Source organism: Rhodohalobacter sp. (assembly GCF_034521535.1).
Lineage (GTDB): Bacteria > Bacteroidota > Rhodothermia > Balneolales > Balneolaceae > Rhodohalobacter.
Genome location: NZ_JAXHMF010000004.1, coordinates 1 through 115,343 on the forward strand (window position 1 = coordinate 1; position 115,343 = coordinate 115,343).

Consider the following 115,343-nt stretch of genomic DNA (forward strand, 5'->3'; position numbering starts at 1 on the left):
GTTGTATTGCATAACACATTTACCGTGGACGCAGAAGGAGCTTCGTTTTCATTGTTGCTTATTATAATTGTTTAGCCGTTTTGGAAACCGGTAGTAGATTAAATAAAGTATCTTAGTTTCATAAAATAGATATCCGACTCAAAATTTAGTTCAACCTTTACGTTATGTCACGATTTGATGAAGAGGCCAAAGATTGGGATACTCCTGAAAGTCAAGAACGCGCAAGAAGTATTGCGGAGGCCATTAGTTTACAGGTCCCACTTTCTAACACCATGTCTGCTTTCGAGTATGGCTGTGGAACGGGACAACTTAGTTTCGAACTCCGTGAAAAAATAGGTCACATCACTTTAGCTGATAGTTCGACAGGAATGCTAGAAGTATTGCGGAACAAAATAAAAACGAGGTCAGCTGATGATATGGAATCGGTCAACCTTGATCTAACCAGCGATCCACTACCCGACAAGCACTTTGATTTAGTGTATACTATGATGACTCTTCACCACATTCCGGATACGCGGTTAATTCTCAATCAATTTTATAAGTTGCTTAATCCCGGCGGATACCTTTGCGTAGCTGATCTTGATAAAGAAGACGGCTCCTTTCATGGTCATGACGTTGATGATGTCCATAAAGGATTTGATCGCGAACAATTAGCAAATTTGGCGGAGGAACTTGGCTTTACAAAAATAAATTTTTCCACAGCCTATAAAATGGAAAAAGAGGTAAATGAAAACGGTGAAACTAAGCTTTTTCCTATTTTCCTGATGATCGGTCAAAAAGCTTTAATATAACTTTCGTTCTCTACAGTATTAAAGCAAATGATATTTAGTATGTTTAAACGGGTCCCACGCGCCCGTTATGCACCGAACCGTTAACCAACCTTCCTCACCATTGTAATGTAAGGTAAAGTCGAATTGAGCATTGCTGTGGATATTTTAGTTTCAGAAAAGATTAAACCGCTTTCCGAGTTTTGATAAAAAATTAGCTGATTTTATAAAGCTTCTCAATAACTGTCTAGCTGTCTGTCACGTGGGTACTCTACACGATAGGAAAATGGGATGGTTTGGGTCTGACCTGGACTGAGATTAACGTCCCATTCTAAAATCCCTGTACTTTCATTGAATGCCGCGCCACTTCGTTCTGTGAGTTCTACATTAATCTCCGATTGTCGGGAAACAGGTATCTGGTCTTTAACCGTTACAGATAAGGGTTCATTGCCGGTATTTCTCAGAACGATTTCCCAACCGTGATTTTCGCGGGTTCGGCTCCCGAAGAAATTCTTGGACGTTACATCCCGGACTCGGTTTCGTTCAGTAAGTATGAAGTCATTCTGGCCCAGGGATAACCGGAGCGACTCTTCAAACACTTCAGTTGTAATCCGGCTTTTACCTGTAAAGGAACCATTCATAAAGAGATTGGCTTCGCCGTCAATCAGATGCAATGACTCCCAATCTTCAATTTCTGCGACCAGAAAGACACCGGAATTCAGTTTGGGAACGGTTATATGATGAATATCAACAGCCGTCTCTTCTCGATGAAACGGTAGTATCGCACGATCACCCGATGCAATCGAATGGGGCTCCTGAATCTCATAACTGAAGCGAATCTGTTCGTCCGTACGAATAGAAACACCCGGTGCAGCTTCAGTCTGTGCTGCAGTAACAATTACTTCGTTCAAACTTCGCTGGGCATCCATTTGCATGGCTGATTCATCCGGTTGAAAATCGACGTATTCGGTTGATATGTCCGGCACTGTATTGCCTCTCTGATGTCGTCCTGACGATATGGCCAGACTTACCCGGTTCCAATCCTCTCCGGTATCCTGATAAATCTCGGCCTTATAATCGAGAGAGAGTGGAGAGTTTGGACCGGAATAGCGGACATCGTAAGAAGGTGTCCACCCGGCACGATAAGCGACGTATGAAAGATTCAGAGAGGTGGCTTGATCTCTTGGAGAATCGATTACTGCCACTACTTCATTGCTTTGCCGACGTATTTCATTTTCCAGCTCATTAATCTTCCGGTTTATCTCATTCAGATTTTCACTGACCCTAGCTAACTCTTTGTCCGTTTCAATTTTTTGTGACTCGATCGTGCGATAGCGTTCACGATAATATTCCATGGCTTCCTTCAGCCCGGAGAGCTCCACTCCCTGGCCATCGGTAAGGTTTTGATTGGCCGCAAGCAGATTGAGTTCCCGGGTAAGATTGGTTTGATCGGCATTGAGAAGTGTGATCTCATCCTCCAAATTCTGTTTTATGACAGAGAGGGAATCCAGTTCTTCGCGTTTATTAGCAGATCCATTCTGATTAAGTTGTGTATTGAGGCTTAAAAGTGTTAAAGATCCCTGTTCTGTACGTAAAGTGATGGTCTCTTCGTAAATTTGACGGGTAAGACCGGTAAACACTACTTGACTGATTCCGGCCGGCAGCTGTACTTCGAGATGATCTTTGGACAAGTGCTCCGTCACGATAAACCGTAACCTGATCGATAGTGCTTTCTATTTGTAGTGAATCTCTTGAGGCGTCACCGGTTTCAGCCTGAAATGTAAGCAGAAGTAGAAAAGCAATGAATAGATTCATAAGAAGATGATTTGTTTGGCTTGAGTCTGTATGAGAAAGTAAGAAAAATTATTTACCTCCATACGTGTAAAATGGTCAACCGATTGAGGTATATACACGGTCGAAAGGTATTGGATTATTAAACTCAGGCGAGCCATTAATTTTGAGGCGTTTCAATGCCTGTTCAAAAGATGAGGATGCAGATCGTCCCGGATTTTTTTACGGCAAAGTTGAGTTTACGGCGTATAGATCTTGTGTTACCGGTTTTAGATTTTTAATTACTTTATTTAGTAGTACATTTGTATCAAATTATACGTGGTCGCTTCGCTGCCAAGTTGTTTAATCTATAAAACATACACAGTTGAGTAAAAATATTTTGATCGGGACTATATTGGGGATCGTTATTTTAACTGCCGGAATTTTAACTTTTATTCATTTCAGCAATGATCATGTGGAGTGCGAAACGATTGTTGAAAATTCTGTGGGCATTAATGGCGAAATTATTACGACTGAAAGACACATCTGTAATGAGAGGTTTAATTTTTAACCTTTTCTTTCATCTCAACTGCTAAGACCAAATAATCAAAATGAAAATATTCATTAACTATTTTGTTTGGATGTTTGGCGGGCTCTGCTTGATCACACTTTTCATTGAATTCCCATACACTGTTTATCAGGGAACAGAATTTGGTCTTACTGCCCAAAAGGAATACCAAATCGGGCTAATCTGACCTCATATTTCATTGGCTCTATAGTTAAGAACTAAATATTTGGTCAAACTAATTATTCGACAGCCTTCTTTTCAAACGTCTCAGCAAAGAACGAGTGTTTAAGCTCGGAAAAAGTTTCAAGCTCAAGCTTTAATGACTGGTTCACTGCCAACGTACTTAATCTCTGGATAACGCGCCTACTCCCAAAGAAGTTTACGGAAATATAAGATAATTAACGTCAGTAATGAAAATGTCAATCCGTCACATTGAGCGCAATTTCGAGGGTGCTTTTTCCTCGAAATGTAGTCGAAATGTGTTTTCAACTCCGTTCCGACCAAAAAAAGGTCGAAACTGCGCTCAAACTGACGATTATCGATAAAATTATATCGAACTCAGGTTAATTAACCAGCCTGGAAAGCAAAACGGTACAATCTTTTAAATCTTTAATTGAAGCGTCAGGTAAAACGTACGAGGTGGGGAAGGGATGATACCCGGTCCGGGATATCCGGTGGCTCGTCGTGTAAAATACCAGTTGTTCAGCACGTTGTTAATACCCGATTCCAGTTTGAAATTTCTCCATGAATAGGAAGCGGAGATATCCATAACATCATAAGCCGGAATTTCACCGCGGATGCCGCTCTGGTTATCAAATGGATTCTGTTCGGCATTGGACGCATCGGTATACTGACCGGAAACGTAGGTGTACTGAAGGCTTGTCTGCAGATTCTTGTATCCGGCTCTAAATCCGGTCTTGAGATTCAAAAAAGGCACAAATTCAACCTGATTACCTTCCACTCCGGCAATATCGGAATCAAGATATTCAGACTTTGTAACCGCTGTATTGGCAAAGACGCTGAACTTCAGATCACGGTTCTCTTTGATAATAAACGGCAGCAGGTTTACCTCCACAAGACTTTCGATACCGTACATAAATGCCTGCCCGATATTCCCGCGAAAACGAACAACCCGCCCGGTCTCTTCCGGCTCACCCTCTGCATTGATCCGGGTTTCTGCCCGTAAAACCTCACCGATGCGATTGTCGTACATCAAGCCGAATCCGCCAACGTCGTAGGAGATATTCTCTCCAAACCGCCCGCGAATACCAAAATCTGCCGTAAAACCGCTCTCGTCGGTAATCTCCGGATCCACCTGAAATGTTGGATTGACAATGCGAATATCGTTGAACGTTACAGAGCGATAATTCTGGGAGAAATTACCGTAGAATTCGGTTTTGGGAACAGGCAGATAGCTGAGTCCGACACCCAGCAGAACAAAGCTGCGTTCAAAATCCCGGTTGTCCTCGAAAGTTTCATTCTGAATGGGATTTCCGGCCAGATCAAAATTTACGCGTTTAAATGACCCGCGGCTCCGGGTGTTGATATATTCAAAACGAAAACCGGGGGTGATGGATAAATTATCTTTCAGGTAAAAGATGTTCTCTCCGAAAATGGCCACGTTTTTGTTTGGGAAGGTAAAATCCGATTGATTGGGAAAGTTGGGAAATTGATCATCAGCCAGAGTGAAGTCAGCCTCAGCGCTGGCTGATCCGGGTCCCTGAATGGACGTGTTTTTGGAGTTGTAATATTTTGAGCCGATTAGAAACACGGAGTTTTTAACTCCAATTTTGTAGCGATGCAGAAACCGGGCTTCGGCTCCCCAGTTGTTGAAATCCCCCAGAATGAGATCACGCGGGGCGTCAAGATCATCCTCTTGCGAAACACGGTTGGTTCGGAAACCGAGGGATTTACGGGAGGCGTCTAACCCGAAAGCCATCAGACTTAATTTGGTACGTGATGAAAAGGTATGCTCCAGCGCTGCTGAGGCTAATTTCCAGTCTACCTCAAACCAGTTCCGGGTTCGATTGCTGACTTCCGGGTTGCGATAAAACTGAGCGTCGGTCAGTCCACCGGGCTGTTGGGCGAGATAGTACAGATATGTAAAATCGGCGCTTAGTTTTGTGTTTTTTCCTAATTGATAATCGGTGTAGATGTACGCATTCTGTGACTCAAAACCGGAATTTGGCCGAAAGCCGTCTCCATTCTTATAGTTGAAAAATCCGTAGTAGCCCAGCTTTCCGGTTGTTCCGCTCAGACTGTTGAAGGAGGTAAAGAGCGCGTTTGAACCCACAGATTGTCGGGTAGTAAATTCGAGATTTTTAGTCCGGATCGGTTTCTTCAGTTTGAAATTGACCAAGCCACCAAACTGAGTTCCATATTGCAGGGAAGCCGCTCCGCGTATGACCTGAATTTCATCCAGCGCTTCGGCGGTAGGGGTGTAGTAGCTTTCGGGATAGCCGAGAACATCCGCGCTGATGTCGTACCCGTTTTGTCGGACATTAAAGTTGGATGAACGGCTGGGGTCGAGCCCGCGGCCGCCGATATTGAGCTGAAGTCCGGCGTCGTTCGATTCAAAAATGTTCAGTCCGGATATCTGACTGTAAATCTGCCGTGCATTGTTACCCGAGGTGTTGACAACCATTTGCTCGAGGTTGATGACTTCTGTTTTCTTGCCGGCAAAAATCGAGGTTCCCTCAACTTCCCGCAACCGTCGCATAGTGAATACCTGATCTTGCCGGTCTGTGACCGACAGCTCGGTCAGCTCCCTGGAAAGTTTTTCCATCTGTATTGAGGTGTCCAGGTTTTCTGAATCCAGGGTGACGGATTTTTGCACCACTTCATATCCCAGCTTGTAGAAAAAGAGGACATACGTGCCGTCGGACAGATCATTGATTTCAAAGTAACCATCCTTGTCGGTGCTGAAAGATTTTCCGGCATCGTTATCGTAGATATCTACATTCTCGATGGGTTCCTTGGTCTCTTTGTCTACAACATAGCCATAGATCTGATGCTGAGCCTGGGCAGACAACCCAAAACATCCAAAAAGAAGAAATAAACTAAAGGCCTTTAATTTCATCATTAAAAGAGAGTAACCAGGTTCGGTGTTTAAATGAGGGTTCAATTTCGGTTAAATCCACATCGGGATTTACATAAGGCTGACTTCGACGCCCGTTTAGCGCTACATAACTTTCCACGTAAATTTCGGGATCATCAATGCCCTGTTGTTGATAATGATTTTCCAGAAAGTGAGCGTACTCCAGAATAAAATCGGGCTGTGAGGACATCTGTTTTTCCTGAAAACGGGTCAAAAATTGTGTGTTATCCACGTAAAATCGCTGGCCGTTTTCCGGATTAACCACTTTGAAATTGGCGTATCCGGCTTTTTCCATCAGCATCACCCGCCATGAAAAACGATAGCCCTCTTCGGTCCAGAACAGTTCACCGGGATATAGCATATACCGGAAGGGTATCAGCAGCTGAAGGATGAAAAATAGTGTCAGAATTCCAATGGAGGTTTTCCGGATCCATACCCTGGGAAATTGATAGTTTTTTCCGTTATCGAATAGAGATTTGGAGATCCTGAGCCATTCAGAAACTTTTGCCAGGATCTTATTGTGTAATCCCGCATCAAAAAAGATGAGGGCACTCGCAATCATGATGTATGGAAACATCCCGATAGGGAAGAGTACCCGTGTGAGTACATGGAAGATCACAACCAGGGCGAAAGCAAAAACCCGAGTTCTCCGGTAAAGGAGCAGAAACGGGATTGTGAGATCATATATGGCACCGCTCCACGCAAAAGCGTAGTGAACCCAGGTTTGCTGCAGCAGATCCCCGAGCAGCGGAATGGAGTATTTGGCCGGAAGCCAGATCTGCAGCGGCATGGCTTCAAACAGCCAGTCGGAGTTAAGCTTGGCAAGCCCGGCGTAAAAATAGACGATCCCCAGCAGCAGCTTGATGGAATCGACAGACCATCGGGGTACTTGTTGAGATCTGAGGTTTTTATCACGAAAAGCATCGACTGAATAGTAAGCGTGAGCCGGCAGAAAAATCATCAGAAAACTGAGGATGCTGATGAAATAGTAATGGTTTAGATAGGTAGTTTTGTCCATCAGCTCGATGTAGGTGAAGCTGAGGAAAAAGACGATGATGGCAATGCGGTATTTGAATCCGATTGCCACGAAGAGGGCCGACAAACCGCAAATCGTAAAAATAAGATAGGTCCATTCGCCAAGCGGCTGCACCCATTCGAAGCCGTAATATGAGAAGAAGAATTGCGGCTCAATGTAGAGCTTGTAAATCCAGCCGTTGGCCGCAAAACGAACGATGCTCCACAGCATCAGAATTCCAAACAGGATTCGGAAAACGGCTAATGGAGCAGCATTCTGAGTATCGGTAAAATAGGAGCGAATGGTTGATGAATTCACTGATTAGTCGCCGTCTGCGTCCACATAATCCACGTTAATGTTGAGTGCCTGAAGCATATCCACTTTCATGTATACGACGTTTTGCTGCAGTTCATCATAGGTAGAAAGCATCAGGGAGTTATCAGATTCTACCTGCGCGGCAAAATCGGGATTCAGTGCGTCAGCTTCCTGACCGGCCAGTTGAAACTGACTGTTAATCAAACCGGTTAAATCCGCTCCGTCTTTCATGGTGTTCAGGTAGTCCAGATAATCATCCAGGCTTTGGCCATCGATTTCACTATCGAAATGAACGCCATTGAAAAAGTTGACACTGGCCGTCAGAGCTTCATTAAACAACGCCTTGGAAAATCCATTACTATAGTATGCTTCAACATGACTGCTCAGGGGAGTTCCTGAAAATACTCCGGCGGGAATACCAATTTTTCCGGCTCTGAGGTGTTTCTCGTAGTAGAAGATATAGTCGTTCACCATCATGTCCAGGGACGAATTAGCGCCGTTACCTGAGTTGCTCACAAATTCGTCGCGGTAACCGGAGGTCCAGTTGCCCAGCACCTGATTGGTTAAATCGTCAATTCGTTGTGTTAGATCTGTAAGGTAAGTACGGTAGTTTCCGGCATTTTCATCGGTGGTATAGAATGAGAGAATTTCATCGTCGTTTTCACCGAGGCCATGCAGTAAATAATCAAGAGCCGGAAAACCCTGGCTGTCGGTCAGTGACGGCAGTTCCAGGTTATAATTACCGGATTGAATACTGCTTTCGATCTCTTCAGCATCGGTGGGGTAGATGTTTAGGTAGTCCCGGAAGCGGATCTCCATGGCCAGGCCCATTTCAAACATGGACACGTGCTGGAATGCAAGATAGGCTGATTCCCAGCTGTTTCGGAGCGATTCAAGATTTTGTTGTGTAGGATCGGCAGCAAAGGTTTCCGCGGAAGCGTGAAGCTGATCGGTGGTTTCAGAAAAATTGGTAAATGCCGGGATGATGATATTATCGGCCCAGTTTTCTAAAATCGCCTCACGGTCAAAATCATCCGCACTTGGTCCTGACGGGCCTTCATCAGTACAGCCCCAAATCAGTAGAATGGTAAAAATAAATAAAGCAAATTTCTTCATAGTCACAGTTTTTTAAGAGCAGAAAGCCGGCAGCCATTTAAAGCTGCCAGCTTTTGTGTAAGGAATTTGAATTAGTTAGAAGCAGCTTCTTCTAATGTAAAATCAAATTTGTCGGCAATTTGTTCAGATAAATCATCAAGGGTTGATGTTTCAACATCCCAAAGACCATTTTGGCCATCATCAAGCAGATCGGTGAGCATAGCTTCTACTTCGCTGCTGCTCAGGTAAGGCTGCTCGGTGCCCGGTATTCGGGTGAACTGAAGGCTGTAGATAAATCCATATCCTTCGGAAAGGGAATGGAAAGCTGAGCCCAGTTGCTCATCTTCAATTTGACGCTTACCGGCCTGCAGATAGTAAACTGCACGCACGCCGATTACTTTTGAAATAGATTCCTGAATAATAGCGGCTTGCTCGTCGCGAACTTCATAATCTCCGGCAACGATAGCAGCACGACCCAGTTTGAAAGCCTCAAACATATCTTCGGCCAAAGATGAGAAGTCATCGTCTTCACTCACCTGACCTGAATATTTGTTCAGGAAGATATCGTCACTGCCGATAGTGGCAATTGGATTCGCGGGATTCGCTGAAGTTCCAAAAATATAGCCGTAAGCTTCGTCCCATTTATGCTCCATGGTTGTATAGTTAGAGCCTTCTTCGGTTTCTCCGTTATCGTTTTCCTCACGGTTTGAAGCTTCATCCAAAACGGCAGGACTCAGGTAGTTATTCAGCATTTGATCGGCCATCAGTGCACCGTTCAGACTTTTGGCTACCATTTGGTTGTACTCCAGACCTTGTCCGTTGATGTAGCGCTCTTTGGAACCGTCAGCAATTTGTCCGGGTACGCCGGGTGTTGCAAGCAGATTTCGGTTTGGAAATACTTCCTCGACCTGAGCGATCAACCATGTTTCAAAATCATTTTTGATTTCTGCACTCAGAGTTGCGTTACCGGTAAAATAATCGCGGGAATCGGCCACTTTACTTTTAATGCTTTTGGTGGATGCGTTGAGTTCTTCCTCAGAGTAGGGATCTACTTCATTGCCGTTTTCGTTCTGATTTCGGTACATTTGAAGCAGAAGTTCTTCTGTGGTATTCTCAAAATCCAGCATAGCTGAGAACAGCTCATCAGCCATTTTGATTCGTGTAGTTTGTCCTGAAAAGGCTACTGTAGATTCACCGTTTCTTTCAAATTCGTATGTGGGAGGGACTTCAATATCAGTGTCGTCGCTGCTATTGATATCGCAAGAAACAAAAAAGCTGAGTGTTAAAAGAGGTAAGAGTAATAATCTTATCGTTTTCATTCTTTGGTAAGACCTTTGCGGTTAATAGTTGTGGTTCTGTTTAGTTATTTAGAATGAGTCTAAGTTAAGAAGATCATTAGCTCTTGCAAAATTTAATTAGATCAAATCTAAATAATATTTCACGTGTCAAACCACGTTGGGGGTAGCGAAGTTTATACGTTTTTAAAATCGAATACCCTTGAGATTCTGAAGATTACTTATTCAGGTTTATGAATTATATGCCTTTCAATGATTTGTAGATGTTCCGTGTATTTACCACTTTATAGACTGTATTAGGCAGATCTGTTTTATTTTCCGGAATTAATTAGAGAGCATCCGGAAGCCTTTCACAATTAACAAATCCGGGGCAATTATGGCAGTTAAGGGGCAGCATATCATAAATGTTTGGTTCAAAAGTGTTTTACTAGTTTGTTTTCTGACCTCTTGTCAGGCTGTCCATGCTATGCCGCAAACAAATCAAAAAACTCAGTCAAAGTCAGCTGAAGAACTGCTTGAACTGGTTGATGAATTTATTTTCAGTGATCCGGATCTTGCCTTGGAATATGCACAGCAAGCTCTTGTAGAAAGCCGGGAATCCGCAAACACCGAAATGGAAATCAAAGCTCTATACGAAATTGGCGAAATCTACATACGCACTGCAAAAAATTCGCAGGAGATACTATCCAATTTTAAGGAGGGAATCGAAAAATCTCGAGAAGGGGAGTTTAAAAAGTTAACGGCTGAAGGGCATTATAACCTAAGCCGATATTATGAATCCACCAGTGAATATTCGGATGCACTGGAACATATTCGTCAGGCGCTTGAACTTTTTAAAGAATTGAATCTTGAATCTAATGTAGCTAACACACAAAATTCATTGGGCAGGATATATCAGGAACTCGGTGATTTTTCAACAGCATTGAACCATCTGTTCGAGGCATTACGCATTAATGAGAAACTTCAGCGTAAAACCAGTATGGCAGTTTCTTATACCATTATTGGTAATACATACATGCGTAGTGGGCGATATGAAGAGTCTATCCGGTATTTCAATGAAGCCCTGGCACTGGACCTTGAGATGGAAGATCCGACCGGCATCATGATAAGTAAACTGAATCTTGGGGCTGCTAACCAGCGTTTTGAAGATTACGAAAGCGCGATGACGTTTCACACAGAAGCTCTTGAGCTTGCCAGGGAACTGGGATACCGCCAAGACGTAGCGATTATTCTGGGTAATATCGGCTCTACGTACAGAAAGATGGGCTATCCTGAAGATGGTTTGTCAAATTTGCTGCAGGCGCTTGAAATTATGCAGGAGACCGGTTACAACACAACTGCTACACTAAACGGAATTGCAGAAGCGTATCTTGATTTAAATGATTTTGAACAGGCGCTCTCATATTCGCTGCAGGCTGAAAAGACCGGAAAAGAACGCAGTGATCTTGACAGGATGCAATATACCTATCGAAATATGGCTGATGCTTATGAAGGATTGGGACAATTTGAAGCAGCAAATCGAGCTCTGAAGCTCTATATCTCTACAATAGACAGCCTTTTTGCTATTGAAAGTGAAAAACAGATTAACCAACTGCAGATTCTTTATGAAACGGAGAAACGGGATCAGACCATTGATCAGCTTACTTTAGAAGCTGAAAATGCCTCATTTCGCCGGAATACCTATCTGGCCTCCGGTATCCTTGTTTCCCTGTTTCTGTTACTGCTCTATTCCGGTCAACGATACAAAGCCAGAAAAAACCGCGAGCTTCTTGAAACAAGTGAAGAGGTTGCTCAAATGAAGTCCAATTTTTTTTCCAATATATCACATGAGTTCAGAACACCGCTCACCCTGATATCCGGACCGATTGAACAACTGAAGTCAAAAATAGATGATCCGACCGTTCATAAAGAGCTCAACATCATGCAGAAAAACAGTGACCGCTTGTTATCACTCATCAATCAACTTCTTGATCTGTCACGTCTGGAATCTGGCAACCTGTCGCTCTCCGTAGAAAAAACAAACCTTGAGTCGCTTGTAAAAGGTGTGGCTATGTCGTTTCAATCATTAGCCGACATGAAGCAGATTCAGATTACCGTTGAATGCCAAATAACAGACTTTGAAGCCTGGGTGGATCGAAACAAACTGGAAACGATATTGATCAACCTTATCGGCAATGCACTGAAATTCTCTCCTGAGAATTGTGAATTGAGCGTCAGATTAGTTGAATTTAAAAGCGCAGATGGACTGAATCGATTCAGGTTGGAAGTTGAAGACTGCGGTGCGGGTATTCCTGAAGAAGATTTGAAGCATATTTTTGACCGTTTTTACCGCGGCTCGGAAAAAGAAAATTCGGAAAGTATCGGTTCCGGAATCGGTCTGGCACTTACACGAGAGTTGGTAATTCTCCACAAGGGTGAGATTTTTGTTAGTAGTAAAACCGGTGAAGGAACCAGGTTTACAGTAGAACTTCCGGTTTCTGAAAAACAGTATACTGAGCAGGAACGGGTTGTATCCGCATCCTTTGATCAACCCGCAAAACCTGCAATGACTACAAGAAAAATCACTGCCAATACGGAATTGGATTCATTTACTTCAGCGGATGATTCAACTCCTCTTCTACTAATTATTGAAGATAACGAAGACGTGATCAATTATTTGGTCGGTATTCTGAAAGACTCCTATCGTATTATCACCGCTCCCGATGGTGAGGCCGGTGTTGAAAGTGCACTTAATGTGATTCCGGATCTAATTATCAGTGACGTGATGATGCCAAAGATGACCGGTTACAAGGTGGCAGAAATCCTGAAACAGGATGATAAAACCAGCCACATTCCTCTTATTCTGCTCACAGCAAAGGCTTCTCATGAAGACCGGATTCAGGGTCTTCAGACCCATGCCGACGATTACCTCACGAAACCTTTCCGCCCTGATGAACTTCTGCTTCGCGTTGAAAATCTGATACTCTCCAGGAATAAAATGAGAGAGAAGTATAACCGGAAGATAGAGATCAAACCCGATGAACTCTCCGCACAATCGATGGAAGAGGCATTTCTGCTACGGGTGGTGGAGGCCATTAAAAAACATTTAGTGGATGAAGATTTTTCGGTGGATCAGCTCGCTCGTGAAGTGGGCATGAGCCGTTCTCAACTTCACCGAAAACTGGTTGCACTTACCGACCTCTCCGCAAGTGAATTTATTCGTTCATATCGACTCAACCTGGCTAAAGATAAAATTGAAAACCACACTGGAAGCATTTCCGAAATTGCTTATGAGGTTGGCTTCAATAGTCCATCCTATTTCAGTAAGTCATTCCGGGAGAAGTTTGGAGTAAGTCCGAGCGAATTTGAGGCGGGGAAGGGAAATAGTCCGGGTAGAAGGAATGGAATAGAAAGTCCCCTCTGGAGAGGGGATAGATTTGAGAAAACATGCGCAGCATGATTTTCGATAAGCAGGGGTGTGTTCATGTGGACCGGAAACGCAAAACTATCTCAAAATCCAACCAACGATCAGAACACACCCCTCGGTGTGAAAATCGGTGTTCCACCTTTTTCACATCCTTTTCCCCTCTCGAGAGGGGATTTATCAATCCTCCTTTTCCCCTACAAAACCCAATTCAACAACTGAAAGCCCATTTTTACAACATCTTTACAACACTTTGCAACGACAGTTACAGCAGTTGTAAGCGTCCGGATATAGATTCGAATTGAGGTGCAGTATTCAATCCAACAGTAACTCAATTCGGGTATTATGAAAACATTCAAAAAATCCTATCTATTTTTTCTTGCAGGCTTTTTAGCCGTACTGCTTACAGTAAGCTCTTGTGGCAACAGCTCCACAGGTCCGGACATCGATGATACAACGGAGGTTGAAGATCCAACCGATGATGATAGCCCGGGAGATCCAATTGATCCGCCACCATCCGATAATTTTAAAATCGATTCTGATGATGTAACCGAAACGGAGGATGGGTATCGGTTTAATGGCTCGTTAATTGGTATCAATGGGAATGGTGTTGAATTTTCAATTGGAGAAGGTGAATTCGAAGTGGAACTCGACACCAATGGTGCAATTGTGTCGATTTCAGGTATCGGACTGCCCGAATTTCCGGATATGGGTATCTATAAAGATTTACTGGAAGAGTTTGCCTGGGATAAAATTGAGTCACACATTGAATATAAAATAGGCAGCGAATATATCGCAGATACCGAAACAGATATTCCTCTTAATCCGGATCGGTATTACGTACATTTCCGGGTTTTTGATGAAAACAGAGATGGTAAATTTGAATTACGCCGCCGTGCCAATGATTTCATTTACGATTTCTATGATATGTACATTGATATTGATGACCCAGCCGTGTTCATTAAAGTTCAGGTACCCATTCCGGATGGCGACGGTGGAAATGCAGATGATGCAGTTAAATCTTTTTGGAAGAAGCTTTCAGAAAAAGCATTGGAAAAAGGAATAGACATTGGCGAGAATATCTTTGAAGTGAGTACGGATACATATATGATTATCGGTCTTTCTAATGAAGGTACATTCACAACTCCCGAGTATAGTCTATCTGAATTCGGTCTGGTTGACACTGAATTATTCAGTGCATTTAACGGATTTGAAAATCTTTCAGGATTACAGTCTCATATCTATCTTAAATTTGCACGTTTTCCGATTCCGGGTACATATCAGCTGCTAAATATCACGGGTGACATGTCGACCTATTCTGAGAATGATAATAAAATTTTTATCGTAGACCTGCTTGTCAACCGAGCCGGTATAGACAGAACTGATTCCTATACAGGAGAAATCTCATTTAGTGCCCCCGGTTTGGGTTTAATTCTTGAAGGTATTTTACCGTCAATTAATGAGTATACCGGCAGAGATATTTTCGGGACAGATATTGATTTAAGTCCGATTGAAGGATTTTATCAATATCGATATACGTTACCGCAAGGAGGAGATAATTTAGCTTTTATGCGTTTCGGAGGATCATTCAATACTCCAGTTCTTGCTGACATATTCGGCGAAAATATAAAGCAATATTTGTTTTCACCACCTACAGAAAAACAGTTTGGTTATTTTAATATTGGACCGGGAATGGATGAAACTTCCTTTTATGTAGAATCAAACATGAATATGATTATTCCAAGTTATGGAGAAGTAGAACTTGGTAAATCAGTATTTAATTTTAACTCCGAAGGAATATACTTTCTAAACAAACAAGGTCTTCCAATCGGGCCATTTACTAACACAACTGAACTGGAAGGATCTATTTATGCCGGAAATTATAATTTCCGAACAGAAGTAATCAACGATATTACCCTGCCAAATAATGTGATTTTAGGAAACAAGGAGTTTGAATTGTCAGTTTCAAGTGATTCCGGGGCTACGTTTCGAGGTCAGGTTATTTTGCCTTTTGATATCGGAGAAGCCTCCACTTCAGGTGAACTTACAGACGTAGGCCTGACGATGAGCGGGATGGTTAGCCAGGGCTCTGAACTTGCGTTGACGACCGGTTTAAACCTGCCCACCAGAGACCTTGAACTTACTGTATCCACAGATCCCGACCGTATTCTGGAACTGCAGGGTGAGACTCAGATTCCATTTGTTGGCTACAACCAGATGACAGGTATTATCAATCAGGATCAATTCCTGTTCGAAGGCGAAGTTGACAGAACGCTTTCATTTGGTTCACTCGAGATTCCGGTTTCGAACGGCAGCTTGCTCATAGACAGTCAATCAGGTGTGTTTATGGATGCCTCCTATGAAATACCATTTCTGGCATCGCGAGCGGTTGAAGGTGAAATCACCAATGAGCATGTCTATCTGGCCAATGCAGTCAATGAGGATCTCACATTTAGCGCTGTGGAGTTGCCGATGTCAAATGGAGATATAACTTTGAATAATGACGGTGTTTTTATTAATGGAACACTCGCATTACCCCATAATCTCAGAACCTCGAATGTGTACGGTTCAATTACTTCGAGCGAAATGAAATTGACCGGCAGCATGGCCAGTGAACTTACTTTTTATGGTGTAAATTTCCCGGTCACAAACTCAACCCTTACTGCAAGTACTAACTCCGGCGTATCTGCAGCATTTAACATAAAACTTAACAACAGTTTGAATGCTCGGGTGACAGGTAATATCAATCAAAACGGTTATGTTTTTACCGGTTCAAATAACTTTTCCAGAGGAACTTCCTATTTGGGAGTCTCAGCAACAGTTAGTGGATCTATTGCGACCAGGCTAACCCAAAACGGAATATCGTTAACAGCAAATGGATCACTCACCTATAAAGGTGCATTGGGTAATACGATTACAGTACACAGCGGAAATCTCACCGTACAAACTGACTGGCAGAACCGATCGATCAGTGTTTGTGTGCCAGGCACCAATGTCTGTGTAGGCATATAAAATCCGGTTAATTATTCGCAAGTCCGAAAGTTACCAATACTTTTAGCTTGCTTAAACACTAATAAGTCTCAAACAATAGTAAGTTATTATCTGATTCTTTTATCCATAGAATGGGTATATAATACTCGAAAGCCGGCCGGTTGAAAACCGCCGGCTTTTTTTGATCCCAAAAATATTCTATACAAAAAGATTCAATTCATTAGCAGACTAGTTTTATCGGGTTGAAACTGTATATTTTATGCCAATATACATTCATCTAATAAATCTATACTTATGAGTATAATTCGATTGATTTTAGCCATACTTTTGCCACCGGTCGGTGTTTTTTTAACGGTAGGCATTGGCGGAGCATTTTGGCTCAACATATTATTGACTATTTTAGGATATGTACCCGGTATTATTCACGCTGTATGGGTTATTGCCAAACATGATCAATAAATAAACACAGGAGCATAGAAGATTTGGGGACATATGATGTCGAAATTCAAATCTATCTTTTCTTACAACTTACATTTCTAAATAGATACCAGAATTATGACAATTAAGGAGATTAAAAAACAGCTCGAGACATCGAAAAAACCGGTAGCCAAGGCGTTTCACATAGGTGAACATTTTAAAGTTTTGCTCTTTGGTTTTCGAAAAGGAATGAAACTGGAAGATCATAAAGCTCATCATCCCACCAAACTATTGGTTTTAGAAGGTGATGTGATTTATCACCAGGGAAAAAAGGACATCCGGCTGAAACAGCATGACGAGGTCGAAATTCCTGCAGAAGCTCCACACTCGGTTGGGGCACTGGAAGATAGTATGATTTTATTGACTCAAGGGTAAACTTGACCTCGGGTTATATCTGTCCAAAATCTTTCCCAGATATCCGGGAGAGCTATTAATTTGAGCAACATCTTTTCAGGTCAATCTGACTTGAATTTTTCACAATATGGAGATGTCTCGACTGCGTACCTACGAAAAGCGTCGGTACTTCGCTCGACATGACAATCGCTCATGCTTCTACAAAAAGTCAGGGGTGTGCAGCCAATAGCTGCACACCCCTGACTTTTATTCTATATACGGTTCTGTCATGTCGAGCGGTATGCAGGTGATCGGAGTGAACCGGAATAGAGTCGAGACATCTCCTAATGACAGGTCGCTAAACATAGATGCCTTTGTTTTACATCAATATCAAATGTATTGAGATTTGTGTTAAATCGGTCTTCGAACTTCTGAAGTCATCTTGATGAATGATTACTAAAATCAAAGAGGTAAAACAAGCTTATTTTAAGACCACGATTTCTGGATCTGTAAAAACTGTCTGTAGAAATTTTACTCAGTCCAAGATTATACCTGATATCAATTCCCAGACCGTTAGACATCAGCGGATAACTTAGACCTGCACTTAAACTTAAATCTACTTTTCTGAACCTGTTTTTTAAATCATACGTTGCCGCATCTTGATCCGCCCAGGCATTCATAAGAAAACCGAGTTGTGGGCCTGCCTGAACTAGAATATCATTGTCAAACTTATACTGAAAAAGGATAGGTACATTGACATGATCCAGCCTAATTAAAGAATTTTCACTTCTCAATTTTACACCTTGTGGTGAGTAGATCAGCTCGGTTTGAAGGGAGAGTGGAGCGATCTTTTCAGGATAAAACCGACCAATAAAACCGTAATGAAGTACGGACCGGTTACCGGTAACGTGATTGTCACTGAAATTGAGCGAGTAGATGTTTAATCCACCATTAAACCCAATTTCAGACTGTTGTGGAAATGCTGTTTCAAATCCTGCTGCCAGGAAAATTGTTACGAGAATGGCTAATCTTAAATCGTTTATCATCTGAGTCATTTACTTTTACTATCTGACTCAGGTTTTTAAGTAAATGTTCCTCAAAAAGCAGTCGGTCACCCGGATATCCTCATTCAGCTTTGAGAGTAGATTCAAGTTCTGTTCCGATCTAAATCTCTGATTCAATTTTATCTGCCGATTAGGCTCAATCCCACAAACTTTATTGAATCGAATGGTAAATTCAGTTAATATGACAATAGAGGGTTAAGCTATAATCCGATTGAATTTAAAATTATTGTTATGTCAAAAATCCAACTTGAAGAAAATTTTTGCTCACTTTCCGACTTCCAAGGAGATGTAGCATCTTACATAAAAAAGTTAAAGGAAGATCGGCGTCCTCTTGTGATTACAAAGCAGGGGCGAAATAGTGCAGTTTTACTAGATTCTGACGAGTATCGGAAGTTAGTAGATAAAGCTCAGTTATTGGAAGAGATTGTCGCTGCCCGGAAAGAGCTGAAGAGCGGTGAGGGTATAGACCATGATGAGTTTATCAGAACATTGAGATCACAATATGCGTCATAAATCATTTTTCAGATTAACGGTTTATTTACTCTTCAACTGACTAAAGAAACAATATGTCTCATCCCGGTTTAGTATTGAATCAAATGAAATCCTAATCTGACACTATACACATGAGACACTTTTTTGCAGTGACATTAACTGTTGCTTTGCTCTTTTCACTGAATCATGAATCCAACGCACAAAGTACCGAATTGGGTGTGATTATCGGTGAACCGACCGGTGTCAGTGCAAAATTCTGGACATCAGATAGATCAGCTGTTGATCTTGGAGTGGCATGGTCTCTCGGTTCGTCGGGGAATATGCATAATCCTTCGGGAAACATGCACCTGCACATCAACTACCTTTGGCACTTTTGGACAAATTCAGGAGTTGCGTTCTATACCGGTTTGGGCGGGCGTTTTCTTTTTGAAGATGAAACCCAATTTGCGGCACGAATCCCAATTGGTTTGCAGTTCAATGTAGCCCGTAGGCTGAGCCTTTTCTTTGAACTGGCACCGACACTGCCCATCATGCCGGAAACTCAATCCAATTTTGATATCAATGGCGGGGCAGGAGTGAGGATCAGGTTTTGAATTTTGTTAGGTAGGGGATAGCCGGGATAAATACCTCGCTCGAGTGTTTAACCCATGAATGGGTTTTTGTTTAAATAAAAATTGAGAGCTATTTCTCGCAGATTTGCAGAATGCTTGCCACGGAAACACGGAATGGATTGAAATTTCCGTGCAATTCCGTGTTTCGCTTCGCGTCAAAAGATGAGCCGTGGCTATAATGGCGTGAAATGAAACACCTGATTTCACTATAATTACTTTAGCAAACAGATCTATTTTTCCTGGCAAGATTCACAAATATAAATCCTTCTACCCGACATCTTTGTTTTTTGAATGATGTTTCCGCAAATGTGACACGGTTTATTTTCTCTGCCAAACAGAAAGTGCCGGTAGTCGCGACGCTTTTTCCCCTCCGATTTCAGTTTCATGGCCAGATCATCAGGCGTAGTAAGTCCGCCGGTTTCGTAGGAGCGGCCGGTGATGGTTAGTGCGGATTTAGAGAATGTTTCAATAGCCTCGTCCGAAAGATCCATCGGGCGTTTTTTTGGATGAATACGGGCATCGTACAAAATTTCTGTTCGCAGATAGTTTCCCACACCGCTCAGGAATCCCTGATTAAGCAGGAGGGAGGCGAATGACTTTCTTCGGAATTGATCGTCCACAGTTCTTTCTGCAATGGTTTCGGGCTGTACGCCCTTTAGCAGGTCGGGTCCCAGTTTGCTTAGATAAGGATGCTCGTGGAGAGATACTTCATCCATCACGTCAATATCGCTGGCGCTATAGAGCAGTGCCGACTTTCTATCCGTTCGAATTTCAAGGCGCAGCTCACGGTTTGTTTTAGGATAATCTCCTGCCGGCTTGATGTACCATTTTCCGTATAGCTGGTTGTGTGAGTAGATGTGATAATCGTCTTCAAATGAGATAACGAGGCCTTTGCCGTATGCCTCAACGTTTTCAACCTGTTTACCGGCCAGATCGCTTTCGAAGGGTTTGAGGTGATCATGATAAAAATAGAGATAGATGGGCGACTGATCTCCGATTGCGTTTCGGATCTTGTCGGCTTCACGATGAACTTCGGGTCCTTCAGGCATTTCCGGGTTTTTATATTTTTATGTGTTTAGCTGATTTAAACGGTAATTGGGGGAAGATCATTCTCAATAGTGGAAGTGGGGATAAATCCCGCGCTCGTTTGTGTAACCCATAAATGGGTTAAGTGATTAGATTTGGTTTGAGAGGGGTTCTCGCAGATGTTTGCGCAGAGTTTCGCAGATCGAACCCTTCGTGGCAGAATAGCACAAATTGGAACACTAACAATTCATTCTGTTTAATAGTAGATAGTTTACAGGAATGATTGCCACGGAAACACGGAAAAAAGCAGAAGCTTCCGTGCAGTTCCGTGCTTCCGTGGCTACTTTTATTATATCTATCATAAATCAATCAATTAACAGATCAAACAGGAACCTCTGAAGCACTCTTTGTTGTTCTGCGGATATGAAACAAACAGACAAAGTTTACGATTTTATTGTGATCGGCTCAGGGATGGGCGGCTTAACTGCGGCTTCCCTTTTGGCAAAAGATGGGCACTCCGTTTTGGTACTGGAAGCTGCACTTGCCATCGGCGGATGCAGCTCCTCATACTTTCGGAAAGGATACATTTTTGAATCCGGTGCAACCACGCTGATCGGCTTTGACGAGCATCAACCTCTAAAAAAACTGGAAGAGACCCTGGGCATAACCATTCCAAAAGTGAAGCTCAATCCGTCAATGAGAGTGCATCTGAACGGAAAGGAGATCACACGCTACGAAGACCGGGATGAATGGATTAGAGAATCAATCCGTCATTTCGGAGAGGAGAAAGCACAGGAGCTGTTTTGGGAAAAAGCGTTTAAGGTAGCCGATGTGGTCTGGAGAGTATCCGAAAAGAATGCAGCGTTTCCTCCGCAATCAGCCACGGATTGGATGAAACTCCTTAAAAATGATCCGCGTGATGTGTGGGTTCTGCCTTATGCATTCAAATCGGTAAAGGAGTTTGCAAGGGACTGCAGCATCACCAATCCGGAGTTTTTCCGTTTTCTGGATGAGCAGCTGTTGATATCTGCACAGTCTAAATCGAACGATACACCGTTTCTTTTCGGTGCTCCGGCCGTAACCTACACAAACTGCTCAAACTATTCTGTACCCGGCGGACTGAAAAAGATGGCGGAAACTTTAAGTGATTTCATCACAGAGAAAGGCGGTAAGGTTCAAACCAAAGAGAAGGTGTTGTCTCTTGCGAAAGATGCGGGAAATTTTAAAATAACGACTTCTAAAAACCGGACATATCAGGCGAGACAGGTTGTATCGGGCATCCCGGTTTGGAATATGGAGGATATTACCTCCGGTAAAATGGCTGAATACTTCAAGCAGGAATCCGCCAAGTACAGTGAGGCGTGGGGAGCATTTACCATGGGTATTGTCACCGATGATGTCTATCCCGATGATATGCCGCTTCATCATCAGATTCACATCAAAAACCCAATTTCAGGCATTCACTCCGATTCGATATTTGTCTCATTTTCTCATCCGGATGACGAGGAACGATCCAAAGAGGGGACGCGTGTTCTGAATATCTCATCGCATACCGAAACCGACTATTGGTTCTCTTTAAATGGCAGTTATGATGCAGAAAAAGAGCGAGTAGAAGAGCAGGTTATAGCCGTTCTCAAAGAACAGCTTCCGCAATTTGATAATGCAGAAATCAAGCTAGCATTTTCGGCAACCCCGGTCAGCTGGGAGAACTGGGTAAATCGCAAAAAAGGACGCGTAGGGGGCATTCCGCAGAGTATGGAGCGTTCACTGCTCGATTGGACGCCAAATCAAACCCCGTTTAAAGGTCTCTATCTTTGCGGAGATACGGTATTTCCGGGTCAGGGAATTCCGGGCGTAACTTTAAGCGGATTTCACGTATATTATAGAGCTCAGAATAATTTTTAAAAAACAACAGTTTCATTGAATTACGACAACAATAACTATTCGCCCACAACGCAATTTTCTATTTTTCCTCCTGCCGTAAAACACCTGATTATTGTCAATCTGTTGGTTTTTGTGGCGTTGATGAATCCGATGCTTCAGCAGTATCTGATGATGTTTGGGGCTCTCTGGCCTATCGGTTCCGGCAATTTTGCTCCATGGCAGCTTATCACCTATATGTTTATACACGCCGGATTCGGTCACATCATTTTTAACCTGTTTGCCCTATGGATTTTTGGGCAGGGTATTGAAAACTTCTGGGGAACAAAACGCTTTGCGATCTACTACTTTTTAACAGGAGTAGGAGCAGCGCTCATTCACATGTGGATTGGCGGAAGCGGTGCGCCGACAGTAGGAGCATCGGGTGCAGTTTATGGAATCCTTTTGGCTTTCGGAATGATGTTTCCTGATCGTTACATTATGCTTTTAATACCTCCGGTACCGATTAAGGCAAAATACTTTGTTGCTATTTTTGGAGCTATTGAGTTGATGTCCGGCCTGATGCGCCCCGACAGCGGAATTGCTCACTTTGCTCACCTCGGCGGTATGGTTGTAGGCTATATCTTAATCAAATACTGGGGCTTGAAAGGCGAACGACGCGCATAATCAGATTGAATAATGAATATGTATCAGCAAGACTCATTTTGGAACTCTTTTAAACGCGGCTTCATGCAAATGCCGACGGTGATTCGTACGCTAATCGCCATCAATGTGATCGTGTTCATTTTTCAGGCATTTTTTGGCGGTATTCAGATCGGTGGTCAAACTCTGAACCGATATATCGTCGAATGGCTTGGGTTTAATCCAGACCTGGTAACGGCTGTAACTCAACCGTGGCGATTTGTAACCTATATGTTTTTGCACGGCGGTGGATTTCACCTACTCTTTAACATGCTCTGGCTTTGGTGGATGGGTCGTGCAGTAGAGGAGGGATTGGGACCCCGAACGTTTGCAGTGATCTTTTTCGGTGCAGGTATCGGCGGTGCATTTTTTCATGTGGCCCTCTCGTTTCTTTACGGGTCAAGTATGGTGATCGGAGCATCAGGTGCTGTTTTTGGTGTGATGGTCGCCTTTGCCTACATGTACCCAACCATGCCGATCATGCTTTTTCTGCTACCGCCCATTCAGGCGCGCTATGTGGTTGCAGGCCTTATTCTGTTTGATGTGCTCTTTATTGGTGCCGGAGATAATGTGGCCCGGCTGGTTCACCTTGGCGGTGCCGGTATCGGATACCTTTTGGTTAAAGCCCACTATAACGGGGTAGACTTGTCTAAATTTGTTCGGCCGATCGAAAAAATATGGAATCCTGAACTTTCCGGGTTCAGCAAAAAGAATAAAGAGAAGAAGCGAAAAAAGAACAGGGATATGTACTCTGTAAGTGACGTGGAAATTCTTGACGAAGAGGAGGTCTCCGATCTTGACGATATCCTGGAAAAAATCTCCAAAAAAGGCTACGATGGCCTCACCAAAGAGGAGAAGAAAAAACTGTTTGATTTGAGCAAGAGAAACTGATTTTTAAGGCAAAAGGCAAAAGGCAAAAGGCAAAAGGCAAAAGGCAAAAGTGAAACGTGAAACATGGTATTTTTGTCTTGATTTACCTCAGATTAATCTTGGTAACAATAGATCAGTATCTTTTTTTACTTTTAAAAATACTTTTTCACTTTTGCCTTTTCACGTTTCACCTTTTTAAATTCATAGTTTTACATAAAAATGAGCAGTCCAATTAAGCGAAGAAAATCAATCACGGTAATGGTAGGTGATGTTCCTGTTGGTGGCGGGCATCCGATTGTGGTGCAGTCGATGACCAATACGGATACGGCGGATATTGATGAGACAGTGGATCAGATTGATCATCTGCATCAGGCCGGTTCGGAGATTGTACGGATTACGGTGAACAACGACGCCTCAGCCAAAGCGGTGCCGTCTATCAAAGAGAAGCTGCTGAATCGCGGTGTCACAGTCCCAATCGTGGGGGATTTTCACTATAACGGACACAAGCTGTTAACGAAATATCCGGATATGGCGAAGGCACTGGCCAAGTTTCGGATTAATCCGGGAAACACCGGCACTAAAACCCGTGATGAGAATTTTTGCACTATTGTAGAGCAGGCGATCAAATATGACAAGCCGGTTCGAATTGGAGTAAACTGGGGATCTTTGGATCAGCAGTTACTGGCTCAGTACATGGACGAAAATAACAACAGAAAAGAACCAAAAACCTCCAAAGAGGTGATGCTGGACACGATGGTGGAAAGTGCCCGGCGATCCACGGCGCTGGCTGAGGATGTTGGACTGGCTTCAGATAAAATTGTCGTTAGCTGTAAAATGAGCGGCGTACAGGATCTGATTAATGTCTACAGAAGAATCGCGAATGACCTGAAAGTATCCGCTACATCTGGGACTCACTGAGGCCGGAATGGGAATGAAAGGTACCGTAGCGAGTTCTGTAGCATTGGGCGTGCTTTTGCAGGAAGGAATTGGAGATACGATAAGAGTATCGCTCACCCCGATGCCGGGAGCTGATCGTGCCGAAGAGGTGAGAATTTGTCAGCAGATACTTCAGTCACTCGGAATCAGAAGTTTTATTCCTCAGGTTACCTCATGTCCCGGTTGCGGCAGAACGAAGAGCACCTATTTCCAGGAGCTGGCTGATGAAATACAAAATTATATTGTTGAGACAATGCCGGTGTGGCGCGAAGTCTATCCCGGAGTGGAGGAGATGGATGTGGCCGTGATGGGCTGTGTGGTAAACGGGCCCGGTGAGTCCAGGCATGCCAATATCGGTATCTCACTTCCCGGAACATTTGAGGAACCCAAAGCACCCGTTTATGTTGATGGAGAGCATTTCACTACGCTTAAAGGAGAGGGAATTGGTGCAGAGTTTAGAAAAATACTGGATGATTATGTGGTAAAGAATTACAGTAAGTAGCCTCTGTGGTTCACATTTAAAATCAGACGGTCATATCTTTGATTCAAGGTGCTCTAAAGCTGATTTAAAACTTCATTTCTGATCGAAATTTGTTGAATTTTACAGGTAAATTGCAGAAATTAATGTAAGCGCTTACACTTTTATCTGTCTGATTTAAGGTATTTTTTTATACCAAGTAAATATTAACTGCTGAGGTACTTTTGGCTAAAACCATATATGATATTGCGAAAGCTGCCGGAGTGAGTATTGCTACGGTCTCGAGGGTGTTCAATCAAGCAGAAAATGTAAAACTGGAAACCCGAAAAAAAGTCTTGAAAGTAGCGGAGGAGATGGGATATCATCCGCATGTCTATGCTCAAGGACTTGCAAGTAAGAAGAAAAACCGGATTTTAATGTTGGCTCCGGTCATGTCGAACTACTTTTTTACGGAGGTTTTACGGGGTATACAGGATAGCCTGGCTGAAGAGAATTTTGAACTCAATATTGTGAATATCGGTCAGAAGAATAATGCCTTTAAGCAGGTCTCCGAAACATTGAAGAAGCATTGGGCTGAAGGGTATTTACTGGTATCGCTTCACTTTTCTGAAAAAGAACTCAAAGCACTAAAGCGATATAATATTCCTCTGTGCCTTGTCGATGATTTCAGCAATCTGTTTGATTCGGTCAGTTTCAACAATGAGGAGGGAGCATACCTTGCAACCAAATACCTCATTTCCAAGGGTTTTGAAAGAATTGCAGTTCTCTCTGCTGACGCATCATCCATTCCAATTCGTGATCGTATAACAGGTTACAAGAGAGCTCTCAATGAGTACGAACTTCCATTTGATGAAGATCTGATTGTAACCGGCGACAATATGGAGAGGGATGGTTTTACCGAGTTGAGCGGCTACCAGGCAATGAATAAAATTTTGAAGCTGAATCCGCTGCCCGACGCTGTTTTTTGCACATCGGATACAAAAGCTGTGGGCGCTAAAAAAGCATTAAAAGAGCACAATATTCATATTCCGATTATCAGTTTTGATAATCTTACAATTGCGGAGTATATCGGCCTTACCACGGTTAATCAGCCGATGTACGATATGGGATTCCGCGCTACCCATAAACTTATACAGAGGCTACACAATCCGGACTTGAGGATCAGCAATGAGGTTCATCATCCGGAGCTTGTGATTCGCTCTTCATCAGAGAATTTAAAAGAAGTAACATCATGACATCACGTTTATTTAAAACAATTTTTCTACTCCTCATACTGGTTCTATCGGCTCAGACGGTTGCGGGTCAGGTAATTACAACGGAGCCCGCATTTCCGACAGAGGACGAGCCACTTACCATTATTTTTGATGCCAAAGAAGATCAAGGAGGTGAACTTGAAGGTTATACAGGCTCACTTTATGCTCATACAGGGTTGATAGTTTCGGAGGCAAATCAAGGTTCTTCAGAATGGGAGTATGTGATTGGAACCTGGGGAAATAACAGTGTACAACCTCAATTGACTAGTCTGGGTAACGATCGCTGGGAGCTGGAGATAAATGACATCAGAGATTTCTATGATGTACCGGAATCAGAGGATAAAATTTATCAAATTGCCATTGTATTTCGCAGCTCAGATGGCAGCAGACAATCCCGTCCGGATCTTTTTATTGATCTGAGTGATGAGGAACTGCAGGTTCGTTTTACCAGTCCGGATGTATCAGCTTTGAATCCTTACTTCACAGAGGTTGGACAGACAGTCAATCTGCAAATTGAAGCCGCTTCGGCCCAGCCAATAGCCTCACTCACTCTGTTTGAAGGAGAGACTGAACTGACCAGTACTACAGAATCATCCCTTCAGTATGACTACACTGTAACCAATACAGGGCGCACGGATTTTTATACGGAGGTTGAGGATGATCAGGGAAATGTTGTCTCAGATTCGCTTTATATCGTGGTAAATCCGCCCGTGAATGTGCAGGCGCGACCAAACGGGATTGAGGACGGCATTCACTACCACGAAGATCCAACAACCGTAACTTTTTCTTTCTACGCCCCTGATAAGGATTTTGCCTACCTGATTGGAGATATGACCGATTGGGAAGTAAGCGAAGAGCATTTTATGAACCTGGACAATACAGACCCAACCGGTAACCGATTCTGGATTACAGTAAATGATTTAACACCGGGCGATCAGTATCGCTTTCAATACTTTATTGATGGAGAGATTCGTGTGGCTGATCTCTATTCGGAATTGATTCTGGATAGTAATAACGACCAATATATTGAGGATTCGATCTATCCCAATATGCCACAGTATCCATATGGGTTTACCGAGCACGCCGTTACGGTAATTGAACCGGGTGCCGAAGAGTATGAGTGGCAAATCCCCGATTTTGAACGGCCTGAGAAGGAAGAACTGGTTGTTTATGAACTTTTGCTTAGGGATTTTCTGGAGGAGAGTTCATACGAAGTTTTAACCGATACGCTTGACTACCTGGATAATCTGGGTGTGAATGCCATTGAACTGATGCCAATACAAGAATTTAGCGGAAACATAAGCTGGGGCTATAACCCTGTTTTTCACGGGGCGTTAGACAAAGCGTATGGTTCAAAAGATTCCTTCAAGCGGTTTGTGGATGAAGCTCACTCCAGGGGGATAGCTGTCCTGCTTGATGTTGTTTACAACCATGCAGAAGGTAACTCTCCATTGATTCGAATCTATGGTTCCGATCGAAATACAAATCCATTGATTGGGCCGGGACACGCTTACAATGTATTTAATCACCTCAATCACGATCATCCCTACATCCAGTACTGGCTTGACCGGATGAATCGATATTGGCTTGAAGAGTACAATATTGACGGTTACCGGTTTGATTTATCTAAAGGCTTTGCTTCGAATGTAGATAACCGAAGTAATCTGGATGGCTATAATTCTGATCGAATAGCGAATCTTAAAAGAATGGCGGATGAGATGTGGAGTGTTGATCCGGATTCGTATGTAATTCTGGAGCATCTCGGTGCAAGTTCAGAGGAGGCCGAACTCTCTGATTATGGAATGATGCTGTGGGGGAAACACAATGGAGAATACAGTGAGGCTTCCATGGGTTATTCTGATAATTCTGATTTTTCAGGAGTTTACTATGGAAACCGCGGATGGAGTAATCCAAATCTGATTGGATACATGGAAAGCCATGATGAGCAGTGGATCATGTTCAGAAATCTGAATTTTGGCAATGATCTGAATGAAAATCACGATATAACGGAGCTCGATGTAGCATTGAATCGTCAGAAACTGACCGGAGCCTTTTTCTTAACGATTCCGGGACCGAAGATGATCTGGCAGTTTGGAGAGCTGGGTTATGGTGGTGGTCCGGGTGAGTGCCTGAAGCCGGGCGACGGTTCAGACGGGTCTTGTTTGTCAGCAGACGTGGGTAGGACGGACCCAAAACCGATACGATGGGACTACTATAGTGAGGAGAACAGACTCCGCCTGTATAAAACCTGGTCGGAACTGCTGAGGCTTCGCCACTCAAGTCCTGTATTCAGTAGTGCAGAAACAGAATTTGAAGCTTCACTCGGCAGCGGCATTAAGTGGATCCGTTTGCAGCATGAGGATATGGATGCTGTGATTGTCGGGAATTTCAGTGTGCTGTTCCGGGATGCAACCGTTGATTTTACACAGCAAGGCGAGTGGAATGAATTTGTAACCGGAAATACGCTGGATGTAGGTAACGTGCGGCAGACCTTTAACCTGGCACCGGGCGAAGTTAGGATCTATACAAGTGAATTTGTAGAGCCTGCAGAGGAGAATGTATTTTTCCAGGTGGGAGAGAGCAATTTTGGCCAGCTCATTCGGGAATTGAGTATTGAATCAAACTATCCGAATCCGTTTAATCCATCCACGCAGATTGAGTATGAGGTACCGGAAGCGGGCGCTGTAGTGCTGGATGTTTACGATGTTTTAGGCAGGAGAGTGGCTACGATTGTAAATAACAGTGAACACCCGAGAGGTTCATTTACCGTCGATTTTGACGCTTCTGAGTTGAGCAGCGGTGTTTATATTGCAAGACTGAAACAGGGTGGACAGGTTGTCACCGAGAAAATGACGCTAATCAAGTAGGAACGCGGATTTAGCGGATTTTTGGATTGAACGGATTTTCGTGGCACGTCTTTGAGGCGTGCCACGAGTGTTTTTGGGAGCACAGTTTTCTTAAATTTTAACCATGAATGTAATGAATGAGTTTGACCCATTTCGTAGGGATATTTTGTCTATAGCAAATGAGTACTTAACTCAAATTCCGCAAAATGGAGGTGCAGTGGCTACAAAATAAGTTTCATTTAAAAGTGATTAAAATAGTTCATCTCATACCTTTTTAGATGCAAACCTTCTTTTTGCCGGTCATTCCTGCTTTAGTACTTTTGAAGCAGTAATTCGTACACAAAATAAATGGCGTTCACCTTTTAAGGGATGAAACCAGCCCCGTTTCGGGGCGGCATATCCGTAGCCCCACAGGTTCACAACGTGAATCTGTGGGGTGCAAGAAGACCGAATATTAAAGAAGCACCATAGGTGCGGCATGTTTCGAATTCTGAATTCAATCTCAATTGTAACATCGACCCATATATTCCGCACCTACGGTGCTCCTATGTTCGGGTTCGCCCTTTGCCCCATGGCCAACGCTTTGCGCTGACCATGGGCTACGGACATGACGCACCTCTGGTGCTTGGTTTTTGTCAGGTGCATATCTCAACTCCTGATGGTGTGATCGTCTTGCAAGGGTACGGATATACCGCACCTGCGGCGCTCCCATAGTTCATGCTCGCTTAACGCTTAACCCAAGGCCACCGCTGCGCAGTGACTTTGGGCTACGGATATGGCGTCCCGTAGCGGGACTTTCATTGCCTGAGTCATTTGGTGTAAAAGCTTTTAAGTATTCATAAGAAACGAAAATTGCCACGGCTCATCTTTTGACGCGAAGCGAAACACTGAAACACGGAAAAATCTTTATTTCGCTTTACGCAAAAGATGTATTTCGTCAATAAAATAATTTGAAATAACCTATAGGATTGATGAATAACTTTTGTCAAAACATTCTCAGCTATTAACAAGGAAGCTCCTAGCGGAGCTTTTGAATTAATGTGGTAGGGTATTCTATAAACAGGTAACTCCTCCGGAGTTCAAGGTGCCATGACCATGGTGAATAGAAAAGGATTATGTAATATTGGTAACATCGTACGCTAAATCATATCCGGGAAACATATGTACCACATTCCATAGATATAGCCGGGAAAAACATATCACATAAAAAAAGCCCCGACAATTTTTTGCCGGGGCTTTCAGGTATGATTCACTTAACGAACTACTCAGTTAAGCTCTAAAGAATATCGGTAGATAGGGCCGCTTAGATCCAATTCTACAGTATAATTTCCTGCTTCTTCAACTGGGATATTATTGGGGGAACCTGGTTGTAGTGTTCCATCTGAGTTGTCAGATCCGTAATTAAGATCCCAGGCATCGTTAGCACGGAACTTAATTTCTCCTACAGTCAGATCAACCGTTAATCTCCAAACTTTATCATTCGGATCGTAGGTCATGTCGGTATCTGCATCCCAGCCTCCGGGTGTAGCATTACCGATCAAGCCCCAATCAGTTGCAAGTAACTGATAAGTCAGGTTAGTGAGGTCTACATTAATTTTGTAGTAACCTGCATTTTCAATCATCAAATTACCGCCGCCGGGTTCCAGAGAGCCTTCTGAGCCGCCCCAGTCACCGTTATCCCAATTTCTTTCTGCAGTGAATTTAAATTCCTGATTATCTGCAGCGAAATAAACGTAGCCCTCATATTTATCATTTGAGTTCACAGATGCAAGTGCTGGTGCATTTTCAGGTGACCAGTCAGCTGTGTACCCGCTGGCTCCCTGATATCCGCCCGGTACATATATTTCCGGAAACTCGATAATGATTTCGTAAGGAGTAAATGCGAAGACAAAGACTTCAGAAATTCGATCTTCTACGTCTTCACTTACGTGTGCACGTATTCGCATCGGCACCTCCGACTCAATTCCGAAGGGCACACCGGCTACGTTGAGTCGGTTGTTAACTTCACCTACCGTCATTGAGATAGAAGTTTTATTTGTTTGTGCAAATGTAACAGGATTTTCAAAGTCTGATCCTTCTACATCCATTTCGATATAATAGGTTACAGCTGCATTAAAGCCGAAATCCGGTGCTTCCCACGAAAGTGTGAAAAGCTCTTCATCGGCATCTTCTTCGTTAAGAACAAAGCTTTCACCGCCTGAGTGTGAAGACAGAGCAGGGGAGCCCGGATCTGAATTCACTTGCGGTCCCGTTGTGTCTTCACACGAGGTGAAGACCAACAGTCCAATAATCGCGATTAACGATATAATTAAGTTTTTCATAGTGTTTATACTTTAAGTTTAAAATCGTTTAGTAACCCGGATTCTGAGTCAGATTCAAGTTTGAGTTGATATCTGATGATGGAATTGGGAAAATCTCGTAGTGGCTGCTTGTTCCTGTGCCTTCCTGAGTTTCTCCTTTCCATGACCATACATAGTTATCGCCTGTATAGCGATCAAATCTACGCAAGTCTGTACGTCTATGACCTTCCCAGTACAACTCTCGGGTTCTGTCCTGGAATACAAGGTCCAGATTCAGGTTGGCCGGAGAAATATTAGCAGCATCACTTCCGTAAGCTCTTTCTCTGAGCTCGTTGATCAGGTCTGTAGCGCGATTTACATCACCGCCCTGACCACCTCTAACGGTTGCTTCGGCATACATCAGATAAACATCTGCAAGCCTGAACATTGGAAAATCTGTATCAGCAAATTCAAGACGTTTTCCGGGCTGACCTGTAGAGGTGATGTTCTTCCACTTGGTTACGGCGTAACCGTTGGTGAATTCACCTAGCTCCTCGATTTCAAGCGATTGACCGTCTGTGTAGAACTTTGAACGTCCTTCGGAGTTTTCGACACTATAAGTCATATTGTTGATATCGACCGTGATCTGGTAAACACCGGCTGCCGGAATTGAGAGGTTAGTTGAAGAACCTGCTTCAAGTTCACCTGCCGAACTTCCAACTCCCCAGTCGCCGTCGTTCCAGTTTCGTTCTGCGGTAAATTTGTACTCAGCTCCCGGAGACGCGAAGTATACTACTCCAGTGTAGACATCATTACTGTTTTCAGAAATCAATGCCGGAGCATCTGCGGGCGACCAGTCGTTCGTATATCCGCTGGCAGCCTGATAACCGCCCGGAACATAAATCTCAGGGTATCCGCCTGTGTTAGCTGTTTGAGCGCCACTAAAGTTGTCATTCACATCGTCAAAAAACGATACGAATTCAGGAGTTACCCTGTGTCCGGCCCATCCGCCATCCATTCCAAAGTCTGCGGCACTCATGTTCCCGCCAATAGCAGCATGGATAATGAAGTTGGTTCCGCCAAACGTTTGAAGGTTCTCACCGTCAAACCGGATAGGGAAGATGATTTCTGATGCAGCCTCATTGGCATCGTTGTCTGCCAGGAAGAGGTTATCGTAATTGTCGGCCAGTTCGTAACCGCCTTCATTGATTACCCGTTCTGCGTAGGTGATTGCATCGCCATACCGGTCTTGCCCGATATAAACTTCAGCATTCAAATAGAGTTTGGACAGAAGGGTCCAGGCAGCACCGCGGTCAGCTCTTCCATATTCATTTGCTCCCGGAGCAGGAAGATCGTCCATAACGTCGAGCAGTTCGCTCTCAATATATGTAAACAGATCCTGTGCATTGGTAGGCTCGGGCATAAATGCACCGACCGGGTCATCTTCTGTTACAAACGGTACATTACCGCCAAACATATCCAGTGCGTGCCAGTAACTGAGGGCGCGCAGGAAGCGTGCCTCTGCTTCCATCTCTTTGATGATACCTTCATCACGCTTTTGGGTTTCACGAATAAACTCGTTTGTAAGAGCTACCTCGTAATAGATACGGCTGTACATACCCATAACAAAGTCATTAGAAGGACCCCAGGAGTGAAAGTTAAATTGTGGAAGACCTTCATCATTCCATCCTACAACAGCTTCATCGGTAGGTATGGTTTGATGTACCCAGAGCTGACGAATGTAGCTTGAGAAGCCTTCGTCAATTCCCTGGATGTCGGCATTACCGGCAGGACCTTGCTGGCCGGTTGCGGCAAAACCCGCATATAATTTCGCTAAAACCTGACGGAAATCATCAGGAGTATCGTACACATTTTCAGATGTGACTACATCATCGTCGATCGGTGAGGTGTTCAGGTCGTCCATACAAGACGTTGTGAACGCAACCGTCAGCGCGATGAGTGCCAGTGCTAATATTTTAAATTTGTTATTCAACATAATCGTCAAGATTAAGGTGTTTCAATTAAAAGTTGAGATTGAGTCCCAACAGAAAGGTGCGCGGCCGTGGATAGAGGTTGAAGTCAACACCTCCAAATACCTCCGGATCCTGCCCGCTGTACTCCGTAATAGTAAATACGTTTTGTACGGTAGCAGATACTCTCGCAGATGATACCAGATCAAACAGTCCGTCGATTGTATAACCAACAGAAACGTTATCCAATCTTACAAAAGATGCATCTTCAACGTAGTGATCAGATCGATATTGAGCGGTTTCAAACCCTGTTTCGTAAATAAATTCTGTAGGATTCATAACAAACCCGGCAGTATTATAAACAGAATTGTAGAACCCTCTGTCTGAAGCAACGTTGTTGTAGACATAATTGCCGAGGCTTGCCCGGGCAGAGAATGCCGCATCCCACTGCTTATATTCGAAACGTGAGGAGAGACCGAATGTATAGTCCGGATTTGGACTTTCAAGTCGATACTTATCTGCCTCATCAACTACACCGTCTTCATTTCTGTCAACGTACAATCCTTCAATCGGAGCACCCAATTCGTTGTAAACCTGCTCATATACAAAGAATGAGTTTCGGGGTGAACCTACACTGTGAACCTGAACAGTGTTACCGGTACCGCCGGCAATTCCGCCAACTTCAACACCTACATAGGTAGGATCATCGGCTGTCGTCAGTTTGGTAATCTCATCAGTTGTGTAGGTGGCGTTAAAAGATACCTGCCAGTATGTATCCTCTGTAGAGAGAATCCTGGAAGTAATATCAAATTCGACACCACGCACTTCAAGAGAACCAACGTTGGAAAGGATTCGGTTTGTAAAGTTGGATCCTGCAGGCACCGGAATCACATTTAAGAGATCGTCGGTTTCACGCAGGAAGTATTCAACAGAACCAAAGAACCGCTCATTTAACAAGCTGTAGTCCACTGCCACATTATACGTGGTTGTTTCTTCCCATTTCAGCTCTGAGTTGTATCCTTCAGGACGAAGGGTAGTGATCCATTCGTTGCCGAACGCATAACGTGCCGAGTTCTGTCCGAAAGTATACTGAGGCAGGTATGGGTAGTTACCCTGTCCAATTCTCTGCTGACCGGTTACACCGTAACCCAGTCTCAACTTCAGTTCATTAACGTTGTCGAACTGCTCCATAAAACCTTCTTCATGCATTTGCCATGCAACCGCAAAAGATGGGAAAAGGCCCCAGCGGTTATCCTCAGAAAACCTGGATGTACCGTCATATCTCAAAGTACTTGTAAGTAAATATTTGTCTTTGAGCGTGTAGTTCGCACGGCCAAAGAAAGAGGTGATGTAGTACTCTGTTGCGTAATCCGTATCGGAATCAACCCGGATTGCCTGAGAACGATCGAAGTTTGTAGAGTAGTTTGAACCCTCTTCGAAGTGATGTTCCCATGAGTAACCGGCCGTAAAATCCAGTTTACTTTCTATTGACTCGATATCCGTGTTATAGTTCAGATAGAAATCAAGCAGTTCATTTTCTTTACTTTGATCGTAGTCTGTCTGATTTCCGGAAAGTCCTTGACCATCAAAAGCGTAAGCAGCTTCGTCACTGACTAGTACTTTACCGTCACCAACGTCGGAATAATCGAGGCCAAGGTTTAAGGTCGCAGTCAGGTCATTAAAAAATGATGGATTATAATCCAGCTTAAAGTTACCGAGTATTCGGTAAACAGTGGACTCATCACGACGCTGTTCAATCAGCGCAACAGGGTTGGCCGGTGCGATTGGAATTGGATTTCCATCACCGTCGAGCCAGGCTGTATACCCGCCAAACTGCTCATTGTCTGACATTACCGGTTGAGTAGGATCAAAATTGATAGCGGTTGCTATGGCTCCCTGATCAGCAAATCTGTTGTCTATCCGGGTACCTCTCGCATTCAATTCAACTTTGAATTGATCTTCCAGAAAGGATGGGTTTAACGCTATAGATCCCGATAACCGTTCATTGTAGGATGTTCTTAATACACCCTCATTTCCTGAAAAACCGAAAGATGCACGATATGGAAGTAATCCGGCAGCACCACTAACACTTAAGTTGTGATCCTGACTGAAAGTATTGCGGAATATTTCATCCTGCCAATCGGTTTGGCTGTTGCCAAGACTATTTAATGCGCCTGATGGCAAATTTCCGTTATCAACACCGATTTGAACAAACTGAGCAAATTGATCCGCTCCAATCACATCAATTCGATCACTGTTGGTCTGGTAAGAGTATCGGCCGGTATAGTTAACTTCAATATCCTGACCCAATTCTCCTCGTTTCGTGGTAATGATAATAACCCCGTTAGAAGCACGAGAACCGTAAATAGCTGTTGCAGATGCGTCTTTCAACACGGTAATCGATTCAATATCGTTTGGATTGATCGAGTTAAGAGGGTTTCTCATACCGGAAATACCGCCCTCTTCCAGAGGAATACCGTCTACTACATATAGAGGGGCATTACTGGCCGAGAGGGAAGAACCTCCACGAATACGGATCGTTGCTCCGGCTCCGGGTGCACCACTGTTGGATGTAACCTGAACACCGGCAGCTCGTCCCTGGAAAAGTTCTTCAGGTGAGGTTATAGCACCTGAGTTAAAGTCTCTTGAACTTACAACGTTAACGGAACCGGTATTATCACCCCGTTCCTGAACACCGTAACCGATTACAACCAGTTCGGAGAGAGCCTGAACATCCGTGCTCATTTGCACATCAATTGTCTCGCGTCCGTCAACCGGAATTTCTCTGGTTACGAATCCGACGTAAGAAAAAACTAAAACATCGTCTTCGTTAACTCTGAGTGAGTATTGTCCTTCGAGGTTAGTTGTTGTACCCCGATCGGTAGTACCTTTCACGGTGATGTTAACACCGGGCAGGGTCTCACCCGTCTCTAGTTCTGTAACCGTACCGTTGACTGTAATTTCAGACTGCGCATGCGCGGGTAACGCATACGAGCAGAAAAACATAATCAACAGCAGGCTGAGTAGCTGTTTTACCTTCATAAAATCTACCTGTTTTTTTGATTAATGGAATTGATTAAAATTGTTATGGTTTGAAAGCGCTTTAATTACTTCACATCACGTCCAGATACCAATAATGTCTCCAATTAGTCACTAAAGCTATCCGATATTTTCAATAAGAGAGACGTTTTTATGAAAACGCTTACATCTTGTTCTTAAATCTAATAATTTTTTGTGAAGATTCCTTAAAGAGAGTTACGAAATCTTCCTAAACATGAGTTAAAAATGAGCATAGTAGATGAATTCGTGAGGTAGAGCTCAAATAGAAGCTAAAATACTCTCTTATCCTGCAATTTAGTTTTGGTAGATTGAGAGCGAAAAGCAAGAAGGTAGTTGTCATCTAAGATATTGACGCTCAAATCTGTACAATTTTATCCTTATTATTGCAGCGTTTTGAGCGGATAAAATGAAAGTCTGAGTGTAGCCAAAACGTCTCTCATTTGATCGAATCATCATTTGGTAAATAAAGTGAGTTCGATATAATTATTATCTATAATCGTCAGTTTGAGCGCAGTTTCGACCGTTTTTTTGGTCGGAACGGAGTCGAAAACACATTTCGACTTCATTTCAAGGAAAAAGCACTCTCGAAATTGCGCTCAATGTGACGTATTGCTTCATTCGAGGTATCTTTATCTCGAACTCACATTTAATAATTAACACTGGTTTATGATTTCATTTCTGAAAAGAAAAGGGGTTGAACTTTCTATAAAGACCTATACAGTTACGGCACTTTCCTACATGGCGCTGGGTCTATTTGCATCACTGATTATTGGTTTGATAATCAGAACAGCAGGTGAACAGCTGGATATAGAGATGTTGATGATAATTGGGCAAACCGCAATGGATTTAATGGGTCCGGCCATTGGTGTGGCAATTGCATACGGACTCAAGGCTCCCTCATTGGTACTGTTTGCCTCAGCCGTTGCGGGTGCCTTTGGTGCAACAGCCGGTGGACCTGCAGGAGCGTACATTGCGGCAGTGTTGGCAACAGAGTTTGGAAAGTTAATATCCGGTTCAACTAAAATAGATATCATAGCAACTCCGCTGGTCACCATTTTTGTTGGATATTTTGCTGCTGAATATATTGGTGTATTTATTAACGACGGGATGCTGGCATTTGGTGAGCTTATCAATTGGTCTGTCAACCAGCATCCCTTAATTATGGGTGTACTTGTTGCATCCTTGATGGGCATGGCGCTTACCGCTCCAATCTCAAGTGCCGCGATAGCGATTATGCTGGGACTGGATGGCCTGGCTGCCGGAGCTGCAACTGTCGGGTGTTCGGCGCAGATGATCGGCTTTGCGGTTAGCAGCTATAGGGAGAACGGTGTGGGTGGACTGATCGCGCAGGGGATAGGGACATCGATGTTGCAAATTGCAAACGTCATCAAAAATCCGTTCATCCTTCTGCCTCCGGTTATTGCCGGAGCACTGCTTGCTCCACTATCTACAATGGTTTTTATGATGGAGAACACACCGGAGGGTGCGGGTATGGGAACGAGCGGTTTTGTTGGGCAGATCTTTACGTTTACGTCGATGGGCTTCAGCTGGGAGGTGATGGCTTACATAATAGTGCTGCATTTTATCGGCCCGGCAATTCTGGCTTATTTTGCTTCGGAATATCTCAGAAGAAAGGGGTTAATCAAGCAGGATGATATGCTTTTGAGAAGTGAATCGAGATAGATTTACATCGGTTTTTTAATTAATTCATGAACATGAGTACGGTTCATATTAGTGAAATCAAAATTCCCTCCCCCTATCAAGGGGCTCCGACCGATAGCGACACGTGAAACGAAATTTAGAGGGGTGTCCATCGTTATTAACCATTTCTGATCATCATTCCCCTCACCCCCCCTGTTTAAGCCTGACATTACCCATATATTTATAGTAATAGTGTAATAAATGCATCGAAGCCAATATATTATAGCGTTTATTTTTGTGATGGAAAAATGATGGTCAACCTATTCACTTATACTTTTTTTTAAAAGAGCGAAAGAACCCTCCGGCCTTGATTGGTGGAGGATTTGCATGGTTTGCACCACAGCGCGGGAGACATCACAATATCGGCTCCCTTTTGGGAGCAATCGATGTTGTGTAACCGCGCGGGCAAACCAGGCCCGGAAGCAATCACCGTCCGGGAGTTTTTGATTCCTTTTGGCGGTCCAAAAGGAATAAGGGAAACAGTTTAACCTGAGGATGTACTTTATATCATTTTTAATGATTCTAAGATTATATGGGTGATGTTAGCCTTTTTAAGCTACCCTGTGTACACATCTTTAATAATGTTGATGAAGGCCTCAATATCTAAATTAAGTATTAAAGTGATTATAGCCTTTTTCAATGAGATCCCTCCATGCGTTCGCTTCGCCTGCCTGTGCTAAAGCTTCGGCAGACAGGCTCTCTTAGTCGGGACGACAAGGCCATTGGGTAAGGCAGCAGCGGGCTTGTCCTCCGTAGCATCAGCGCAGACAGGCATAACTGGCTGTGTTTGAGAATAGGTTGGGAGCCGCCCGCTGCAAATTCCCATGTGGAGCCTGTCATTCCGACCGGAAATCCGTGTTTTTCAGATTGAAGTGGAGGAATCTCCGGAAAACATTTAAGACTTACTTAGGTAATGATCTAAAATATATATTTGTGTACACACGGTAGCTTTTTATGGGGAACTTATTAGAACTTGATTTATGAATTGAACTCAGATTAAGAAAAGCAATATCTATATAAATATTTTATATAGATACATTCTATCTGTTGAAATACAATCAATTACACTTATCTGCCAATAAAAATTATACGCCTAAATAATTTAGGTTTTACTGTTATTTGACCTCATGATGGGATTTTGAGCTGTATATGAAGTGCACATTTACTGCATTAGCCATTTCCGGAGTAGATCAGGAAAAGACATGGTTTTTTCTGCAGGTCAAGTTCTCCGGTTTGCTTCCAGTGATGAACGGTTTTGGTCTGAATAAATTCATCTTTCTGGGTGATGTTGGAAGCAATACAGAGCCGGGTTGAAGGACGCAGTTTATTCAAAAGTAACTCGTAGAGCTGCTCATTTCTATGGGGAGTTTCCATAAAGATCTGGGTCCGGTTTTTCTGTGCCGACTCCTGTTCCAGCTCAGAAATTTCCTGCACGCGCTTATTTTCATTCAGTGAAAGATACCCATGGAACGTGAACGACTGACCGTTCATACCCGACGCCATAAGCGCCATGAGTATGGATGATGGTCCAACCAGCGGGACGACTTCTATGTCATTATCGTGGGCCAACTTTACGAGTTTTGCACCGGGATCAGCAACTCCGGGCGCTCCGGCTTCCGACATCAGTCCCACATCCTGCTCTTTCAAAAATTTAAGGAAACTGTAGACTTCCTGGTCGGGTGTTTTCTTATTCAGAACCCGCATCGTCATTTCGTAGGGAGGTGTGGGGTGTTTAATCCACTGCAGAAAACTCTGTGTTGTCTGAGGCTTTTCAACAATAAAGCAGTTTAGAGATTTCACGATCTCCAGTGTGTGCTCCGGCAGAGCCACATTCTTTTTGCGCTTACTGATGGGAGTTGGTATCAGATAAAGTTTATGCTTTTTCGTACTCATGATCCCCGTCAACTCGTTCGATTTGAAGTTTTTCTTCACCGTATCTAATCTTCCTGTAGGCGTATCTTGAACCGAACAGGGCAATGATTATGGTTGCAATCAACCCAATGGCCGTCACGCCCAGATTTACCTTAATCACACTCTGTTGGAGTTCATATGTAGGCATCAATACAATGGGCTTGAATGAGTTGGTGTTATACCGAATCGGAATCAATTCCGAGTCCATAATTACCTGAGCCATCTGCACCGGCAGGCCCAGCTGCCGCTCAATGACTTCATCTTCAGAGGTTGTGAAACGGATAACGACATAACCATTTGTTTGAGCAGCGATCTGCTTAATATCAAAATCCGTTACGGTTGCAATGTAGCTTTCTCCATTCTCGTATGTATTTTGAATGCCAAAATAGGTCGTAGCCTGATATCCAAATTGATAGATAAAATAGACCGGCAAAAGCCATATGAGGTAAATAAAATAGTATTTCTTCATTTTTTAATCGGGTTGTACATCATTGTTAATATCGTCCCGGGATGCCCGGATTGAAACCTGTTCCATCAAGTCGATCAGAGCCGGATCGTAAATCAACCGCTGCTGAAAATCCTGATGCATATGATTGCCAGACATGTGAAACCAAAATCCAATTGGCAGCCGATCAAAAAAGATGGCCTGAATTTTGGTGTCACCGGTGTAGACCAGCGTTCCAAAGTCAATTCCATTCAAAAGTCCCATCCGGCTATCAAAAAGGGCACCGTAATCGGTAAAGTCACGTGTTATTTCTGACCGGTCCTGATATGGAGCTCTCATCCAGTTTAGAACCATTTCAGCAGAGCCTTCTGAAATCTCGTCGCCGGTGCGGATTTTCCGTAAAAATGAAACGGCCTCTGAAGCTGTGGTTTTCGGAAAAAGATCCAATGCATCACGCTCTTCCATGAATGAACGTCCCAGCCTGTTGTTTTCGAGCTCTTCGCTCCAGGCCGTTCGTGAGCTCTGGTTATTTACAAATTGGTCTGACAGTTCAATCACATGAGACCGATACTCATCACGTCGGTTTTTCCATTGATCGATCAGTGCTTCAATGCTTTCGTCAGTGGCCGCTTCTGATATGGACAGATAGAGACCTGAATATGGAAGCGGCATTTCAGTTACATCAAGGTCAAATTTTTGTTTGAATGATTCCCAATCGTAGGGCTGAATATTCCACCATAAGTAGTCAGAAAGCGCAGGATCATTAAAATAAGAGAGCAGCAAAAGTGCATTATTTATAGTGATTGTGCCATTGTCGATCCATCCTTTTTGATCCGCGAATGTGAAGGCGTCATCGTGAACTGAATTATTTATATCCGGAAGCAGAAACGTATTGATCTCATCAAGAGCAATGGATTGATCGGGGTCAATGGTGCCGCTTTCCATTTCGATAGCATAGGCTGTCATCAGGAATAGGTCAGACAGTGAACCCATTGGCCTGGGTACATCAGCCTGAAAATTGAGGGTAGAGTCGGGGTGCTCCAATACGATACTTGCGATGGAAGCATGTTGTGGGTTCGCTTCAATATATTCCGTTAACCCGCGAAGCGACTGTGTTTTTGGAACCCACTCTGAGCCTTCCATAAATGCCTCTCTGTTATCCAGAAAGGTCTGAAAAGCTCCCCAGTTTAAGCCAATGACAACAACGACCAGCACAAGTGCTGTAGCTAAAAATGCGGATATGAATTTTAAAAGTCTCATGGATGTGAATAAAAGAAAATTTTGTGACTCAAATATGAAGCAGGTTCTATCTGCTCTCTTTATAAAATGTGTTTACCTGAAGCAGCCTGTGATAAAATTGGTTGAAATCGCGAAAATAAACGAATGCATGATATTCTTGCCGTGTATCAGGAAACAGGGTATCGAACGCCAGATCATTGACTCTGTTGTTGTCGACCAACACATATTTATACCGGTACGTGCCCTCTTTCATAGTTACAGACTGAATCCATCGGTCTATTTGTTCATCATAACTCATTCGATACTCCTGACTCAATTTCCATGAGTTGAAATCACCGACCAGGTAAATTTCCGGTCCTGCATTTAAATTGTCCCCGCCGTCAAATCTGAACTCAACGTCTAAATAGTTGCCGTTCATGGATTGATCAGGGCCAAACTGAGGTGGTACTCCGACGGAAACAGGCTGGTTAAACCCTTCAGCATCATCTCTTAGAACAACTTTCCAGGGTTCGCTGCTTTTATCGATATCCAGAACAGTTCGGCTCAACTGATCCACATTATTCAGGTTTAAGACCCGAAATTCATAGTCGCCTACGAAAGGCCGGTTTTGGGAGAGTTCAAACTGTACTTCATCTGGGTCGGAAAAATCAAGCTCTTGCGCTTCTGCTCTCTTTCCCCAGAATTGATTCTGACTGTAGTAGAAGGAGAGGTCAAACTGAGGCTGATTAAGCCAATCGGGCAATAAATACCGACTTACGGGCCTGTGCATGACCCTCAGCGAATATCTTGCCGAGCGTAATGTTTCAACGGATGAAGCAACGGTTCCCTCGTTTTCATAGACGAAAAAGGGAAGAGAGAACTGAAGCTCATCGGTGTCTCTGTTGTGAACGTGCAGCATATAGTTTCCGCTGACTCTGAATCCCACATTCTGATTGGGAAATTGGTAGGGATACGATCGATAGTACGGTTGAGTGGTTCGGCTCAGAATGCCACCCGGAATGTCGTGGCGGCCAAAGCCGGTAAAATATTGGTCGGGAGAGAGGCCGGACTCAGACCAGTCGGGATTGTGATGCGTAAATGAGATTTCGTAAGAGTGAGAATCAAACCCCAGGGATTCAAACCGAAGCGTGAGCTGATCATTGCTCTTTAACTCCAGAAACGGTGCTGAATTGGGTTGATCTGCCGGAAATAGCTCTACAGAATAAATCGGATGTTCCGGGGCAACAGTCTGAGGCAGCGTAAACTCGTGATCGACTGAAGAGGTTTGTCCGGAACTGTTGCCGGTATTGGATTTCGTCCGTTCGGTTCCCATACATCCATTCATTATGAAAAGGATGAATGGCAGGATGAAAATCCACAGAAGCTGTTGCCGGTATGACTGGTTTTTATATATAGTAGTTTCCTTCAAAAACAAATGTTGCCGGTCCTTCAAGTTTGATGTTGTGATAGTTTCCGGATGTTTCGTCAAAATCGAAATGGATGTTTAACGTGCCGCCTCTAACTTTTACGTTGTAACTGAACGTTCCCTCTCCGCTTTGCTGCAGGTAATGCCATGCCAGTGCAGAGGCAATGGCTCCGGTTCCGCAGGCAAGGGTTAGATTCTCCACTCCTCGCTCGTAGGTCTGCAGGCAGAGTTCATCAGAATTTACGCCGGCTATAAAATTCACGTTGGTTCCTACGGGCTGATAGTGATTGTGGTATCTCAAATAGCGGCCGTCAGTGATCAGCTGCTTCTCATCCTCAAGCTGATCCTTCTGAACGGGACAGACAACATGTTCGGTGTTGGTGTAGACGTTTAAAACGGCTTCCGATCCCACTTTTTCCTCTATAACTTCGGTTTGAAGCGGAAAAGAGATGGTTACATTCTGATCATCAACAGCTGCTTTGTAAATCTTGTCGTGAACTCGAAAGCTGAATGCCTTGGGTGAGCCCAGCGTAACGGCATAAGCTGCAAAACAGCGTGCCCCGTTGCCGCACATTCCCGCATCACTGCCGTCGGGATTTTTATAGACCATCACCAGGTCTGCTTTTTTGGACGTATCGTAGCAGAGTGCTATCAATCCGTCACCGCCCACACCAAATTTCCGATCACAAAGTACCGGAGCAATTTCGGAAAGTTCATCATCACCGATTTTAAGCGAGCGATTGTCGAAGAGTACAAAATCGTTGCCTGCTCCCTGCATTTTTATGAACGGTAAAGTAGAGTTATCCATGCGTCATTTACATTTCAGTGAGTGCAGGAAGATGTTTCCATGCGTCTTTTTCATCAATCAGGGGATCAAGACCGCGCATCAGGCTGCTGAAACGCATCGACAGTACAGTAAAAATATATTTAAGCTGGACATTTTGATAGAGCAGCTGTTTCAGATCCTGAAGGTGTTCTATCATCTCAATAATTCGTGCATCATTCATCGAGGCCGTAAACTTTTTGATCACTTCCAGTTGATCGACATTGGTGATCAGCCGGCTGTCGTTCTGTTCACGATAAACTAAAATATCCCGTAGAAATTGCTCGATAGAGTTACAAACGGCAATCTGGTTTTCAGTATTGAGCTTGCTGTTCCAGTCATTGATGATTTGTAACAGGGCCGGGACATCCTGAGTGTAGGAGAACCTTAAAAATTCGATGATTTCAGTGCGGGTCTGTTTCAGGGTATTTACATCGAAATAGCGGGCCAGTGCGTAGTTTCCATCGGCCATTCTCGCCAGAAAGGAGGCGTCCTCCTCCGATTTGTTGTCGTACTGCACCAAACCGTTTCGGATTTCCTCTTCACGCAAAGGATTCAGGCGAATTTGCTGACACCTGGAAATAACTGTTGGAAGCAGCTGGTCTGTATTGGTAGCCGTAAGTATAAAAACCAATCTCGAAGAGGGTTCTTCCAGGAATTTTAAAAATGCGTTAGCCGCCTCTTTCCGCATTGTATCTATCTCCGTAATAACTACAACCGTTCGCCGCCCTTCGTTTGGGTTATACTTCATTAAAGGCTGAATATCAGAGCGATAGTAGTCGATGGGATAGAATGCACGTCGGTTTTTGGAGAGCTTTTCGCTGTTTAGAGCCGGGCGAATGGCAAAGTCTACAATTTCATACGGATCCTGCGCCACCATCTCAATTCTCGGCTGAATCTCATTTTCTCCTTTGGAAGGAAAAGGAATAAAAAGATGAATGTCTGGATGAGCAAACCAGCTCGATTTTTTAGATTCTGCCGTTCCTTTTAAATCGGTAAGGTTATCAATACCGTTGATGGCCTCCGCCATGGTTAACGCAAACGCGGTTTTCCCGACACCCGAGGGTCCTGTAAGCAGATAGGAGTGGCTCAGTCGGTCGCTTTTCAGAATCTTTTCCAGCTTTTCACGGGCATCATACTGGCCCACTAATCTTCGATCTCCAAACGATATGTTATTTTTTAAAAAACTCATCAGGTTTAATTTTTATAAAGTCTATTCATCCCAGATATAATCAAACAGAAGCACTCCGGCTGCAATGGTTGTACCGCAATATCCGATCAGTGCGGCCAAATCATTGAGTTCTGAGCCGTCAGGTCCATTGACCAGCGCCATTGTGGTTGTACGGGTTAAAATAAGCAGCAGCGGTACTAAAAGTGGAATACACAATACAGAAAACACGGCTCCTTTGCGATCCGCTTTTGAGATCATCGCAGAAACCAGTGTGGTTACCGATGATAGCCCCGCGGCACCGAATATGATGGACAGCAGAAAGTATGGAAAATGAACAATGGTCATGTTCATCATCACAATGTAAAAGAAGAATGTAAAAACGTGCAGTATCAGCAGAAACAGAAAATTGTAGATCAGTTTTCCGGTATACACTTCTGTTGCTCCGGAATTGAGCCGCAGCAGTTCCCATGTTTTCTTTTCCGTTTCCTGAACAAATGATCTCATCATCCCGGTCATTGCTGCAAAAAGAATAACGATCCAAACCAGTCCGCTTTTTGGAGTGGGATCAAGCTGCTGGGCACTCAGCGTGAAAAGAATCAGAAGCAGGGCGGCTCCCGTAAATGCAAGGAGAGTATTAATCGCATACTTTGTGCGAAGCTCCTGCGTGATCTCTTTTTTAAGAATTGTTATGGATGATTTAAGCATAAAATACCGGGGACGTTGCGTGCCTTTAAAGGTACAAAAATTTAGCAGAGAGTAGAGAGTAAATTACGGCTATGGCCCGGCAGCAATACTGTAGAAATTGTCATTTAAAATAATCTTGGACACTGCAGGAATAATTTTGAAGAGTATGCGGTATGCTCCCTATATTCAGATGTACAAAAAACCGGATCTTGAATCATTTATATGAACATTCATTCACTACTCGACAAGTCGACAATTCTCGCTAATCTTGACGTGAAATCTAAAAAAGAACTACTCGAAGAGATGATTCAGTCATTATCAGATCAGGTTGAGCCGGAACAGCTTAAGGAGATCCGTGAGTCAGTTTTTGAACGGGAGGAAATTATGTCGACCGGTGTGGGTAAAAGTCTTGCCATTCCGCACGGTAAAGTAAAATCGATTGATGAAAACTACGCCAGCTTTGCGAAGCTCAAGAACCCGATCGATTATGAATCTATTGATGGCGAGCCCGTTCAAATGGTTTTTTTACTCGTAGGGCCCGAATCAAAACACACCATTCATATTAAACTGTTAAGCAGAATATCCAGATTGATGAACAGCGTCTCTTTCCGTGAGCTTTTAAGTGATTGCGATACGCCGGAAGAGATTTATGAAGCTTTTCATCAAGAAGAACAACGCTATTTTGCCACCTGATTCCCACGCCTATGATGAGCGCTCAGCTGTCACACAAATCAAAATTACTGCTACTTTTTCTCTGCTTCTTTTTTATTCAGAATCATGAAACAGTAGTTGCCCAGATCGCCTCTGAAATCGACTTCATGATTGACCGAAGCCGTGCAAATGATGCTTTTTGGGCTATTCAGGTCTCAGACAGTTCCGGAAAAGTACTCGAGGAACTGAATGGAGATAACTTAATAAGGCCTGCATCAAACCTGAAACTGATTACATCGGGTGCTATTCTGGATGAGTTGGGTGAAGACTACCGTTTTACCACAACACTGTACGGTAGGGGAGAAATTGTCGGAAATCGATGGGAGGGTGATCTGATCATCGAAGGTAGCGGAGATCCCTCGATTAACGGTGAATTTTATGAAGATCCGCTTTTTTTGTTTGAAGAGTGGTATCAGGTACTCGACTCGCTAGGAATTGAGCAGATTGACGGCAGCATCATCGCTTACGACGGACTTTTTGATGATGTTCCCTATCCGCGCGGATGGGAGTGGGACGATCTCTCATATTATTACGCTCCGGAAATCAGCGCGCTCTCTTTTAACTTCAACGTAGTGGATCTGGAAGTTGTAGCGGAGGGTTCTGTCGGTTCAAAGCCAACCATTCGCTGGTTTCCATTCAATACCCCATATGTTGAGTTTTTGAATCAGCAGACCATCACACCACCCGGAACAAAGTATAATGAGTCGTACCGCAGAGTGCTGGGTACAAATACAATCATTCTTCGAAGCACTCTGCCTCAGGGATATTATGAAACGGAACCACTATCTGTCCTTTCACCATCAACCTATTTTATTGATACATTTTCCCGTTATCTGGAGGATAGCGGAATTCGGGTACGGGGTCAGCTAATTGTAGAAAGTGACTACTATTCATGGAACACGGCCGGGATGGAAAAACTGGCATCACATACCTCTGAGCCCCTGCACAAGATGATAACCTGGATGAATCGTGAAAGCGATAACTTGTTTGCGGAAATGCTGACCAAAAAAATGGGGAGTCAGGTCTACGATACTCAGGGCAGTACGGAGATTGGTCTTCAGGTGGTGAAAGATTTTATGCACTCCGCCGGAATAGATACGTCTGTGGTAAGATTAAGAGACGCATCGGGCATGGCTCCGGCTAACCTGATTCGGGCTTCCGATTTAAATCTGTATCTTAATTTTATTAAAGATAAACCGTGGTTCGACACAATGTACGAATCACTGTCTGTTGGCGGATTAAACGGCACGCTTGGTCATCGATTTAGGAACAGTGACGTAAGTGAAAAGTTTTACGGAAAATCAGGATTTATGTCGGGTGTTCGTACGCTGAGCGGTTATTTAACAACAAGCTCAAATCAACAGCTTACCGTAACCATAGCAACCAACAACTACACGACATCAACAGCTCATGTTGACTGGGTTCACGAAAGAATTTTAGAATTTCTGCACAACAACTATTAAACGATGACTAAACAGCCGCAAATTTTAATAACAGATGATGAAAAGAGCATCAGAAATATTCTGCGGGATATACTCGAATATGAATCGTATAAAGTTGAAGAGGCTGAAAACGGTGCCGATGCGATAAAAATCATTTCAGACAAAGAGATTGATCTCGTTATCCTGGATATTAAAATGAAGGGGATGGACGGCCTTGAAACCCTCGAAAAAATAAAAGAGGAGAAGCCCGATCTGCCGGTTATCATGATCTCAGGTCATGGAACCATCAAAATTGCTGTAGATGCCACGAAAAAGGGAGCGTTCGATTTTCTGGAAAAACCACCTGACCTGAATCGTCTGCTTGTAACGGTTCGAAACGCTTTGAAGAGCAGCGAGCTGGAACGGGAAAACAAGCAGATCCGATCTGAGCTGTATGGGGCTTCGGATATTATTGGAGAAAGCGCGCCGATTAAGAAAATAAAAGATACCATTACGAAGATTGCTGCAACCAACAGCCGGGTTCTGATTACCGGTGAGAACGGTACCGGAAAGGAGCTGGTGGCCCGGTCGATCCACAGCCAGAGCAGAAGAGCATCAAAACCGTTTGTTGATGTAAACTGCGCAGCCATTCCGGCTGAGCTGTTGGAGAGTGAGCTGTTTGGCCATGAAAAAGGGGCCTTTACGGGAGCTGTAAAACAGAGAATTGGAAAATTTGAGCAGGCGGACGGCGGAACACTATTTTTGGACGAGATAGGCGATATGAGTCCCGATGCACAGGCTAAAGTACTGCGTGCGTTGCAGGAAAATAAAATCACCCGGGTTGGAGGCTCTGAAAATATTGAAGTGGATGTAAGGGTTATGTCAGCTACAAACAAGGATCTTCAAAAGGCGATCAGTGATGGAGAGTTTAGGGAAGATCTCTTTCATCGTTTGAGTGTAATACCTATTCATATTCCGCCACTGCGAGATAGAAAAGAGGACATCCCGCTTCTTGCCAGACAGTTTTTGTCTGAATTGGGAGAAGAGGATATTGTATTTGCCAATAAAACATTTTCTGATGAAGCTATTTCTGCCCTAAAAGAGCATTCGTGGTCCGGAAATATCCGAGAGCTTCAGAATGTGGTGGAGCGCCTTGCCATTCTTTCGGCTGAGGATGAAATTGCTGCAGATGATGTCAGGAGGCTTGTGGTTGGAAATCAGAGCTCAGAAAAAGTGGTTTCAGAACTGATAGATGACCTGGAGAGTTTTCAGGAATTCAAGGAAGAAGCGGAAAAGCTGTTTCTGGTCAAAAAACTTGAAAAGTACAACTGGAATATAACGGCAACGGCAGAAGCTATTGAGATTCGCAGAAGCCACATCTATAACAAACTGAAAAAGTACGACATTGAGCGTTAATTGGTTCATCAACAAAAAAAGAGTTAGCAGATTATGTCAGCAAAATTAATTGACGGGAAAAAGGTAGCATCAGAACTGAAAGAACAGATCAGGGAAGATGTTGATAACTGGGTGAGCGCGGGCAATCGCCGGCCTTTTTTGAAAGTTCTTCAGGTTGGAAATGATCCGGCTTCCTCAACTTATATCCGCGCGAAAACCCGTTCCTGCAAAGAAGTGGGGATTGATACGGATACTACTCACTTACCCGATACGGTTTCCGCAAAAGAGCTGAAGTCTGTGATTCAAGGTTTTAACGATGATGATTCTATTGACGGAATTTTGGTTCAGCTTCCTCTGCCGTCGCACCTTTCATCCCATGCTGTTATTGAAAGTATCGATCACCGGAAGGATGTGGATGGATTTCACCCGATGAACGTTGGACGGTTGACGCTTGATCAACCGACATTCAAGTCCTGTACGCCGGCCGGAATTTTTGAGCTGTTTAAGTACTACAGCATTCCTACAAAAGGAAAACACGCCGTAGTTGTGGGAGCCAGTAATATTGTGGGAACTCCGATGTCTATCATGCTTTCCCGCGAGAATTCAGCCGGTAAAGCAACCACTACTATCTGCCATAAGTTTACCAAAGATATCACTCAGCATACTATTGCGGCTGATATTTTAGTTGTAGCCGCAGGTCAGCCGAATCTGATAAAAGCCGAGATGGTGAAGGAGGGAGCTGTAGTTATCGATGTAGGAATAAATCGAGTGGCCGACGAGACCAACGACAGAGGTTATAAATTAACCGGCGACTGTGATTTTGAAAGTTTGAAAGATAAAGCAAGCTGGATTACACCGGTTCCAGGGGGTGTAGGCCCTATGACCGTTGCCATGCTGATGAAGAATACGCTTCTGGCTGCTAAAAAATCGATCTATCCGGATTGATCACTTAAAGGACTTTATGTTTGATCTGCCTCGTCTGATATCCATTACTCTGATATTCTTACTGTTTTATTCAGTAGCGGGAATGGCTACGGTTTCGGCACAGAGTGCAGGTTCTCAAACCCTGCAAGAAATTTCAACCAATGAGTTTCAAAACAATAGTCAAAAATCACCCTCAGCTGCGTTTGTTCGATCACTGGTTCTTCCCGGGTGGGGACATTTCTATGCGGGGAACCAACACAATACCCGTGGAGCCGTGCATGTGGGAGCAGACGCGGCATTAATTGGATCGATATTTGGATTTAATATCCGTGCGAACCGAATCGAAAATGATTACATAACGTTTGCCAATCTCAATGCCGGAGTTGATCTATCTTCCAGAGATCGCTCTTTTCGACTGGCTGTGGCCGATTTTAACTCGCTTGAAGATTACAATGACTATCAGCTTCGTACGCGTAACTGGAATCGCTTAATAGAAGACACTCCAAACAACAGATGGAACTGGCCGGACTCTGATGCCAGAAACAGATATAGCGAAATGAGGTCTGATTCAGATCGAATCCGGAGTCAAATTCCTGCATTGGCGGGGATTATGGTGGTAAATCGAATCATAAGTGCGATTAGTGCTTATAACCGGGTTCGAAATGAAATTGAATCAACACCTCAAAGCAGAACTGAATTGGCCATTCTCCCTATTATGATAGATAATCGTTATTCAGATATTTCAGGGGCTGCCGCACAAATCACAATACGTTTTTAAAACCCGGCGTCTCAATATGAAGCGATACAAACTCACATTTGAGTTCGAGGGCACAGACTTTAAAGGGTGGCAGAGGCAGCCGGATGTCCGCACGGTGGAAGGTGTAATTGAAGATGCGTTTAGTAAGTTCTATCAAGAAGAGATCAATATCATTGGCCAGGGTCGTACAGATGCAGGTGTTCATGCTTTAGCTCAAACAGCACACGTGGATCTGCCTGATCGCTTCACGATCAAAAAAATCGAACAGGCAATGAAGGGATTGCTGCCTGGGGATGTTGTTTTGAAGGGGATGGAAGAGGTTGACCAGGATTTTCATGCGCGATTTCATGCAGTACAAAGAGCATATCAATATCAGGTTTCTACAAAACCGGTTGCACTTAATCGAAATTTGGTCTGGAGTTATTTCTTTGAACCGAATATCGATTTGTTACATGAGTGTGCGGATAAAATTCAGGGAGAGCATGATTTTATCAATTTTTGTATACCCAATGATGAGGAGTACGGCACAACGATCTGTTCAATTACGGAAAGCAGATGGAGAGAAAAGGACGGGTTATGGTTTTACGAGATTGAAGGCAATCGTTTTTTACGACATATGGTGCGCCGACTGGTTGGTGGTATGATTAAGGTCTCTGCCGGAAAAATCAATATAAACGAGTTCGATCGATTCCTGACCGGTGAGGAAGTACGTCAAAAAGCTTTTTCTGCACCAGCCGCCGGGCTTATCCTTACACGAGTTCACTATACCTGAAATCCTCTTGTTAACAAATTGATAACATTGATTTAACGATTCAATAAGATCAGAAGTCCATTTTAGGTGCGTTACGATTAACCAAAATCAATGTATGTTAATTGGCTCCAGCTTTAATTCTACTTTGGACAGTATTCTGTTAGAGGCATTTCAAATCTCTGAAGAGAAAGAAATAGGTCGGATTGAAGTAGAAGAGCTAAACAAATCACTTCGCCTGGATCGCAGGGAGATAAAGAACTATCTGGAATATCTCAGCGATAAAAATCTCATCATTCTTTCCACAATTGGCGGGCCTTTTTTATACGGTCATGTAGAATTAACATCAGACGGAATAAAAAGGGCTAAACTAATTCAAAAAAAGAGGAATTCAGCAGGGTAAGATACTCAGCTCGATCTGAAGATCTCTATGCCGGACAATATGTTTCGGTTTCCAATCCCAATTGTTTTCTTTTGCTTGCTTTTACACGATTTCCCCTCGTCTTTTGCAGAAAGTTTCCTACCTTTGAAGCGACTGTTTTAAAGACTAAATAGTGTCTCTAAGTAAACGACAATCTCTGCGTATCGCTTCGCGGGAAAAAAGAGGGCGCTTGTTCAAAAAATGCTCATGTACACATAGTACACTCCGCTTTTTTGACCTTCGCGCGCCTTGATCTTGACGTTTTCTTAGGACACTATGAGTTTTCTTACAAACACTAAATAAAAAAAACGATAAAATGATTATTGGAGTACCTAAAGAGATAAAAACTCTCGAAAATCGTGTTTCTCTACAACCTGGCGGAGTTCTTCAATTGAAAAATAAAGGGCACGAAGTCCTTATTGAAAAAGGAGCAGGACTTGGAAGTGGTTTTACCGATGACATGTATGAAAAAAACGGCGCTACCATCGTCGATGATGTTGAAGAGGTTTGGAAACGAGCCGAAATGATTATGAAAGTGAAAGAGCCGATTAAGGAGGAGTATCCCCGCATGCGTGAGGGACAGATCATCTTCACCTATTTTCATTTCGCGGCGAGCCGTGAACTGACCGAGGCGGTTCAAAAATCGAAGTGCATTGCCATTGCCTACGAAACCGTTGAAAAATCTGACGGATCACTTCCACTACTGGTTCCTATGAGTGAGGTTGCCGGACGTATGGCGGCTCAGGAAGGAGCCAAGTACCTGGAAAAAACATTTGGTGGACGCGGTGTACTGATGGGTGGAATTCCCGGTGTGAAGCCTGCCAATGTAATTGTTCTCGGTGGCGGTATTGTTGGTGTAAATGCAGCAAGAATAGCTGCAGGAATGGGAGCCAATACAACCATCCTGGATATCAACATCAACAGATTACGATATCTGGACGAAGTTCTTCCCAAAAATATTGATACTCAGTTCTCCTCAGAGGGGGCTATTCGAAATCTGCTTCCAACAACCGATCTTATTATTGGTGCAGTGCTCATACCCGGTGCAAAAGCTCCTAGCCTGATCAGCAGAGATATGCTCAAGCTTATGCGGCCCGGCACCGTGATGGTAGATGTTGCTATTGACCAGGGCGGATGCTTTGAAACATCGAAGGCAACTACTCATGATGATCCGATCTATGAAGTTGATGATGTGGTACATTACTGTGTAGCCAATATGCCCGGAGCGGTACCGTACACATCCACTATGGGACTGACCAATGTTACGCTTCCGTATGCTGTTCAGATTGCAAATAAGGGGTGGAAAAAAGCCCTGAATGATGATTCCGAACTGAAGATGGGGCTCAATATTGCAGACGGTAAAATTGTCTACGAATATGTTGCAGACGCTTTTGATATGGAATACACTCCAGTTGAAGAAGTGATGTAATAAATCGCACATTCTTAAGCTTTTAATTAAAAACCCGGTTCATATAATTTGACCCGGGTTTTTTTGTTTGCCTAATATAATGTGAGTTCGAGATAAGAATTTGGAAAAAGTGTCTCCCTTCCTTCTTTGTTTTATAGTGTTACCCATGTTCTTGAACAACTGTTACCTATGTATCAAAACAAAACAGGAAAGGAGGGGACTTCTCATATGGACAAATTCAATGACTTTATATCGAATTGACATTAACATAAAAAAGCCCTGTCAGATAATATCCAACAGGGCTTCAATAGATTAGTATATGAACGAAAGCCTATCTTTCTTCAACAGGAGTCCATTCAAGATTCTTTTCACCGATGTAGAGTGCTCTTGGTCGAACCAGTCGGTTATTTTCTGACTGTTCGATATAGTGAGCAGACCAGCCTGAAACACGACTCATAGTGAAAATACATGTAAAAAGATCGGGTTGAATACCGATAGAGTAATAAACCGAAGCTGAGAAGAAATCCACATTTGGATCAATGTTTTTCTCTTCTTTCATGGTTTTCAACATGTCTTCAGACCATTCGTAGAGTTTCTCGTGTCCGGTCTCTTCAGAAAGTTTTTTCGACATTTTTCTGAGGTGAACGGCACGTGGATCAAAGGTCTTGTAAACTCTGTGACCAAAGCCCATCATCTTCTCCTTGTTCGCAAGTTTCTTCTTGGTGAAAGCAACGGCATCCGCTTTTTCGCCATCTTTTTCAAGTTCAAGGAGTGTATTCATCACAGCGGTATTCGCACCACCGTGCAGCGGACCTTTCAGTGCGCCGATCGCACCGGTAACAGCTGAGAACATATCTGATTCGGTAGCACAGATGGTTCTGGCCGTAAACGTTGAGGCGTTCATTCCGTGCTCTGCATGAAGAACAAGACAGAGATCCATAGTCTGTTCAGCTGCCTCGCCCGGCTCTTTACCGTTGAGCATGTATAGAAAGTTGAATGCTGTACTTCCTTCCTTAAGGGGAGAAACAATCTCTTCACCTCTCCGGGCTCTGTCGAAAGCCGCAATGATGGTTGGGATCTGTGCAGTCATGGCGATGGCATGATTCCGATTGTCTTTAGACTTGTCACCTGTTTTTTCGGTTTCGAAATCTGCAAGCATGGAAACAGCTGTTCTTAAAACAGCCATGGGTTCTGCATCCTTATTGGTAGAAGTAATATAGTCGAGAACCGGTTTGGGCAGCTCGCGCTGAGCAATCAGTTTTTTCTTTAGATCTTCCAGTTCAGCTTTATTGGGTAGTCTGTCGTTCCAAAGCAGAAAGCAGACCTCTTCGAAAGTTGCTTTGTCTGCAAGTACATCAATGTTATACCCTGAGTAGATGAGTTCACCCTTTTGCCCGTCAATAGAACTTTTGGTGGTAGAAAAAGCAACAATACCGTCTAAACCCCTGTTGATATGCGGATATTCGCTTGTATCAATATTATCCAAATTATGTTGCGCCATTATATGTAGTCATTTTTAATTAACATTATTATCCCTGCGGTCGTGTTATGTCACATCGTGAAAAGCTGAACGTGTCTCCTAGAATGGATAAACTTAATGAATATAAATCGTTCAGCGAGCGTCATCTTCTTTGGCACGCAGAAATTTTCTTTTTTATGCTAATAAAATACAAAAAAAGAAGCGCTTTTAGAAGAAACTTAAGAGGTAAAAGTCTGTTAAGAGTTGCTCTTATCTCTTGAATTATTCTTTGCTTCATCCCAAAGCTGATCCATCTCTTCCAATGATGCATCAACAATTGAGCGGTTATTCTCTTTCAAGCTTTTTTCGATGTGTTGAAATCTGTGGATAAATTTTCTGTTTGCCCCACGGATGGCATCCTCCGCATTTAACCCTATCAGCCGACCCACATTAACCAGGCTAAAAAGCAAGTCGCCGAACTCTTCCTGTTGCTCTTTCGCCGTTTGATTCTCTACAGCATCACGCCATTCATCAATCTCCTCATTTAGCTTATTCCAGGCGAGCTTCCATTCCGCCCAGTCAAAACCAACGTTCGCCGCTTTTTCCTGCATACGCTGAGCGCGAATCAAACCGGGCAGGTGCTTGGGAACACCGTCCAGGATGGACTCCCTGCCTTCTTTTAGTTTGATGGCTTCCCAGTTTGCCGCAACCTGATTTTCCTCTTCTGCAACAGTGTCTCCGAATACATGGGGATGCCGGCGAATCAGTTTTTCCGATATACTGTAGATAACATCTCCGATCTCAAAATGGTCTGTTTCTGAAGCCATTTTGGTTTGAAAAACGACATGAAGAAGCAGATCTCCCAGCTCTTTTCTGAGCTCTTCCATATCATTGTTGTCGATAGCTTCAACCGCTTCGTAAGCTTCTTCAATCAAATTGTCTTTGATGGAGTGGTGAGTCTGTTTGCGATCCCAGGGACACTCTTTACGTAGTATGGAAATAAGCTCGACAAGATCTTCAAATTTTCGGGAGGGCTTCATGAGTCAGATTACAGTGTGTCAGTTTTCAGTTTTTCAGTGTGATGGAAGATAGAAAGATTGGCTTGATAAATGTAATGCGGTTTGGGTTTTACATGGTATGTGAAAAGGCAAAAGTGAAAGGTGAAACGGCTGATTGTGCCTGAAGCCAGGTATTTCTAACCACTACGAACACGAAGGTTTTCACAATGGGCACTAAGTACTCACTGAGAAAAAAAGTACGTCTTTGTGAGGACTTCAACCATAGTCTCCAGAGTTCCAAAAAGCATATCAATTCATTGCACGAACCTTAGAAAGGCCCCGAGCCCGGTGTTTTCGAAAGGCTACCAGTGACAGAATAGGAAAAGCTTCAAATTGTGCATCAAACACCCCTCCCGGCTAAAGCCGTACTCCCCTCAAGGGGAGATTCATTCTGTTACCTTCGAAATAGTGTTGCACCGGATTTGGCAAAATTAGGTACTCGAATTGACGGTGGGTGATTTTGTGTGAAATAACTCTCCTCGTCCCGGTGCTCCGCTCCGGCGACGACAGCCCTGCAGCTCCGCTGCATTTTACAGACAATAAGATGCAGGTTTCTGGCCACAAGCTTCAGGTTGTAGATGCCTGAAGCCTGTTAACTCGTCAGGACGAACCGTCGAAATGCACGCCGGAATTCGGCAGACGAGGGTTGAATCCTGAGACATGCTGCCTGAGACTTGAACTACGTCTGTTTTTTCTTCTTCTCGGCAGCGGGGAAAAGGATATTGTTCAGAATCAACCGGTAACCGGGGCTGTTGGTGTGCAGGTTTAGGTCTGTCGGAGGATCGCCAACACGGTGTGTGTAGTCTTCCGGGTCGTGTCCGCCATAAAACGTAAAAGTACCGGTACCATAGTTTCCATGTATGTACTTCACCTGATCGCGTCCGGGCGACTCAGCAAGAATGACGGAACTGCTCTTAATTTTATCTTTCTGAAACGCGGTTGCCTGTCCGTAAAAACCGCGAATACTGTTTACGTGATTTTGAGTCAGCATTGTGGGGACAGGATCCCACTTCGCGGAGAAATCAAAGAGCGTAAAATAGTCGAGGCTTTCACTGATTCTGTTCAAATCCACCTCAATATCTATCGAGGAGTGCTCGTATTCGTAAGGATCGGTAATGGCGCTGAAATTCTCGAAAGTGAAGGTTCGATCGAAGTCAAGCCGGTTGTTTACATCCGGTGTGATAGGATCACCGTCTATTTCTGTCGGGATAATGTCCAATCCTTCTGAAGCGAGGGCGATGTCGAAGGTGTCGGTGGCCGAACACATGGCAAACATAAACCCGCCATTGCCTACAAATTCTCGTATGCCGTGAACAATATCGAGTTTGAGATGGCTCACCTTTTCATAGCCTAGCTCTTCGGCTAGAGTCCGCTTCTCCTGAACCTGGTTGATATACCACGGTGCATTTCGATACATGCTCCAGAATTTTCCAAACTGACCTGTGAAATCTTCATGATGCAGGTGCAGCCAGTCGTATTCACTCAGTTCGCCGGAGAGTACTTCTCGGTCATAGACCGTATCATATGGAATTTCAGCATAGTCGAGCACAAGTGTAACAGCATCGTCCCAAGGAAGGGAACCGGGGGGAGTATAAACGGCAATATTCGGAGCAGCTTCAAGATTTACAGCGGCCATATTCACTCCGGGGTTTTCCACCTCGCTGATGATTTGCGATGCCTGAGATTCAGATATAATTTCAATTTTTACATTTCTGATCCGGCTCTTTCTTACAATATCATGACTTTCTGTAGTTAGAAAACTTCCGCCTTTGTAGTTGAGCAGCCATTGACCGGTTTCCCCTTCACCCAAATGATTGAAAATAACTCCATATGCTTTCAGATGGTTTGTTTGTGTTCCATCCATAGGGATAAGAACACGATTTTGTGCGGTGGTTTCCATGAAACTGAAACCAATTAACAGACATGCCAGCAGTGGAATACTTAAATACTTCATTACAAATACTCGGTTTGAAACTGTTGCAATTTTTCGCGTGCGAATGATGCATAAAATCCGTTGGGGAATGATAGAATGATCTCTTCAAAAAACTCTTCGGCATCCGCCCGGGTGAATTCTGTTTTAACATCAGAATCGAAATACGTCTCTTCCGCTGCACGGTCAGCGCCTATAACAATTCTGCCCTGAACAATCTGTTCAACAAGAAGAGCGCGGTCCCACATCAGGCGCTCGAGAAGGGGAGATCCGGAGTTGGAATCGATCTGTTTGTTAATCAGATGAAGCTTAAGTGTACTGTATTCTACAGGCAGAGCAGTGGAAAGTTCTACCGTTAAATCATCAGTAAGAACGGCTCTTGAATTCTGTAAAAGAGGAGAGAGCTGATCCAGAGCCTGTTCATAATTTCCCGTATGCAGAGCGTAAACTCCATCGCCAAGAGTATTTAGAACAGAACCGGTTGAATCGGCCCTCATTCCGTTTTGAATCCACATGCGCAGCTGTACGGCATCATTGGCGTAAAAGGAATCGTTTCGCCTCTCTAAAGATCGAAGCTGTATTTCAGCAAATTCAGAGTCACCGGCAAAAAAATCGGACAGGGCAGAGAAGTAGCGTACTTTCTCGGAAAGATTGGATTCATCGGTTGCACGATCTGCTCTTGCCAGATGTTGCCGCGCTGAACTAAAATTTTCATCAAAAATGGCAATCCGGCCTTCCGTGTAAAGAGCGTATGGATCATCGGAACCGGATATATCCTGCAACGTCTGAAACCACCGGCCTGCATTGTCGCGATTTTTAAAAACATCTAAAGAGAGTTCAACCAGCCTGGAAAGAACCCGGTCGGCCTGCTCATACTCAGCGTTTTGTTCAATCAGTTCTTCAGCGTTACTGTAGGATTTTTGATAAAGCGTTCGGATGGAATCGGGTGGAGCTAAATTGTTCTGTTCTGCATAATTGGCCCACTGCAGGTATGTATTGCTGAGTTCGTCATATGAGCGATAACGGGTGCTTAAATTTGTGCTCTCTTTATAGAATTTATAGGCGTTTTCAGCATACTGAAATTGTTTTGCTGAAAGAAAACGGTTACCCATAGAGAAGAGAGAGTAGACTGTATGCGATGTCTGCTCTTCATAATAGCGCGCAAAATTGTAGGCTCGTTCATACTGTTCGGTTTCCAGCAACAGCCAGGAAAGTAGCTGATAAAGTGAAGAGTACGCCTCATGCGTTGTTGACAGATCAAGCATTAAATCTTCAAGTTCAAAGGAAGCGATATCGTAGAGTTGCTGATCCCTCATCTGAAAAAATCGTTGCTGAACTATGGCCATTTGTCGAGGAGATTCCAGAATTAACTGAAAATACTCATTCACTGATTCATCAAATCGTCCGGCCTGCATGTAGGTATTGGCAAGCTCATTCAGGAAAAGATTCTGATTGTTGAGCAGATCACGCGCTTCCCTGTAAGTACGAATCGCCTCATCGTATTCCCGGCGATTGTTCATAGATGATGCGATGATATAGTGGGCCTGTATATTTCCATTTGAGCTATCAAGTGCATTCTGCCAAACCTCCAGTGCTTCATCCTTTTGACCCTTTAAATGCAATATCTCTCCAAGTATTCCCCTGGCCTGCAGGGTCACGTAACCGCGATCAATTTGTTTTCGGACAATATCCTCGGCCCGATCCAGCTCACTGGTTTGGATCAACGCTTCAACTAACCGGTCAAAAAAGACGAAAGATGATGGATTTTGATCGTGAAGATCACTCAGTATTGGAATGGCCTGTTCATAGTTCTGTTGCTGCATCAACCGGTTTGCAGTTTGAAAATCCCTGCTTTGAGAAAAGGACAGATCAGCCAGTACCAGAAAAATGAACAGTATGAGTGGGATTCCTTTTTTAAACATCAGGAGTGATTAAACAGTTGGCTGAAAATTTTTGGAAAATGGTGTTTCACCTGTTGGTAGAAAGCGTGCAGTGGAAAACCGACAACGTTATTATAGTCACCGTGAATTTGCTTAACAAACACGGCGCCAAAATCATCCTGGATTCCATAGGAGCCGGCTTTATCCATCGGACTCCCCGTTGCTACATATTTCCGTATTTCTGATTCTTCTAACGCTCCGAACGTAACTTTCGTCTCTTCAGAGAATGTACGGCTGTTTAACGTTTTCCCCTTTTCGTTTGTCAATGCAAGATACACACCGCTGTAAACTTCATGGGTTCGTGTGCTGAGATTTTGAAGCATCGCTTCGGCATCATTTTCGTCAGTTGGTTTGCCCAGATACTTGCCGTTTATTGTTACAATAGTGTCTGCCGCTATAATAAAGGAGTCGGGATGATCGGAAAGTACAGACTCACCTTTTTGCTGAGCCAGGGATTCAACCAACCGGACAGGAGAGAGGTTCTCATCCATTATCTCTTCAATGTGGGAAGGAGATACGGTAAATGATAGATTGATCTGTTTAAGTAGCTGAGCGCGTCTGGGACTGGCAGATGCCAATATGATTTTCATTTTTTATAAATCTCTGTGAAAGAACATTTTTCAGGTTTCCGATATTTGAATAACTTAAACATCGATTGAGCTTATTGAAAGTATTCCTTTTTTGATATCCGATATTTTCAAATTCGCATAGAATATAGAAAAAGTGTTTACTTACATTAAGTTCCGGATCATTCGAAAAAACGATCACTAAATAAATTGTCAGTATGTCTGCAAGGCAGCGAAATAAGAAAGATACCAAACCGATGCTATTCACACCCTTAAACTATAAGTTGATCGGGTTGGGAGTACTGCTGATCGTTGTCGGTTTTACAGCAATGAGACTTGAAAACGAGGTGTATGGTATCATTTCTCTTTACTTTTCTCCCGTTGTAATACTGTCCGGTTACATTGTTGTGATTTATGCGATTCTCAAGCGTGACCACAAGCTCGAAGAGTCATCAACTAAATCAACCTCGTAACTGTTTTGGACAGGCTCATAAACTATCTTTTCTGGATCATCGCCATTTTTCTTTTCGTGTTGGAAGGAAAATTGAACGAACATTTGTTGATCCTCATCGGATTGGGCTTGTCGTTAATTATTGCTTACCTGGCTTTTTTCCTGAATTGGATCACACTCGATGCTACAAAGGCAGTCATTATTTTAGGCACCATAACATTCGGTTTTGGCGGGATTTGGCCCGCGCTGGCTTTAATATTCTTTTTTCTAAGCAGCAGCCTGATTACACGGAATAAGCGACTGGATGGAAATGTTAATAGATCCGTTCCTCTCCGATCGGATGACCCGTATCACAATAGCAGGAGGGACGGTTATCAGGTTTGGGGCAATGGATTTTGGGTGGCAGTTTTTTGTCTGGCCTGGTTTCAGTTCGAAATGGATTTTCTCTTGCTTGCCGTGTATGGAACAATAGCGGCCGCTACTGCAGACACCTGGGCAACGGAAATGGGCACCAGAAAAAAAGGGGGAACACGCCTTATAACAACATTCAAAAAAGTTGAGCCGGGAACAGACGGAGGTATCAGCTTTGCAGGAACACTGGCTTCTGCCGTAGGAAGTATGGCGGTTGCATCATTGCTGTTGATCATGCCCGATCCCTACGATCTTAATGTTGCTGTTGTAGTTGCAGTTGCCGGTTTTGTGGGATCTGTCGCCGATTCTTATATGGGCGCAATTTTTCAAACCAAAAATGTTCAACTCTTTAAATCGGAAAGAATCGTTGGGCGGGATGCCATGCTGAAAAACTGTTTGGTAAATTGGCTTGCCACCGGAATTGGTGGTTTAATTACACTAATAACGTTTAAAATAATGACTCTATGAAGTGGTACAAAAAACTGCATTGGCAAATTATCATTGGGATGATTCTGGGACTTATCTGGGGTCTGTTCTCAAGTGTAGTCGGGTTAAACGAGTTTACCAGTAACTACATCCGACCCTTCGGTGATATATTTATCACACTTCTCAAATTGATTGCAGTTCCGCTTGTACTCGCTTCACTTGTGGTGGGTGTTTCCAATCTCAATGACATGTCGCAGCTTTCCAGAATGGGTGGAAAAACAATCGGTATTTATTTGGTGACAACCACGCTTGCCATTACAATCGGCCTTGGTGTTGTAAACATTATGCAGCCGGGAAAAGCGCTCCCCGAAGAAACACGAACAACTTTGATGGAGAGTTATGGGGGATCCGTGGAAGGGCGTGATGAAGCTGCCCGGGAGCTTTTGGATCGTAGCCCTTTGGATTTCTTTGTTGATATTGTTCCGGAAAACTTTTTTGAAGCCGCCTCCGATAACTCAAATATGCTGCAGGTGGTTTTCATTGCCATTTTGATAGGTATCGGTATTGTGAATATTCCAGTTCAAAAAGGGCAGGTGCTTATTAACGTTTTCGAGTCGCTGAATGATGTGATCATCAAGATCGTGGATCTGATAATGAAGACGGCACCTTATGGGGTTTTCGCACTCATGGCCGTTGTGATTGTTGATCTGGCCGGTGACGATTTAAGTCAGGCTCTAACGTTGCTGAGCGCACTTGGATGGTATACACTGGCAGTGGTCATCGGACTGTTTCTGCACGTGATGATTGTTTACTCAAGTCTCTTTAAAATATTCAGTAAAATGAGGCTGAGAGATTTTTTCAAGGCGATACAGCCGGCCGTTCTTCTGGGCTTCAGTACCAGTTCGAGTGCTGCTACGCTTCCGGTTACCATGGAGCGGGTTGAAAAAAATCTCGGTGTTGATGAAGAGGTCTCCAGTTTTGTACTGCCGGTAGGTGCAACAATCAACATGGACGGAACCAGTCTTTACCAGGCAGTGGCAGCCGTATTTATTGCACAGGCTTTAGGTATGGATTTGTCCATAGCACAGCAGCTCACCATTGTACTGACGGCAACACTGGCATCGATCGGTGCAGCGGGAGTTCCCGGAGCCGGAATTATAATGCTGGTCATTGTACTTCAAACCATTCAGGTTCCTATAGAGGGTATTGCTCTTATTCTTGGGGTTGATCGTATTCTGGATATGGTTCGAACGGCTGTTAATGTGACGGGTGATGCGGCGGTCGCGGTTGCCGTAGCACACACAGAGGGGAAATTGGGAGCCCTGCATTTTGATGATGAAGAGATTAACCCCTGATAATTGAAGTGCTCAGACCGATGGAAGTTTTTACAATTGACAGGCAATAATTATTCCTTGGAAAGCATTTTAGGGACTGAATCTTACTTTGATCGGTTTAGTTCTTCAGATAGGAGCCAAAAACAGATGGTTCGCTTTTATCCCGGAACAATATGTTAGGAATTGGAATCAATATATATGGTTATTAACTGAATGATCCCCATGGTATTATTTGTAACGATTTTTGCATCACTTTCTCTGATTACTTCTCAGCCGGACACTTCTGCGTCCTACGATGAGAAGCTTCAGGAGGGTATCGAGGCTTTCTACAATACGGAGTGGGAAAAAGCAGAGAGTCTGTTCCGGGAGCTAATGGAAGAGGATGCGACAGACCCTCAGCCTCATTTCTTCTCGTCCATGATGCCATTTTGGGAGTATTTCTTTATTGAACAGAACGAGGAGCTGGCAGAAGAATTTCTAAGCCGATCGGAAAAGGCTGTAAATCTAAGTGAGCAAAAATTGGACAGCTCGCCAAATGATACAACCATGGTGCTTCTTCTGAGCGGCCTGCACGGCTACAGAAGCCTGGTCGCTGCGGGGGAGAGTAACTACCGGGTTGCAATCAGAAGCGGCATGACCGGATTCAGCTATACCCGCAAACTTCTTTCATTGGATACAGACCGGCCGGACGCAAGAATTGGAAGAGGAATGTTCTACTACATGCTGGGAAGTGTTCCTTCCGAATTGAAATGGGCCACGAACTTGGCCGGACTGAAAGGGGATATGGAGCAGGGATTTGAGGAGCTTAAAAAAGCTGCAGAGAGTGATAGCTATGTGAGCAATGATGCTACTATGCTCCTGATGTACCTGTACAATAAAGAAGAGCGATATGAAGAAGCACTGAGCTATGCAGAAAAGCTGACAGAGCGTTTACCTAAAAATGTGATTTTTAAATTTAAAAAAGCTGAAATTTTAGAGAACTCCGGCAATAAAGATCAAGCGAGAGAGTTATTTGCAGAGATCGCAGAGAGTAATCACCCGCGATTTTCTACTTTAATCGAAAAAAGCAAAGAAAAGGTAGAGCGACTCACAGATTTAACACAAAATTATTAGAATAGGGTGCAATATTTTCTGTTTTAATTCCTATTTTTGTTAAATACTATAGTAGAGAAATCGTTAATCACTAAACAGCCTATGGGGAAACCGCTACAGAAGGGAATTTTTACAGTTCTGTCTTTATTTCTGGTCTTTTCTATACTCTTTGCACCGGCAACTCATGCGCAGGTTGCAATGGAGGATGAAAGAGGGCTTGAAATTGTTTTCAGTGCTTCCGGTTCCCTTACCCAAACCCAACTCATACAGCTTACACCGGAAGATCTCGCCGGCTTTTATAGCAGTGATGATGCAGCTGTATCGATTACCGATTGGGATGATCGTTCTGATCAGTCCGGGCTCTTCTATATTCAAAGGGGAAATGATGGATTTGCAATCGGCGGTTTAAAACCGGAAAATTCATCCATCCAATCGTCTTTTTTATCTAAATCTTCAAAACAGAACTTCTTCTCAGTTTGACGGCCTGCAGATTGCATTTGATTTGTTATACCTGTCATCACCTGAAATTCGGGACTACTCACTGCAGCTTCGGTATAAAATCGAGAACCAATCATGGACGAAAGTTCCCGGGGCTTTGGTAAGCAGTTCAATGTTGCGCGGTGATGAAGATGGAGATGAATGGAGCACTTTTTCAATTCAGACCTCTTTAGACGGAATCTTATTGAATCGGGATGACAGTATTGAGTTTGAATGGGTGGTAACAGCAACCTCTGCTGATGTTGATGCTGAGGACATTCCTGTCGCATTTCAACAGATAGGATTTTTCCCCGATGTCTTTTCACCCGAGTCAATCGACCGTGGAGATTTGATCGTATCTGAAATTCTGCCATCCACAAATGTTCGCGGTGAATCGGTTGAGTTTATCGAAGTATATAACCCAACTGAAAACTTGAAAAATTTGAAAGGTCTGGAGATTCGTACACAGACCGGATCACACACGATTCGCTCAGATTTTCAAATAGGTCCGCACAGTCTAGCCGTTATGATGTCAGGTGATTCACCGCAGGAATTGACTACGGATCAGGTCTATAAATACAGCGGATCAATTTTGTCCGAGAACGCCGGATATATTGAACTGCATCTTGGTGAAAAGGAGCTGGCAAAAGCTACTTTTGAACGCGGGGATGAAGATCGTTCTTTAGAACTGGATCAAATTGCAAATGCCTTTGACGGGTATTCCAGTCTTCAGCATTTTCGGCCTTCCAATACATCATTTGAGGGTTCTGTATCTGCCACACCCGGAAGTGAAGGAAATACCCAGAAACTATATTCCAAAGAAATTGATGTGCCCGGCTGGCATTTCATTGCACCTCCCGGGTTGCTGGATATGCGGATGAGCCGTTTAAATCCTCAGCAGATTCAATCACTCAAAGTAGATCAAAATCTATCAACTGAACTTGAAGTGAATGAGCCTTTTTTCGTCTTTTTTGAAAGTGAGAGAGAGCGGAAAATTTATTCCAATCAGACAGCTCAAACCGGCCTGAAGCAGGGATTTCCTATATCGGGCAGTGCAGCAAAAGTGTTTACAGCCCCGGGAGACCGGCCATTTATCCTGAACAATCTGAAGGATGAACAGGGACGGACAACTTCTCCGGCTTACCTTTATTGGAACAGTTCGAATCAGCGTTTCCAACTGCTGTATAATGATGAAGCTGAGGTTAGCAGATGGACTCCTTTGATTGCCCATGAATCTGCAGAACTTCCATCTGAGAGATCATCAGAAACAGGGGCAGTGCAGCAGGGTGTTCGTTTGGATCGAATGCTCTCATTCAGGCTTTTTGAGATTATACAGGATGGATCAAAACAGGAACTGGATCAAAGTATCGTTGGCTTTTTAAGGGAGGAGAGGGGTCAGACTGACAAGAGCTTTGATCTGCCAAAACTATTACCGGTCTCTGTGGAAAAGCGTGTTCCAGACGATCTGAACATGCTACACATAACATCTGCTGCCGCTGCAAACAGAGCGAACAGCTTTATACATTTTCAGTATGAACTGGATCAGGAATATGAATTTGGTTTAGGAGTTACATCAACAGACCGAACATATCAGGCAGTTTTAGACTGGTCGGAGATGGAAGATATACCTGATGAGTGGATTTTGACTCTGAAAGACAACCTGACCGGCCGTGAAATTGACATGAAGGAGCAATCCGATTATGAGTTCAGGTTAAATGTTGCTGACAACGGCCTCAATGGGAAAGAAGTTGAACCCGGAACCATAGTACCTTTCAATCCGGAAGATGAAGAACGATTTACGGTATCCATGAAGCCTTTTGAATCTGCGATAGGCATGAGTGAGAAAGACGAGAGGCCCGGCAGTATTGAATTGCGTCAGAACTATCCAAATCCGTTCAATCCATCAACCAATATCGAGTTTTATTTGCCTGAACAGCAGCCTGTAAGAATAGGTGTGTATAATATCGTAGGTCAGCAAGTAGCCTTGCTTGCTGATGAGAGCTATGGGGCCGGGGAGCATGTTATCTCGTGGAATGCCTCAGAAATGCCAAGTGGTGTTTATATCGTCCAGCTTGAAGTGGGAAGTCGAATTTTTACAAGAAAAATAACATTGATTAAGTAGAGATCTTGTGAAGACGACCGTTCAAATTTCTTTTTGTTTGCCAATCGTAGCACGTAGCAACTCTTCATTGGCATTTTCGTCCCAACAAGAATATCTTACAAAGACTCAATTGATTAATTACAATAAAATAAATAACAGCAAAACTATTCATGCAGTTTAAATCAGCTCAGGGCGTTGAAGTGCCTGAAATTGGCTTAGGTACCTACAAACTATTTGGTAAAGAGTGTAAAAAAGTCGTCACCGATGCGTTAAGTATTGGATATCGCCACATTGATACCGCTCAGATGTATAAAAACGAGAAAGAGATCGGTGATGCAATTCAATATTCAAATGTCCCGAGAGAAGACATTTTTCTTACGACTAAAATTTGGCACACAAATCTAGCCCATGATGATGTTCTACAGACTGTAGAGGACAGTCTGACGAATTTAGAATCTCACTATGTAGATCTGCTTCTGATTCACTGGCCCAATAATCAGTACTCACTGGAAAAAACTCTGGAAGCGATGCTTGGTTCTTCGCGACCAGGGAAAAGCGATGAATATCGGTGTCTGTAATTTTCCGCTGGGAATGACTAAGGAAATACTTGAAGAACTCAGGGTGCCAATTTTTACGAACCAGGTAGAGTTTCATCCGTTTTTGGAGCAGTTTGATCTGTTGGATTACTCATATGACAACGATTTTCTTATTACGGCCTACAGTCCGCTTGCGCAGGGCAAAGTAATGGAGAACGAAACGCTCCAGGAAATTGGAGAGGCGTATGGTAAAACACCGGCACAAGTAGCCCTTAGATGGCTGATTGAACAGGAGAATGTAATTGCCATTCCAAAAGCATCATCCAGGGAACATCTGGAAAACAATATCGATATCTTCGATTTTGAATTGGAGGATGAGCATTTTCAGGCCATTGATGACCTTGAGAAAAATCACAGGATTGTAAATCCATCATTTGCACCCGATTGGAGCAAGTAGCTTATCAAATGTAAGGAACGATAGCAGAGGTAAATTACTTGTTAATGTTGTAATAAATCAACATAAAATTAAGAGTTTACATGCTAAAACGATCTGACTATTTCATATTGACCGCCGCATTGGTGTCAATGATTTTATCCATATTTTTATGGTTTTGGGGAAATCAGGACGCCGGACTGTTCGTAGGAATATGGGTACCGTCCATTCTTGGTTTTGGAGCTTATTTTAAAATTCTAAAGTACAGAGCCCGACCATGAATATTCCTTTTATATTTTCATCTGGTATCATCGTGGTTATACTTTTTCTAATAGGATTGATCTATACCTTCAAGGAGTTTAAAGAGATGGAAGATCATCCCGATGATTTCAGGAGAGAACGATCTGATGAACCCAGAATAGTTGATAAGAAAAGAAGCTAAGAGCGCTATCTCCTTAATACTCTCCAGATCTTCAAAATAAACTCTTTATTCGACGGTTATTCTACTTTTTGGATAGTTAGTCATAACAATATTTTGTTCCGCAATGTGATCAGACTTAGCACAAAACATGGTGTTTCTGTCTATTTCTATGAACCGAATATTGCTCCTATTCCATTTCGGCCTACCACCTAATTTTGATCTAAAAAGAAATACCATTTTTTTTCGAAATGATACACCTGCTTGTAAATCAACACATTGTACTTGGTGACAAACTGCGAAGATTAATAGTGGAGAAAACAACACTTCAGCAATTCGAGTTTAAGCTCTGAAGGAGCGACAGAACTTAGCCTCGGGTGAAGCAAAGCGAAACCCGGGGAACTAGATAAGCGCAATATAGGAACCGCCGAACAGAGGGACTGGAAGGTAAAGACGCCCAAAATAGAGGCGGTACCTTACCTGAATAGATCTTACTAAAACATGGTATTTCTGTTCATTTACATGATCCAAATATTGCACTTACTCTATTTGTAATTATTTTCGTATTTCTGATCCGAATTAAAAATACCATGTTGTTTGTAATGTTGATTTGTGAACTTCACTCCCAATATGAAACAGACGATGCTATCGGTATTTTCTCATCATTTTTAAACAGCGTTTGAATCAGTCGATCATCTTCCTGACTGGTTTTTAGAAAGATCCGATCTCCCCGAACACTTTCCGACTGGTACTGAATCTCCATTTCCCGGCATAATTTATTCTCTTCACGCTGATAACCCGTCATCCAATCGATATAGCGAACATTGTTGACGTGATAATTCATATCCAGATCGTTCAAGCCCACGATGGTAATAAATTTTGAATCATCAGGTACCAATGGTTTGATCGGATTCTTTTTTGGCTCAACGGTGTGCTCTTTATCCTTAACACCCAATTCAGCGATCTCCGACGGTGTGCGTACCGGGCGCTTCGATTTCATGTCCAGCACCATCCATTGGCTGATTGCGTGGGCTAAAAGATCTCCCGATTCTGATCTCATCTCATAATCACGAAATGCACGGAGACCGTCTCCGGCAGACGGCCATGTGGTTACGTTTACCTCTTCCCATCTTTTTGGAAGATTCAACACCTTCACATGCATTTTGTAGAGCACCCAGGTCAGATCTTTTTCATGAAGCTGCGAGATGTCAAAATTCAGATGGTTGGCATGAATGCCGGCAGCTTCCTGGAAATAGTTGCAGATGGAGGAGAAGGTGGCTTTTTCATTCCGGTCTACTTCGTACGAGCGGACTTTGAAGGGGATGGTGTAGATTTTGTCCATGATGAATGATGTTGTAACAGGTTAGACTGTCAATTATGTAACATAAGAAATTTGTGTACGGATTTGGAACGTAAATGGACTTGTTATCGGAATTATTGAGGGATTAAACCCCGTTCGGGGTTTTGATATTTAATGTAATTCTTAAGAGGCTGTCCAAAAGGTACATTAGTTTAAATAGCGCTTAAATAATTTAGTTTTTCCTTCAGACTCACCCTATATCCCTCTCTAACTAATAGAGAGGGATATAAAGTCTAAATTATTTAAGCTTGGTTTTGTGTTGATTCACTTTTTGGACAACCTCCTATTTACATTCAAACCCTGTTAGGGTTGGGCAATGTTTCATTTTTTAGGAAGAACAGGAGTACGGGTATTTTTAGAGGAAGAGTATAAATAAGGCTCTATGATGATTAGTGTGGATAATTAAAATAGCACATATATTGTTGCATCCTGGTTGATTGTGTTCGCAGTACATGACAATAGGAACGTATTTATTTTTACATCGATGAACTTGCTTGCCCCAAAAGGGGCAAAGTCAATAACATAGTGCAGCGCACTATGCCAGGTGTTACCACTAAATAAATGCCCTGAAAGGGCGCAATCCAGACAAATCTATTCTATGCCACAGTCTCTTTCCAAAGTATACACACATCTGATATTCAGCACAAAACATAGAAAAAACCTAATCGATGATTCGATCGAAAATGATCTTTACAATTATATCGGAGGGATCTGTAAAGATATGGAATGCAATCCTATACAAGTAGGCGGACATAAAAACCATGTTCATATTTTATGCCTCCTGTCAAGAAAAATTACCCAAATGAAACTGCTACAGGAAATTAAACAGGGCTCATCCAAATGGATTAAAACGATGGATGATCGATATACCAATTTTTACTGGTCCCGAAAGCATTCGGGAGATACGGAAGTTTCTCGGTATCTCCGAAAGTAGTAAACTCAGTTATTGAATACATTAAAAATCAGCATGAACATCATCAAATAATGAGCTTTAAAGATGAGTACAGGAAGTTTTTAAAGAATTACGGTGTTGATTTTGATGAACGATATGTATGGGATTAATTGGACAGGCCGCCCCCTGTGAACCCGACCTGATGGGACCGGCGCCCGCGTTGGGGCTGTTGGATGGGTTGATTGGCTTTCATCGCGCGTTGCACGATGTTACTGACCGACGCTCCTTTGGAGCTAAATCATGTTAAAACGTAGAGTAGAATTTGATGGTTCTATGTATTTGGTATAGATCAAAAATCCATGGAAATTGCCCATTTTTATAACTTAAAAACAAGTTGAATTTTTAAAATCCACACCCACACATTTCAACACAGAACCATAATAATTATCTCTTGAACCCTGATTTCTGAACTTATCAACACGTCTGTGGAAAAGAAATTTTTGATTGTTTGCCGGATGACCGTAGCTTTAAAACAGTTCTTTGGAATAGTAAAAGCGTGGTGTCCCGGTTGATGCAATAGCCGCCGGGATGAAAAGGGAATTCCGTTTAAATCGGAAACTGTACCCGCAACTGTGAGTTCAGAGCCAAACTTTTGGTATCTGTTGATCCTCATCTTGCCACTGTCTGTACAGATCAGACGGGAAGGTTGAATCAGCAGCTGAACAAGTCAGGAGACCTGCCACTGTTTCTATTTCCCAGAAAACTTTCGGGAGTTAAAGTTTTCGGAACGATTCACCGTAATCGAATACAAAATCCTATTTCCATGAAAATTCTATCTGTGCAAACACTGTTTGCAACCCTATTCCTATATCTATGTTTAATATTCCCTCAATTTACTCAGGCACAAGCCGTTGCCGATACTCTGACTCTTGAAGAGATCACGGTTCAGTCCACCCGGTTTGATACCGAAAGAAAGAATCAGCCCATTTCCGTTACCCGTTTTTCCGCCGAGGAGCTGGAACTCTACGGCACCGGAAGCATCGCCGAACTGATCGGTAAGAGAAGCTCAGCCATGATTCGTGAATATGGACCCGGCGGACTCTCCACACTGTCGATGAGAGGCTACAGCCCGGGACGCACCCAGGTTGTCTGGAACAATTTTAATTTGAATGATCCGGTCAATGGAGTGTTCGATCTGACTCTGATGCCATCCAACTTTATCCGCTCGATGGAGCTGAGTGCAGGTAACAGCAGCACGGCTTACGGCAGTTCGGCCGCCGGAGGAACTCTCTACCTCGATTCAGGTGTAGCAGCCAGTAACTACTCAGCCTGGCAGACACTTGGCAGCTACGGACAGAATATCCAGGGGGTAAACCTGAACCACAGATCCGGGAGCTGGCATGCCGGACTCTCCCTGCAGCGTGAAGCATCAGACAACGATTTTAAATTTGAAAACAATGGCGAGACTCAGACCCGCGATAACAACAGGGTAGAGGCTTTTAACGGACTTGTGAATGCAGGCTATGAAACCGAGCCACTCTCACTGAAGACAACGCTCTGGTTCTACGATGTGGAGAATCAGTCTCCCGGATCACTGACGTTTCCAAGTGAAACAGCCGTTCAGGATGACCGCGCGCTTCGATCGGCTACAAACATCGAGTACCGCTTTGACAATAGCCGGCTCTACAGCAACATCGTATACAGTGATGCCGATACCGACTATACCGATGAGGCTTTTGCAATTGAAAGTGAAACAAATATTAAATCCTTTTCAAATGAGATCGGGTGGAGTCAGCAGTGGCTGAATAACCTGAAGACAGATCAATCAGCCCGTTTTTTGGTAAACAGAGTGGAGAGCTCAAATTTTGACCAAAACGAATCGCAGTTCAATTTTGCCTATCGACTGAACAGTGAGTGGCAACCGGACGAATCCCTCAGATTGTTTGGAGGAATCCGGTACGACTACTATGAAACAGCAGGTGATGCCGTCAGCGGTTCCCTGGGAGCCAACTACAACCTGCTTGGCGATGCATTGATCCTGAGAGGACAGTGGAGCCGTAATTTTGTTGCGCCGACCCTGAATGATCTCTACTGGCCAAACGCGGGGAATCCCGACCTGGAGCCGGAAACGAATCAGAAGGGTGAGTTGGGAATTTTATCCATCCACGAATATGCCGGCGGACGGTTTGAGGCAGAGGTCAACGGATTTACAGGAACTCAAACAGACGGAATTCTCTGGGTATTTGGGCAGGACGGTCTTTCGGTCCGAAACGTCAACGAAATTGAGACAAATGGATTTGAGCTGAACCTTAAAAATGATTTTCAGTTTACCTCAGATCTGACGCTCACTGTGGAAGGAGGTACCGTTTATACGGACGCTACGATCACAGATGATGAATCCAATCCCGGTGCGGAGGGAGGTCAGCTTGTCTATGTGCCTGAATGGTCACACAGAGCTCACCTGAATTTGAACTGGAAGAACTTCACGGCCGGAACAGATATCCGTTATACCGGGGAGCGCTACACTACGCAGGATAACAGTCAGGCAGAACCGCTGGGTTCATTTACCGAGACCGATCTGTTTGGCCGAATCAATCTTCCGGTTGACAACTACCGGATCAGCGTAACCGCTCGTGTCCGCAATCTCGGAGACAGCCAGAACCAGTTTATCAATGGGTACCCGCTGCCCGGTCGATCCTACCTGGTCACTGCCCGATTTGGCTTCAATCCCTGATCCATTCAGCCCTGCACAGTATAAGTATTAATACCTATAGGAATTGGTCATTATTAAAAGGATCGGCAGAATTCGCACTGATTATAATTACACTTCCTGCCATCGGCGGGAGGTGTAGTGGTGCGAATCCTTTACCACTAATCATGTATTAAAAATTACTATATATCTGTGTATTCAAAAATAGAAATAATAATTGAAAAGAAGCCAAACCTGAAACAGGTTGCTGAATAGAAGATGTTGAAAATAAATATCCTGCGATACGATGAAAGCACAGGATTTGTGGTAATCTAGCTCTAATGTGGATAACTAGGACAAATTGTGGATAACTCACAAATCAAGCTTTAAGGGCTTAAAACCGTGTTAATTATCCACAGGGCGGTGTTGATATCGTGTGAAGGTTGTATAAATCGATCTGAGATGGATTCGATCGGCCTTCATTCGGGTGGATTGGTTGTCAAGTTAAAATTCAATTTATTATCCAACTTTTTCTAATGTGGATAACTCGGTGAATTTGTGGAAAAGTAATTGAATTTTTTCTTGCTGTCATACCTCCGCTCGGATATATTACCAAGCACAATATTTAGCAATACCCGGTTGGTGTGATCAACCAAAATGTCATCTCACGAGAAGCAAGTAATTAGTAATCAGATACGTTAAGAATAAGTTAAGGAGTAATACCTATGCAATTTAGCCGACTATATACGAAAGCAGACTGGAAGACCCCGTTTGATTCCATCAAATTTGAAAAGAGAAAATCAGAGATTAAAAACCCCGACGGGTCTGTCATCTTTAAAATGGAGAATGTTGTTGTACCAAAATCCTGGTCACAGGTAGCAACCGACATTATTGCCCAGAAATATTTTCGTAAGGCCGGTGTTCCTGCTAAGCTGAAAAAAATTGAAGAGAAGGGTGTGCCGGAATGGTTGCAGCGTTCCGAGCCGGATGAGAAAGCCCTCAAAAAGATGGATGAAGAGGAGCGTTACTCCCATGAAATTGACAGCCGGCAGGTATTTCATCGTTTGGCAGGCTGCTGGACCTACTGGGGATGGAAGCACGACTACTTCGATTCTGAAGATCATGCCAAAGTATTTTACGAAGAACTCTGCCACATGCTGGCTAACCAGATGGCGGCTCCCAACAGTCCGCAGTGGTTCAACACCGGACTGCACTGGGCATACGGAATTAACGGACCGGCTCAGGGCCACTACTATGTAGACGGCAAGACCGGCAAACTTACCAAATCAAAAGATGCCTATACGCATCCGCAACCGCACGCATGCTTTATCCAAAGCGTGGATGACGACCTTGTGAATGAAGGCGGAATCATGGACCTGTGGGTTCGTGAGGCGAGACTCTTTAAATATGGCTCCGGAACCGGATCCAACTTTTCAGCACTTCGCGGATCGGGCGAACCGTTGAGCGGCGGCGGAAAATCATCCGGACTGATGAGCTTCCTGAAGATCGGTGACCGCGCTGCCGGTGCGATCAAATCAGGCGGTACAACAAGACGGGCTGCCAAGATGGTAACGCTCGATCTGGATCACCCGGACATCGAAGAGTATATCAACTGGAAGGTGAGAGAGGAGCAGAAAGTGGCTTCTATCGTAGCCGGATCAAAAATTACCGAGAAGTATCTGAAACGAATCATCAACCTGTGCCACGAACCGGTGGAAGTTGACGGACAATCCTATAACGGTGCGATCAGTCGCGATCCGCTGAAAAACAAAGAGCTGGGACGCACAATTCGTGAGGCGAAACAGCATCAGGTGCCGCTCAACTATATCGAGCGCGTGATTCAGCTTGCTGCACAGGGCTTCACCGATATCGAATTTGATACCTACGACACCGACTGGAATTCCGAAGCGTACATGACGGTAAGCGGTCAGAACTCCAACAACTCCGTTCGCATACCGAACAGCTTTATGAAGGCCGTTGTGGACAACGAAGAGTGGAATCTCTACGGACGTGTTGAGATGAAAAACGCCAAGAAAGAGAATCGTGAGCCGGAGCCGATGAAGACGCTTCAGGCGCGTGATCTCTGGGATCAGATCTCCTACGCGGCGTGGTCATGTGCCGATCCGGGAACGCAGTATCACGATACGATCAACGAATGGCACACCTGCCCGGAAGACGGCCCGATCAAGGCGAGTAATCCGTGTTCAGAATATATGTTCCTCGACAACACTGCGTGTAACCTCGCATCGCTCAACCTGATGAAGTTCTTCAAGGATGAGGACTGCAAGCAGTTTGATGTGGAGTCGATTCGTCACGCAACCCGACTCTGGACTACTGTTCTGGAGATCGCGGTTCTGATGGCGCAGTTCCCTTCAAAAGAGATTGCGGATCTTTCCTACAAATTCCGAACACTCGGACTCGGTTATGCCAACCTGGGAGCAGCCCTGATGGTTCAGGGTGCACCGTACGACAGTGAGCGCGGATGTGCTATTGCGGGTTCAATTACGTCGATCATGCATATGAAATCGTACGCAACCAGTGCGGAACTGGCCAAAGAGCTGGGCACGTTTGAAGGATATGAGCGAAACAAAGAGCACATGCAGCGCGTGCTTCGCAACCACCGCCGGGCGGCCTACAACGTGGCTCCCGAAGAGTATGAGGATCTGACCATCAGGCCGAAAGGAATTGATGCGAATCAGTGTCCGGGCTATCTGCTGAAAGCGGCCCGCGAAGATGCCGATCAGGCAGTGAAGCTGGGTGAAGAGAACGGATTCAGAAATGCGCAGGTAACCGTGATTGCACCGACCGGAACCATCGGTCTGGTGATGGACTGCGATACCACAGGAATTGAGCCGGACTTTGCGCTTGTGAAGTTCAAGAAGCTGGCCGGCGGCGGTTACTTCAAGATTATCAACCAGAGTGTGCCGCTTGCGCTGAAGAATCTCGGGTACAAGCCGAAGCAGATTGATGAGATTATCAACTATGCGAAAGGGTACGGTACCCTGGAAGGTTGTCCTCATATCAATCCGGAAACGCTGAAAGAGAAAGGATTTACCGACAAGCAGCTGGATGCCGTAAATGAGGCACTGCCCGGCAGTTTTGATATCAAATTTGCGTTTAACCAGTGGACACTGGGCGAGGATTTCTGCAAGGATGTTCTCGATATCAGCGAAGAGCAGCTTTCCGATTTCAACTTTGATATGCTGCGATACCTCGGATTCAGCAGAGAGCAGATTCAGGAAGCGAACGACTATGTTTGCGGAACCATGACGGTTGAGGGAGCTCCTCACCTGAAGGATGAACACCTGGCGGTTTTTGACTGCGCGAACAAGTGCGGCCGAACCGGTACGCGATACATCTCTGCAAAAGGGCATATCAACATGATGGCGGCGGCACAGCCGTTTATCTCCGGTGCGATCTCCAAGACGATCAACCTGCCGAATGAGGCAACCGTTGAGGATATCAAGGAGGCGTACATGCTCTCATGGCAGCTGATGCTGAAAGCGAACGCGCTCTACAGAGACGGATCGAAACTGAGTCAGCCGCTCAACTCCATGAGTGATGTGCTCGAAGAGCTGGAAGATGAGGATGATCCAGACAGCATGGCGGCACAGGATAACGTGGTGAAAACCGCTGAGAAGATCATTCACAAGTATGTGGCTCGCCGGCAGCGATTGCCGTTCAGACGAAGCGGATATACTCAGAAAGTGAAGATTGGCGGACAGAGCGTCTATGTGAGAACCGGTGAGTATGAAAACGGACAGCTCGGTGAGATCTTCATCGACATGCACCGGGAGGGAGCGGCCTTCAGAAGTCTGATGAACTGCTTTGCGATCTCCATTTCACTCGGCCTGCAGCACGGCGTACCGCTCGAAGAGTTTGTGGATGCGTTTGTATTCACCAAGTTTGAGCCAAGCGGCATGGTAGCCGGAAGCCCTCACGTGAAGATGACCACGTCGGTGATCGACTACATCTTCCGCGAGCTGGCGGTAACCTACCTTGAGCGGGATGATCTGGCTCATGTCTCTCCAGAAGAGATTATGACCCGGAAACTGCGTCCGTCCGAAGAGGATGAGCTCGAAGAGCAGGTAGCGAAGAAAGTGCATCAGAAAAAACATCCGGTTACTGAAACGGAAGGTGCTGCAAAGATAGAACTTGAAGACGAAGCAGAAACAGACTATGACCGGGCGAAGCAGCTCGGTTATACAGGCGACTCGTGCCCCGAGTGCGGGAGCATGACGATGATCCGGAATGGGACATGCCAGAAGTGCATAACGTGCGGATCTACGACAGGGTGCTCCTGATTTAGCAATCGAATAGGCTAGTCTTTTTTCAGCCCGGCGGACGGAAAATCCGTCGGGTTGTTTTTTTATGGGCTGGCGAGACGCGAGAGGCCAGAGGCGAGTTGTTCTGCCGTGCAACGAGTTGACAATTTTATCATTACTACGTCACTTCGAGCCTTTCGGCAAGCTCAAGACAGGCTGCAGTCTAGAAGCCAGATGCGAGTTGCTGTGAAAATTTTATCCTTACGTCACTTCGAGCGCAGTGTTAACGGAGACGAGAAGTAAGTGCCATGAAACAACGAGTTCTCGTCTTCGCTCGAACTGACGATTGGAAAAATATTTACAGAGTACGATCATCCGAGTTCAATAGATTTAGTCACGCAACAGATATTTCGACACCGAGAATGATAACATAGCACACAGCTACTGCCCGTGTAGCGAGAGGGCAGATTTTCTTTCAGATCAGAAGTACGTTGAAATCCGGAAGAAAGAGAGAAACGGAAGATGACCGGAAAAATAACATACGGACATCCGACCGAACCTGAGAATCCTTTTATCCGGCAATGATGATGCTTTATTGAGCGGTTAAGGATGATTCGGAATATGATAAGACATTCAATGAGATAGATGGAGTGTCGGATAATTATATGTTATGCGTACTTAATTAAACATTTACATCATGAGAATACAATGAGAATATTGATATTGTCAATTTGACATTTTAGCAATAAAGGATCTAGCAATCTTAAAATCGAGACTAATTCTTGAGATAGAATGACTCAGGATAATCTATAATATCTAGTAAGCTTTAGACTCTTATTTCAGAAATAGTTGGAACTCAGATAATTGTACATGGAACATAGAATGGATATAACTGAGATTACAATTCGATGTAATTTACCTATTTGATAATAAATGCATTGATAGCAACATCGATGCTGATAGATTAAGTTACTTAAGTATACATTTGAAATTCAAGTATCGGTAGGACTAATCAGAAATCTTTTAAATACGTGTAACAATATTGATGATTCAAGATCAAAATGTTATCTAGTTAAACGAATTAGTATTAATAAGTAGTTATTCTGAAATTGATGAATTATAATCATGCAGTTGAGATTATAAGTTCTGAAAAGTCAGATATGATGAATGACAGATGCAAATTGAAGAATCTATAAAGCATGATGGTATTAATTAATCTATGATTATATGTAAACAATACGACAACCTAGAACATCAGTATTGAATTATTATTTAATGAGCAAGTAATGCAAGATTTACAATGATGAATCTATCAGAAACAGATTCATGTAATTGCTTAGATGAATCATTAGAAAATAATTATGATTAACATCAATATAATTAGAGAAACTATGTACAAGTGACTTGACAAACATTTAGACTATAACCAATGATCTAGAAAAGAATTAAGATTTACAACATTTAATGCTCAGTCAGCAATGGAGACAACTTGATGAAATCATAATAAAGATCTTGAAAATATTAGAATGATATTTTGAATTTGATATCGATTAGGAATCATTCAACATTATGGTACAGATGATTCCAAAACATTATATAGCTGACATCGAAATGGTAGAACTGCCGAAATAGTTATGCGTCAAATCATCAAGATTACTTGGAGATTATATAGATAAATTCACCAATTGTCAGTTATTTAAACCAAGATTGAGACATCATAGTAAGTCGAATGACTTAGAAATTATATACGTCAAAGCTGAATATGTATTTGAAATAGTTATTAACATGGTAAAATTTGCAGATCTTGAGAATGTAATATAGAGACTATTTCTGAATTAGGAGAACTGATGAATCATTTCAGTTCTCTAGATCATGTTAGCTAGTAGCTTCTCAAATATTGATGAAGAAGGCTACATTAGCAGATTCATGAATTGATAAATGTTCGAAAATCAATAGGCAATTCTTAGTAAGCTCAGATAAGGAAGTTGACTTGGTATATCAGCAAATAGAAATTCTAGTAGATCAAGTATGAAAAGATTAGATGAAGCTTAACTTAGAAGACGTTCATTGAAAACAAGTCACCTGAAGATGAGATTTCGGTAAGTACTTCCAGCTCTATTCGATGATAATGCAAATGCAGAATAAGCTCATGATTAAGCAAGAGTCAGATTTTGAGGTGAATTGTCAAACAGAAATGATCAGATGCTAACGGATGATTCTGGATGAATGATACTTGCAGTACATTAGGGTACTATTGATGTAATGAATTTATAGTAAATTACAGTAACTGTACATTAACAAGAGTTATAGCGGACGATTTATCGTTATTTACTCAATTCAAAACTGATTGCCGCGCCGCTTAAACGCTAGAACCGTTATCTCATATCACTACACTCACAACATGCCTCTCAGAACATTCACTCTCGCGAGTATCGGATTCCTGACCCTCACTCTTTCCTGTGCTCAGACAAATCCCCAAACCTTTCAGTGTTCTGAATATGAGTGGCAGTCCGTTCAGGACCTGGTCTTTCCCTACCTGGAGGATGAGATGCAGACCGCTATGGTGATGCAGGCACAGAGTTCAGAGTATCAGCCTGCTGCCGCGGCTGATTTTGCCCTCACGTTTGAGGAGGCCTATCCCGATTCGGTGACGGCGCTGTTGCAGAAAATTGAAAAATGCCAGGGGAGTCCTTCTTGAATATCCGCCAATCAACCCCGAAAGATAACCCTGCCATTCGAAATCTGCATCTGAGTGCGTTTCCAAAAGAGGAGAGAGAGGTGGTGGCAAAACTGGCAGCGGACCTGATTTCTGAACCGACTGAACCTGAAACGCTATCTCTTGTGGCGGAAACGGATGGCGGAGATCTTGCAGGGCACGTGGTTTTTAGTCCGGTCCGGATCAATAATCACGACGAAATAGCAGGCTACATTTTGGCCCCGCTTGGGGTGAGTCCGGAGCATCAGAATCAGGGAGTTGGGTCTGCATTGATCAAGCAAGGGCTGGAATGGCTTGCCAGTAAAGGCGTTCATCTGGTGTTTGTGTATGGCGATCCGGCCTACTATGGCAGATATGGCTTTGATGCCGGGACAGCAGTAAACTATCAACCGAAGTTTGAGATGGAGTTCCCATTTGGGTGGCAGGCGTTGGTTTTAAATCCAAAGGGTGAGGAGGGACCGGATCAACCGGTAACGATTACCTTTGTACCCGCCCTACAGGATCCGGGGCTATGGTGATGGTTTGTTGTTTATTTTAATGTCAGTTCAAGATAAAGAACTCCAAAAAGTCCCCCTTCGACCAGTCTTCCAAAGCTTTAGCGAAGGGAGAAGGGGGCGAGGGGGATGACCTGATGGATAAATATTCACATTGATAATTCATCATTTAGCTTCGAATCTATTACTATTCATCCCCATTGTTCTCCGACAGCAGTCGGATGGACACTTTCTACCAAATTCTTTCACGAACTCATGTTATTTTAAGAATATTGGGCACTTTTAAAAAAAGTCTGAGAGACAATGATGTATTGGTAAGAATTCACTCAGCATCCATCAATGACTGGGATTGGGGGTTGGACAGAGGCAAGCCATTTGTTACTGATTCTATTTTTTAAAACGATAATCAAAATAAAAGCAACACCACAATAAAGTGTATAGTGCATACCTTTCAGGATACTCACCATACACAAAACGTTGTTAGAATTGTCTTCATACCATAGAATCAGTAGATTTATTTTTATGATGATAAAAAAAACCACTTATCAATTGGATAGCGAATTATGGAAGATGAATACGTTATTAACGGAGTAGATAAATTTAGAAGTGCCTCTCTCAGTGAGCTTCCCAAGGAAATTGTTGAACTGCTGCAGATGTCGGATGAAAGTTCAAAAAAAGAGTGTATAGAACACTCAAACTCAAGATCAATTCTTGGTAGAAAATGAAAAATGTTCTTTGGACGCCGGTTGCCAGAGATTCCCAAAGGGGACGGATCTTCGTGAGGTGACCGATCAGCGTATTAAAACCGTTGAGCGTCACCTCAATAATCGACCTATTCGAAAATTTGATTACCTTTCACCCATTCAAAAAACCCTAAAGCACCGCGCTGTTGCACTAATGACTTGAACACGGCATATAAAAACATTAAAAGAGTCAATCTAATAAATCCGTTTTTTGCAAATGGTTGTGAAAGAATATTTAGTCAAATATAACAACCATTTGTTTTTACTACTAAGACACATAGCCAAGGGAGTACGCAAAGTAGAAAAAAAAGAGTACACTATTCTTCCTTAGCAGGCGCGCGGCGGTTGTCATTTGAGATGGTATCAATAAGTTTGTTGTAAGGATCGATACCAACTGAAACCGGTTTTTCATTCACTGTAATACTAAACTCATTCATGATGTCAGTGAATTTACGTTTTTCGAGATAGAGAACGGTTTCATCTCCATCCTCATCCACTCCAAACACACCCACTTCTATCCAGTCGCTGAGCGGCAGTGATTCAATCGGTCTGCGGCGACCTTCCACTTCTACAGAAAGACTGTCTCCGGCAGCATTTTTATAGATTCGCTCTCCCGTTTCACCGGCCCGGTATTTGGCAGTCTGCAGCGTCAAATCAACTTTGTAAGTTGTACTGTCAACTTCGGTATAGGTAGCTTCCTCCACACGGTTATCGTACAGTGTGATGGTTTCAAACATATCCGTAATAAGATACTGCATAGAATCGGGCGTCGCCTCTTTCAGGTACTCCACCAGTTCCAATGAAATGGTGTATGGCGGTTCCTGGAAACCAACGTCATCGATATAATCGCTGAGAGCGGCATTTAACCTGTCTTCGCCGATGTAATCACTGAGTGCATAGAACACAAGTGATCCTTTGTTATAGTGGATGTACTGCTGATTCTCATTGTATATCAGCGGCATCTCTTCTCTTGATTCTGTTGTTCGCCCGAGCAAATATCTGTCGAGAGCTTCCTTCAGGAACCGGCGCATTTGATGGACTCCATACTCTTTTTCCAGCACTTTCAGGGCGCTGTACTCCGAAAGGCTTTCCGATAGCATCGTTGCTCCCTGTACATTGCCTCCTATCACCTGATGGGCCCACCACTGATGCGCCACCTCATGTGCGGTAATGCTGAAAGGATAGTTTACGGCGTCTTTATCCGTAGTATCCACATCCGCAATAAAACCGACGGCTTCAGAATAGGGAACTGTATTGGCAAATGATTGTGCAAAGCTTCCGCCTGTTCTCGGAAACTCAATGATGCGAAGCTGACGAAACTGGTACGGGCTGAAATTTTCCGTGTAATAATCGAGAGATTTCTTAACCCCATCGATCATATAATCCAGATTGTAGGTGTGATCGGGATGATGATAGATCTCGATATTGACATCATTCCAGCTGTCCCGAACAACATCAAACTCCGCGGAAATGAACGAGTAAAAATTCACCATGGTACTGTCCATTTCGTAATGGAAATATCGCCGGCCATTCTCTTCCCACTCATCCTGAAGGTAACCGGGTGCAATTGCAATCTGCTCGGGTGATGTTGAAATCGTGGTTTCAAAGTCGATCCAGTCAGCATCGCTGGAAATGTAATTGTTCATCCGTGCGATGCTATCCGTTGGCGGTGCCATACGATCTTTGGGTGGAAGACTGTAGCGCTCGCGGGCTTCTTCGCCACTCAATTCACCTGATTCCTGGTAACCGATTCTCGGGAAAAGCGAATTATTGATGAACGTGCCGTTATATCGAACCGGCGACTGATTTTCCAGCACCTCATTTGGCTCATTAGCCAGAGTGAAGTTAAAAGAGACCGAATCGCCGGGCATCAGGGATTCGGTGAGCTGAAAGATATCGTAATCCATGGTGTCGTCTTCCAACACCAAATTAAAATCGCGATCAAATTCAAATGTACTGATCAGGTAATTATGATCTATATGAATGGAATCGATTGGTGCATCGGTCTTATTAACCAGTATGTAGTTTCCTCTCACCTCCAGATCCCTGGTTTCAGGATACAAATCAAGATTTATGCTTGTTGAAACGATGCGGGGTTGTGGGGCATTTTGAAATTTACCGTACGTTTTTTCGAACTGAGCCGCTCGCTGCTCCCATTCCTGAGACGAGACATACTCGTATTTGATGTTATTGACGTAATAAATCCACGATCCCATCCCCAAAAAACCAATCAGTGAAAGTGCAAAGATACCTTTAAGCTTTGGCGTAAACGCATCACGCGCATTCTGAAGGCGTTCTTTGAATCCACCCGGCAATCCTCTCCTGAAAAGCGCAATTGCAAGCGTATAGAATGCGATTCCAAGCAGCAACCAGTATCCTTTATAGATAAAGTAGGGTGCCAGTGACCTGCCATATCCATTCATATCCGAATAGGCTGTACCGGGTGCCTGATTAAATTTAAAGACGGTTTGTTCAATCCCAAGCTCACCCAGAAACGTGATGCCAATGGAAATGATAAGCAACAGGATAAACCCTATATAGTAATTCTTAAACAGGCTGTGAACGAAAATGGATAGCAATCCCCAGATCACGACATGTATAAGTGATATTGCATACAAATCGAAAAGATACTGGCCGATCTCAAAATTATAGTAGCCGTTGTAAAGCTGTACAGAAAGTCCAGCAAGCATGATGATGGACAGCAGCACCATTTGCATAAGCACCAGCGCTAAAAACTTAGAAAAGAGAATTGTCCAGTTTGGGGTTGCGGTTACGTGGATAAGCTGATCCATGTTATCACCACGACTTCGATGGATGAGCATTCCCGCGTACAGAAATGTCAAAATATTGATGAACAGACTGAAAAAGGTTCCGGGAAGCTGCAGCATCTGCCAGGTTACGGGAAGCGTATCAGTACCAAAAATTTCGCTACCTAAAAGTATTACGCTTAGCGAGATCAGCAAACCGATCAGACCGATAATGATAAATGCCCACCCGCTTACAATATACCTGAAATCAACTTTTGCAAGCTCCCAGGCAAGTTTCAGATTCTCCTTAAAGGAGAAGTCCATGTTCACCTTTGGCATGCTCACTGTAAGAATACTGCCGAAGTTTTTCTTAGTAACCGCCTCGCCCTGTTTTTTACGGAAGAAGCTAAAGCTAAACGCCTGCTGACTAAAACTAAACATGCGGTAAACCAGGCCAAATATAAGGACTCCAAGTCCGCCCCAGATTAATCTGTTGTATAGAATCACTTCTCCCCATGGAAGCGGGTTCTCATTTTGCTCAAATACGGTCCAGTATTCGGCATAATAAGCATTGGCCTGAGCCCCGTATGGATCGAGCAGTGCAGCCAGCATTTTATTATCGAGGTCAGCCGTGAGATTCTGTGCAAAGATCTGAATCAGGAAAAATCCCAGGATTACAATGAAGGCCACGTTGATATTTCGCGTGAAAGCGACCACCGCAAACACTATCGCTCCAAAAAAGATCATGTTCGGGATAAGATAGTACAGGAACGGCTGAATGTAGCTCATCAAATGGAATGGGCCCAGAATTTCAGGAACCGTTCCGGGTGTGAGTGTTCCAAGAATAACACCTAGCGCGGCGGCCATCATCACAAAAGTGGAAACCGTGAGTCCGGCCAGGAATTTTCCAAACAAATATTCCCATTTTTTGAACGGGTAGGAATAGAGAACCGAATGCATGTTGTGCTCATAATCCCGGTAGATGGTACCGCCGATAAGTGCCGGTAAAAAGAAATAGATAATGAGTGCCATGGAATTCAGAATTCCATTGATGGCTAAAGGCGAATTCACAATTGTGGAGGTATCGATGGATACTGTCAGGCTTTCAAAAACTCCGGCAGCACTGATCATCACAAAGTAAGAGAGGGCAAACATAATAGCGGCATACACATAAAACGAAGGTTTGCGCAGCCAGTACCGAATCTCAAAAGAATAGATGGAATAGAACATGATGAATAATTTTTTGAGTTATGCGGCTACAACTTCTTTCTCTTCACGCAGTGTTACGAAGTAGACATCCGCCAGGTCAGGCTCTTTTGCCTGGAAGGTATCATCAGGTTGCTCCATGCCGTGTACACGGATATTGAGTGTATTGTCCTGGTTGAAGTTCGAAGAGATGATATTGAATTTATCCTGATATGCTTCCAGGTCGTCACGTTCTATAACCTTCGTCCAGATTTGGCCTTTTAAAGCCTGAACAGCTACTTCCGGCGTATGATGACTCAGTATGCGTCCGCCATTCATGATGGCCATATCGGTACATAACTCTTTCACATCATCTACAATGTGGGTTGAAAAGATCACGATGTGATTGGTTCCGATCTCCCGCAGCACGTTCAGAAACCGATGTCGTTCGGAGGGATCCAGTCCGGCAGTGGGCTCATCCACGATGATAAGTTTTGGATCGTTCAGAAGCAGCTGTGCAATTCCAAACCGCTGTTTCATTCCACCGGAGTAACCAGCTACACTTTTGTTTCTCACCTCAAAGAGATTGGTAACTTCCAGTGCCGTATTCACCATTTCGACACGTTCCTGCTTGTCGGTGATTCCCTTTAGCCTGGCAAAATAGTGCAGCAGATCCTCGGCCGACATTTTAGGATACACTCCAAATTCCTGCGGTAAATATCCCAGCACTTTTCGCAGACTTAGCTTGTCTTCCAGAATATTGATGTCATCGAGGTGAGCTGAGCCTGTGTCGGGCGCCTGTAACGTGGCGATCGTACGCATCAGGGTTGATTTACCGGCACCATTTGGACCCAAGAGCCCAAACATGCCCGATTCAATGTCGATGGTGACATCATCAAGAGCTTTCACCCCGTTTTTGTAGGTTTTTGATAGATTGGAAAGTGTAAGTTTCATAGCCCGGTCTCTTAGTTATTTGATTTCAATCAAGATGATACGTAAATCAAACTAAAATAATAAAGAAAGTAGAGATTATTGAACTTAGCAGCAGAACTTTATCCAGATCAATTTTTTTAAATCAACCGGGAAAGATCTTTAACATTCGCAATATTCAGCACGGTACAGACAGAAGAATGGTAATTTCACCTGTTGTTGAGGGCCATTACGGATTTAATAACATCCCTGAGTTGATTCAACATTTCGGTGGAGGCAGGCATTTGGGAAAGATTGTCGTTTAAATTGGAGAATAAAAAAGCACAACAACGGTTAAGGCTCATGCTGCAGGGGTGATTAAACGATTAAAAAACCTGCATTTCAGTTAAAAATTTCGTTAACTGAAAAAACGAGAATAACAAAACCGTGCCATGGGAAGGCGTCATTCGAACCCATTGACTGTTATTTTAATAAAACTGGATGGAAAACCTATCGAAAAACTTATAGAAGAAGTAAGTTAGGGTATTGAAACCCTTTATAAACCTCGTTCTATACGCAAAGAAGCTGAAGAAGAAGCGAAAAAATCAATTATAGAATAGACATGGACATCAAAGAAAAAATTAAGGAACGTGTCGACAACATCAATGATCGACGTCTTTTGGATGAACTCCTCAAGATTGTCGAACTTGAGCATGAAATTGAACATGTGCACGAACTATCTGATCCTGAAAAGAACGCCATTGACGAGGGAATTTTAGATGCTGAAGCTGGGAATCTGCTTTCGAATTCTGAAGCAAGTCAACAGGTCATGGAATGGCTAAAAAAATAAGGTGGACAACCTGCTCTATTACCGACCGAACTTCAATCTACAAGTATTGGCTCGAACGAAACCAATCGGATATCTATCCTGAAAAACTCGAACAACTGTTTGAAAATTCTGCCGAACTCATTTCCAACTTTCTGCAAGAAACATATAGATACCAAGCTTTATTGCTTCTTAACAACAGGGGGGCATACTCATTTTAACTAAACCGTTGCCCGTCATTATATCCGAATAAAAAAATCTAATGAAAGCAATACTATTAAAGGAATACGGATTGCCGAGTGATCTTGAGATTGGGGAAGCTGTAAAGCCGGTTCCGGGTGACAATGAAGTATTGGTGAGAATTCACTCAGCATCCATCAATGATACAGATTGGGGGTTGGTCAGGGGCAAACCATTTGTGATTCGTCTGTTTTTCGGTCTGAAAAAGCCAAAAATAAATATTCCGGGGATAGACGTTTCCGGAAAAATAGAAGCGGTGGGCGATAACGTGAGTTCCTTTAACATCGGTGATGAGGTCTACTGCGATCTCTCAGACTGTGGATGTGGCGGATTTGCAGAATACGTTTGCGTCCCGGAAAATCAATTGTCCAAAAAACCTTCCAATATCAGTTTTAATAACGCCGCAACCCTGCCTCATGCCGGAATACTCGCTCTTCAGGGACTTGTGGATAAGGGGAAGGTAAAATCCGGACAGCATGTCCTGATCAATGGTGCCGGAGGCGGTGTCGGAACCCTGGGCATTCAAATCCTGAAATCGTATGGAGTAACGGTAACCGGCGTTGACAGTGATGAAAAGCTTGATTTGATGAAATCGCTGGGATATGATAGCGTGATGGATTATAAAAAAACGGACTTTACCGATACGGGAGAAAAATATGACCTGATTCTTGATACGAAATCATACAGGTCTGTATTTAAAGTTGCGCGATCCCTCAAGAGAAATGGAACGTATATCACGATGGGTGGATCGATGTATAGATTGCTCGAAATAGCAGCGTTAGGTTGGCTCGTATCTCTTTTTACAGGTAAAAAGCTGAGCGTACTCATTCATGAGCCAAACAGAGGGTTAGACCGGATTTCTGAACTTGTGGAAAAGGGACAAATCAAACCTGTTATTGATGGGCCCTACGGATTTAATAAAATCCCGGAGTTGATTCAATATTTCGGTGAGGGCAAGCATTTGGGAAAGATTGTCGTTGAAATTGAAAAATAACGGCGTATAACAACGGTTAATGCTCAAACTCGGTTTAAACGCTGATTATTACTTAATACCTGAGTTCGATTCTAAAATGCTGATTATTGAGTTCCCCTCCTGTGTAAGGAGGGGTCAGGGGAGGTAGCCTTAGGGTTTTGAGTCTTTAGTGTCCTGAATTCATCAATTAAACCACCCCTAAATCCCCTCCTTGAAAAGGAGGGGAACTTTCAACCATCTAAATCAAGATATTATTAATCGAACTTAGGTTTAATGTGAGTTCAATATGTCTTCTACATGAAAAAGACTTCTATCAGTATTTAAGTATAAGATAGCCACGGAACCACGGAAGGCACTGAATAATCTCTGTTTTTTTGTTTCATTGGCTAATGTATAACCAATTTCTATGAATAAATGATCTTTAAGGACTTTTAGCTCAGATTTTATCTCGAACTCACGATACTTAGAACAACATTTTTGAAATACCGATATAGCCCGCAACTTGAACATCATGAGTAAACTAACCGGTTATAGAATTCTGGCTTTTGGCGTGGATTATTTAATCATCGCGGTCTACGCAGTGGCGTTATTTGGCGCGACAACATTCCTGGACGTTGGAAAACTATCACCGGCAGCCGGGCAACTCGTAGGATTTCTGACTTTGACACTGCCGGTATTTCTATACTTTTATTTGATGGAGAACAGCAGTAGGGCAGCCACAGTAGGGAAGAGGGTCATGAACATTTCAGTTCACACTGATTCTGAAAAAAGTAGTCAGAAAGTTTTCATCAGAAATATTTTGAAATTCCTTCCGTGGGAAGTGGCGCATGTTGGAGTCCACTGGGTTATATACTACTCCGCACTCGATCAATCCCCGCCGGCCTGGGTTTGGATTGCCCTGATCCTGCCACAGGTTATTGTCCTTGGATATTTAGTAAGTATCGTTCTTTCCAAGGGTGAAAGCAGTTTCTACGATAAACTTGCGAGCACCAGAATTGAAAGAAGTCTCTAGGCTTAGGCTCAAAGCCTGCAATATTGAAGAAAGATATTGAAATACCATTTTGATTTATGCTCTGTATTCAATGATATGGGAAATGCGCTAAACTGTACTGTTTTAAAATCCCACTCTCTAATGAACCACCTCAATTCTATTCAAATCTTCAAATAAAACGCTCTGTTCGGCGGGGATTGATCGCTATCAATCTATACCCCTGCACTGCGCTGTCGCTTGTACAGGGCTAATCATATTCTGCCCCGCCAGGGCAGTGGATTGAGTCGGTAATGATCCGAACTGAATTTATGCTAATCATTGTATTTCTATGAGGAGCAAGATCGAAATTTGTATTTGAATTTATGATTCTACCGGAAATTCAGTTTTTGTATGCTCTAGAAATACCATGTTTATTCAGCATACCAAAGCTCTGAAAGAGCGTTAGAACATAGCCCCGGGTGAAGCGCAGTCGTAACCCGGGGAATGGGGATATATAAAAGATCACCGCCGAACAGAGAGATTGGCATGAAACTCTAAAAAGGTTGAGGCGGTAACTCATCTGAATTCATTTAATACAAAAAACAGGGTATTTCTAAGAGGAGCAATAATAAAGCTATTATTCAAATTCCTGATATAACTTCATGGAACGTCTCCGGGCCGGGAACTACAGAAATACCATGTCTAAGCTTGCAATCCAACTCCGATGGGAGTTTCATGTTTATTGCTAATGTGAACAGAAAACAAGTCAGGCTCCGGCGGAGCCTCCTGAAAAGGCAAAATGACTCTCTTTAACCTTTTTTTTGCTCCTCATCTTCTCGTCATTTAATCTATTGCGATACTTTTTCCATCAAATAAATTATTATTCAATAAGGCCTTTATTTTCCTACCTTTAATAAAGAGAAATAAATCCGGCTATATGAGATCGATCCGTCATATCCCGCTACTCATTCTGTTGATCCTCATCACTATTGGCTGCTCAGAACGGGAGCAGGTTCAGGTCAAAAAAATGAATCTGGTTCAAGGGGTTTATGCATCCGGAAATGTTGTTCCGGTCGGTCATTACGAGGTCACAAGTAAAGTGTCCGGAATTGTGGATGAGATTTTGGTTGATGTGGGGCAGGAGGTGACAACCGGTACTGCGCTGGTAAAACTTCAGAATCAGCCGAATGAATCAAACCTCCGGATTGCACGTAACCAGCTGGAGCTGGCGCGTAAAAATGCAGCTTCTGATTCGGATATTCTAAAACAGCTGAGGCAGCAGCTGGAGAATTCAAGGGCTGTTTTTTTGCAGGACTCTATTGAAGTGGAACGTTACCGGCAGCTGCAACAGGATAGTATTGTTACAAGGCAAGACTTTGAACGTACTCAGCTACAGTTTCAAACTTCACTGAACAACTACCGCATTGCGGAGAGTAAGTTGAGGGAAGCGAACGACCGTCTTCAGATTGAACTGGATAATGCTCGCAATAATTACCAAGCTCAGGAGAGCATGACCGGCGACTACACCATTTTATCGGCTATGGACGGCAAGGTGTACGACATCATTCCAAAAGAGGGTGAGCTAATTGCCGGAAATCGCCCGATTATGGCGATCGGTGCTACCGACCGGTTTGAGACCGAGCTTCAGGTGGATGAAACGGATATTGTAATGGTGCAAGAAGGTCAGCAGGTCTATTACGAATTGGATGCTATTGAAGATACCGTACTGAGCGGAGTGGTCACCCTGATCTATCCGAGAATAAATACTATTGAGCGTACAGCTAAAGTGATTGCTTCGATCGAATCCCGTGAATTCCCCTTGTATCCCGGGATGGCGCTGGAAGCTAATATTGTGGTCAACGAAAAAGAGAATGTGCTGGTGATACCGGTCACTTACATCAGCGAAGAAAATGAGGTAATTCTGAAAGATGGTAGCCTGAAGCGTGTTGAAACCGGAATACGGGACCTGAACAATGTAGAAATTGTGTCCGGACTCGAAGAAGGGCAAGTTGTCTTAAAACCTGAGCCATGAACCGTTATCCAATTTTAAAAATCGTTATCACTCATCTGGTCAGCCGAAAACGGCAGACGATCGTTTCGATGCTGGGTGTGACCTTTGGTATAACGGTTTTTATTTTCCAGGCAGGGGTGATCACAGGCCTGCAGGATTTTTTTATTGAGAAGACGATCAACTCCACCGCCCACATACAGATTTATCAAGATAAAAATCAGAAGTCCCCACCTGTTTTATTGAGTGTCTATGATGAGGAGCAGACATGGATATCCGTTCAAAACATCAAGAGCAAAAATGAGCTTCCCAAACTAAAGCGCGGGCTGCAGATCGTGGAGATCCTGGAGTCGTATCCCGAAGTGACCGGAGTGTCACCAAGCCTGAGTACCCAGGCGATTTTTAAGATCGGTGTGGCGGATGTGTCGGGAATCATTAATGGGGTGAACATCCGCAAGGAAAACCGGCTTTTTGACCTGGAGAAGGATATGGTCAGCGGCTCCATCATCCGGCTTGAGACCGTGAACAACGGCATCATTCTGGGTTCCGGCCTGGCAGAGTCGATGGGTGCAATCCTGAATGATAACATTACAGTGGTTTCGCCCGGTGGAGTTGCTCTGCAGATGAAAGTGGTGGGTATCCTTGATACCGGTCTGCGGGAACTTGATAACTCCCGGGCATACAGCAGCATCCGGAATACCCAGAAGCTGATGAATGTGACCGGGAATTATATTACCAACATTAACATCAAGCTGGAAGATGTGGATCAGTCAGGAGTGCTGGCCCGCGAATTTCAGTCCCGATTCGGTTACACTGCCGAGGACTGGAAAGTTGCCAACGAGGGAATTTTCAGCGTATTCAGAATTCAGAACATCGTGACCTACCTGGTAATCATTTCCATACTGCTTGTATCCGGATTCGGAATCTTCAACATCCTGTCGATGATGATCTACGAGAAGATGAACGACATTGCGATTTTGAAATCGATCGGGTATACAGATGTGGATGTGAGAAACGTGTTTCTGCTGGAAGCTCTGATCATCGGTTTTCTGGGCGGATTGCTTGGGTTAGTGATCGGTTTTGTGATCTCCTGGATCACATCCATCATTCCCACAAATATTGAAGGTTTTGTTTCCTCTGAGTATCTGAGCATCAATTTTGATCCTCTGTTTTATCTGCTTGCTTTTCTGTTTGGTCTGATAGCAACCGGAATTGCCGGATATCTGCCGGCTAAAAAAGCTTCCAAGATTGACCCGATTAACATTATCAGATCCCAGTAGACGTGAAGAAAGTTTTAGAAGCAAAAAATCTGAACAAATATTTCCACAAACCTGTGGAATTCCACGTGCTGAAGGAGATCAACCTTTCGGTTCGATCCGGTGAGTTTGCTGCGATTGTAGGGCCGTCGGGCAGTGGGAAGTCCACGCTGCTTTATGTTCTCTCATCCCTGGACCGTGAATATGAGGGGGAGGTTTTTTTTGGTGATGTGGAACTGAAAACATTGAGCAATCGGAAGCTTGCCCGTTTACGAAACAGATCCATCGGCTTCATCTTTCAGTTTCACTATCTGCTTGCTGATTTTACGGCATTGGACAATGTTATGTTGCCGGGTCTCAAGCTTGGCGAGCTCCCACATGAAGAACTTGAGGAGAAAGCGATGCAAAAGCTGGAACTGTTAGGCATTGCTGATCAGGCGACGAAAAGGGTGAACCGGTTGTCGGGCGGACAGCAGCAGCGGGTTTCCATTGCACGGGCGCTTATCAATGAACCACAAATTATTTTTTGTGATGAGCCTACGGGCAATCTCGATTCCAAAAATGCCTTGATTGTATATGATATGCTGAAAGAATCTGACACGTGAGTTTGATCAAACCATATTGATGGTCACTCACGATGATTCCTACTTATCGGAAATTGATAGGCAGATACAGTTGCTGGATGGAAAGATTCTGGATCGATAAAGATTGAAGAGGCGTTGTGGCATGCATTCATGATGTGCCAAGCGTGTTTTTTGTTTCATACCCCAAAAGACATGGTATTTCTATGAAGCGCAGCGTCGTAATTATTAATCAAATTTCTGATTTAACTTCATGAAGCGTTTTTGAGTGTTATAGAAATACCATGACTATTTCTGCTCTTATCTCCGATAGTAGTTCCCTGTTTAGAGCCATTGCAACCCGTAAATGAACATGGCTCCGGCGGAGCCTCCTGCGACAGCTGTTTTATTGAAGGGGTGAGTTATCGATATACTGCCGGGTACTGCACCGTCTGCAGCAGAGTGAATTGAAACAGTTATCTTTTTTTGTAAAGCTGCCTCTCTGAGGCATCCTGAAACCACTCTCTTATCTGCTATGCAACGGATTTGTCTGATCTGTAATTTCAGTTAATTCAATAAGCAAAGTTCGGAACTTCCTTCGTACCTGTCGTGAAGCTCACGAATCATTTCATAGTCATACTCTTCATATGTTTCCGTTGTATGGTTCTGTAGTTTTACTCTGTAACGGATTAATGCCGGGTCAAAGTTTTTCATATCCAATTCCGATTCCGCAATTTGCCAATGCTCATCAGCATCCTCGGTAAGATGTATCAGCAGGCATTTAGGTAGCTTTACATTATTCCGTTTATATCTGGCACTGAGTAAGTCGCCCTGCTGATTATATCGCGCATGGAAATGGACATCCTCGCCTTTCATGGATGCGGTGAATTCTCGGGCAAACGGGGCGACGGGCTCTTCAAAGACAAAGGCCCATCCTTTATTTTTAAGGATTGGGCTATTTTGTGCGCAATCAAGGGATTTCAGACATTCAAAATCCTGAAGGTCCAATGACCGCAATTCACGTACCTCTTGCGTTCTTGCTTCAAAGGTGCTTACGAATAGGATTAATATTGAAATGATTATAATTCGGAGAGTCATTATAGTTTTCATGGTATGTGTGTCATTTTAATTCTTGATTGATTGATTCCGACTACAAAAAGTCTGTCTAACTTGTTTTTTTCGGATAGGTTATTCTGTTTCTCATCAACGGAACGACCGGTTTCCGATGTGATTCCTATTACTATTGCGATGCGATAGGGGAAATACTGACAAATTTTTTATAATATTTTCTCAGCCATGTAATAAATGCACAATTTGAACTGCTTATGAGTGGCCATGATCAAGAAATAACCCGACTTCTTGATGAAGTCGTAAATGGATCGGAAAGAGCTTATTCCAGGCTTTTTTCAATTGTGTACGACAAATTACGCAACCTTGCCCACCGACAAGTCATCTATGAACCAAATTTGAGCCTTACAAAAACTGCACTTGTACATGAGCTGTATCTGAAAATGTTTCAGCAAAAAAGTGTGGAAATTGAAGACAGATATCACTTCTTTGCAATAGCAGCGCGTTGTATGCGGCAAATTTTGATCGATCACGCCAGGAGTAAGAAGAGAGAAAAGAGAGGTGGCAATCAAAACGAAGTCACATACATCGATGAAATGTTCAATGTAAACCAAGAGGCCGAAGAACTTTTAGCAATCGATGAGGCCTTAAAGAAGCTGGCAAAGCTAGATCAGCGTATGGCCGACATCGTTGAGCTTAACTACTTCGGAGAGATGAGCTTTGACGACATTGCCAATTATCTGGAACTCTCCGATCGAACGGTTTATCGCGACTGGGCCAAAGCACGAGCTTGGCTGTACAGAGAGTTAAAGAAAGAATTTTAGCTGATAGCCGATGCAAATTTAGAAGGTTAGTCTAAGCAGACCTATTTAGTTATCAGCCTTCTTTATGGTATTTGGTAAACGTAAATATCAAATCAAGTCATTATGGATCAATCAAGCTGGGAGTTGATCAAATCCGTTGTTGACAAGGCATTGACCCTGAATGCCGGAGAGAGAAAGAAATATATTGATTCGGCTTGTCGTCAGTATCCTTCAATATCTACGGACGTGTGGGAGTTGCTTCAATATGTAGAAGAATCTGATCGGGATCATTTCATGAAGGAGATTTGGAGTGATCAAAAGAATTTATTGCTAGATATTTCGGGTGAAATTAGGGAAATGAATCTGGAAGAGGAATTCATCAATCGGGAGATCGGACCCTATCGAATAACGGATCTCCTTGGGCACGGAGGTATGGGAGCTGTATTCAAGGCAGTACGAACTGACGGGGAGTTTCACCTTGAGGCAGCTATAAAATTGATAAGAAGCGGAAGTGACTCGGCTGATGCTATGCTTCGGTTTGGAATTGAAAAAGAGATACTGGCCGGTCTTAAGCATCCGAATATTGCCCACTTGCTGGATGGAGGTATAACTGACGACGGCATTTCATACCTGATTATGGAGTATGTGGACGGTATGCCTGTTGATCAATATTGTGATGAACACAGGCTTTCGCTTAAGCAGCGGTTACGGCTGTTTAAGGAGATCTGTGCAGCCGTTCAGTACGCACACAACAATCTAATCGTACACAGGGATCTAAAGCCACAAAACATTTATGTGACAGAAGAGGGTACAGTAAAGGTTTTGGATTTTGGTATTGCAAAAATGTTACAAACACATCTTCACCGGCCTTCTAATGTCATGACTCTTACTGGGCATTCTCTCAAAATCCTTGTGTTTCTCTAATTCTATATTTCAAACTGTTTGTTTGTGAACAAGTACGCGTTAGCCGATTGAATCACTTTGTATTCATCAAAAATATTCAAACATTGGGTCATTGATGTTTAACGGCAATTAAAAAATTGAGTAAACCTATGAAAACAGTATGGATGATATTATTTGCACTTCTTTGGGTGGGCTGTAATTCCGGATCAGAACAAACGGAAACCGCGATGGATTCGGAAACAGAATCCTCAACGGAGATGGAGATGTCTGAACAATCAACCCAAACAGAAAGTGAAATGGTTGAGGAGGAAGAAGAAGTATTGAGCCCAAAACGGGAAGCTTCAGGAGAAATTGGCGGTTCACAAATTGTGATCGATTACAGTGCACCATCGGTTCGCGAACGCGTGATCTGGGATGACCTTGTTGCCTATGATGAAATCTGGGTCAGCGGTGCACACATGGCCACATCTGTTGAGTTTGAGGATGATATGCTCGTAAACGGAGAACCGGTGCCGGCCGGTAAGTACGCCTTTTTTACCATTCCGGGTGAAGAGAGCTGGACGGTGATCCTGAATGAACACTGGGATCAGCATCAGGCGGGTGAATATGATACCGAGCTGGATGTGGCCCGTTTTGAAGTTGAGCCGATGTCAAATGATCATACCGAGCAGCTTGTTTACTCCGTGGTTTCAGAAGATGAAGACAGCGGCTTTATTGAACTGGCCTGGGAAGAAATCAGGATCCGCGTGCCGGTCAGTACGGATTAGTAGAAGGATTAAATTCTCGTGGCACGTCTTCAACACGTGCCACGAGTGATTTTTAAAATTGTCGAACGGAAGATAGCTCTACATATCCTCAGGCAGTTCCGCAGTCCACTGACGAACACCTGTGAGTAGACCGTCTTCAAAAGTAAACTCTTCCATCAGCCTTACTCTCATTACCGTGCCGTCTTTATAGTTCATCACTTCACGGGTATCAGCCAAGATTTTTACAATATCTGTTCCGGTAACCTGAACAGGTATGGCGGCATCAATTTCCCAGCTCAAAGAGTCAATAGTGGAAAACATACCTTCAAAATCGGCTTGAGTTACGTAATTTAAATTACCTTCTGCACCGAGTATCGATACTGAATCAGCTGAAAACTCCCAGATTGCTGCTGCATCCATTTGGTTAAAGGCTTCAACCATTTGCATAAAATGATCGAGTTCGTCACCGGTGGCTATTGTAAATTCACTGCCACTCAGCTCTCCAGATAGTATCAATCCGCCGCTTTGTAGTTCCTGTTGGTTTGCCTGTTGTTGTTGACAGCCTAACAGTGTGAACCCAAGTACTAAAATCACTGCAGTTAATTTTGAAATATCCATAATTCCCCTCATTTATTTATTTGATTTGTAAAAATTGAGAATAATTATAAATAATGAATAAACAAATAATTATATCCAGATTCATAAATCTTCTCATGTTGAAATAAGGTGTGAATTATTATCAGAGAGTATAACTTCGGAGAGATGATTGATTAGCAGGATTGGATTTGTGCTAAGTGCTAAGAAGACACGGTATTTCGATGGGGAACAGTATTTGAAACATTATTCAAACTCCTGATATAAATTCATGAATTGTAAATGGGAATTCACAACTGTCCAAAACCTCTTAGAATAAATTAAAAATCTTCGTTTCTGTTCATATCGGATAATTTTTATCACAGATCAAAAAATAAACCCTTTCTATTTTCTCGCAAATTTGCGCAGATTGATTCGCTGAGTTTCGCAGATATTTTGCGTAAATCCGCGCTTAACTCAGTCCCGAGAATTGGGACGAGAAAGAGAACAGATGTCACTCGGGGTTTTAAACTTCTTTTGCTATCGTCAATCGTTTTGAACAGGTATGATGAGAACTATAGAAATACCATGTCTGTGTTGCTCACTCCGATAGGAGTTACCTGTTTATAGCTACTGTGAACAGCAAATAATTCAGGGCCCGGCGGAGCCTCTTGCCTTGGCTTTTATTTATAAAGAGGCAGTCTGAACAAGTTGCACTTTCCGAGCGACGAATGGATGGTATGGTGTCTGTTAATCTTTACGGACGGTGCCACCAATAGCGATAGCCGCAGATATGATGAGCAGGTTTTTGATGATATACTGTCCCTCCATGGTGGGAGCGTAGGGAAAACTCCCGGTTTGCCATGTTACCTCGGTGAGGATAAACAATGGAAGGAGAGTGCCGGCCATCTGCATGGCAAGCAGTCCGATGGCAACTCGGAGTGTGGGTTTGAACAGAAAACAGATTCCAATAATGACTTCCCACCATCCTATGATAACCAGCCAGGTTTCCGCACTGAAGATCGGCATCCAGTTAACGGTAGACAATACAAGACCCTCGGCGGGTGAAAGTCCGATGGTTTTTAGAATCCCAAACCAGAAAAAAATTATTCCCAAAGATAATCTGAGGGCTGGTAGACCAATCTTGTTCATAGATTCGGCAATGCGGCGATCGGTGGCATCAAAGAAGTCTTTCATAGCAGATGATTTTGTTGACAGGTGTTAGGTACATAAAACTTCCTTAGTCTCAAGACCGTTCTTAATTTCGGTTATTTTCTTAATAGATTTGATCATAATTTGTACCGCTCACTCCGGAGTAGGATTTGATGGGGCATATTTGTTTTATAAATGTACTGCCTCTCTAAGGCAGCGAGGATTCTATTATGTGAATTGCCACAGAACGGGTTTCTTGACTTATCGTTTTGAAAATTAGCGAAAGAGATTTTAAAAAAGGATAGGACAAGCAGGCAGCGTTCGGTTTTATAGTTGAAACTAAAAGGGGTGGGTTTAAAACAACTGATCAATAAATATAAATAGAATTAAAGCGTTGATAATTTTTGCGTTAACTACCAAATTGAACTATTATCGAAGAGCGGCAGTAGAAAAAATATCAATGTTAAATAGATTTATTAGGGTATATAAATCTCTTATTCAAACCAGTTCTAATGATCCGACTTTCATTAATTCTTATTGGTCTAAAGTGAGTTCTATCTGTAACAGAAAGAATAATCTGAACAGTGCTGATAATACTTCAGTATTAAAAACAAAATGAAACGAATGTTGAAATTTTTAAAAAATAACGCAATACGAATATTCAAAATCCTGCTTGTGGTGGTTATAGCTGCAAATATATCTGATTGGTTTTTCAATTATAGCAGTGAAATCAACCACATTTTAAATACTGCTATGTTCAGTCTTATCGGGATTGCATATCTAACTTTTTCCTGGGCATTTGACAAAACCGTACTGAAAATAATTTTCGCACTGTGTGGTATCTATTTAATAGCTATGAATTTTTTATCCGACTATGACTGGATTTCAATTGTCGGCATTGTATGCCTTTTGGTCCCAATGATTATCGGTAAATTTTTGCCTGATGATGAAGAAGAAGAAGATTTGAAGGAGGAGGGGGTAGTTTTATGATGGGGGAGGCAATAACCATCTAATACTGCGAAAATCGGATAATTATCTTGATATGGAAAAGAGTTTACTCACAATTTTGTTTTTCTTTTGCTTTTCATCCTTGGCATTGGGTTGCAGCTGTGCCGATATTATTTATACGATAAATGATAAATATATTTTGTCCGATTTTGTTGGAACCATAAAAATTACATCAACTGAGGAAATACCAAATTCCACTGCAGAGAGAGTGTATATCGCCAACATCAAACCGCTGGCTGTATTTAAAGGAGAGGCTCCTTTGAGTCTTAGAGTATCAGGTACTAAAAGTGGCATGAATTGGGGAGCAAGTTGTGAGTTATCTGTAAATGCGGGGGAAGAGTGGCTTGTAGCTATTTCTAAAAATAATCTTAATTATTTTCCACTAAATTATTGCTCATTTGCCGGCAGATTAAAATCATCAGATGGTAAAAATACGAGTCGAGGAGGACATTGGCAGGCTATCAAGCATTTTCAATTTTTAAATCAAAAGGTTCCCAACCTTCATCGGGATTATATGTTGAGGGAAAGTTCAGGGAAAATATCAAAATATCTTGATCAATTTGATGGGCAATCTTTTGATAGAGAATCAGCGCACTATATTATCACATTTGACGAAAATCTGAGTATCAAAACTGTAGAAGTATTGAAGGGCTTTCATTCAGAATTCGATAAAAATTTCATCTCTTTCTTGAAACAGCAAACCAGGTGGGAAAAAGAAAATCCACAATACGAAACTACCCCGGTCACAGATGGGACCAAGCATATAGTTGGAATTTTTTATTACGAAGAGGAGAAAAAATTTCTGAGTAGGTTTTAGCGTGGCTCACACCTACACGACTCTCTTCCGGAAGCAGGATTAGTCCTCGAAATCTAGTTAAACAGGTATATTTTTTTCTAAATTTATTCATGATTGAAATAGGTTGTTGAAGGTTGAATAAATGATTCCTGTCACTATACGCGCAGAAGGGTAGGGTAACCGGCGAAACTTTTTTACCGCAGAGTTTGATGAATTGCCACGGAGGGCACGGAATTTGTTTTACTATTCTATTTATCACCGAGGTATAGACAACAATTCTCCGTGCTTCCGTGGCAAATCTTCTCCGCGGCCTCCGCGCCTCTGCGGTGAAAAAAAAGGTGCTTCCGGTGATGTTTCCATCACCCAAAGCACCTTTCCTGTCTTGACTACTATTCACGCTGGCTCAATCATGTTTATTTACTCGGTGCTTCCGGGCCGCATGTCGGTTAAGACCACCGGCTCTGTTGCCAAAAAGAAAAGACCACGGACGCAGAAGCTCATAGCCTTTTCTGTTGGTTTTCATTAACAGCTGCATGTTCTCTGGCGTGTCGTCACAGTGGATCGATCACTGCAGCGTCACGTCGTAGTAGAGCTTGACCCGGCACGTGTTGCTCTTGTCACCGACGAGTTCGATCTCCAGGTCACTGATGCCATCGGTGTCCCGGTCAACGGGCTGACTGCCCGGATTCAGGTTGCTCCATCCTGTGTTTGCGTTGTACGTGTGCGTGCGCTTCTTCTTGCCGTTCAGGTCGTTGTAATTCGGGGACCCTAAGGGCGGGTTGTCTTGTTCCCGCGCCCAAAAGTCGACGGCAAATGTGTTGCCGTCTTGCCGCTTGGCGTTGAAAACGACTTCTTCGTCGATCGATTTTGTCTCGCCGTCATCCAGCTCGGCAGCAATCCATGGCCCCACACCACCTGTGTTGAACATTTGCTCGCCGTTGTAATAGACCGTAGCATTGAAGTCGAAATCACCGGGGCCCACGTCGCAGTCCTTGACCACCTCGAACTCGATCAGGTCGACGGTGACGACATCGGCCGTTCTGATAGCGGAGCATTCTGTGGCCGTGTACTCGGTTGTGTAACCAAGCTTGGCTACTTGGTCATCCTTCAGGAACTTGACTGCGTAGGCGATGGGCACGCCGGGGTTGTTGCGCGAGTACACCGCGTTATCTCCTGTGATAATGGGCACTAAGTCACCCGCCGAGCGCGCCGTGACGGCCTCTGAGGCCACAGCCGCGTTGCCGCCCAGCGTGATCACCTCCACCGCTGAATTTTGCAATATTTCATCGTAGGTCACTTCTAAATCGCCTTCGACCTGTGCGCCGGTGGCGTACCTAAAGGCGGCCTCAACCTCAGCTGAGGTGTACGACGAGGACGTCTCCATCCGAAACATAATGATCCGTCCGTAGGTGACGGAAGACACGTACGCCGGTGGTGCTGTGCTGCTGAAGGCGGACTGGACCTGTTGCAAAGACACGCTCGGGCCGAACACATCCTCGGGCTGTGCACCATTTTCCTGTACGTATGTCACTGAGTAGAAGGCCTGCTTAAACGTCGCCATAACTACACGATTCTCCTCGGACGTCTCGAAGTTGAACTGCGACTGCACATCGCCCGTAGCCCATTCCACATTTAGCCCGAGATCGAGCGAGGCCTGTGTTGATGAGTACGAAGTGGTTATGCGGTTCGAGGAACTGGCGGCGTTTACGTAGCCTTCTTCGTAGGCGTTGGCGTTCCACCACTCCAGAGCAACAAAAATTGGTACAGATTTTAGGCAGCCCATTTTCTGTTTTGGTTTCTGATTTCGATTTCTGTTTCTAAAGGTGTTTTATAGTCTAAGCTTGAATGAATTCGTTTGGTATTGTACCACTGTATGTACTGTTTAACACAGTCTTGAAGTTGCCCATATGTATTGAAAGTATGATGGTTGAGTTCTTCATATTTGATACTCTTAAAGAAACTTTCAGCTACGGCGTTGTCCCAGCAGTTGCCTTTCCGACTCATAGATTGACTTGCATGCTTATTGTGAAATATAATATCTGCAAATCTGGTGCATGTATATTGAACTCCCCGATCGGAATGCAGTAAAAATCCGGGCCGAATACTTCTATTTCTCCTTGCATCTGCCCAGGCAGCTACTACCGTATGCTCTGCGGTCAGATCAGTGCTTAAACTCCAGCCTACTACCGCCCTGTCGGCCAGATCCAGTATGATCGTTAGGTATGCCCAGTGATCTTTTAGTCTCACATATGTGATGTCAGAGACCCATGCCTTACCCAGTTGAGAAGGGTTAAAATCTCTATCCAGCACGTTATCTGCTATGGGATTCTCATGGCTGGAATCGGTGGTAGCAATGAACTTTTTGCGCGTCCTGCTGCGGATACCCATCTCCTTCATTAGTCTTCCAACGTAGGATCTGGAAATGGGAACCCCCATCTTATGAAGCTCTTTGGTTATCTTATAGCTTCCATAGATTTGTCTGTTTTCGTCAAATACGGTCTTAATCTTCCTTTTGAGGATCTGTTTTCTACTTTCTGGGGTGGTAGCAGAGGACCGTCTGCGCCAGTAATAATAGGCATTCCTACTCACCTTGAGCACCTTACACATCTTCTCGACTGGAAATAGATGCCTGTGACTTTCTATGAAGTCATAGATTTCTAGTCGTTCTTGGAGAAGATGCGAACCGCCTTTTTTAAAATATCACGCTCAAGGGTTGCATCTGCAAGCTTTTTCTCAAGCTCACTTATGCGTTTCTGCTCGGAGGACATCTCTACGGTTACTTTGTTGTTCGGGTTGTTCTTGTAGGCTCTTCGCCAGTTATTGATCGTGCTTTTGCCAACCCCATATTCCTGGGAAAGTTCTATTGTTGGACGACCAGATTCGGCCAGCTTTACAATCGTTAATTTAAATTCTTCTGAATATGTAGTCATAATTGGTAAAGTTAAATATTTTGGGCTTAAATAAGACTGTACCAATTAATGTAGATATGCCTCGTCAATGGCGTTCTGCACATTAGCCTGGTCGGGGCTCTCGATCGTCTTCGTCCCGTTCGCGCCAATGCCGGGTAGGTCGACGCGGATCTTGACGGGCGAGCGTTCGAAGCGGGCCGGCTCGGGTAGGCCGTCAAGCAACGACTGGTTGGCCTCAACGAGTGCGCCGGGCCAGATCACATCTTGCGTTGGGCGAAGGATGGCTACCTCTTCGAAGTTGTTCTGCAGCGTGTATGTGGTGCTGGTGCAGGTGCGCTGGGTGATACCATCTTGTTCGGTGGTGGTCGTCGTGTCGACGGGTTCGCGGGCGGCGTCGTTGGGCTGGACGTTTAGGAGCTCATCAGCGTCGTAGGTCAGGTTGGCGAGAAAGTCACCGACCTCATCTACTTCCCGGGGTTCTTCTACTGATATGCTGTTATCTGAGCAAGAGCTGAGAAGAAACAGCATCATGCCGACCGGCAGCAGTACCACCCATTTTAGTTTGATTGATGCAGTATGTATCTGTTTTGATCGATTCATAATAATTACAGGTTTCTTGACAGGTTAATGAGAGTGAAGTAAATCGTCCCTATCACTGTACGCGCAGTAGGGTAGGCTAACTGGCGAAACTTTTTTACCGCTGAGTTTAATGAATTGCCAAGGAGGGCAAGGAATTTGTTTTAACTCGTCTATTTCTCACCGAGTTACCCATATCAATTTTCACTGCTTCCGTGGCAAATCTTCTCCGCGGCCTTAGCCCCTCTGCGGTAAAAAAAAAGGTGCTTCCGGCGATGTTTCCATCCCCAAAAGCACCTTCCCTGTCTTGACCAAACAAAAATAAAATGCTGATCAGATTCCGGGTTTTGCAGTTTTATTGTGTACTGCTCCTTGCAATACCTACATAGACCGTATTTGTGGCATCGGCATTCACATAAATCACATCCTCACGTGAGTCGCCGTTGATATCACCGGTCAGGATCTCGAATTGAGCCCATTGATCAGTAACCGGGTGGTCTTGAGACACCCGGTTGAAATCAAAATCACCATCGTCTTTTCCAAGACCGATCACCATGTGATTAACGGTTTCCAGGGAATTGGCCAGGAAGTCTTTCCGCCCGTCTCCGTTCACGTCCAGAAGCTTAATCTGCCAGGGGTATGGACCTCCTTCACGAGTTAGCCACTGCAAGGATCCTTCAACAAGGGCGGGAACTTCTCCGGTAGTCAGATCTCTGTGAATTGGACTGCTATCAACTCCAAGTGGATTCAGCCATACAAGATCTACTCCTGCATTCCCATCAATATTCCCAATCACTGTTTCGTAGTTCGTCCAGCCGCCAGACCCACGATCAAAACGATCTCTAAAATTAAATATGGATCCCGGTTCATCACTCATCGATTCAGCAAAATAGACATGATGACTGTTCTCGCCCCGGGTGTACCAGATCAGGTCATCCCGTCCATTTCCGTCAAAATCGGCCACAGCAAAACCTTCATTCCCGGTCCATCCGGCTTCAGGATGATCCTGGAATGTTCCGGTTGTTGGTTCAAAATTCTCTGTTCCAAACGTGCCGTCACCATTTGAAAAAGTAACATAGGTTCTGTTTCTGTTAGACAACTCATTCCAGACCAGGTCATCGCCATCCTTGCCATCAATATTGCCTATATCAAATCTGTAACTTGTACTCCAACCGCCTCCGCCTTTCGTGAACATTGGCATCTCTTCAAAGGTACCATCGCCGTTTGAGAGGCCGATATAGGTGGTATTTGTGCTTTCGACCCTGCCCCAGGCCAGATCATCTGAACCGTCATTATTGAAGTCGCCCACCTTCACCATATACTGGCTCCAGCCGTCGGCCGGTGAAACACTATGCGAAGTTGGCGTGTCCATGGTGAAGGTACCATCGCCGTTGGAGAAGGCAACCACAGTCTGGTTTGAACTGGCGCTCACATGGTTATAGATCAGGTCCTGGTTACCATCGCCATTCACATCACCCGTCATCACCTTGGCAGGGGCTGATATGGGAAGAGACAGGTTTTGGGCATCCAGAAAGTTGAACGTGCCCGGTGTTGACTGTTTGGCCGTACATGTGCGGATGTTGTACTCGGTAGTCTCGGTAACGCTGGCAATACTGCCATCACCTAAATTGCGGAAGGTGTAGCTCATCGGTGAGGCGCTCGAGAGCGGTGCGTTATTGGTGAAGTACTGCGACCAATCGCCAGATTGGATCATGGCCAGGGTGGCCTCGGCATCGCCGCCAATGGAGGTGATCTTGATCTTGGACTCCTGAAGTATCTTTTTCTTCTTGGCATCCAGGTTGGCCTCCACGCTTCCGCCAATGGAATTGTACCCAGCCTGCATCGTCGCACGAATGTCAGATTCACTTGCCGTGGATGTCAAAGAAAACATCATCATGCGCCCGTATACGATGTTAGATACATACACCGGCAGGTTATCCGGGCCAATACGTCCCTGACTGATCTGCTGTTGAAGTCTGGCTTCGGTAAAGTCCTCACTGAAGAAATCACCGGGACTTTGCGGAGCTTCCACTACCACTTCGTACATCTTCTGGTAGAACTGCGCCGTTACCGTGGTTTCTGACCGCTGCTTGTCAATGCTGCCGCTGGCCGATCCCTCAAACCCGAGGTAGTTGCCCGACAAGCCCATCTGAAGCGCCGACTGCTTTTCGCTGTGATAGGTCTCCATTTTAAAGGAGATAGAACTTGGTGTTGAGAGACCAGACGCCGTAGCCCCACCAATCATCGAACCGATAGCCTGGTCTACCGAAGCCTGGTTGGGGCTATTAACGGTACGGAAGTTGTCGTCGTTGGCCAGTCCCGGAATCGATACGTTGATCGGTGCTCGTTCTGCGATAGGAAGTCCCAAAAGGCTGCCGAGTCCGTCACGGTGGCTCTTGCCCTGAATCAGTCCGCCGGCGTAGAGAATCTCGCGGTCGGGGGAATACATGGCGATCTGCTGCGGGTTGTCGGTAAGTGTAAAAGGCTGAGACTGGCAGGAGTAGGTCACGTTCTTAAGCGTACTCGTCGTACCATCTTCGTTGATGACAACTACATCGATCTCCGCGTCTTCCTCAGGCTGAGCTTCACCGACCGCTGTAGGCGGTTGGGTTTGACCCGGTGGCGAAAACTGATTCCATGAGGGAAGCCCCTGCAGGAATTCATCAACGTCTTCGGTATCCGTCGGCTGTTCTATCGATGTGCCGTTCTCTGAGCAGGAGCTTAGAAGAATCAGCATCAGGCAAGCTGGTAGAATAATATATGATTTTATATCTGTTGGTAAGGCAGGTTTGTTTCTTTGATTATTCCATAATTGTGATAGGTTTTTGAAGATTAAACAAAAGATTCCTATCACTGTACGCGCAAAAGAAGTGCAACACTGGCGAAATAAATTATCAGGAGTATCCAGGTTATCAGATCATTAAAAATCAGGTGGTTACTTGGAGAAGAGATCCTCAGAAGTTAGATTCTTAAGTGTTTTATAGAATAATGTATAAAAAAGGAAGGGTACAAGAGTTAACAAATTAATTTAAAATGGAAACTCCTGATCATAGTATAACTGTGCTGCTGAATGGGTTGAATGAAAGCGACGCCAAGGCCATTAATCGAATATATCCATTGATATACGATCACTTGCGGAATGAAGCTCACCTTCAACTTAGACAGGAAAGAGCCGGGCATACCTTACAAACTACGGCACTGGTCAATGAGGCTTACCTAAAATTGGTGAATCAGGATAAGGCCAGCTACAATAACCGTTCTCATTTTTTAGCCGTCGCAGCCCTTACCATGCGCAGAATTCTGATAAGCTACGCCAGAAAAAAGAACGCTGAAAAACGCGGTGGTAAACAGCCCGCTTTAACCTTCATGGATGGAATGGCACCTTACGAGGCAGAACTCCATGAATTTCTGGACCTGGATGATGCCCTCAAAAAATTAGAAGCCTTGGACGAACGTCAGGCTCAGATTGTTCAGTACCGGTTTTTTGGAGGAATGAACTATAAGGAAATTGCTGAAGTAATGGGCGGCACCGAGCACTCGGTACGCTACGACTGGCGAGTAGCCAGAGCCTGGCTGAAATGTGAGTTGGGGTAAAACAGATCGAAAATCATTACATCGATAAATCAGAAATCGTTACATCAATTTCTGTTTACATGAGAAAAATCGGAGGCTTGATTTAGTGATTCATGAGATTTCCGATTTAACGATGTAGAGATTTTTTGAGAAAACTGTAAGCAAACCGGTTTTTTTGGTTCATACTTATATACTCAAAACAAAAGAAGAAAGATTATGAACCGAAAAGAACTTGAAGAAAGGTTAATAGAATTTTCAGTAATAACAGCTGAAATTATTAATAAAATGCCAAATAATAAGTTTGCAAATCATCTTGCTAATCAGTTAGTCAGATCCTGTACTTCACCAGCCTTAAATTATGGAGAAACACAGAGTGCTGAATCAACAAAAGATTTTGTCCATAAGATGAGTATTGTTCTTAAAGAGCTCAGAGAATCTCTTAATTGTTTAAAAATTATCAAACGAACCAATTATTATCATTCTGATTCACCAATAAATAGAGCAATTACAGAATGCAATGAATTGGTGGCAATTTTTCATAAAAGTGTTCAAACTGCAAGTAATCGTGTAACAGATCGAAAATCATTACATCGATAAATCAGAAATCGTTACATCAATTACTGTTTACATGAGAAAAATCGGAGGCTTGATTTAGCGATGTAGCGATATTTTTAAAAATACTTCACCAGTTTATACAAGTTATTGCGCGTACAGATATAAGGATTTACGAAGCAGTGAACGCTTCCTGGTTGAATACAAATGGAACACTTATGAATGCCGAACAGTGGAAGAGAGTACAGACCCTTTTTAAAGAAATTGTTGATCTCGAGCCCGATACACGTCATGAACGCATGGAATCGGTGAAAACCGAAGATCCGATTCTCTATGAAGAACTCCGCTCTCTACTGGCAGCCGATTCACAGGAAACCTCGCTACTCGATGGGTTTGCTATAGATCATGTGGATCTTTCGGACCTGTTTCCGCTTGAAGGCGTTCAGGTTGGCTCTTTTTTAATTGAAAAGAAGATTGGTTCAGGGGGAATGGGGAACGTATATCTTGCCAATCGCACAGAGGGAGGTTTTGAACAGTCCGTAGCATTGAAGCTGATCAAGTATGGAATGGGTTCAGAACAGGCAATCAATCGTTTTTTGGGAGAGCGAAGTATTCTGGCCCGGCTGCAGCATCCAAATATTGCAAGGTTGATAGACGGTGGTATAACCGGCGAGGAACGGCCGTGGTTTGCCATGGAGTATGTAAAAGGAGAGAATATTCTTGATTACTGCAAGAATAGAACTGTCCCTCTAAAAGGGAGATTGAAATTGATTCTTGATGTAATCGATGCCGTTCAGTATGCCCATAAAAACCTGATTGTTCACAGGGATCTGAAACCGGATAACATCATGGTTACAGGAGAAGAAGATTTTCCTATGATCAAGCTCCTGGACTTTGGAATTGCCCAAATTCTTGAGGATTCAGAACCTAAACAGATTGAATTTAAGAGCCATGACCCGGGCCTATGCTTCACCTGAACAGTTGAAAGGAGATTCAACATCAACAGCTTCTGATATTTTTAGTCTTGGTGTCATTTTGGCTGAATTACTTACCGAATGCCATCCGAAGAAAGAGTTCAGAAAAGAGAACTGTAATTCTTTTCCGATTTCTAAAGAGTTGAGTGCCATAATTGAGAAAGCCATGCAGGATGATCCTGCGGAGAGGTATGAAAATGTCTCGGAACTTGGCGAAGAAATCAGAGACTGGATGGCGCAGCGTCCGGTGTATTCATTTTCGAGAAAGCCGCATTATCGTGTGAAAAATGGATGAATCGAAACCGGGTGGCATCTTTTATTGGAATATTTTCAATCGTATCGATAACCATTCTGATCCTGGTGTATACCAATGAATTGAAAAACGAGACAGAGAGGGCACAGAATGAAGCACTCAGGGCTACACGGATTGCTTCAGTGCTGGGAAGTTCGTTGAGATCGATTGACCCGATGCAGAACCGGGGAGAGGAATTGACGGCGCTGGGCATGGTAGATATGAGTACGGCTTACATCAATAATGAGCTAAAAGATGATCCTAGGACTCGCTCTGAACTGCTGATCACGATGGCAAATATCTATGCCAACCTGATCAAACATGATAAAGCCGACTCTATTTCTTCGGTAGCTCTAAAGCTTTATGAGCAGTTAGAGGACACGACAAGTTTTACCTATATCGATATGCTGGCAGATCGCTCCATCATTCTTGACAAAGCCGGAAAGTACGACGAAGGCCTGGCTATGATGCACCGTGCCGTTGATCTTGCCAACCGCTATCTCGAACCCGGTTCCCTTGAGTTTGCCAGCGTACATCTTGACTATACCTACCACCTGGACGTCAATCAGGAGTACGCTCAGGCAGATTCCATACTTAGAATGTTGGAACCGATCTATGAAAACAATCGTGAAGAAGCGGGTGAAACGTATGATGATTTTATTTTCTACATGGGTACCAATTATCAGGCGGACCGGCGATTATGAGCAAGCCAAAGAGTATCTTTATAAATCACTGGAGTTGAGCCGTGCCCGTAATCCCGGTATCTCACGAGAAGGTTGCATCAACTCTGAATCACATCTCCAGTCTGTATCAAAACATGGGAAGGCATGAGGAAGCGATACCTTATGCGATAGAAGCCCACGAAATGCGTCTCGAAATTTTTGGTCCGGGACACCTGAACACCATTGCAGCCCATTCCAATACTGCACGCGCCTACTCCGGGGCAGACAGACTGGAGGAAGCTGCCGAAACTTATCGGGATGTTCTGGCGATCTTCAGGGAAGAGTATGGAAATGAAAACTTCTACATAGCAGGTATTTTGCAGAGCTACGGAAATGTTTTTCTGCGAATGGGAGACTATAGCCGGGCAGAAACAATTATTCGTGAAAGTCTTGAACACAGTGAACGCCTTCTACCGGCCGACCATATCCGCCAGTCGTATCCGCTGAAAGGATTGGCCGATGCGCTCAGAAAGCAGGGGAGGTTTGAAGAGGCATTGTCGTATGCAGAAAGGGCCTACGCGTTGAGAAGTGAGCTTCCGGGTGACAATGTCAGCCTGATCGGAGCTCGGTTCACATTGGGTATATGTCTTTGGAATCTAAACAGACAGGATGAAGCTGAAAGTCACCTGAATGACGCTCTCGCTTTCTTTAAAGCCCGCGCAAGATCAGTATTCGGCTCAGATTGCAGAACTACAGGAGCTGGGAATTCAGTAATAAGTAGTCTACTGATTAATGTTGTTGAGAGAACCGCTCACTTACATTATTTCTATCTGATAAAACTGTCAGAAAAATACGACTAAATTATACTCTGCAAGCTCTGATGTGGATTTTTTTATCCAAAAAAACATCGATTCAAGACCAAAAAGCAGAACCTGTCTTTCCCATTTTTTTTATTTGGTTGATCATCTTTCAATCTAAAAGGATTTCCTCCCATCACAAGACTGTAAACTAAAGTTGCAATTTTTTTGCTGTAAAGGTAAGATGAGTTATCGTTTGTGAGTCTAACCAATGAAAATTTCATCTGCTCTTAGATTATAAAACCGCTCTCGTAATATATTAACCAAGTAAAAAACCGTGTTCTCCAAATCCACTCTTTACATCCTCATACTTTCAGCCGCTGTAGGTATCTCATGTTCTAACGAAAAGAAAGACGTTGTTTTCTCATTGGAAGGGAAGCTGAACAGCAGTAATCCTGATCATGCCCTGTTATATCAGGCTAAAGGACTGAATGCTAATGAATTCGATGTGGTGGATACTCTAACGGTGCAGGCAGACAGTACCTTTTCAGCATCCTACAGTTTGGAGCCACATTTTTATCAACTGAGAATTAGCGACTACCCGAATGTATCTTTTATCGCAGATAGCGGTCAGAATATAGCCATTCAATATGCATCAGATGAAGATTATGATCTATCCGGTTCACCTGACACGAATCTTTTTGAAGAGTATGAAGAGTACCGGATGAATGCTCTAAGAGAACTGGTTTACCCGGTAAGGGATCCGCTTGATTCTTTACTGGCAGAGGATGATCCGGAAAATGCCGAACGAATTGAGCAGCTCGGCAAAGAGGTCCTGAAGGCAGAAGAGAGCTACCGGGATACGCTGCTATATGCAGTGCAGGAGATGGGGACATCGATCGCAATTTATCCGACCATGGTTCGGTGGGACGGTGATAAACACATGGACTACTATGAAGGGCTCGCCGCTGATTTTTCTGAAGAGCATGCGGGGCTTGAGGTGGCGGAACTCGTATCAGAGAAAGTTAGAATACTGGAACAGGTATCCATAGGCGGGAAAGTATCAGAAATTGTTGCTCCGGACACATCCGGTGTGGAGAGGTCGCTTTATAACAATCTTGGCACGTACACCTTGATAGATTTTTTTGGCAGCTGGTGCGGACCGTGCAGATCAGAAAGTGATCATCTGGGACGAATGTACAGTCAGTACAAAGACGCCGGATTTGAGATTTTTGGCTTTGGAGTTGAATTTGAAAAAGAAAGCTGGCTGCGTGCTATAGAGAAGGACAACAGAAGCTGGATCAACGTTTCCACGGTTGATGGTTATACAAATCAGATTGCTGCGGAGTACTCCATTACAGCACTCCCTAAAAATTTCCTGGTGGATGAGGATGGAATCATAATAGCGAAAGATATTCACGGTGAGGAGCTGGAAGAGAAGCTCGACGAATTGTTTCCGGATGAGTAGAATGGTAAACGACTTCTTTGATATAATCTCAATTCTAAGAAGATTATTTATAAAGGGAAGCACCATCTAGGTCATTGGTACTGCTCCATCCGGAGCAGGGTTAGGTTTGAGATCCGGTTTTTTTACAAAAATACTGCCTCTCTGAGGCAGTGGGGTTCCATGCGGTATTCCCTCTTGAAACGTGGCTTCAGGCTCACTGGTTGGTATACTTTGAGCGAAGCCTTGTGCGGAGTACGAGAAGCCTTTCCTTAAGCAACACCAGAGTACTCGACGGGCCTGTCCTCCGAATCCCGAAAGCTTTCGGGAGCAGGCGGGCTCGAACTGACGTTGTCTAGTTTTTATCTATATCTACTGATGAGTTACTAAGTCCCTACGGAATCTGCTTATCGATCTTGTGACGGTATCATTTCTTTATGCCTTAGCTCTGAAGGAGCGACAGAACCTAGCCCCGGGTGAAGCGCAGCGAATCCCGGGGAATTGGAATGTGTCACAAATCAACCGCCGAACAGAGGGATTGATAAGACACGCAAGAAAGGTTTGAGGCGGTCCTGCGCTCCTCAATTAAATGCATCGGGACACTGACGGTTGGTTGTGATTTATTAATTACATGACACTAATAACACGTCACTTCGAGCGAAGCCGAGAAGCCTTTGCGTAACAACACCAAGTTCTCGACGGGCCTGTCCTCCGAATCCCGAAAGCTTTCGGGAGCAGGCGGGCGACTTCCTCAAGAAAGTTTTGTTGGTTTTAAACAATAAAACCTACCAATCCCCGACAGACAGTTTATGATGTGCTCAGGGTAAAACCCAAAGTTCGAATCAAACCTGTCGGGGCAGGTAGACCGGATAACCCAAATAGTATGCAACCTTTACGATTGTAAAAGAGTCGGGATGCGGCCTACCATTGGCAGGTTTCTCATTATAATATTCGAAAAATAAAGGATTCACGATGGAACTTACAATTACATGGCGATTTGTAGTAGGAATTGATATTTCAAAACAATGCCTGGACTGTTATTTATTGGATCGAAAGACTACTCAGGGGTGGGATCTACAGGTAGACAACAACCCCGAAGGATTTGCCCGGCTTGGCCGTTGGCTGGATGACCGGCAGGTGGAATGCTCCCAGACGATTCTGATCAGTGAACACACCGGTCGTTATGGGGAGCATCTGCTTCGATGGACCACGTGCGAAGAATGGGCCCATGCCGTGGTAAAAACTACGGCTTTGAATAAAATCACACCCGAGCATCACCGCAAGGATGATCGCTACGATGCACGAGCATTAGCGGACTACGGAGTTCGCTTCAGTGACCGGTTATCTCTGAGCAAAGCCCCTAGCCCGGCCATAGGACAACTCAAGCGGCTTCAGGGCGAACGGCGAAAGATGGTTGACCGACGAGCGGCCCTGAAAAGTAAACTCACCGAAGCCGATATCCACGATGCAGACATGGACCAATTAACTGGCATGTGGACGCAGCAAATTAACCTGCTCAGCCAACACATTAAACGCCTTGAGGAAACGATGGACGAGTTGATTAGTCAGGATGAAGCTTTAACGGCTCGTCATCAGATCATGAGAACGGCTCCCGGAATCGGTCCGGTAATCGGACGGTTTTGGCTGAGTTTGTTTACCGGAGAAGACCAATTAAATGCCCGGAAAATCTCCTCTCGTTTTGGATTTGCACCTCACGGGCGCAGTTCCGGGAGTTCGGTAAAAAGCCCGGATCGATCCACCGGTTACGGAAATTCAGAAATGCGTAAATTAATGCACCAGGCTGCCCGCAGTGTGGCCAATCACAAGCCTCACTACCGGGAGTATTACGAGCGGAAAATCGAGGAAGGGAAACACGAGCTGCTCGTCATCAATAACATCATTAACAAGCTGATTCGATTGTACTGCGCTATGTGGAATAATCAATCAGAATATGATCCGAACTATATTCAGAACATGAAACAAAAATGGAAAAAATCAGCCTAATTCACTTGATTTAGTCATAGTATTCGAACTGACGTTGTCTAGTTTATTATCTATATCTACTGATGAGTTATGAAGTCCCTACGGAATCTGCTTATCGATCTTGTGATGGTATCATTTCTTTATGCCTTAGCTCTGAAGGAGCGACAGAATCTAGCCCCGGGTGAAGCGTAGCGAAACCCGGGGATTGAAAAGGTGAAAAACCTCAACCGCCGAATAGAGGGATCGACAAGGCACACGAAAAAGGATTGAGGCGGTACCAAATATGAATTTATATAGTACAAAAGACATGGTATTTCTATGAGGAGCAGGTGCGTGGTGAAACTCAAATTTTAGGTAGAGCATTATGAGATTTTTGCGAGAGTAATAGAAATACCATGTCTATGTATTCCCATTAACTCCGTTATGAGTTGCCTGTTTATAGCTATTGCACAAACAAACGAATTAGGACTCCATCGTAGCCTCCCGTGTTTTTATGTAAGGGGAGTTAATTATCCGTTCGATTGGTACTGCTCCATCCGGAGCAGGGTTAGGTTTGAGATCCGGTTTTTTTACAAATATACTGCCTCTCTGAGGCAGTTGATAAAACTGGAATCTGTATATAAATCTTGTGTGTTGATATAATTTCTTTGTGCTACAGCTCTGAAGGAGCGACAGAACCTAGCCCCGGGTGAAGCGCAGCGAATCCCGAGGAATTGGAATGTGTCGCAGATCAACCGCCGAACAGAGGGATTGATAAGACACGCAAGAAAGGTTTGAGGCGGGCCTGCGCTCCCCAATTAAATGCATCGGGACACTGACGGTTAGTTGTGATTTATTAATTATATGACACTAATAACACGTCACTTCGAGCGAAGCCTTAGCGGAGTCGAGATGCCTTGACCTAACAACACCAAGTTCTCGACTTTGCTCCATTTCATTCCGCGTCGCTCGAACTGACGTTGTCTAGTTTATTATCTATATCTACTGAAGAGATCTCCTTCGTTTATCATCAACTGATGGATCTGCCTGCATAAACCGTACATCGTACGCCGTATACCTTATGCCGTCTACCGTAAACCTTCTACTATTTCTCAAAAATTACCTGCTTCACATCGCAGCCAATATCCTCAAAAATTCACATCACGTTCATAAAATTCTCATTCATATTCTGTATCTTTAGAGCTGAAAAAGAGCAGTACGTCTTAAATGGAATGCTGCTCAAAAATCAATAATAAATCATACAGACGCTCTCTTGAAGACCTGGAAGTATATCGTAGCAATTTGGATGACGCTGGTTATTGTTGTAGGGTTTTCGATCAAAATTCCACAG

The 115,343-nt window shown here is 43.7% G+C and carries 91 protein-coding genes, 1 pseudogene and 1 riboswitch (1 of these 93 running past the window's edge); of the genes and pseudogenes, 59 read left to right on the forward strand and 33 right to left on the reverse strand.

Going from position 1 to position 115,343, the window contains the following annotated elements:
* Nucleotides 1-164: 164 nt before the first annotated feature.
* On the forward strand, nt 165-791 hold the full coding sequence (locus U5K35_RS05795) for a class I SAM-dependent methyltransferase (protein WP_322570533.1): 627 nt from the start codon (nt 165-167) through the stop codon (nt 789-791).
* A gap of 212 nt (nt 792-1,003) precedes the next feature.
* On the opposite strand, the gene U5K35_RS05800 is transcribed toward U5K35_RS05795, so the two are convergent.
* Nucleotides 1,004-2,470, reverse strand: a complete 1,467-nt coding sequence (locus U5K35_RS05800) for a mucoidy inhibitor MuiA family protein (protein ID WP_322570534.1) — start codon at nt 2,468-2,470, stop codon at nt 1,004-1,006.
* 678 nt (nt 2,471-3,148) lie between these two features.
* Here U5K35_RS05800 and U5K35_RS05805 point away from each other — a divergent pair.
* Nucleotides 3,149-3,292: a hypothetical protein gene (locus tag U5K35_RS05805; RefSeq protein WP_322570535.1), complete on the forward strand. Its 144-nt coding sequence runs from the start codon at nt 3,149-3,151 to the stop codon at nt 3,290-3,292.
* A 414-nt stretch (nt 3,293-3,706) separates the two neighbouring features.
* Here U5K35_RS05805 and U5K35_RS05810 read toward each other — a convergent pair whose 3' ends face one another.
* The 4 genes from U5K35_RS05810 to U5K35_RS05825 form a co-directional block, all read right to left on the reverse strand.
* On the reverse strand, nt 3,707-6,187 hold the full coding sequence (locus U5K35_RS05810) for a TonB-dependent receptor domain-containing protein (RefSeq protein WP_322570536.1): 2,481 nt from the start codon (nt 6,185-6,187) through the stop codon (nt 3,707-3,709).
* Nucleotides 6,165-7,535: an HTTM domain-containing protein gene (locus U5K35_RS05815; protein WP_322570537.1), complete on the reverse strand. Its 1,371-nt coding sequence runs from the start codon at nt 7,533-7,535 to the stop codon at nt 6,165-6,167. Before U5K35_RS05815 ends, U5K35_RS05810 begins: the two co-directional genes overlap by 23 nt.
* Before the next feature lie 3 nt (nt 7,536-7,538).
* Nucleotides 7,539-8,648: an imelysin family protein gene (locus U5K35_RS05820; RefSeq protein ID WP_322570538.1), complete on the reverse strand. Its 1,110-nt coding sequence runs from the start codon at nt 8,646-8,648 to the stop codon at nt 7,539-7,541.
* A gap of 71 nt (nt 8,649-8,719) precedes the next feature.
* Nucleotides 8,720-9,946, reverse strand: coding sequence for a DUF4856 domain-containing protein (locus tag U5K35_RS05825; RefSeq protein ID WP_322570539.1), 1,227 nt, complete (start codon nt 9,944-9,946; stop codon nt 8,720-8,722).
* Nucleotides 9,947-10,388: 442 nt separating this feature from the next.
* Between U5K35_RS05825 and U5K35_RS05830 the strand changes: the two genes are divergently transcribed.
* From U5K35_RS05830 to U5K35_RS05845, 4 genes are all read left to right on the forward strand, one after another.
* The gene (locus U5K35_RS05830) at nt 10,389-13,361 is read left to right on the forward strand and encodes a tetratricopeptide repeat protein (RefSeq protein ID WP_322570540.1); all 2,973 of its coding nucleotides are present in this window, start codon (nt 10,389-10,391) and stop codon (nt 13,359-13,361) included.
* A gap of 309 nt (nt 13,362-13,670) precedes the next feature.
* Nucleotides 13,671-16,337 carry a hypothetical protein gene (locus U5K35_RS05835; protein WP_322570541.1) on the forward strand — a complete coding sequence of 889 codons (2,667 nt, stop codon included), beginning with the start codon at nt 13,671-13,673 and terminating at the stop codon, nt 16,335-16,337.
* 273 nt (nt 16,338-16,610) lie between these two features.
* Nucleotides 16,611-16,775: a YqaE/Pmp3 family membrane protein gene (locus U5K35_RS05840; RefSeq protein ID WP_322570542.1), complete on the forward strand. Its 165-nt coding sequence runs from the start codon at nt 16,611-16,613 to the stop codon at nt 16,773-16,775.
* A gap of 96 nt (nt 16,776-16,871) precedes the next feature.
* A complete protein-coding gene (locus U5K35_RS05845; protein WP_322570543.1) occupies nt 16,872-17,168 on the forward strand; it encodes a hypothetical protein in 297 nt (98 codons plus the stop codon).
* A gap of 395 nt (nt 17,169-17,563) precedes the next feature.
* Here the strand turns inward: U5K35_RS05845 and U5K35_RS05850 are convergent, their stop codons facing one another.
* On the reverse strand, nt 17,564-18,172 hold the full coding sequence (locus U5K35_RS05850) for a porin family protein (RefSeq protein WP_322570544.1): 609 nt from the start codon (nt 18,170-18,172) through the stop codon (nt 17,564-17,566).
* A 249-nt stretch (nt 18,173-18,421) separates the two neighbouring features.
* Here U5K35_RS05850 and U5K35_RS05855 point away from each other — a divergent pair, with 249 nt between their 5' ends.
* Both U5K35_RS05855 and U5K35_RS05860 read left to right on the forward strand, forming a co-directional pair.
* Nucleotides 18,422-18,703, forward strand: a complete 282-nt coding sequence (locus U5K35_RS05855) for a type II toxin-antitoxin system Phd/YefM family antitoxin (RefSeq protein WP_322570545.1) — start codon at nt 18,422-18,424, stop codon at nt 18,701-18,703.
* A 110-nt stretch (nt 18,704-18,813) separates the two neighbouring features.
* A complete protein-coding gene (locus U5K35_RS05860) occupies nt 18,814-19,275 on the forward strand; it encodes a hypothetical protein (protein ID WP_322570546.1) in 462 nt (153 codons plus the stop codon).
* A gap of 248 nt (nt 19,276-19,523) precedes the next feature.
* Here U5K35_RS05860 and nei read toward each other — a convergent pair whose 3' ends face one another.
* Nucleotides 19,524-20,342 carry an endonuclease VIII gene (gene nei / locus U5K35_RS05865; protein ID WP_322570547.1) on the reverse strand — a complete coding sequence of 273 codons (819 nt, stop codon included), beginning with the start codon at nt 20,340-20,342 and terminating at the stop codon, nt 19,524-19,526.
* 400 nt (nt 20,343-20,742) lie between these two features.
* On the opposite strand from nei, the gene U5K35_RS05870 reads away from it, so the two are divergent.
* The 6 genes and pseudogenes from U5K35_RS05870 to U5K35_RS05900 all read left to right on the forward strand — a co-directional run bounded on the left by U5K35_RS05870 (nt 20,743) and on the right by U5K35_RS05900 (nt 29,285).
* Complete coding sequence (locus U5K35_RS05870) at nt 20,743-22,224, forward strand: NAD(P)/FAD-dependent oxidoreductase (RefSeq protein ID WP_322570548.1); 1,482 nt, start codon at nt 20,743-20,745, stop codon at nt 22,222-22,224.
* 15 nt (nt 22,225-22,239) lie between these two features.
* Nucleotides 22,240-22,866, forward strand: a complete 627-nt coding sequence (locus U5K35_RS05875; RefSeq protein ID WP_322570549.1) for a rhomboid family intramembrane serine protease — start codon at nt 22,240-22,242, stop codon at nt 22,864-22,866.
* 18 nt (nt 22,867-22,884) lie between these two features.
* A complete protein-coding gene (locus U5K35_RS05880; RefSeq protein WP_322570550.1) occupies nt 22,885-23,772 on the forward strand; it encodes a rhomboid family intramembrane serine protease in 888 nt (295 codons plus the stop codon).
* A gap of 198 nt (nt 23,773-23,970) precedes the next feature.
* A pseudogene (gene ispG / locus U5K35_RS19540) lies at nt 23,971-25,189 on the forward strand (flavodoxin-dependent (E)-4-hydroxy-3-methylbut-2-enyl-diphosphate synthase).
* Between the two features lie 200 nt (nt 25,190-25,389).
* Nucleotides 25,390-26,400: a LacI family DNA-binding transcriptional regulator gene (locus U5K35_RS05895; protein ID WP_322570553.1), complete on the forward strand. Its 1,011-nt coding sequence runs from the start codon at nt 25,390-25,392 to the stop codon at nt 26,398-26,400.
* Nucleotides 26,397-29,285 carry an alpha-amylase family glycosyl hydrolase gene (locus U5K35_RS05900; protein WP_322570554.1) on the forward strand — a complete coding sequence of 963 codons (2,889 nt, stop codon included), beginning with the start codon at nt 26,397-26,399 and terminating at the stop codon, nt 29,283-29,285. The genes U5K35_RS05895 and U5K35_RS05900 overlap by 4 nt, the downstream gene beginning before the upstream one ends.
* A gap of 1,244 nt (nt 29,286-30,529) precedes the next feature.
* Here U5K35_RS05900 and U5K35_RS05905 read toward each other — a convergent pair.
* From U5K35_RS05905 to U5K35_RS05915, 3 genes are read right to left on the reverse strand one after another with little or no spacing between them, the layout of a single operon-like run.
* Nucleotides 30,530-31,585 (reverse strand): SusE domain-containing protein, encoded by a 1,056-nt coding sequence (locus U5K35_RS05905; protein ID WP_322570555.1) that lies wholly within the window; start codon nt 31,583-31,585, stop codon nt 30,530-30,532.
* 28 nt (nt 31,586-31,613) lie between these two features.
* Nucleotides 31,614-33,539, reverse strand: a complete 1,926-nt coding sequence (locus U5K35_RS05910; RefSeq protein WP_322570556.1) for a RagB/SusD family nutrient uptake outer membrane protein — start codon at nt 33,537-33,539, stop codon at nt 31,614-31,616.
* A gap of 25 nt (nt 33,540-33,564) precedes the next feature.
* Entirely contained in the window at nt 33,565-36,555 is a 2,991-nt protein-coding gene (locus U5K35_RS05915; RefSeq protein ID WP_322570557.1) for a TonB-dependent receptor, read from the reverse strand.
* A 684-nt stretch (nt 36,556-37,239) separates the two neighbouring features.
* Here U5K35_RS05915 and U5K35_RS05920 point away from each other — a divergent pair.
* Nucleotides 37,240-38,256 carry a PTS sugar transporter subunit IIC gene (locus tag U5K35_RS05920; protein ID WP_322570558.1) on the forward strand — a complete coding sequence of 339 codons (1,017 nt, stop codon included), beginning with the start codon at nt 37,240-37,242 and terminating at the stop codon, nt 38,254-38,256.
* A gap of 1,188 nt (nt 38,257-39,444) precedes the next feature.
* On the opposite strand, the gene U5K35_RS05925 is transcribed toward U5K35_RS05920, so the two are convergent.
* The 7 genes from U5K35_RS05925 to U5K35_RS05955 form a co-directional block, all read right to left on the reverse strand.
* Entirely contained in the window at nt 39,445-40,167 is a 723-nt protein-coding gene (locus tag U5K35_RS05925) for an SAM-dependent methyltransferase (RefSeq protein WP_322570559.1), read from the reverse strand.
* Nucleotides 40,148-40,654 (reverse strand): hypothetical protein, encoded by a 507-nt coding sequence (locus U5K35_RS05930; RefSeq protein WP_322570560.1) that lies wholly within the window; start codon nt 40,652-40,654, stop codon nt 40,148-40,150. Before U5K35_RS05930 ends, U5K35_RS05925 begins: the two co-directional genes overlap by 20 nt.
* 3 nt (nt 40,655-40,657) lie before the next feature.
* Nucleotides 40,658-41,890, reverse strand: coding sequence for a hypothetical protein (locus U5K35_RS05935; protein ID WP_322570561.1), 1,233 nt, complete (start codon nt 41,888-41,890; stop codon nt 40,658-40,660).
* 46 nt (nt 41,891-41,936) lie between these two features.
* Nucleotides 41,937-43,181: a type IX secretion system plug protein domain-containing protein gene (locus U5K35_RS05940; protein ID WP_322570562.1), complete on the reverse strand. Its 1,245-nt coding sequence runs from the start codon at nt 43,179-43,181 to the stop codon at nt 41,937-41,939.
* Nucleotides 43,182-43,254: 73 nt separating this feature from the next.
* The gene (dapF, locus tag U5K35_RS05945; protein WP_322570563.1) at nt 43,255-44,082 is read right to left on the reverse strand and encodes a diaminopimelate epimerase; all 828 of its coding nucleotides are present in this window, start codon (nt 44,080-44,082) and stop codon (nt 43,255-43,257) included.
* Nucleotides 44,083-44,089: 7 nt separating this feature from the next.
* Nucleotides 44,090-45,289 (reverse strand): ATP-binding protein, encoded by a 1,200-nt coding sequence (locus U5K35_RS05950; protein WP_322570564.1) that lies wholly within the window; start codon nt 45,287-45,289, stop codon nt 44,090-44,092.
* A gap of 21 nt (nt 45,290-45,310) precedes the next feature.
* On the reverse strand, nt 45,311-45,973 hold the full coding sequence (locus tag U5K35_RS05955; protein WP_322570565.1) for a heme exporter protein CcmB: 663 nt from the start codon (nt 45,971-45,973) through the stop codon (nt 45,311-45,313).
* 201 nt (nt 45,974-46,174) lie between these two features.
* Between U5K35_RS05955 and U5K35_RS05960 the strand changes: the two genes are divergently transcribed.
* The 8 genes from U5K35_RS05960 to ald all read left to right on the forward strand — a co-directional run bounded on the left by U5K35_RS05960 (nt 46,175) and on the right by ald (nt 53,758).
* Nucleotides 46,175-46,645, forward strand: coding sequence for a PTS sugar transporter subunit IIA (locus U5K35_RS05960; RefSeq protein ID WP_322570566.1), 471 nt, complete (start codon nt 46,175-46,177; stop codon nt 46,643-46,645).
* An 11-nt stretch (nt 46,646-46,656) separates the two neighbouring features.
* Nucleotides 46,657-48,126, forward strand: a complete 1,470-nt coding sequence (dacB, locus tag U5K35_RS05965; protein WP_322570567.1) for a D-alanyl-D-alanine carboxypeptidase/D-alanyl-D-alanine-endopeptidase — start codon at nt 46,657-46,659, stop codon at nt 48,124-48,126.
* 3 nt (nt 48,127-48,129) lie between these two features.
* Complete coding sequence (locus U5K35_RS05970) at nt 48,130-49,500, forward strand: sigma-54 dependent transcriptional regulator (RefSeq protein ID WP_322570568.1); 1,371 nt, start codon at nt 48,130-48,132, stop codon at nt 49,498-49,500.
* Nucleotides 49,501-49,533: 33 nt separating this feature from the next.
* On the forward strand, nt 49,534-50,424 hold the full coding sequence (gene folD, locus U5K35_RS05975; RefSeq protein ID WP_322570569.1) for a bifunctional methylenetetrahydrofolate dehydrogenase/methenyltetrahydrofolate cyclohydrolase FolD: 891 nt from the start codon (nt 49,534-49,536) through the stop codon (nt 50,422-50,424).
* A 16-nt stretch (nt 50,425-50,440) separates the two neighbouring features.
* Nucleotides 50,441-51,181 (forward strand): hypothetical protein, encoded by a 741-nt coding sequence (locus tag U5K35_RS05980; protein ID WP_322570570.1) that lies wholly within the window; start codon nt 50,441-50,443, stop codon nt 51,179-51,181.
* Nucleotides 51,182-51,197: 16 nt separating this feature from the next.
* The gene (truA, locus tag U5K35_RS05985) at nt 51,198-51,932 is read left to right on the forward strand and encodes a tRNA pseudouridine(38-40) synthase TruA (RefSeq protein WP_322570571.1); all 735 of its coding nucleotides are present in this window, start codon (nt 51,198-51,200) and stop codon (nt 51,930-51,932) included.
* Between the two features lie 94 nt (nt 51,933-52,026).
* Nucleotides 52,027-52,311 (forward strand): hypothetical protein, encoded by a 285-nt coding sequence (locus U5K35_RS05990; RefSeq protein WP_322570572.1) that lies wholly within the window; start codon nt 52,027-52,029, stop codon nt 52,309-52,311.
* Nucleotides 52,312-52,645: 334 nt separating this feature from the next.
* Nucleotides 52,646-53,758, forward strand: coding sequence for an alanine dehydrogenase (gene ald, locus U5K35_RS05995; RefSeq protein ID WP_322570573.1), 1,113 nt, complete (start codon nt 52,646-52,648; stop codon nt 53,756-53,758).
* 310 nt (nt 53,759-54,068) lie between these two features.
* On the opposite strand, the gene U5K35_RS06000 is transcribed toward ald, so the two are convergent.
* The 5 genes from U5K35_RS06000 to U5K35_RS06020 all read right to left on the reverse strand — a co-directional run bounded on the left by U5K35_RS06000 (nt 54,069) and on the right by U5K35_RS06020 (nt 60,714).
* Complete coding sequence (locus U5K35_RS06000) at nt 54,069-55,238, reverse strand: citrate/2-methylcitrate synthase (RefSeq protein ID WP_322570574.1); 1,170 nt, start codon at nt 55,236-55,238, stop codon at nt 54,069-54,071.
* A gap of 215 nt (nt 55,239-55,453) precedes the next feature.
* The gene (gene mazG / locus U5K35_RS06005) at nt 55,454-56,236 is read right to left on the reverse strand and encodes a nucleoside triphosphate pyrophosphohydrolase (RefSeq protein WP_322570575.1); all 783 of its coding nucleotides are present in this window, start codon (nt 56,234-56,236) and stop codon (nt 55,454-55,456) included.
* 697 nt (nt 56,237-56,933) lie between these two features.
* Nucleotides 56,934-58,208: an asparagine synthetase B gene (locus tag U5K35_RS06010; RefSeq protein WP_322570576.1), complete on the reverse strand. Its 1,275-nt coding sequence runs from the start codon at nt 58,206-58,208 to the stop codon at nt 56,934-56,936.
* Nucleotides 58,208-60,106 carry a tetratricopeptide repeat protein gene (locus U5K35_RS06015; protein ID WP_322570577.1) on the reverse strand — a complete coding sequence of 633 codons (1,899 nt, stop codon included), beginning with the start codon at nt 60,104-60,106 and terminating at the stop codon, nt 58,208-58,210. The genes U5K35_RS06010 and U5K35_RS06015 overlap by 1 nt, the downstream gene beginning before the upstream one ends.
* Nucleotides 60,106-60,714, reverse strand: coding sequence for a Maf family protein (locus tag U5K35_RS06020; protein WP_322570578.1), 609 nt, complete (start codon nt 60,712-60,714; stop codon nt 60,106-60,108). Before U5K35_RS06020 ends, U5K35_RS06015 begins: the two co-directional genes overlap by 1 nt.
* A gap of 194 nt (nt 60,715-60,908) precedes the next feature.
* Between U5K35_RS06020 and U5K35_RS06025 the strand changes: the two genes are divergently transcribed.
* The 9 genes from U5K35_RS06025 (at nt 60,909) to U5K35_RS06065 (ending at nt 68,393) form a co-directional block, all read left to right on the forward strand.
* Entirely contained in the window at nt 60,909-61,163 is a 255-nt protein-coding gene (locus tag U5K35_RS06025) for a DUF3098 domain-containing protein (RefSeq protein ID WP_322570579.1), read from the forward strand.
* Between the two features lie 5 nt (nt 61,164-61,168).
* Entirely contained in the window at nt 61,169-62,020 is an 852-nt protein-coding gene (locus tag U5K35_RS06030) for a DUF92 domain-containing protein (protein ID WP_322570580.1), read from the forward strand.
* Nucleotides 62,017-63,333, forward strand: coding sequence for a dicarboxylate/amino acid:cation symporter (locus U5K35_RS06035; RefSeq protein ID WP_322570581.1), 1,317 nt, complete (start codon nt 62,017-62,019; stop codon nt 63,331-63,333). The genes U5K35_RS06030 and U5K35_RS06035 overlap by 4 nt, the downstream gene beginning before the upstream one ends.
* 201 nt (nt 63,334-63,534) lie before the next feature.
* Nucleotides 63,535-64,425: a tetratricopeptide repeat protein gene (locus U5K35_RS06040; protein WP_322570582.1), complete on the forward strand. Its 891-nt coding sequence runs from the start codon at nt 63,535-63,537 to the stop codon at nt 64,423-64,425.
* Nucleotides 64,426-64,506: 81 nt separating this feature from the next.
* Entirely contained in the window at nt 64,507-64,884 is a 378-nt protein-coding gene (locus tag U5K35_RS06045; RefSeq protein ID WP_322570583.1) for a hypothetical protein, read from the forward strand.
* Nucleotides 64,885-64,906: 22 nt separating this feature from the next.
* Nucleotides 64,907-67,003, forward strand: a complete 2,097-nt coding sequence (locus tag U5K35_RS06050) for a T9SS type A sorting domain-containing protein (RefSeq protein WP_322570584.1) — start codon at nt 64,907-64,909, stop codon at nt 67,001-67,003.
* A gap of 149 nt (nt 67,004-67,152) precedes the next feature.
* The gene (locus U5K35_RS06055; RefSeq protein WP_322570585.1) at nt 67,153-67,560 is read left to right on the forward strand and encodes an aldo/keto reductase; all 408 of its coding nucleotides are present in this window, start codon (nt 67,153-67,155) and stop codon (nt 67,558-67,560) included.
* The gene (locus U5K35_RS06060) at nt 67,541-67,975 is read left to right on the forward strand and encodes an aldo/keto reductase (RefSeq protein ID WP_322570627.1); all 435 of its coding nucleotides are present in this window, start codon (nt 67,541-67,543) and stop codon (nt 67,973-67,975) included. Before U5K35_RS06055 ends, U5K35_RS06060 begins: the two co-directional genes overlap by 20 nt.
* 253 nt (nt 67,976-68,228) lie before the next feature.
* Nucleotides 68,229-68,393, forward strand: a complete 165-nt coding sequence (locus U5K35_RS06065; RefSeq protein ID WP_322570586.1) for a hypothetical protein — start codon at nt 68,229-68,231, stop codon at nt 68,391-68,393.
* Nucleotides 68,394-68,988: 595 nt separating this feature from the next.
* Here U5K35_RS06065 and U5K35_RS06070 read toward each other — a convergent pair.
* Entirely contained in the window at nt 68,989-69,711 is a 723-nt protein-coding gene (locus tag U5K35_RS06070; RefSeq protein WP_322570587.1) for an acyl-[acyl-carrier-protein] thioesterase, read from the reverse strand.
* A 616-nt stretch (nt 69,712-70,327) separates the two neighbouring features.
* Between U5K35_RS06070 and U5K35_RS19545 the strand changes: the two genes are divergently transcribed.
* From U5K35_RS19545 to U5K35_RS06095, 6 genes are all read left to right on the forward strand, one after another.
* The gene (locus U5K35_RS19545) at nt 70,328-70,663 is read left to right on the forward strand and encodes an IS200/IS605 family transposase (RefSeq protein ID WP_416221592.1); all 336 of its coding nucleotides are present in this window, start codon (nt 70,328-70,330) and stop codon (nt 70,661-70,663) included.
* Nucleotides 70,664-71,161: 498 nt separating this feature from the next.
* Nucleotides 71,162-71,380, forward strand: a riboswitch (cobalamin riboswitch).
* Between the two features lie 64 nt (nt 71,381-71,444).
* Nucleotides 71,445-73,355, forward strand: a complete 1,911-nt coding sequence (locus U5K35_RS06075; RefSeq protein WP_322570588.1) for a TonB-dependent receptor — start codon at nt 71,445-71,447, stop codon at nt 73,353-73,355.
* 680 nt (nt 73,356-74,035) lie between these two features.
* Nucleotides 74,036-77,614, forward strand: coding sequence for a vitamin B12-dependent ribonucleotide reductase (locus U5K35_RS06080; protein ID WP_322570589.1), 3,579 nt, complete (start codon nt 74,036-74,038; stop codon nt 77,612-77,614).
* 2,362 nt (nt 77,615-79,976) lie between these two features.
* Nucleotides 79,977-80,273, forward strand: coding sequence for a hypothetical protein (locus U5K35_RS06085; protein ID WP_322570590.1), 297 nt, complete (start codon nt 79,977-79,979; stop codon nt 80,271-80,273).
* On the forward strand, nt 80,270-80,809 hold the full coding sequence (locus tag U5K35_RS06090) for an N-acetyltransferase (RefSeq protein ID WP_322570591.1): 540 nt from the start codon (nt 80,270-80,272) through the stop codon (nt 80,807-80,809). Before U5K35_RS06085 ends, U5K35_RS06090 begins: the two co-directional genes overlap by 4 nt.
* A 539-nt stretch (nt 80,810-81,348) precedes the next feature.
* The gene (locus U5K35_RS06095) at nt 81,349-81,510 is read left to right on the forward strand and encodes a hypothetical protein (protein WP_322570592.1); all 162 of its coding nucleotides are present in this window, start codon (nt 81,349-81,351) and stop codon (nt 81,508-81,510) included.
* 335 nt (nt 81,511-81,845) lie between these two features.
* Here U5K35_RS06095 and U5K35_RS06100 read toward each other — a convergent pair whose 3' ends face one another.
* Nucleotides 81,846-85,505 carry an ABC transporter permease/M1 family aminopeptidase gene (locus U5K35_RS06100; protein ID WP_322570593.1) on the reverse strand — a complete coding sequence of 1,220 codons (3,660 nt, stop codon included), beginning with the start codon at nt 85,503-85,505 and terminating at the stop codon, nt 81,846-81,848.
* Between the two features lie 18 nt (nt 85,506-85,523).
* On the reverse strand, nt 85,524-86,414 hold the full coding sequence (locus U5K35_RS06105) for an ABC transporter ATP-binding protein (protein ID WP_322570594.1): 891 nt from the start codon (nt 86,412-86,414) through the stop codon (nt 85,524-85,526).
* Nucleotides 86,415-86,991: 577 nt separating this feature from the next.
* Here U5K35_RS06105 and U5K35_RS06110 point away from each other — a divergent pair.
* The 7 genes from U5K35_RS06110 to U5K35_RS06140 all read left to right on the forward strand — a co-directional run bounded on the left by U5K35_RS06110 (nt 86,992) and on the right by U5K35_RS06140 (nt 93,247).
* A complete protein-coding gene (locus U5K35_RS06110) occupies nt 86,992-87,219 on the forward strand; it encodes a hypothetical protein (protein ID WP_322570595.1) in 228 nt (75 codons plus the stop codon).
* The gene (locus U5K35_RS06115; RefSeq protein WP_322570596.1) at nt 87,204-87,416 is read left to right on the forward strand and encodes a hypothetical protein; all 213 of its coding nucleotides are present in this window, start codon (nt 87,204-87,206) and stop codon (nt 87,414-87,416) included. Before U5K35_RS06110 ends, U5K35_RS06115 begins: the two co-directional genes overlap by 16 nt.
* A gap of 41 nt (nt 87,417-87,457) precedes the next feature.
* Entirely contained in the window at nt 87,458-88,429 is a 972-nt protein-coding gene (locus U5K35_RS06120) for an NAD(P)-dependent alcohol dehydrogenase (protein WP_322570597.1), read from the forward strand.
* 490 nt (nt 88,430-88,919) lie between these two features.
* The gene (locus U5K35_RS06125; RefSeq protein ID WP_322570598.1) at nt 88,920-89,420 is read left to right on the forward strand and encodes an RDD family protein; all 501 of its coding nucleotides are present in this window, start codon (nt 88,920-88,922) and stop codon (nt 89,418-89,420) included.
* An 895-nt stretch (nt 89,421-90,315) separates the two neighbouring features.
* On the forward strand, nt 90,316-91,410 hold the full coding sequence (locus U5K35_RS06130; RefSeq protein ID WP_322570599.1) for an efflux RND transporter periplasmic adaptor subunit: 1,095 nt from the start codon (nt 90,316-90,318) through the stop codon (nt 91,408-91,410).
* A complete protein-coding gene (locus U5K35_RS06135; RefSeq protein ID WP_322570600.1) occupies nt 91,407-92,666 on the forward strand; it encodes an ABC transporter permease in 1,260 nt (419 codons plus the stop codon). Before U5K35_RS06130 ends, U5K35_RS06135 begins: the two co-directional genes overlap by 4 nt.
* Nucleotides 92,667-92,668: 2 nt before the next feature.
* Nucleotides 92,669-93,247, forward strand: coding sequence for an ABC transporter ATP-binding protein (locus U5K35_RS06140; protein WP_322570601.1), 579 nt, complete (start codon nt 92,669-92,671; stop codon nt 93,245-93,247).
* A 522-nt stretch (nt 93,248-93,769) separates the two neighbouring features.
* On the opposite strand, the gene U5K35_RS06145 is transcribed toward U5K35_RS06140, so the two are convergent.
* Nucleotides 93,770-94,312: a hypothetical protein gene (locus U5K35_RS06145; RefSeq protein WP_322570602.1), complete on the reverse strand. Its 543-nt coding sequence runs from the start codon at nt 94,310-94,312 to the stop codon at nt 93,770-93,772.
* 215 nt (nt 94,313-94,527) lie between these two features.
* Between U5K35_RS06145 and U5K35_RS06150 the strand changes: the two genes are divergently transcribed.
* From U5K35_RS06150 to U5K35_RS06160, 3 genes are all read left to right on the forward strand, one after another.
* Entirely contained in the window at nt 94,528-95,094 is a 567-nt protein-coding gene (locus tag U5K35_RS06150) for an ECF-type sigma factor (RefSeq protein ID WP_322570603.1), read from the forward strand.
* Between the two features lie 102 nt (nt 95,095-95,196).
* Nucleotides 95,197-95,997, forward strand: coding sequence for a serine/threonine-protein kinase (locus tag U5K35_RS06155; protein ID WP_322570604.1), 801 nt, complete (start codon nt 95,197-95,199; stop codon nt 95,995-95,997).
* Nucleotides 95,998-96,140: 143 nt separating this feature from the next.
* Entirely contained in the window at nt 96,141-96,743 is a 603-nt protein-coding gene (locus tag U5K35_RS06160) for a DUF2911 domain-containing protein (protein ID WP_322570605.1), read from the forward strand.
* A gap of 78 nt (nt 96,744-96,821) precedes the next feature.
* Here the strand turns inward: U5K35_RS06160 and U5K35_RS06165 are convergent, their stop codons facing one another.
* Both U5K35_RS06165 and U5K35_RS06170 read right to left on the reverse strand, forming a co-directional pair.
* The gene (locus U5K35_RS06165; RefSeq protein WP_322570606.1) at nt 96,822-97,340 is read right to left on the reverse strand and encodes a hypothetical protein; all 519 of its coding nucleotides are present in this window, start codon (nt 97,338-97,340) and stop codon (nt 96,822-96,824) included.
* Nucleotides 97,341-98,045: 705 nt separating this feature from the next.
* The gene (locus tag U5K35_RS06170; protein ID WP_322570607.1) at nt 98,046-98,492 is read right to left on the reverse strand and encodes a hypothetical protein; all 447 of its coding nucleotides are present in this window, start codon (nt 98,490-98,492) and stop codon (nt 98,046-98,048) included.
* Nucleotides 98,493-99,071: 579 nt separating this feature from the next.
* Between U5K35_RS06170 and U5K35_RS06175 the strand changes: the two genes are divergently transcribed.
* Both U5K35_RS06175 and U5K35_RS06180 read left to right on the forward strand, forming a co-directional pair.
* Nucleotides 99,072-99,437, forward strand: a complete 366-nt coding sequence (locus U5K35_RS06175; RefSeq protein ID WP_322570608.1) for a hypothetical protein — start codon at nt 99,072-99,074, stop codon at nt 99,435-99,437.
* Between the two features lie 52 nt (nt 99,438-99,489).
* Nucleotides 99,490-100,272: a hypothetical protein gene (locus U5K35_RS06180; RefSeq protein WP_322570609.1), complete on the forward strand. Its 783-nt coding sequence runs from the start codon at nt 99,490-99,492 to the stop codon at nt 100,270-100,272.
* Between the two features lie 544 nt (nt 100,273-100,816).
* Here U5K35_RS06180 and U5K35_RS06185 read toward each other — a convergent pair.
* The 5 genes from U5K35_RS06185 to U5K35_RS06200 all read right to left on the reverse strand — a co-directional run bounded on the left by U5K35_RS06185 (nt 100,817) and on the right by U5K35_RS06200 (nt 106,473).
* On the reverse strand, nt 100,817-102,034 hold the full coding sequence (locus U5K35_RS06185; protein WP_322570610.1) for a thiol-activated cytolysin family protein: 1,218 nt from the start codon (nt 102,032-102,034) through the stop codon (nt 100,817-100,819).
* Complete coding sequence (locus U5K35_RS06190) at nt 102,022-102,906, reverse strand: IS3 family transposase (RefSeq protein WP_416221584.1); 885 nt, start codon at nt 102,904-102,906, stop codon at nt 102,022-102,024. Before U5K35_RS06190 ends, U5K35_RS06185 begins: the two co-directional genes overlap by 13 nt.
* Nucleotides 102,907-102,908: 2 nt before the next feature.
* On the reverse strand, nt 102,909-103,181 hold the full coding sequence (locus U5K35_RS19550; protein ID WP_416221575.1) for a transposase: 273 nt from the start codon (nt 103,179-103,181) through the stop codon (nt 102,909-102,911).
* Between the two features lie 45 nt (nt 103,182-103,226).
* On the reverse strand, nt 103,227-103,760 hold the full coding sequence (locus tag U5K35_RS06195) for a thiol-activated cytolysin family protein (protein WP_322570611.1): 534 nt from the start codon (nt 103,758-103,760) through the stop codon (nt 103,227-103,229).
* A gap of 331 nt (nt 103,761-104,091) precedes the next feature.
* Nucleotides 104,092-106,473, reverse strand: coding sequence for a thiol-activated cytolysin family protein (locus U5K35_RS06200; RefSeq protein ID WP_322570612.1), 2,382 nt, complete (start codon nt 106,471-106,473; stop codon nt 104,092-104,094).
* Between the two features lie 296 nt (nt 106,474-106,769).
* Between U5K35_RS06200 and U5K35_RS06205 the strand changes: the two genes are divergently transcribed.
* From U5K35_RS06205 to ccsA, 9 genes are all read left to right on the forward strand, one after another.
* Nucleotides 106,770-107,330, forward strand: coding sequence for an ECF-type sigma factor (locus tag U5K35_RS06205; protein ID WP_322570613.1), 561 nt, complete (start codon nt 106,770-106,772; stop codon nt 107,328-107,330).
* A gap of 195 nt (nt 107,331-107,525) precedes the next feature.
* Nucleotides 107,526-107,906 (forward strand): four helix bundle protein, encoded by a 381-nt coding sequence (locus tag U5K35_RS06210; RefSeq protein ID WP_322570614.1) that lies wholly within the window; start codon nt 107,526-107,528, stop codon nt 107,904-107,906.
* A gap of 152 nt (nt 107,907-108,058) precedes the next feature.
* Nucleotides 108,059-108,838 (forward strand): serine/threonine-protein kinase, encoded by a 780-nt coding sequence (locus tag U5K35_RS06215; RefSeq protein WP_322570615.1) that lies wholly within the window; start codon nt 108,059-108,061, stop codon nt 108,836-108,838.
* A complete protein-coding gene (locus tag U5K35_RS06220) occupies nt 108,813-109,130 on the forward strand; it encodes a protein kinase domain-containing protein (protein WP_322570616.1) in 318 nt (105 codons plus the stop codon). Before U5K35_RS06215 ends, U5K35_RS06220 begins: the two co-directional genes overlap by 26 nt.
* Nucleotides 109,127-109,831, forward strand: a complete 705-nt coding sequence (locus U5K35_RS06225; protein WP_322570617.1) for a hypothetical protein — start codon at nt 109,127-109,129, stop codon at nt 109,829-109,831. The genes U5K35_RS06220 and U5K35_RS06225 overlap by 4 nt, the downstream gene beginning before the upstream one ends.
* A gap of 41 nt (nt 109,832-109,872) precedes the next feature.
* Nucleotides 109,873-110,649, forward strand: coding sequence for a tetratricopeptide repeat protein (locus tag U5K35_RS06230; RefSeq protein ID WP_322570618.1), 777 nt, complete (start codon nt 109,873-109,875; stop codon nt 110,647-110,649).
* A gap of 274 nt (nt 110,650-110,923) precedes the next feature.
* Complete coding sequence (locus U5K35_RS06235; RefSeq protein WP_322570619.1) at nt 110,924-112,054, forward strand: TlpA disulfide reductase family protein; 1,131 nt, start codon at nt 110,924-110,926, stop codon at nt 112,052-112,054.
* A gap of 948 nt (nt 112,055-113,002) precedes the next feature.
* Nucleotides 113,003-114,034 carry an IS110 family transposase gene (locus tag U5K35_RS06240; protein ID WP_322570620.1) on the forward strand — a complete coding sequence of 344 codons (1,032 nt, stop codon included), beginning with the start codon at nt 113,003-113,005 and terminating at the stop codon, nt 114,032-114,034.
* Between the two features lie 1,231 nt (nt 114,035-115,265).
* Nucleotides 115,266-115,343: the start of a cytochrome c biogenesis protein CcsA gene (gene ccsA, locus U5K35_RS06245; RefSeq protein WP_322570621.1), read on the forward strand. 588 nt of this gene lie beyond the right edge of the window; 78 of the gene's 666 nt are visible here — the first part of the coding sequence; it begins with the start codon at nt 115,266-115,268; its stop codon lies beyond the right edge, outside the window.

Coding starts and splice junctions, on each gene's coding strand:
- U5K35_RS06010 (WP_322570576.1), bottom strand. CDS start 58,208: ATGAAGTATTTAAGTATTCCACTGCTGGCATGTCTGTTAATTGGTTTC.
- U5K35_RS06025 (WP_322570579.1), top strand. CDS start 60,909: ATGTCTGCAAGGCAGCGAAATAAGAAAGATACCAAACCGATGCTATTC.
- U5K35_RS06195 (WP_322570611.1), bottom strand. CDS start 103,760: ATGAATCGATCAAAACAGATACATACTGCATCAATCAAACTAAAATGG.
- U5K35_RS05925 (WP_322570559.1), bottom strand. CDS start 40,167: ATGAGTACGAAAAAGCATAAACTTTATCTGATACCAACTCCCATCAGT.
- U5K35_RS06100 (WP_322570593.1), bottom strand. CDS start 85,505: ATGTTCTATTCCATCTATTCTTTTGAGATTCGGTACTGGCTGCGCAAA.
- U5K35_RS06205 (WP_322570613.1), top strand. CDS start 106,770: ATGGAAACTCCTGATCATAGTATAACTGTGCTGCTGAATGGGTTGAAT.
- U5K35_RS06220 (WP_322570616.1), top strand. CDS start 108,813: ATGACCCGGGCCTATGCTTCACCTGAACAGTTGAAAGGAGATTCAACA.
- U5K35_RS06165 (WP_322570606.1), bottom strand. CDS start 97,340: ATGGATATTTCAAAATTAACTGCAGTGATTTTAGTACTTGGGTTCACA.
- U5K35_RS06160 (WP_322570605.1), top strand. CDS start 96,141: ATGATATTATTTGCACTTCTTTGGGTGGGCTGTAATTCCGGATCAGAA.
- U5K35_RS05935 (WP_322570561.1), bottom strand. CDS start 41,890: ATGAGACTTTTAAAATTCATATCCGCATTTTTAGCTACAGCACTTGTG.
- truA (WP_322570571.1), top strand. CDS start 51,198: ATGAAGCGATACAAACTCACATTTGAGTTCGAGGGCACAGACTTTAAA.
- U5K35_RS06200 (WP_322570612.1), bottom strand. CDS start 106,473: ATGCTGATTCTTCTAAGCTCCTGCTCAGAGAACGGCACATCGATAGAA.
- U5K35_RS05820 (WP_322570538.1), bottom strand. CDS start 8,648: ATGAAGAAATTTGCTTTATTTATTTTTACCATTCTACTGATTTGGGGC.
- U5K35_RS06115 (WP_322570596.1), top strand. CDS start 87,204: ATGGCTAAAAAAATAAGGTGGACAACCTGCTCTATTACCGACCGAACT.
- U5K35_RS05980 (WP_322570570.1), top strand. CDS start 50,441: ATGTTTGATCTGCCTCGTCTGATATCCATTACTCTGATATTCTTACTG.
- U5K35_RS05950 (WP_322570564.1), bottom strand. CDS start 45,289: ATGAGTTTTTTAAAAAATAACATATCGTTTGGAGATCGAAGATTAGTG.
- U5K35_RS06065 (WP_322570586.1), top strand. CDS start 68,229: ATGAATATTCCTTTTATATTTTCATCTGGTATCATCGTGGTTATACTT.
- U5K35_RS05795 (WP_322570533.1), top strand. CDS start 165: ATGTCACGATTTGATGAAGAGGCCAAAGATTGGGATACTCCTGAAAGT.
- U5K35_RS06180 (WP_322570609.1), top strand. CDS start 99,490: ATGGAAAAGAGTTTACTCACAATTTTGTTTTTCTTTTGCTTTTCATCC.
- U5K35_RS05825 (WP_322570539.1), bottom strand. CDS start 9,946: ATGAAAACGATAAGATTATTACTCTTACCTCTTTTAACACTCAGCTTT.
- U5K35_RS05970 (WP_322570568.1), top strand. CDS start 48,130: ATGACTAAACAGCCGCAAATTTTAATAACAGATGATGAAAAGAGCATC.
- U5K35_RS05900 (WP_322570554.1), top strand. CDS start 26,397: ATGACATCACGTTTATTTAAAACAATTTTTCTACTCCTCATACTGGTT.
- U5K35_RS06020 (WP_322570578.1), bottom strand. CDS start 60,714: ATGAAAATCATATTGGCATCTGCCAGTCCCAGACGCGCTCAGCTACTT.
- U5K35_RS06070 (WP_322570587.1), bottom strand. CDS start 69,711: ATGGACAAAATCTACACCATCCCCTTCAAAGTCCGCTCGTACGAAGTA.
- folD (WP_322570569.1), top strand. CDS start 49,534: ATGTCAGCAAAATTAATTGACGGGAAAAAGGTAGCATCAGAACTGAAA.
- U5K35_RS06000 (WP_322570574.1), bottom strand. CDS start 55,238: ATGGCGCAACATAATTTGGATAATATTGATACAAGCGAATATCCGCAT.
- U5K35_RS05910 (WP_322570556.1), bottom strand. CDS start 33,539: ATGTTGAATAACAAATTTAAAATATTAGCACTGGCACTCATCGCGCTG.
- U5K35_RS06060 (WP_322570627.1), top strand. CDS start 67,541: ATGAATATCGGTGTCTGTAATTTTCCGCTGGGAATGACTAAGGAAATA.
- U5K35_RS06120 (WP_322570597.1), top strand. CDS start 87,458: ATGAAAGCAATACTATTAAAGGAATACGGATTGCCGAGTGATCTTGAG.
- U5K35_RS06055 (WP_322570585.1), top strand. CDS start 67,153: ATGCAGTTTAAATCAGCTCAGGGCGTTGAAGTGCCTGAAATTGGCTTA.
- U5K35_RS06045 (WP_322570583.1), top strand. CDS start 64,507: ATGGGGAAACCGCTACAGAAGGGAATTTTTACAGTTCTGTCTTTATTT.
- U5K35_RS06240 (WP_322570620.1), top strand. CDS start 113,003: ATGGAACTTACAATTACATGGCGATTTGTAGTAGGAATTGATATTTCA.
- U5K35_RS05905 (WP_322570555.1), bottom strand. CDS start 31,585: ATGAAAAACTTAATTATATCGTTAATCGCGATTATTGGACTGTTGGTC.
- U5K35_RS06080 (WP_322570589.1), top strand. CDS start 74,036: ATGCAATTTAGCCGACTATATACGAAAGCAGACTGGAAGACCCCGTTT.
- U5K35_RS05805 (WP_322570535.1), top strand. CDS start 3,149: ATGAAAATATTCATTAACTATTTTGTTTGGATGTTTGGCGGGCTCTGC.
- U5K35_RS05880 (WP_322570550.1), top strand. CDS start 22,885: ATGTATCAGCAAGACTCATTTTGGAACTCTTTTAAACGCGGCTTCATG.
- dacB (WP_322570567.1), top strand. CDS start 46,657: ATGATGAGCGCTCAGCTGTCACACAAATCAAAATTACTGCTACTTTTT.
- U5K35_RS05990 (WP_322570572.1), top strand. CDS start 52,027: ATGTTAATTGGCTCCAGCTTTAATTCTACTTTGGACAGTATTCTGTTA.
- U5K35_RS06075 (WP_322570588.1), top strand. CDS start 71,445: ATGAAAATTCTATCTGTGCAAACACTGTTTGCAACCCTATTCCTATAT.
- U5K35_RS06015 (WP_322570577.1), bottom strand. CDS start 60,106: ATGTTTAAAAAAGGAATCCCACTCATACTGTTCATTTTTCTGGTACTG.
- U5K35_RS05915 (WP_322570557.1), bottom strand. CDS start 36,555: ATGAAGGTAAAACAGCTACTCAGCCTGCTGTTGATTATGTTTTTCTGC.
- U5K35_RS06145 (WP_322570602.1), bottom strand. CDS start 94,312: ATGAAAACTATAATGACTCTCCGAATTATAATCATTTCAATATTAATC.
- U5K35_RS06130 (WP_322570599.1), top strand. CDS start 90,316: ATGAGATCGATCCGTCATATCCCGCTACTCATTCTGTTGATCCTCATC.
- U5K35_RS05845 (WP_322570543.1), top strand. CDS start 16,872: ATGACAATTAAGGAGATTAAAAAACAGCTCGAGACATCGAAAAAACCG.
- U5K35_RS06095 (WP_322570592.1), top strand. CDS start 81,349: ATGGAAGATGAATACGTTATTAACGGAGTAGATAAATTTAGAAGTGCC.
- U5K35_RS06175 (WP_322570608.1), top strand. CDS start 99,072: ATGTTGAAATTTTTAAAAAATAACGCAATACGAATATTCAAAATCCTG.
- mazG (WP_322570575.1), bottom strand. CDS start 56,236: ATGAAGCCCTCCCGAAAATTTGAAGATCTTGTCGAGCTTATTTCCATA.
- U5K35_RS05810 (WP_322570536.1), bottom strand. CDS start 6,187: ATGATGAAATTAAAGGCCTTTAGTTTATTTCTTCTTTTTGGATGTTTT.
- U5K35_RS06085 (WP_322570590.1), top strand. CDS start 79,977: ATGCCTCTCAGAACATTCACTCTCGCGAGTATCGGATTCCTGACCCTC.
- U5K35_RS05850 (WP_322570544.1), bottom strand. CDS start 18,172: ATGATAAACGATTTAAGATTAGCCATTCTCGTAACAATTTTCCTGGCA.
- U5K35_RS06105 (WP_322570594.1), bottom strand. CDS start 86,414: ATGAAACTTACACTTTCCAATCTATCAAAAACCTACAAAAACGGGGTG.
- U5K35_RS06125 (WP_322570598.1), top strand. CDS start 88,920: ATGAGTAAACTAACCGGTTATAGAATTCTGGCTTTTGGCGTGGATTAT.
- U5K35_RS06185 (WP_322570610.1), bottom strand. CDS start 102,034: ATGGGCTGCCTAAAATCTGTACCAATTTTTGTTGCTCTGGAGTGGTGG.
- ald (WP_322570573.1), top strand. CDS start 52,646: ATGATTATTGGAGTACCTAAAGAGATAAAAACTCTCGAAAATCGTGTT.
- U5K35_RS06170 (WP_322570607.1), bottom strand. CDS start 98,492: ATGAAAGACTTCTTTGATGCCACCGATCGCCGCATTGCCGAATCTATG.
- U5K35_RS05870 (WP_322570548.1), top strand. CDS start 20,743: ATGAAACAAACAGACAAAGTTTACGATTTTATTGTGATCGGCTCAGGG.
- U5K35_RS05930 (WP_322570560.1), bottom strand. CDS start 40,654: ATGAAGAAATACTATTTTATTTACCTCATATGGCTTTTGCCGGTCTAT.
- U5K35_RS05920 (WP_322570558.1), top strand. CDS start 37,240: ATGATTTCATTTCTGAAAAGAAAAGGGGTTGAACTTTCTATAAAGACC.
- U5K35_RS05940 (WP_322570562.1), bottom strand. CDS start 43,181: ATGGGAACCGAACGGACGAAATCCAATACCGGCAACAGTTCCGGACAA.
- U5K35_RS05830 (WP_322570540.1), top strand. CDS start 10,389: ATGCCGCAAACAAATCAAAAAACTCAGTCAAAGTCAGCTGAAGAACTG.
- U5K35_RS06035 (WP_322570581.1), top strand. CDS start 62,017: ATGAAGTGGTACAAAAAACTGCATTGGCAAATTATCATTGGGATGATT.
- U5K35_RS06135 (WP_322570600.1), top strand. CDS start 91,407: ATGAACCGTTATCCAATTTTAAAAATCGTTATCACTCATCTGGTCAGC.
- U5K35_RS06225 (WP_322570617.1), top strand. CDS start 109,127: ATGAATCGAAACCGGGTGGCATCTTTTATTGGAATATTTTCAATCGTA.
- U5K35_RS19545 (WP_416221592.1), top strand. CDS start 70,328: ATGCCACAGTCTCTTTCCAAAGTATACACACATCTGATATTCAGCACA.
- U5K35_RS06210 (WP_322570614.1), top strand. CDS start 107,526: ATGAACCGAAAAGAACTTGAAGAAAGGTTAATAGAATTTTCAGTAATA.
- U5K35_RS06040 (WP_322570582.1), top strand. CDS start 63,535: ATGGTATTATTTGTAACGATTTTTGCATCACTTTCTCTGATTACTTCT.
- U5K35_RS05960 (WP_322570566.1), top strand. CDS start 46,175: ATGAACATTCATTCACTACTCGACAAGTCGACAATTCTCGCTAATCTT.
- U5K35_RS06155 (WP_322570604.1), top strand. CDS start 95,197: ATGGATCAATCAAGCTGGGAGTTGATCAAATCCGTTGTTGACAAGGCA.
- U5K35_RS05860 (WP_322570546.1), top strand. CDS start 18,814: ATGAGACACTTTTTTGCAGTGACATTAACTGTTGCTTTGCTCTTTTCA.
- U5K35_RS06150 (WP_322570603.1), top strand. CDS start 94,528: ATGAGTGGCCATGATCAAGAAATAACCCGACTTCTTGATGAAGTCGTA.
- U5K35_RS05835 (WP_322570541.1), top strand. CDS start 13,671: ATGAAAACATTCAAAAAATCCTATCTATTTTTTCTTGCAGGCTTTTTA.
- U5K35_RS06110 (WP_322570595.1), top strand. CDS start 86,992: ATGGACATCAAAGAAAAAATTAAGGAACGTGTCGACAACATCAATGAT.
- U5K35_RS05955 (WP_322570565.1), bottom strand. CDS start 45,973: ATGCTTAAATCATCCATAACAATTCTTAAAAAAGAGATCACGCAGGAG.
- U5K35_RS05840 (WP_322570542.1), top strand. CDS start 16,611: ATGAGTATAATTCGATTGATTTTAGCCATACTTTTGCCACCGGTCGGT.
- nei (WP_322570547.1), bottom strand. CDS start 20,342: ATGCCTGAAGGACCCGAAGTTCATCGTGAAGCCGACAAGATCCGAAAC.
- U5K35_RS05855 (WP_322570545.1), top strand. CDS start 18,422: ATGTCAAAAATCCAACTTGAAGAAAATTTTTGCTCACTTTCCGACTTC.
- dapF (WP_322570563.1), bottom strand. CDS start 44,082: ATGGATAACTCTACTTTACCGTTCATAAAAATGCAGGGAGCAGGCAAC.
- U5K35_RS19550 (WP_416221575.1), bottom strand. CDS start 103,181: ATGACTACATATTCAGAAGAATTTAAATTAACGATTGTAAAGCTGGCC.